Origin of the sequence: Streptomyces sp. CB01635 (assembly GCF_002803065.1) — a bacterium.
Classification (GTDB): domain Bacteria; phylum Actinomycetota; class Actinomycetes; order Streptomycetales; family Streptomycetaceae; genus Streptomyces.
This window is the reverse complement of record NZ_NNBL01000031.1, coordinates 1-86,054: the sequence shown is the minus strand read 5'-3', so window position 1 is coordinate 86,054 and position 86,054 is coordinate 1. Positions and strand designations below refer to the sequence as shown.

At 70.9% G+C, this 86,054-nt stretch carries 75 protein-coding genes and 2 pseudogenes; 38 read left to right on the top strand and 39 right to left on the bottom strand.

Annotated features, from left to right (window positions below):
• On the bottom strand, positions 1 to 1,174 hold a 1,174-nt coding region (locus CG723_RS39955), incomplete at its 3' end, for an SNF2 helicase-associated domain-containing protein (protein WP_234374769.1).
• A 355-nt stretch (positions 1,175 to 1,529) separates the two neighbouring features.
• On the opposite strand from CG723_RS39955, the gene CG723_RS39950 reads away from it, so the two are divergent.
• Together CG723_RS39950 and CG723_RS39945 are read left to right on the top strand one after the other, a co-directional pair.
• A complete protein-coding gene (locus CG723_RS39950) occupies positions 1,530 to 2,585 on the top strand; it encodes a fatty acid desaturase family protein (RefSeq protein WP_100598452.1) in 1,056 nt (351 codons plus the stop codon).
• A 238-nt stretch (positions 2,586 to 2,823) separates the two neighbouring features.
• A complete protein-coding gene (locus tag CG723_RS39945) occupies positions 2,824 to 3,006 on the top strand; it encodes a hypothetical protein (protein ID WP_100598451.1) in 183 nt (60 codons plus the stop codon).
• Positions 3,007 to 3,015: 9 nt separating this feature from the next.
• Here the strand turns inward: CG723_RS39945 and CG723_RS39940 are convergent, their stop codons facing one another.
• The 4 genes from CG723_RS39940 to CG723_RS39925 all read right to left on the bottom strand — a co-directional run bounded on the left by CG723_RS39940 (position 3,016) and on the right by CG723_RS39925 (position 6,664).
• Complete coding sequence (locus CG723_RS39940) at positions 3,016 to 4,413, bottom strand: tannase/feruloyl esterase family alpha/beta hydrolase (RefSeq protein ID WP_100598450.1); 1,398 nt, start codon at positions 4,411 to 4,413, stop codon at positions 3,016 to 3,018.
• 172 nt (positions 4,414 to 4,585) lie between these two features.
• The gene (locus tag CG723_RS39935; RefSeq protein ID WP_100598449.1) at positions 4,586 to 5,563 is read right to left on the bottom strand and encodes a hypothetical protein; all 978 of its coding nucleotides are present in this window, start codon (positions 5,561 to 5,563) and stop codon (positions 4,586 to 4,588) included.
• A 179-nt stretch (positions 5,564 to 5,742) separates the two neighbouring features.
• Complete coding sequence (locus CG723_RS39930) at positions 5,743 to 6,039, bottom strand: hypothetical protein (RefSeq protein ID WP_100598448.1); 297 nt, start codon at positions 6,037 to 6,039, stop codon at positions 5,743 to 5,745.
• A gap of 97 nt (positions 6,040 to 6,136) precedes the next feature.
• Positions 6,137 to 6,664 (bottom strand): PadR family transcriptional regulator, encoded by a 528-nt coding sequence (locus CG723_RS39925; RefSeq protein ID WP_100598447.1) that lies wholly within the window; start codon positions 6,662 to 6,664, stop codon positions 6,137 to 6,139.
• Positions 6,665 to 6,800: 136 nt separating this feature from the next.
• Between CG723_RS39925 and CG723_RS39920 the strand changes: the two genes are divergently transcribed.
• Entirely contained in the window at positions 6,801 to 7,568 is a 768-nt protein-coding gene (locus CG723_RS39920; protein WP_100598460.1) for an alpha/beta fold hydrolase, read from the top strand.
• 36 nt (positions 7,569 to 7,604) lie between these two features.
• Here CG723_RS39920 and CG723_RS39915 read toward each other — a convergent pair whose 3' ends face one another.
• The gene (locus CG723_RS39915) at positions 7,605 to 8,204 is read right to left on the bottom strand and encodes a class I SAM-dependent methyltransferase (protein ID WP_100598446.1); all 600 of its coding nucleotides are present in this window, start codon (positions 8,202 to 8,204) and stop codon (positions 7,605 to 7,607) included.
• Positions 8,205 to 8,431: 227 nt separating this feature from the next.
• Here CG723_RS39915 and CG723_RS39910 point away from each other — a divergent pair, with 227 nt between their 5' ends.
• The 5 genes from CG723_RS39910 to CG723_RS39890 are packed head-to-tail and all read left to right on the top strand — an operon-like array spanning position 8,432 to position 13,279.
• The gene (locus CG723_RS39910) at positions 8,432 to 9,205 is read left to right on the top strand and encodes an MHYT domain-containing protein (RefSeq protein WP_100598445.1); all 774 of its coding nucleotides are present in this window, start codon (positions 8,432 to 8,434) and stop codon (positions 9,203 to 9,205) included.
• Positions 9,206 to 9,261: 56 nt separating this feature from the next.
• A complete protein-coding gene (locus CG723_RS39905) occupies positions 9,262 to 11,802 on the top strand; it encodes a sensor histidine kinase (RefSeq protein WP_100598444.1) in 2,541 nt (846 codons plus the stop codon).
• On the top strand, positions 11,799 to 12,236 hold the full coding sequence (locus CG723_RS39900) for a roadblock/LC7 domain-containing protein (protein ID WP_100598443.1): 438 nt from the start codon (positions 11,799 to 11,801) through the stop codon (positions 12,234 to 12,236). The genes CG723_RS39905 and CG723_RS39900 overlap by 4 nt, the downstream gene beginning before the upstream one ends.
• A gap of 16 nt (positions 12,237 to 12,252) precedes the next feature.
• On the top strand, positions 12,253 to 12,684 hold the full coding sequence (locus tag CG723_RS39895; RefSeq protein ID WP_100598442.1) for a DUF742 domain-containing protein: 432 nt from the start codon (positions 12,253 to 12,255) through the stop codon (positions 12,682 to 12,684).
• Positions 12,665 to 13,279, top strand: coding sequence for a GTP-binding protein (locus CG723_RS39890; protein WP_100598441.1), 615 nt, complete (start codon positions 12,665 to 12,667; stop codon positions 13,277 to 13,279). The genes CG723_RS39895 and CG723_RS39890 overlap by 20 nt, the downstream gene beginning before the upstream one ends.
• A 12-nt stretch (positions 13,280 to 13,291) precedes the next feature.
• On the opposite strand, the gene CG723_RS39885 is transcribed toward CG723_RS39890, so the two are convergent.
• Positions 13,292 to 13,720: a PPOX class F420-dependent oxidoreductase gene (locus CG723_RS39885; RefSeq protein ID WP_100598440.1), complete on the bottom strand. Its 429-nt coding sequence runs from the start codon at positions 13,718 to 13,720 to the stop codon at positions 13,292 to 13,294.
• Between the two features lie 96 nt (positions 13,721 to 13,816).
• Between CG723_RS39885 and CG723_RS39880 the strand changes: the two genes are divergently transcribed.
• Positions 13,817 to 14,215: a roadblock/LC7 domain-containing protein gene (locus tag CG723_RS39880; RefSeq protein WP_100598439.1), complete on the top strand. Its 399-nt coding sequence runs from the start codon at positions 13,817 to 13,819 to the stop codon at positions 14,213 to 14,215.
• A 110-nt stretch (positions 14,216 to 14,325) separates the two neighbouring features.
• Positions 14,326 to 15,267, top strand: a complete 942-nt coding sequence (locus CG723_RS39875; protein ID WP_100598438.1) for a DUF6397 family protein — start codon at positions 14,326 to 14,328, stop codon at positions 15,265 to 15,267.
• Between the two features lie 37 nt (positions 15,268 to 15,304).
• On the opposite strand, the gene CG723_RS39870 is transcribed toward CG723_RS39875, so the two are convergent.
• From CG723_RS39870 to CG723_RS39860, 3 genes are all read right to left on the bottom strand, one after another.
• Positions 15,305 to 15,808 carry a tetratricopeptide repeat protein gene (locus CG723_RS39870; protein WP_100598437.1) on the bottom strand — a complete coding sequence of 168 codons (504 nt, stop codon included), beginning with the start codon at positions 15,806 to 15,808 and terminating at the stop codon, positions 15,305 to 15,307.
• A complete protein-coding gene (locus CG723_RS39865; protein WP_100598436.1) occupies positions 15,805 to 16,677 on the bottom strand; it encodes an acyl-CoA thioesterase in 873 nt (290 codons plus the stop codon). Before CG723_RS39865 ends, CG723_RS39870 begins: the two co-directional genes overlap by 4 nt.
• A 67-nt stretch (positions 16,678 to 16,744) precedes the next feature.
• Positions 16,745 to 19,258 carry a DEAD/DEAH box helicase gene (locus CG723_RS39860; RefSeq protein ID WP_199842080.1) on the bottom strand — a complete coding sequence of 838 codons (2,514 nt, stop codon included), beginning with the start codon at positions 19,256 to 19,258 and terminating at the stop codon, positions 16,745 to 16,747.
• Positions 19,259 to 19,415: 157 nt separating this feature from the next.
• On the opposite strand from CG723_RS39860, the gene CG723_RS39855 reads away from it, so the two are divergent.
• Positions 19,416 to 20,210, top strand: a complete 795-nt coding sequence (locus CG723_RS39855; protein WP_100598435.1) for a metal-dependent hydrolase — start codon at positions 19,416 to 19,418, stop codon at positions 20,208 to 20,210.
• Between the two features lie 88 nt (positions 20,211 to 20,298).
• On the opposite strand, the gene CG723_RS39850 is transcribed toward CG723_RS39855, so the two are convergent.
• Both CG723_RS39850 and CG723_RS39845 read right to left on the bottom strand, forming a co-directional pair.
• Positions 20,299 to 22,089 carry an ABC transporter ATP-binding protein gene (locus CG723_RS39850; protein ID WP_100598434.1) on the bottom strand — a complete coding sequence of 597 codons (1,791 nt, stop codon included), beginning with the start codon at positions 22,087 to 22,089 and terminating at the stop codon, positions 20,299 to 20,301.
• A complete protein-coding gene (locus CG723_RS39845) occupies positions 22,086 to 23,966 on the bottom strand; it encodes an ABC transporter transmembrane domain-containing protein (protein WP_100598433.1) in 1,881 nt (626 codons plus the stop codon). Before CG723_RS39845 ends, CG723_RS39850 begins: the two co-directional genes overlap by 4 nt.
• A gap of 187 nt (positions 23,967 to 24,153) precedes the next feature.
• Between CG723_RS39845 and CG723_RS39840 the strand changes: the two genes are divergently transcribed.
• The 3 genes from CG723_RS39840 (at position 24,154) to CG723_RS39830 (ending at position 28,217) form a co-directional block, all read left to right on the top strand.
• Positions 24,154 to 24,900 carry a L,D-transpeptidase family protein gene (locus tag CG723_RS39840; RefSeq protein ID WP_100598432.1) on the top strand — a complete coding sequence of 249 codons (747 nt, stop codon included), beginning with the start codon at positions 24,154 to 24,156 and terminating at the stop codon, positions 24,898 to 24,900.
• Between the two features lie 87 nt (positions 24,901 to 24,987).
• Entirely contained in the window at positions 24,988 to 26,643 is a 1,656-nt protein-coding gene (locus CG723_RS39835) for a peptide-N4-asparagine amidase (RefSeq protein ID WP_234374768.1), read from the top strand.
• 188 nt (positions 26,644 to 26,831) lie between these two features.
• The gene (locus tag CG723_RS39830; protein ID WP_100598430.1) at positions 26,832 to 28,217 is read left to right on the top strand and encodes a cation:dicarboxylate symporter family transporter; all 1,386 of its coding nucleotides are present in this window, start codon (positions 26,832 to 26,834) and stop codon (positions 28,215 to 28,217) included.
• A 51-nt stretch (positions 28,218 to 28,268) separates the two neighbouring features.
• On the opposite strand, the gene CG723_RS39825 is transcribed toward CG723_RS39830, so the two are convergent.
• The gene (locus tag CG723_RS39825) at positions 28,269 to 29,759 is read right to left on the bottom strand and encodes a Gfo/Idh/MocA family protein (RefSeq protein WP_100598429.1); all 1,491 of its coding nucleotides are present in this window, start codon (positions 29,757 to 29,759) and stop codon (positions 28,269 to 28,271) included.
• A 185-nt stretch (positions 29,760 to 29,944) separates the two neighbouring features.
• Here CG723_RS39825 and CG723_RS39820 point away from each other — a divergent pair, with 185 nt between their 5' ends.
• Positions 29,945 to 31,957, top strand: a complete 2,013-nt coding sequence (locus CG723_RS39820; RefSeq protein WP_100598428.1) for an NPCBM/NEW2 domain-containing protein — start codon at positions 29,945 to 29,947, stop codon at positions 31,955 to 31,957.
• On the opposite strand, the gene CG723_RS39815 is transcribed toward CG723_RS39820, so the two are convergent.
• Together CG723_RS39815 and CG723_RS39810 are read right to left on the bottom strand one after the other, a co-directional pair.
• Entirely contained in the window at positions 31,944 to 34,880 is a 2,937-nt protein-coding gene (locus CG723_RS39815) for an FAD-binding and (Fe-S)-binding domain-containing protein (RefSeq protein ID WP_100598427.1), read from the bottom strand. The genes CG723_RS39820 and CG723_RS39815 overlap by 14 nt on opposite strands.
• 38 nt (positions 34,881 to 34,918) lie before the next feature.
• A complete protein-coding gene (locus tag CG723_RS39810; RefSeq protein WP_100598426.1) occupies positions 34,919 to 35,362 on the bottom strand; it encodes a MarR family winged helix-turn-helix transcriptional regulator in 444 nt (147 codons plus the stop codon).
• A gap of 93 nt (positions 35,363 to 35,455) precedes the next feature.
• Here CG723_RS39810 and CG723_RS39805 point away from each other — a divergent pair, with 93 nt between their 5' ends.
• Entirely contained in the window at positions 35,456 to 37,276 is a 1,821-nt protein-coding gene (locus tag CG723_RS39805) for an ABC transporter ATP-binding protein (protein ID WP_100598425.1), read from the top strand.
• Between the two features lie 111 nt (positions 37,277 to 37,387).
• Positions 37,388 to 38,236: an endolytic transglycosylase MltG gene (gene mltG, locus CG723_RS39800; RefSeq protein ID WP_100598424.1), complete on the top strand. Its 849-nt coding sequence runs from the start codon at positions 37,388 to 37,390 to the stop codon at positions 38,234 to 38,236.
• Between the two features lie 78 nt (positions 38,237 to 38,314).
• Here the strand turns inward: mltG and CG723_RS39795 are convergent, their stop codons facing one another.
• The 6 genes from CG723_RS39795 to CG723_RS49410 form a co-directional block, all read right to left on the bottom strand.
• Positions 38,315 to 39,439 (bottom strand): NAD(P)-binding domain-containing protein, encoded by a 1,125-nt coding sequence (locus CG723_RS39795; RefSeq protein ID WP_100598423.1) that lies wholly within the window; start codon positions 39,437 to 39,439, stop codon positions 38,315 to 38,317.
• A gap of 70 nt (positions 39,440 to 39,509) precedes the next feature.
• Positions 39,510 to 40,691, bottom strand: coding sequence for an LLM class flavin-dependent oxidoreductase (locus CG723_RS39790; protein WP_100598422.1), 1,182 nt, complete (start codon positions 40,689 to 40,691; stop codon positions 39,510 to 39,512).
• Positions 40,692 to 40,693: 2 nt separating this feature from the next.
• Positions 40,694 to 41,737, bottom strand: coding sequence for an ABC transporter substrate-binding protein (locus tag CG723_RS39785; RefSeq protein ID WP_100598458.1), 1,044 nt, complete (start codon positions 41,735 to 41,737; stop codon positions 40,694 to 40,696).
• 164 nt (positions 41,738 to 41,901) lie between these two features.
• The gene (locus CG723_RS39780; RefSeq protein ID WP_100598421.1) at positions 41,902 to 42,690 is read right to left on the bottom strand and encodes an ABC transporter ATP-binding protein; all 789 of its coding nucleotides are present in this window, start codon (positions 42,688 to 42,690) and stop codon (positions 41,902 to 41,904) included.
• Positions 42,663 to 43,589: an ABC transporter permease gene (locus CG723_RS39775; protein ID WP_100598420.1), complete on the bottom strand. Its 927-nt coding sequence runs from the start codon at positions 43,587 to 43,589 to the stop codon at positions 42,663 to 42,665. Before CG723_RS39775 ends, CG723_RS39780 begins: the two co-directional genes overlap by 28 nt.
• Positions 43,590 to 43,736: 147 nt before the next feature.
• Positions 43,737 to 43,820 carry a putative leader peptide gene (locus CG723_RS49410; RefSeq protein ID WP_350495123.1) on the bottom strand — a complete coding sequence of 28 codons (84 nt, stop codon included), beginning with the start codon at positions 43,818 to 43,820 and terminating at the stop codon, positions 43,737 to 43,739.
• A gap of 121 nt (positions 43,821 to 43,941) precedes the next feature.
• Between CG723_RS49410 and CG723_RS39770 the strand changes: the two genes are divergently transcribed.
• Positions 43,942 to 44,364, top strand: coding sequence for a YjbQ family protein (locus CG723_RS39770; protein WP_100598419.1), 423 nt, complete (start codon positions 43,942 to 43,944; stop codon positions 44,362 to 44,364).
• A 105-nt stretch (positions 44,365 to 44,469) separates the two neighbouring features.
• A pseudogene (locus CG723_RS39765) lies at positions 44,470 to 44,832 on the top strand (hypothetical protein); the annotation flags it as partial.
• Between the two features lie 43 nt (positions 44,833 to 44,875).
• On the opposite strand, the pseudogene CG723_RS39760 reads toward CG723_RS39765, so the two are convergent.
• The 4 genes and pseudogenes from CG723_RS39760 to CG723_RS39745 form a co-directional block, all read right to left on the bottom strand.
• Positions 44,876 to 45,013: pseudogene (locus CG723_RS39760) on the bottom strand (IS5/IS1182 family transposase); the annotation flags it as partial.
• Positions 45,014 to 45,122: 109 nt separating this feature from the next.
• Positions 45,123 to 45,632 (bottom strand): hypothetical protein, encoded by a 510-nt coding sequence (locus tag CG723_RS39755; RefSeq protein WP_234374767.1) that lies wholly within the window; start codon positions 45,630 to 45,632, stop codon positions 45,123 to 45,125.
• Positions 45,629 to 47,053, bottom strand: coding sequence for a hypothetical protein (locus CG723_RS39750; protein ID WP_234374766.1), 1,425 nt, complete (start codon positions 47,051 to 47,053; stop codon positions 45,629 to 45,631). Before CG723_RS39750 ends, CG723_RS39755 begins: the two co-directional genes overlap by 4 nt.
• 86 nt (positions 47,054 to 47,139) lie before the next feature.
• Complete coding sequence (locus CG723_RS39745) at positions 47,140 to 47,556, bottom strand: hypothetical protein (RefSeq protein WP_234374765.1); 417 nt, start codon at positions 47,554 to 47,556, stop codon at positions 47,140 to 47,142.
• Positions 47,557 to 48,358: 802 nt separating this feature from the next.
• Here CG723_RS39745 and CG723_RS39740 point away from each other — a divergent pair.
• Positions 48,359 to 50,404, top strand: a complete 2,046-nt coding sequence (locus CG723_RS39740; RefSeq protein WP_100598417.1) for a galactose-binding domain-containing protein — start codon at positions 48,359 to 48,361, stop codon at positions 50,402 to 50,404.
• A gap of 1 nt (position 50,405) precedes the next feature.
• Here the strand turns inward: CG723_RS39740 and CG723_RS39735 are convergent, their stop codons facing one another.
• Positions 50,406 to 50,999 carry a TetR/AcrR family transcriptional regulator gene (locus CG723_RS39735; protein ID WP_100598416.1) on the bottom strand — a complete coding sequence of 198 codons (594 nt, stop codon included), beginning with the start codon at positions 50,997 to 50,999 and terminating at the stop codon, positions 50,406 to 50,408.
• Positions 51,000 to 51,170: 171 nt separating this feature from the next.
• Between CG723_RS39735 and CG723_RS39730 the strand changes: the two genes are divergently transcribed.
• Positions 51,171 to 51,371: a hypothetical protein gene (locus tag CG723_RS39730; protein ID WP_100598415.1), complete on the top strand. Its 201-nt coding sequence runs from the start codon at positions 51,171 to 51,173 to the stop codon at positions 51,369 to 51,371.
• Positions 51,372 to 51,472: 101 nt separating this feature from the next.
• Here the strand turns inward: CG723_RS39730 and manD are convergent, their stop codons facing one another.
• The 4 genes from manD to CG723_RS39710 all read right to left on the bottom strand — a co-directional run bounded on the left by manD (position 51,473) and on the right by CG723_RS39710 (position 56,828).
• Entirely contained in the window at positions 51,473 to 52,687 is a 1,215-nt protein-coding gene (gene manD / locus CG723_RS39725) for a D-mannonate dehydratase ManD (RefSeq protein ID WP_100598414.1), read from the bottom strand.
• Between the two features lie 84 nt (positions 52,688 to 52,771).
• Positions 52,772 to 54,271, bottom strand: coding sequence for a mannitol dehydrogenase family protein (locus tag CG723_RS39720; RefSeq protein WP_100598413.1), 1,500 nt, complete (start codon positions 54,269 to 54,271; stop codon positions 52,772 to 52,774).
• A gap of 2 nt (positions 54,272 to 54,273) precedes the next feature.
• A complete protein-coding gene (locus CG723_RS39715; RefSeq protein WP_234374764.1) occupies positions 54,274 to 55,362 on the bottom strand; it encodes an alcohol dehydrogenase catalytic domain-containing protein in 1,089 nt (362 codons plus the stop codon).
• Positions 55,363 to 55,472: 110 nt separating this feature from the next.
• Positions 55,473 to 56,828, bottom strand: a complete 1,356-nt coding sequence (locus CG723_RS39710; RefSeq protein WP_100598412.1) for an MFS transporter — start codon at positions 56,826 to 56,828, stop codon at positions 55,473 to 55,475.
• A gap of 204 nt (positions 56,829 to 57,032) precedes the next feature.
• Here CG723_RS39710 and CG723_RS39705 point away from each other — a divergent pair, with 204 nt between their 5' ends.
• Positions 57,033 to 57,809, top strand: a complete 777-nt coding sequence (locus CG723_RS39705; RefSeq protein WP_100598411.1) for a GntR family transcriptional regulator — start codon at positions 57,033 to 57,035, stop codon at positions 57,807 to 57,809.
• 156 nt (positions 57,810 to 57,965) lie between these two features.
• Here CG723_RS39705 and CG723_RS39700 read toward each other — a convergent pair whose 3' ends face one another.
• Positions 57,966 to 58,265, bottom strand: coding sequence for a hypothetical protein (locus CG723_RS39700; protein WP_100598410.1), 300 nt, complete (start codon positions 58,263 to 58,265; stop codon positions 57,966 to 57,968).
• A 9-nt stretch (positions 58,266 to 58,274) separates the two neighbouring features.
• On the opposite strand from CG723_RS39700, the gene CG723_RS48270 reads away from it, so the two are divergent.
• Together CG723_RS48270 and CG723_RS48265 are read left to right on the top strand one after the other, a co-directional pair.
• Entirely contained in the window at positions 58,275 to 58,793 is a 519-nt protein-coding gene (locus CG723_RS48270) for a LacI family DNA-binding transcriptional regulator (RefSeq protein WP_234374763.1), read from the top strand.
• A 46-nt stretch (positions 58,794 to 58,839) separates the two neighbouring features.
• Positions 58,840 to 59,160, top strand: coding sequence for a substrate-binding domain-containing protein (locus tag CG723_RS48265; protein WP_234374762.1), 321 nt, complete (start codon positions 58,840 to 58,842; stop codon positions 59,158 to 59,160).
• Positions 59,161 to 59,313: 153 nt separating this feature from the next.
• On the opposite strand, the gene CG723_RS39690 is transcribed toward CG723_RS48265, so the two are convergent.
• The 5 genes from CG723_RS39690 to CG723_RS39670 form a co-directional block, all read right to left on the bottom strand.
• Entirely contained in the window at positions 59,314 to 60,444 is a 1,131-nt protein-coding gene (locus tag CG723_RS39690) for an NADH:flavin oxidoreductase (protein WP_100598409.1), read from the bottom strand.
• A 184-nt stretch (positions 60,445 to 60,628) separates the two neighbouring features.
• On the bottom strand, positions 60,629 to 61,042 hold the full coding sequence (locus tag CG723_RS39685; RefSeq protein ID WP_100598408.1) for a hypothetical protein: 414 nt from the start codon (positions 61,040 to 61,042) through the stop codon (positions 60,629 to 60,631).
• A gap of 7 nt (positions 61,043 to 61,049) precedes the next feature.
• Positions 61,050 to 65,828 carry a putative T7SS-secreted protein gene (locus CG723_RS39680; RefSeq protein WP_100598407.1) on the bottom strand — a complete coding sequence of 1,593 codons (4,779 nt, stop codon included), beginning with the start codon at positions 65,826 to 65,828 and terminating at the stop codon, positions 61,050 to 61,052.
• A complete protein-coding gene (locus CG723_RS39675) occupies positions 65,828 to 66,508 on the bottom strand; it encodes a hypothetical protein (protein WP_100598406.1) in 681 nt (226 codons plus the stop codon). The genes CG723_RS39680 and CG723_RS39675 overlap by 1 nt, the downstream gene beginning before the upstream one ends.
• On the bottom strand, positions 66,505 to 67,053 hold the full coding sequence (locus CG723_RS39670; RefSeq protein ID WP_100598454.1) for a hypothetical protein: 549 nt from the start codon (positions 67,051 to 67,053) through the stop codon (positions 66,505 to 66,507). The genes CG723_RS39675 and CG723_RS39670 overlap by 4 nt, the downstream gene beginning before the upstream one ends.
• 237 nt (positions 67,054 to 67,290) lie before the next feature.
• Between CG723_RS39670 and CG723_RS39665 the strand changes: the two genes are divergently transcribed.
• Together CG723_RS39665 and CG723_RS39660 are read left to right on the top strand one after the other, a co-directional pair.
• A complete protein-coding gene (locus tag CG723_RS39665; RefSeq protein ID WP_100598405.1) occupies positions 67,291 to 68,061 on the top strand; it encodes a hypothetical protein in 771 nt (256 codons plus the stop codon).
• A 229-nt stretch (positions 68,062 to 68,290) separates the two neighbouring features.
• Complete coding sequence (locus CG723_RS39660) at positions 68,291 to 68,506, top strand: hypothetical protein (RefSeq protein ID WP_442802631.1); 216 nt, start codon at positions 68,291 to 68,293, stop codon at positions 68,504 to 68,506.
• A 54-nt stretch (positions 68,507 to 68,560) separates the two neighbouring features.
• On the opposite strand, the gene CG723_RS39655 is transcribed toward CG723_RS39660, so the two are convergent.
• The gene (locus tag CG723_RS39655) at positions 68,561 to 69,214 is read right to left on the bottom strand and encodes a TetR/AcrR family transcriptional regulator (protein ID WP_100598403.1); all 654 of its coding nucleotides are present in this window, start codon (positions 69,212 to 69,214) and stop codon (positions 68,561 to 68,563) included.
• A gap of 125 nt (positions 69,215 to 69,339) precedes the next feature.
• Between CG723_RS39655 and CG723_RS39650 the strand changes: the two genes are divergently transcribed.
• The 4 genes from CG723_RS39650 to CG723_RS39635 all read left to right on the top strand — a co-directional run bounded on the left by CG723_RS39650 (position 69,340) and on the right by CG723_RS39635 (position 72,010).
• The gene (locus CG723_RS39650; protein ID WP_100598402.1) at positions 69,340 to 69,900 is read left to right on the top strand and encodes an NAD(P)H-dependent oxidoreductase; all 561 of its coding nucleotides are present in this window, start codon (positions 69,340 to 69,342) and stop codon (positions 69,898 to 69,900) included.
• A 188-nt stretch (positions 69,901 to 70,088) separates the two neighbouring features.
• Positions 70,089 to 70,544: a DUF6153 family protein gene (locus CG723_RS39645; RefSeq protein ID WP_234374761.1), complete on the top strand. Its 456-nt coding sequence runs from the start codon at positions 70,089 to 70,091 to the stop codon at positions 70,542 to 70,544.
• A gap of 85 nt (positions 70,545 to 70,629) precedes the next feature.
• Positions 70,630 to 71,280 carry a DUF305 domain-containing protein gene (locus tag CG723_RS39640; protein ID WP_100598400.1) on the top strand — a complete coding sequence of 217 codons (651 nt, stop codon included), beginning with the start codon at positions 70,630 to 70,632 and terminating at the stop codon, positions 71,278 to 71,280.
• A gap of 277 nt (positions 71,281 to 71,557) precedes the next feature.
• Positions 71,558 to 72,010 carry an STAS domain-containing protein gene (locus tag CG723_RS39635; protein WP_100598399.1) on the top strand — a complete coding sequence of 151 codons (453 nt, stop codon included), beginning with the start codon at positions 71,558 to 71,560 and terminating at the stop codon, positions 72,008 to 72,010.
• A 39-nt stretch (positions 72,011 to 72,049) separates the two neighbouring features.
• Here CG723_RS39635 and CG723_RS39630 read toward each other — a convergent pair whose 3' ends face one another.
• Positions 72,050 to 72,628 carry a TetR/AcrR family transcriptional regulator gene (locus CG723_RS39630; RefSeq protein ID WP_100598398.1) on the bottom strand — a complete coding sequence of 193 codons (579 nt, stop codon included), beginning with the start codon at positions 72,626 to 72,628 and terminating at the stop codon, positions 72,050 to 72,052.
• Positions 72,629 to 72,891: 263 nt separating this feature from the next.
• Between CG723_RS39630 and CG723_RS39625 the strand changes: the two genes are divergently transcribed.
• From CG723_RS39625 to CG723_RS39610, 4 genes are read left to right on the top strand one after another with little or no spacing between them, the layout of a single operon-like run.
• Positions 72,892 to 73,431: a (2Fe-2S)-binding protein gene (locus tag CG723_RS39625; RefSeq protein ID WP_100598397.1), complete on the top strand. Its 540-nt coding sequence runs from the start codon at positions 72,892 to 72,894 to the stop codon at positions 73,429 to 73,431.
• A complete protein-coding gene (locus tag CG723_RS39620; RefSeq protein ID WP_100598396.1) occupies positions 73,428 to 74,420 on the top strand; it encodes an FAD binding domain-containing protein in 993 nt (330 codons plus the stop codon). Before CG723_RS39625 ends, CG723_RS39620 begins: the two co-directional genes overlap by 4 nt.
• Positions 74,417 to 76,555 carry a xanthine dehydrogenase family protein molybdopterin-binding subunit gene (locus CG723_RS39615; protein ID WP_100598395.1) on the top strand — a complete coding sequence of 713 codons (2,139 nt, stop codon included), beginning with the start codon at positions 74,417 to 74,419 and terminating at the stop codon, positions 76,553 to 76,555. Before CG723_RS39620 ends, CG723_RS39615 begins: the two co-directional genes overlap by 4 nt.
• Positions 76,548 to 77,702 carry an XdhC family protein gene (locus CG723_RS39610; RefSeq protein ID WP_100598394.1) on the top strand — a complete coding sequence of 385 codons (1,155 nt, stop codon included), beginning with the start codon at positions 76,548 to 76,550 and terminating at the stop codon, positions 77,700 to 77,702. The genes CG723_RS39615 and CG723_RS39610 overlap by 8 nt, the downstream gene beginning before the upstream one ends.
• 138 nt (positions 77,703 to 77,840) lie before the next feature.
• On the opposite strand, the gene CG723_RS39605 is transcribed toward CG723_RS39610, so the two are convergent.
• Positions 77,841 to 81,062, bottom strand: a complete 3,222-nt coding sequence (locus tag CG723_RS39605; protein WP_199842078.1) for a BTAD domain-containing putative transcriptional regulator — start codon at positions 81,060 to 81,062, stop codon at positions 77,841 to 77,843.
• Between the two features lie 82 nt (positions 81,063 to 81,144).
• On the opposite strand from CG723_RS39605, the gene CG723_RS39600 reads away from it, so the two are divergent.
• The 4 genes from CG723_RS39600 to CG723_RS39585 all read left to right on the top strand — a co-directional run bounded on the left by CG723_RS39600 (position 81,145) and on the right by CG723_RS39585 (position 85,901).
• Complete coding sequence (locus CG723_RS39600; RefSeq protein WP_100598393.1) at positions 81,145 to 82,392, top strand: MFS transporter; 1,248 nt, start codon at positions 81,145 to 81,147, stop codon at positions 82,390 to 82,392.
• 53 nt (positions 82,393 to 82,445) lie between these two features.
• A complete protein-coding gene (locus tag CG723_RS39595; RefSeq protein WP_100598392.1) occupies positions 82,446 to 83,543 on the top strand; it encodes an alkene reductase in 1,098 nt (365 codons plus the stop codon).
• A 288-nt stretch (positions 83,544 to 83,831) separates the two neighbouring features.
• A complete protein-coding gene (locus tag CG723_RS39590; protein WP_100598391.1) occupies positions 83,832 to 84,035 on the top strand; it encodes a cold-shock protein in 204 nt (67 codons plus the stop codon).
• A 330-nt stretch (positions 84,036 to 84,365) separates the two neighbouring features.
• Positions 84,366 to 85,901 carry a DEAD/DEAH box helicase gene (locus CG723_RS39585; protein WP_100598390.1) on the top strand — a complete coding sequence of 512 codons (1,536 nt, stop codon included), beginning with the start codon at positions 84,366 to 84,368 and terminating at the stop codon, positions 85,899 to 85,901.
• The last annotated feature ends 153 nt before the right edge of the window (positions 85,902 to 86,054 follow it).

Below are 86,054 nucleotides of genomic sequence, written 5' to 3'. Positions count from 1 at the left end.
GGTCGCCCAGCGCGAAGCGCCAGTTGAAGGCGAGGAGGGCGTCCGCGGAGAGGAACGACGGGGTGGTCGTCCGGAATCGGTCAGGGCTCTCCCCTCCGGGGGACCCCTCGCCCGGAGGGCCGATGACCGCGCGTGCGCTCAGCCGGCGCGCCAGCTGCCGGGGCCAGTGCACGTCGACACCCGCCGCCGCGAGGTCCCGCGCGCCGGTGCCCAGGAGGTCGGTGATCTCCTCGTCCGCCAGGTCGAGGGCGTCCGGGACGGCCGCCGAGAGCAGCGGCGCGAGGGGCGTCCAGGCGCGGGCGGCACGCCGCAGCGCGAGCAGGGCGTCCATGCGGGCCCGCGGCCCGAAGGCCTTGGCCGAAGCGCGTGACGCCGCCCAGACCTCGGTGGCGTCGGCGACCAGTGCGGGGTCGCTGACGCTGTGCATCTGGAGCACGGCACGGAAGGCGACGCGCTCCTCGTCCTCGGCTCCCGGTACGGCCCGGTCGAGGCCCGGCACCTCGACGCGCAGCGAGATCCGCACGCCCGCGTCGTGTCCCGCGGCGACATCGGCGGCCCACGCGCGGTGTTCGGGCACCTGCTGTGGCTCGGTCGCGGCGAAGGCCGGCGCGCCCGCCGCGAGGCTCGCCGCGGGGGAGCGGGGCAGAGCGTCGGCGACGGCGTCGAGGAAGGCGCGCAGCAGCGCTTCGGGCGCGGGGAGGCGGAGGGGCTCCGGTCCGTCCAGGGGTGTCGCGTGGGCCTCGGGCGGCATCGCGGCGGCCAGTTCCCTGACCCGCTCCAGATCCTCGGCCCGCAACGGGCCGGCGCGCCAGGCGTCGTGGTCGGTCGCGGTGAGCCCGGGCAGCAGCAGGCCGCGTGCCGCGAACTGGAGGGCGAGCACGGAGGCGGCGCCCCAGAAGACGGCGGTCTGGTGCGCCTGCGCGGTGGCACGCGCGCGCGTGAGGACCGGCAGCGCGGCGCGTACGGGCAGCAGGACGGCGGGTACGGAGGCGTGCTCGGCACCGGCGTCTCCGGGCAGGGCGAGGCTCAGCTCCTCGGGATTGCCGGCCTCCGTGTGCGGGGGCCGACCGCCGTCTGGGCGCCAGAAGGCGACTCTTCCTTCGCGTGCCGGGTCGCCGGGCACGAAGACCGCGCAGCAGCGGACCAGTTCGGAGATCTCGGGGAGTGTTGCCACGGGATGCCTGTGGGCAGCGATGACGTATACCTCAAATTTGACTACTGGGCGGAATCGCCGAGGGTACCCCAAGACTCCGCCCGGCGAGCCGCGTCACAAGGTGACGCCGGTCACTCCTGCCCGAAAGGGGTGGAGCTAGCCCCCCTCCGGGGGCGGTGCTAACCCCGCGCACAGTCGGGTGGTGGCGTCATGGTGTCCAAGGCCGCTGATTTCTAGGTTTGTTGAGGTCAGGCCGTCTTGTGAGCAGGGCGTCCGGACAGTACGTCCACCCCCACACCTCTCACCACACCCCGACACGCCCATCGCCGTGCCCATCACAGGCCTATCGCCATGCCCAGAGACCGGAGACCTCGCCATGACCCTGGCCGTCGAACCCGTAGTGGACCATTCCTCAGGTACGAACGGGACGCAGCCGCAAGGAAGCGAGTTCACGCCGCTGCTGCGCACCGTCAAGAGCCAGGACCTCCTGGAGCGGCGCACCGGCTGGTACGTGCGCAACATCGCGCTGAACGCCCTGTCCCTCGCCGCGGTCGGCACGGGCATGGCTCTCATCGGCGGTTCCTGGTGGGTTCTCGCCCTCGCTCCCGTCCTCGCCGTGCTCTGCGCGCGCACCGCCTTCGTGGGGCACGACGCCGGCCACGCGCAGATCACCGGCAACCGCGCCGTGAGCCGGCTCATCGGGCTCGTCCACGGCAATCTCCTGCTCGGCATGAGCTACAGCTGGTGGAACGACAAGCACAACCGGCACCACGCCAACCCCAACCACATCGACAAGGACCCCGACGTGGCCGCCGACGTCCTCGTCTTCACGAGCAAGCAGGCCGCGACGCGCTCCGGCTTCCGTCGCTGGCTCACCCGCAACCAGGCCTGGCTGTTCTTCCCGCTGACCCTCCTGGAGGGCCTCGCCCTGAAGCTGTCCGGCTTCCAGGACCTGCGCCGCCAGTCCCCGCGCGAACGCGCCGTGGAAGGACTCCTCCTCGCCGCCCACGTCGTCGGCTACGTGGCCCTGCTCCTGACCACCATGCCGCTCGGCCACGCCCTCGCCTTCGCGGCGATCCACCAGGCACTCTTCGGCCTGCACCTCGGTATGGCCTTCGCGCCGAACCACAAGGGCATGGAGATGCCCGACCCGGACGGCGAGCGCTGGGGCCACCTGCGCCGGCAGGTGCTCACCTCCCGCAACATCAAGGGCGGCGCACTGACCGACTGGTTCCTCGGCGGCCTCAACTACCAGATCGAGCACCACCTCTTCCCGAGCATGCCCCGCCCCCACTTGCGCCTGGCCCAGCCCCTCGTCAAGGCTCACTGCCGCGACCTGGGCATCCCCTTCACGGAGACCGGTCTCGTCGACTCCTACCGGCAGGCCCTGCGCCACATGTACGAGGTCGGGGAGCCGCTGCGCATGGAGTGACCCACCTTCCCGGCGGGTCCTGTGCAGCCCTGAGCCCCGGGCTCCTTGCCCGGGTCACGGGGCGTGCGTGCTGCATGGGGCTGCACCGGGCTCAGGGGTGCGTCAGGGTGGAGGCTCAGGGGTGTCTCAGGGTCGTGAACAGGAACCGCCCGGGCCGCGAGTCCGTTTCAGAGAGTAGAGGCGGGGGCCCGCCTCTCATGGCGAGGGCGGTTTGCAGCCCCCGAAGGAGGCGACGGACATGTCGAGGAACGCGAAGATCGCCGCAGGAGGTGTGGCGGCCGGACTGATCCTGTTGATCTGGCTGCCCTGGTGGGCGTCACTCCTGATCGTGCTCGGGGTGCCCACGGCGGCCTATCTGGCGCTTGACCCCTCCCAGCGGCGCAGGCTCCGCCGCGCCTCACGCAGGGAGATCGGCCGCTGACAAGCGGTGCTACGGGCGGGTGGCCGCTGCCGGCGCCGAGCAGCTGTTGACGACGTCGCCGCTCGCCGGCCTGGCGATCGTGTGGTCGGCGGGCGGCCGTGCGCCGTCCTCCACCCACGCGGTGAGCAAGTCGAACGCGGACCGATAGCAGGGCAGTACGGGCCGCAGTCGGTCCGGATAGGTGTCGTAGAGACCATCGGTGTGCGTGCCGTCCTGCACGGTGTACGTGCGGTGCAGGCGGCCGCGCCCCCGGTCGTCGACCATCCGCCCGTACACATCGGCGTCGGCCGCGATCGGAAGCAGGGTGTCCAGGTCGCCCTGGAGCGTGATCAGCGGCTTGCCGATCCGCCCGCTCAGCGCGACCCGCGCGACGGCCCGGTGTACGGAGGCGGGGCGTGCCGCGTAGTCGTAGGAGACGTCGGACGCGCACGGCGCGAGCAGCTCGTCCGTCGTCGAACCCGCCGACGGGCCGGGGCACTTGGAGTCGTACGAGGGATCGAACTCGGCGCGGTAGATCTTCTGCGTGATCCCCCAGTAGGCCTTCTGGTGGTAGGCCCACAGGAATTCGGACCCGCGCGCGAAGCCCACGCGATACAGATCGTCGTCGTCGGCCTTCCCGAGCCCGTAGGCGACGGCGGTCGGCAGTGAGGTGAGCGGGTTCGGGCCGTCCGTGGTCCACAGGGTGCCCTCCCAGTCGACGCCTCCGTCGTACAGCTCGGGATGGTTCTCCAGCTGCCAGCGCGTCAGATAGCCGGCGTTGGAGATCCCGGTCATGTACGTCCGGTCCGGGGCCCGCCCGTAGCGCTGGGCCACGGCCTTCTTCGCCGCTCCGGTGAGTTGAGTGGTCCGGTTGTTCCACTCGACGATCGCGTCGCCGGGGCGCCTTCCGTCGCGGTAGAAGTCGGGCCCGGTGTTGCCCTTGTCGGTCGCCGCGTAGGCGTAACCCTGGGCCAGGACCCGGTCGGAGATCGCCGCGTCCGTCGAGTACTGCTTACGGTTTCCGGGTGAGCCGGTCACCACGAGGCCGCCGTTCCAGTGGTCGGGCAGCCTGATCACGAATTGGGCGTCGTGTTGCCACCCGTGCGTCGTATTGGTCTTGGAGCCGTCCGGGAAGTACCCGTCGATCTGCGAACCCGGTACGCCGGACGGGTTGCGGGTCCCCTTCGCGGTGAGGCCCGCCTGGTCGGCGGTGTCGGTGTACGGGGTTCCGGCCAGGCCCACTGTCGTCAAGTCGCCCAGGCAGGCGCTCTGTTGAAAGGCGGCACCCGGGACGTGCACCCGCTCCTGGTGTGCGCAGTGGGCCCCGCCCCCGCCGCTCTCCGTGGCGGCTCCCGCGGGCACCGGCCCCGAGGCGGCCAGCGCCAGCAGGGCGGTGGCGAAGAGGGGGACTGTTCCGGGCACGCGCATGGGGAGCCTCCGCGACGACGAGGGACCGGCAAGGGTGACGAGCGGGGCCATCGTGCGGGCGGGACGGGTCACCGGGCCATGGGCCGGCGCCACATGGGGGAGGGGAGCGGTATGTGGGGCTGGTGTTGGGGCGGCGTGCGCGCGGCGGGACGGCGGCCCGCCGCGGGAGGAGTCAGGAGGGGCGTACGGCCATCTTGTCGAGCGCTTCCAGGAGGCCGGGCAGCTCGGGGCCCCGCCCCACGGGCAGCACCTCACCGGGCTCGTCGTCCAGGAGCACGAACGCGATGTCGTCCGTCCGGGCCACCATCGACCAGCCGGGGCCGTCGGCCCGGAGCGTCCTGGCCTCCCCGGACGCGAACGCCGACCGGACACGGCCCAGGGGCGGAGGGCTGTCCACGTAGGCGCGCACCTCGGCGAGGACCCGCCGGATGCCGGCGTGCGGGGCACGGGTGCTCTGCGCCTCGGGGTCGCTTGCTGCGGGAGAGGCGGCGGTGGCGTCGCCGGAATCGGGGGTTGACGTGCTGCCGGCGTCCGGGCGGTCAGAGCCCGTGCCGCCTGCACCCTCCGGGGCCTCCGCGCCAGCCGCGCCCTCGGAGTCCTGCGTGCCACCCGTGACGTCCGCGCCGCCCGGGCCGTCCGCCAAGAACGCACTGTCGTCGATCTGGTCCCGCCAGGACGCCCACTGGAGGGCGATCTCGTCGGCGCCGAGGCGCCGTTGGGCGGGGCCCCACGTCTCCGTGTTCGGCGGCGTGAGGGGCGGACCGTCCATGATCTCGGGGTCGTGCTCAGGGTCGTGCGGCGCGGGGACACCCGGCGCGGACACGGACAGGGCGAGCGGCCACCCCGGCAGAGCCGAGACCACCGTGCGGTCGTCGGGCGACAACTCGTACTCCATGCCGCAGTCCCAGGATGCGATGGCGACGGCGACGAGGGACACGTCGTCGATGACGACGGTCCAGCGCGCCCCCGCCCCGTCCTGCCCGAGTACGAGCCCGTACCCGTCGGCGAGGGGCGCGAGCCCGAGTGCGGCGCATGCCTCCGGGTAGTCGTCCCCGAGCACGCTGGGGAACTTCGCAGGGGTCAACAACACCGCCGTCAGTACGTACAGCGCGTCGTCCCCGGCGGCGACCGCGTCGTCCGTCCCGGCCATGCCAGCCTCCCCTGAGCTTCGTCCGTCGGCGCACCCTAACCAGTCGCGGTGGAGATCGTCGAGGGCGTTGAGCTGGAAATTCTCCACGGGGACCCGGTGTGGCGACCCGTGGGCGGACCATGCCAAGATCCCGTGCGCACTTCGTGTGCCTTCCGTGGAGAGCCGACGGGCGTCGTGGGTCAGGTGTCGGCGGGCAGGCCGAGCAGCGTCCGTGCCACGACCTGGGGTGACTCGTCGCGTTCCCGCGCGAGCGCGATGACCGCGCGGCACGCGAGTTCGTTGATGCCGAATGTCAGGGCCTCCGGAGACACCCACGTCGCGGCCTCGGCGAGCCTGTCCTCGTCGTCCTCGACGGACGCCGAGACATAGGTGGCCGCCGCCTCGAAGAGGTTGTGCGGCCGCTTGCGCGGCGGTTCGGCGACGCTCGTGCCGGCCGGTGTCCGTGTGACCAAGGCCTTGCGGAGTCTGTCGAACATGTACGCCACCTTCCCCCTGCTGTCGTGTGCGACGGTGCGTCACATCACCAACGTAGAGCTGGAGTTCGAGCGCCAGAAGGGCTCAGAAGGGTTTCGTCTACGGTGCTCGCAAGTCCGCGAGGGTGGAGCGCAGCCAGGCGAGTTCTGCCCGGCTGGTCGCGCGGGCGATGGTGAGGATGCCGCGACGGAACGGGTCGTCCAACTCCTCGGCACGCAGCGGCCGTTCACCGTCGTAGAAGAAGCTGGCCGGTTCATCGAGGAACGCCAGCCTGCGCGCGAGCACCGTCGCCTGCGCCGACGGGTCGTCGAGGTGTCTCAGGAACGCGAGGACCGTGAACCAGCGGTTCTCGTCGGTGATGTCGGCCCGCCCGGGCTCCGCCAGCCTGCCGCGGAGTTCCTCCCGGCCCGCGGCGGTCAGGCTGAGGACGTGGCGCTGGGCCGCGACCGACCCCGGCTGCGTCTCGCGGGTGAGCAGGCCCGCCTTCTCCAGGCGCTTGATCGCCGGATAGAGCGTGCTCTCGGCGACGGGCCGCACGTGGCCGGTCAGTGCCGTGATCCGTTTGCGCAGCTCGTAACCGTGCAGAGGGGCGTCGTAGAGGAAGCCGAGGATGGCGAGTTCCAGCATGCCCTCATTGTGCCGCACTCCCTCCGGGTTCGGTGTACATCGGTCTGGCAATACATCGGTGTCGATGTATGCTCTACGGAGTGCCCCGTAAGGGCGGGGCTGTGCGGTTGCTGGGGAGAGGGAGTGGGGGCGCATGATGAAGCAGGCCCGGTTCGACTCGCAGGAGAGCCACATCCGCTGGGTCGAGGCCGATGGGTACGGGGCGTCGCGGGTGTACGTCCATGGGTTGGGGTCCGCCTCGACCGTCTATCACGCGCACATAGCCGGCAGGCCCGAACTCGCGGGCCGTCGTTCGCTGTTCGTCGACCTGCCGGGGCACGGCATCAGTGACCGGCCCGCCGACTTCGGGTACTCGCTGGACGACCACGCCGACGCCCTGGCGGCCGCTCTCGACGCATCCGGCGCGTCCGGGGCCGAGCTCGTCGCGCACAGCATGGGCGGCGCCGTGGCGATCGTCCTCGCCCACCGGCGCCCCGATCTCGTGTCGCGGCTCGTGCTCACCGAGGCCAACCTCGATCCGTACCCTCCCCGCGTGGAGGGCAGCAGCGGAATCGCCTCTTACGGGGAGGACGAGTACGTCACGGGCGGCGGCCACGCGCGCGTGCTCGCCAAGATAGGCCCCCTGTGGGCCGCCACCATGCGCCTCGCGGACCCCCTAGCCCTGCACCGCACCGCCGTCGGGCTCGCCCGCGGCACCCGCCCCATCATGCGGCGGATGCTCATGGACCTGGACATCGACCGCCTGTATCTGCAGGGCGCGCGCAGCGGTGAACTCGCGGACCGCGCGGGCCTCGAGGCCGCGGGCGTGCGCGTGCGCACCGTGCCCGACGCCGGGCACAACATCATGTTCGACAACGCGGAGGCCTTCGCGGCGGCGGTCGCGGGCGACCACGTCATCGCGTAGCCCGGCATGGGGGACGGGGGCAACGCCCCTACGGCGTCAGGCCCGGCGCTCCGCCAACGCGAGGAAACGGTCGTCCTCATCCACGTACGACGTCATCTGCCAGCCCGAACCGGCAAGCAGTGAGCGGAGGTTCGGCTCGGCGCGCAGGTCGCCCGGGGTGAGTTCGCGGCCCTGCCGGGCGGCCAGTGCCGCCCGCCCGATGGGGTGGAACAGTGCGAGGAGTCCGCCCGGGCGCACCACCCTCGCCAACTCGCGCAGATTTTCCTGGGGTTGGGGCAGGTGCGCGACCAGGCCGGAGCCGAAGACGGCGTCGAGCGACTCGGACCGTACCGGCAGGCGCGTCACGTCGGCGAGCATCAGCGAGCCGGCGCGATCTCGTCCCGCCCGCACGGCGGCCTCCAGCATCGCGGGCGTCAGGTCGACGCCGAGTACGGCTCCCGAAGGCCCCACGGCGCCCCTGAGCGCCGGCAGGGCGCGTCCTGTGCCGCATCCCGCGTCGAGCACCCGGTCGCCCGCGCGGAGCCCCAGTTCGGTGACGGCCGCCTCGAAGCGCGGACCGTCGTCGGGGAACCGTGTGTCCCAGTGGGCCGCGCGGGCCGAGAAGAACTCCTGTACGTGCGTGTGGTCGTCGCTCATGACTCCATGATCTCTCGCGTGGGGGCGGGGGCGCAGGCGCGTGTGGGTGATCGAAAACTCCGCATGCGACCGATGAGAACCGATGCGAACCGAAACCGCCGCATGCGCGGACGGTGCACATGTTCGAGCCTGACGCGATCGTTCAGGTGCGTCTCTCTGTCATATTCCAGCACCTTTCGAAATGCGCCCCTGTTGTGCGCCCCGGAGAGGTCTAGCGTCCCGGAGCCATGGGACACCTGGACCACGCCACCTTCGGCTGGCTTACCCCCGTGCTGTCATACGTGATGGCCTCCATCGGCGCCGCGCTCGGTCTGCGCTGCACCGTCCGCGCCCTTGGCGCCACCGGCCGTTCGCGGCGCAACTGGCTGATCACGGCGGCGTCCGCGATCGGCACCGGCATCTGGACGATGCACTTCGTGGCGATGCTCGGCTTCGGCGTCACCGGTACGGAGATCCGCTACAACGTGCCGCTCACTGTCCTCAGCCTGGCCGTCGCCGTGGCCGTCGTGGGCGTCGGCGTCTTCGCCGTCGGCTACGGCCGCGACCGCAACCGGGCCCTCGCCCTCGGCGGGCTCACCACGGGGCTCGGCGTCGCGAGCATGCACTACCTGGGCATGGCGGCGCTGCGCCTGCACGGCCAGGTGCGCTACGACCCGCTGCTCGTGGGGCTCTCCGTCGCCATTGCCGTCGTCGCCGCGACAGCCGCCCTCTGGGCGGGGCTCAACATCAAGTCGCCCGCCGCTGTCGCGGTCGCCTCCCTCGTCATGGGAGGCGCGGTGACCAGCATGCACTACACCGGAATGATGGCGGTGAGCGTGAAGGTCGCGTCCTCCGCAGCGGCCCTGCCCGGGGCCACGGCCATGCAGTTCATCTTCCCCCTCGCCGTCGGCCTCGGGTCCTACCTGTTCCTGACCTCCGCGTTCGTCGCGCTGTCCCCCACCACGGGGGAGCGCGAGGCCTCCGCGTCGGCCCAGCGGCCCGTCGAGAGCGTCGCCCGCTGACAGCGGACCGGCGCCGTCACCCTTCGCACCACGAGCGCACCACGAGCGAGGAGGCCATGCGTACACCCCGTAGGACCCCCATCAACGGCGCACCGCCCAAGCCCGCGCCCCCGGCGCGCGGACGGCGCGCGCACGCCGGACCGCCCGCGGAAGAACACCACACAGCGGACGGCCCGTCCGCTCCTGTCGTGCCTCCCACGCGCGCGGGAGGCCGAGGGCTGCGGCCCCGTACCGTCCGCGCCAAGATCGTGTGCCTTCTGATGGTGCCCGTCGTCTCCCTGCTGGCTCTGTGGGCGTACGCGACAGTCACCACCGCCCAGGACGTCGCCCGTATGCGGCAGTTGCAGCGAGTCGACTCCACGGTTCGCGGCCCGGTCGCCGACGCGGTCGCCGCGCTCCAGGCCGAACGCACCGCGGCCGTCGCGTACTCCGCCAAGCCCGCGGCCGACCGCGGTGACGCCCTCAGGACGCGCACCTCGGCGACCGACAAGGCCGTGGCGAAGCTCCGCCTCGGCGACGGCAACACCGTCGCGGACGGCGCCGATCTGCCCGCCCTGGTCGGTGAGCGCCTCTCGGTGTTCGTCTCCGGCGCCGAGAAGCTGCGCTCCGTGCGCAGCGCGGTGCTCAGTCGGCGGACCGGCTGGGAGGGGACGTACGAGCAGTACACGAAGACGATCGACTCGGCGTTCGCCGTCAACGGAGCGGTGACCGGGATCCAGGACGACCGACTCGGCTCCGACGCGCGCGTGCTGCTCGAGTTCTCTCGGTCCGGCGAGATGCTCGCCCGCGAGGACTCCCTGCTCACCGCCGCACGGCTCGCGGGCTCGCTGGACGGCGCACGGCTGCGGCTGTTCACGGGAGCGGTCGACACCCGGAGGACCCTCGCCGAAGCGGCCGTCGCCGATCTCCCGGCACCGCAACGGACCGCCTGGCGCAACCTCGTGGAGGGGAGGGCGTACGGCGACGTACGCGCCGTCGAGGACAAGACGATCGCCGCTCGCCCCGGTCGCGCGGCGCTCGACGCGGCGCCCGCACTCACCTGGGACAGTGCGCACACGACCGTGCAGAACCGGTTCCGCTCGATCGAGGCGGACGCGGCGCGCACGGCCGCGGTCCGAGCGGATCCGTTCACCCGCGGACTGCTCACGCCCGCGGGCGCCGCCGTCCTCTTCGGCCTGCTGGCCGTCGCCGCCTCGCTCGTGATCTCCGTACGCATCGGCCGAGGCCTGGTCATCGAACTGATCAGCCTGCGCAACACCGCGCTGGAGATCGCCCGGCGCAAACTCCCGCACGCCATGCGGAAACTGCGCGCCGGCGAGGAGATCGACGTCCGTGCGGAAGCGCCGGAAGGCCCTCCCGCCGAGGACGAGACCGGACAGGTCGCCGAGGCACTCGGCACCGTGCACAGGGCGGCCCTGCGCGCCGCCGCCGAACGCGCGGAACTCGCCAGCGGGATCTCCGGTGTCTTCGTCAACCTCGCCCGCCGCAGCCAGGTCCTCGTCCACCGCCAGCTCGGCCTCCTCGACACCATGGAGCGCAGGGCCGAGGACCCGAACGAACTCAGCGACCTCTTCCGCCTGGACCACCTCACGACCCGCATGCGGCGCCACGCGGAAAGCCTGATCATCCTCTCCGGAGCCGCCCCGGGCCGCGCCTGGCGCACCCCCGTCTCGCTGACCAATGTGGTCCGCGCGGCCGTCTCCGAAGTCGAGGACTACGCGCGCGTGGAGGTACGGCAACTGCCCGCCGCCTCCGTACAGGGCGCCGCGGTCGCCGACCTCACCCACCTCCTGGCCGAACTCGTCGAGAACGCCGCCCAGTTCTCCCCACCGCACACCAAGGTGCGGGTCAGCGGCGAACCCGTCGGAAACGGCTACGCCCTGGAGATCGAGGACCGCGGCCTAGGCATGGGCAAGGAGACCCTCGCAGAGGCCAACAACCGCATCGCCCACTCCGAAGCGCTCGACCTGTTCGACAGCGACCGGCTCGGGCTCTTCGTGGTCAGCCGGCTCGCCCACCGCCACGGCATCAAGGTGCACCTGCGCACCTCGCCCTATGGCGGCACCACCACCGTCGTCCTGCTGCCCACACCCCTGCTGCACGCCGGAACCCCGGAACGGGCGGACACCACCCAGGAACACGCGACGGAGCACCACTACGCGCGCGTGCCCGACCCGGAAGCACTTCACATGAACGGCAACTCCGTGCCCGCCCAGGGGCCACGCCCCGCCATCGCCGCCGCCGTACACGCTGTGCCGGACACCGACACGGCTCACGACACCCCAACGCCCCCGGGCGTCACCGCCCTGCGCCTGCACAGGCAGCCCGCGAACAACGCAGACAACACCGACGACGAATCGCCGGACGGACTGCCCAAGCGGGTGCGGCAGGCGAGCCTCGCGCCCCAGCTGCGCGAGCGGCCCGCGGAGCAGGACAGCGGCGCACGGCGCCAGGAATCCGACGCACGGACGCCCGAAGAGGCGCGGGAGCGCATGGCGGCGTTCCGTGACGGCTGGGTCCGGGGCGGCGGCCGCCCACCAGGAGCCGGCTCAGGACCCGTGCCCCGCAGCGACAGCACCGAAGGAGACCCCACATGATCCAGGACCCGACCATGGACGCCGCGCCCCGGTCCGGAGAACTCGACTGGCTCCTCGACGACCTGGTGCAGCGCGTGGCCGAGCTGAGGCACGCGGTCGTCCTGTCCAACGACGGACTCGCCGTCGGCGCGTCGAGCGCCCTCGGCCGCGAGGACGCCGAACACCTGGCCGCCGTCGCCTCCGGCTTCCACAGTCTCGCCAAGGGGGCGGGCCGGCACTTCGGAGCGGGCGGCGTCCGCCAGACCATGGTCGAGATGGACGACGGCTTTCTCTTCGTCGCGGCCGCGGGCGACGGTTCCTGCCTCGCCGTCCTCAGCACGGCCGACGCCGACATCGGCCTGGTCGCGTACGAGATGGCCCGCATGGTCAAGCGGGTCGGCGAACACCTCTACACCCCACCGCGGTTCGCCGCGCACCCGCCCGCCGCCGGATGACCGGACGGCCACGACGATGAACGATCACGGGCACAGGGACGACCAGGGACGGGGCAGCCCCGACCGGTCGGGAAGCCAGTGGTACGACAACGAGGCCGGGCCCCTGGTCCGCCCCTACGCGATGACCGGCGGGCGCACGTCACCCGGGCCCAGAGGGGTGCGCTTCGACCTGATCGCACTCGTCAAGCTCGACGACGCCGCGCCCGGCAAGGACGACGACACGGCGCTAGGCCCCGAGCACAGGGCGCTCATCGAGCTGTGCCGTACCGAGACGCAGTCGGTCGCCGAACTCGCCGCGGGCACCGACCTCCCCGTAGGGGTGGTCAGGGTGCTCCTGGGCGACCTGCTCGACATGGGCTGCGTCAAGGTCAGCCGGCCCGTGCCGCCCGCACAGCTACCCGACGAAAAGATCTTGAGGGAAGTCATCGATGGCCTCCGAGCACTCTGAAGAGACGAACGCCGACCACGCCGACAACTCCGCCCTGGCTCTGAAGATCCTGGTCGCGGGCGGATTCGGGGTGGGCAAGACCACCCTGGTCGGCGCCGTCAGCGAGATCCGGCCCCTGCGCACCGAGGAACTGCTCAGCGAACTCGGCCAGAACGTGGACGACACCGGAGCGGTGGAGCGCAAGACCACGACGACCGTCGCCATGGACTTCGGCCGCATCACCATCCGGTCCGGCCTCTCGCTCTACCTGTTCGGCACGCCCGGGCAGGACCGTTTCTGGTTCCTCTGGGACGAGCTGTCACAGGGCGCGCTGGGCGCCGTCGTCCTGGCGGACACCCGACGGCTCGAGGACAGCTTCCCCGCCGTGGACTACTTCGAGCACCGGCGCATCCCGTTCGTCGTGGCGGTCAACTGCTTCACGAACGCGCGTGCTTACGGTGCCCGCGAGGTGTCCCGCGCCCTCGATCTCGACCGCGGGACACCCGTCGTGCTGTGCGACGCCCGCGACCGCGACTCGGGAAAGGAGGTGCTGATCCGGCTCGTCGAGTACGCCGGGCGGATGCACACCGCCCGGCTTCTCGACTCCGTGAGCTGACGTGCGACGTCGTCAGTCGGTGAGCCCTGCCAGGGCCACGACCTTCTCGATCCGTACGCGCACCAGGAGCTCGCCGGGCACGCCGTTGCGCTCGCCGAACTCCTGGGCGCGGTCCTCGCCCATGTAACGCCCGCCGATCCGTGCGGCCGAGTCCCGCACCTGCCCCAGGTCCTCGACGAGTTCGGCGCGGCCCTCGATCACCGCGAAGGAGAACGGCGGCCGATCGTCGTCCACGCACAGGGCCACTCGGTTGTCCCGAGCGAGGTTGCGCCCCTTCACGGTGTCCTTGCCGGTGTTGAACAGGACGTTCTCGCCGTCGAGTACGAACCAGACGGGCGCGATGTGCGGGCTGCCGTCGGGCCGCACGGTGGACAGCTTGGCGGTACGGGTGCCCTCGGAGACGAACGCCCGCCATTCCTCATCGGTCATCTTGTGTGCCATGGGGTCATCCTGCTTGCCGAGACGCCGAGCGTGGGGAAGGCTGGCGAAACAGATCCTCCGGGTAGGGGAGCGATCGGGAATGGGGGAGACGGGATCATGGCGGACAACGAGGGGCTCGGCTGGCTGCTGGACGACCTGACGGAGCGTGTCGAACATGTGCGCCACGCTCTCGTTCTGTCCAACGACGGTCTGGTCACCGGGGCGAGCAGCGACCTCAGGCGGGAGGACGCCGAGCATCTGGCTGCCGTGTCGTCCGGTCTGCACAGCCTGGCCAAGGGATCTGGGCGGCACTTCGGTGCGGGCGGGGTCCGGCAGACGATGATCGAGTTCGACGACGCCGTGCTTTTCGTGACGGCGGCCGGCGACGGCAGCTGCCTGTGCGTCCTCAGCTCGGCCGAGGCCGACATCGGCCAGGTCGCGTACGAGATGACGCTGCTCGTCAATCGGGTCGGCGAGCACCTCGGCGTGGGAGCCCGTCGAGCAGAAGGCTCTTGACCTGCGCAAACGCCGAGCCCATCGGAGTTATCCACAGGCTCAGCGGCGCGGGCGGGTTTCGGGCTACGGTTTTTCCCGGGAGCGATCACGACTCACGGGGGAGATCACACATGGGTGGCAACACCATCACGACACCGGCCACGCGGGTACCCGCCGCCTCGCTCGCACAGAGCAGGGCGGCTCGCGAACTGGGGCTGAAACGGGGCGAGTTCGAGCTGGCGGTACGACTCGGACGCGTCCGCACCGTACCGGCCGACGCCGGCGGGCGCCGCCGCGTGGCCCGCGAGGAGATCGAGCGGGTGCGTGACACCGCGGGCTTCCCGGATTCGCTGCGGGAGCAGGTCCGGGCCGTGGGGACCACGGAAGGCGCGGGCCTCATGGACATCACCACGGCCAGGTTCACGCGACTCGCCCGCGCGGGGATACTGACGCCGGTTCGCTTCTACTTGAATCGCTACAGGGCCGTGGTCTGGCTCTATCTCGCCGAGGAGCTGAGGGAGTTCGCGGCGGCCGAGGTCAACGCACCGCTGATGACGGGACGCGCACCCGACCGTATCCGCGCCCGCCTCGACGCGGGGATCGACCTGCGGCCCCGCAACTGGCGGTCGCGGCACGCGGGCCACCTGCTCGGGCAGAGCGACGACGCATGGGAGCGCGCCTCAGCGGTCGCGTCCCTCCTCGACCCGGTGACGGTCCTCGAACTCGTCAAGTGCCCTTACGAGCGCGGATATCTGAGCAAACTGCGGCCCGAGTCGACGGGACATGGGGCGCCCGACTCGCCATCGGCACGCATCGCCGAGCGGATCATGACGGCGGACGACCCGCACGAGATCAGCTGGCTCAGGGCGAGCCTGCTCCTCAGCCTGGCGGAGGCGCGCGGCCTGCGACCTGCGCCGCGACCGAGGGCGGGCTTCCCCGCGGTGGCCCCTCCGGCGCCGGATGTGGTACTGGCGGAACCGTCAAGGGCTACGGGCGAGCAGAGTCCGCCCGACACCGAGCCACTCCACCCGTCGCGCGGATTGCTGGGCTGGCTCCGCCGCAGAGGAGCCTGAACCGGTCCCGTGGCGGCGGCAATTCGCAAGCGTGGGCCTATTCGACGGCGTCGAGATCCTTGGCGTAGTGCTCGATGGCCGGCCGGTACGCGATGAGGTCCGGGTCGCCGCTCGTCTCCGCGAGGACGGTCAGCAGCAGCCGCATCCCGTCGTGCGCGCGTCCCACGTTGTACAGGGCCATGGCCAGGAACGTCTTGAGGGCGTTGTCCTCGGGAAAATCGGTGGTGCCGCCGCTCAGCGTGGCGACCGCCTCCGGGTAGCGGCCAAGAGTGCGGTACGTGCTGCCCAGACCGAGCAGCGCGCCACGCCGGTCGTCCGCGCTCAGGCCCGAGCCGGCGAGTGCCCGCACGTAGTAGGGGACGGCGTCGGCCTCGAGTCCGAGCGTGTCGTGGACCCAGGCTGTCTGGTACGCGACCTCGGCGTCTTCGGGGAACCGGGTGGACAGCGCGACGAGCCGCTCGCGAGCCTCTTCGCGCAGGCCGTCCTCGCGCAGCCGCACGGCCCGCGCGAGCGACGCGTCCCGGTCGTCGGCTCCGGTCACTCCCCGAGCTTCCGGAAGAGGCCCTCTTGCACCACGGACACGAGGAGATGTCCGTCGGCGTCGTAGATCCGGCCGCGGGCCAGACCACGGCCGCCCGTCGCGATCGGGGACTCCTGGTCGTACAGGAACCACTCGTCGGCGCGGAAGGGACGGTGGAACCACATGGCGTGGTCGAGCGAAGCCATGTCGAAACCGCGCTGCCCCCACAGCGGTTCCACGGGGATGCGCACGGCATCGAGGAGGGTCATGTCGCTCGCGTACGTGAGCGCGCAGGTGTGCACGAGCGGGTCGTCGCCGAGGGGCCCGACCGCGCGCATCCACACCGCGCTGCGCGGCTCGGCGCTCTCGATGTCCTCCGGGGACCAGCGCAGCCGGTCCACATACCGGATGTCGAAGGGCTGGCGACGCGCCATGAGCTCCAACGCGTCGGGCAGCGTGCCCAGATGAGCACTCACCTCGTCGGCGATCGTCGGCAGGGACTCCGGATCGGGAACCTCGCGCGCCGGCGGCAGCTGGTGCTCGAAGCTCCCGTCCTCGGGCTTGTGGAAGGAGGCGGTCAGATTGAAGATCGTGCGGCCCTGCTGCACGGCGGTGACGCGGCGCGTCGTGAACGACCGGCCGTCGCGGACTCGTTCGACCTGGTACACGATGGGCACGCCGGGGCGGCCCGGACGCAGGAAGTACGCGTGCAGCGAGTGCACGGGCCGGTCGCCCTCAGTGGTGCGGCCCGCGGCGACGAGCGCCTGGCCGGCCACCTGGCCGCCGAAGACCCGCTGCAGGGACTCCTGCGGGCTGCGGCCCCGGAAGATGTTGACCTCGATCTGCTCCAGGTCGAGCAGGTCGACGAGCCGCTCAGCTGGGTTCGTCATGCGTTGTTCTCTCATCTCTGCACCGCGCTCCGGGCGCTGCGTCCGGGGTGGGCGACCGGGTCAGGACCTACAGCTGGCCGACGTCCGTGACGCGGACGACCGCACGGCCCTCCGCGTCGGACGCCTCGAGGTCGACCTCGGCGCTGATGCCCCAGTCGTGATCGCCATTCGGATCGGCGAACGTCTGGCGCACCCGCCACAGGCCGTGGGCGGCGTTCTCCTCGATCTGCAGCAGTTTCGGCCCGCGGGCGTCGGGACCGGTGCCGAGATCTTCGTACTCGTCCCAGTACTTGTCCATGGCCTCGCCCCAGGCGTCCGCGTCCCAGCCCGCGTCGGCGTCCAGCTCGCCCAGTTCGTCGACGTTGTCGAGGGCGGCCAGCTCGACCCGGCGGAACATGGCGTTGCGGACGAGCACACGGAACGCGCGCGCGTTCGCCGTGACCGGCTTGACCTGGTCGGCCTTCTCCTGAGCCTCCTCGGCCGTCATGACCTCGGGGTTGGCGAGCTGCTCCCACTCGTCGAGGAGGCTGGAGTCGACCTGGCGGACCATCTCGCCCAGCCAGGCGATCAGGTCTTCGAGGTCCTCGGACTTGAGGTCGTCGGGGACCGTGTGCTCAAGGGTCTTGTACGCGCCGGCGAGGTACCGCAGGACGATGCCCTCGGTGCGGGCGAGCTCGTAGAAGGACACGAACTCCGTGAAGGTCATGGCCCGTTCGTACATGTCGCGGATCACGGACTTCGGCGACAGCGGGTGGTCACCCACCCACGGGTGGCTCCTGCGGTACACGTCGTACGCGTGGAAGAGCAGCTCCTCCAGGGGCTTCGGGTACGTGATGTCCTGGAGCCGCTCCATGCGGTCCTCGTACTCGACGCCGTCGGACTTCATCGCCGCTACAGCCTCACCGCGCGCCTTGTTCTGCTGGGCGGCGAGGATCTGGCGTGGGTCGTCGAGCGTCGACTCCACGACGGACACCATGTCGAGCGCGTACGACGGCGAGTCGGGGTCGAGCAGGTCGAACGAGGCGAGGGCGAACGTCGACAGCGGCTGGTTGAGCGCGAAGTCCTGCTGGAGATCGACCGTCAGCCGGACGATCCGGCCCGTGGAGTCGGGCACGTCGAGCTTCTCGACAATGCCGCCGTCGAGGAGCGAGCGGTAGATGGCGATCGCGCGGCGGATGTGACGCAGCTGCTGCTTGCGTGGCTCGTGGTTGTCCTCGAGGAGGTGGCGCATGGCGGCGAAGGCGTTTCCGGGGCGGGCAATGACCGCGAGCAGCATCATGTGCGTCACCCGGAAGCGGGATGTCAGCGGCTCCGGAGCCGAGCCGATCAGCTTCTCGAAGGTGTTCTCAGTCCAGCCGACGAAGCCCTCGGGGGCCTTCTTGCGGACCACCTTGCGGCGCTTCTTCGGGTCGTCGCCCGCCTTCGTGAGCGCCTTTTCGTTCTCGATGACGTGCTCGGGCGCCTGCGCCACGACGAGGCCCGCCGTGTCGAAGCCGGCCCGGCCGGCCCGGCCCGCGATCTGGTGGAACTCCCGCGCGCGGAGCGTCCGCACCCGCGTCCCGTCGTACTTCGTCAGAGCGGTGAACAGGACGGTACGGATGGGCACGTTGACCCCGACGCCCAGCGTGTCCGTGCCGCAGATGACCTTCAAGAGGCCCGCCTGCGCGAGCTTCTCTACCAGGCGCCGGTACTTGGGCAGCATGCCCGCGTGGTGCACGCCGATCCCGTGCCGCACGTAGCGCGACAGATTGCGGCCGAACTTGGTGGTGAAGCGGAAGTTGCCGATCAGGTCGGCGATCTTCTCCTTCTCCTCGCGCGTGCACATGTTGATGCTCATGAGTGCCTGCGCCCGCTCGACGGCCTGCGCCTGTGTGAAGTGCACGATGTAGACCGGGGCCTGCCGGGTGTCGAGCAGCTCGGTCAGCGTCTCCGTGAGCGGCGTGAGCCGGTACTCGTAGGAAAGGGGAACCGGACGCGTCGCGGAGCTGACCACGGACGTGGGGCGGCCGGTCCGCCGCGTCAGGTCCTTCTCGAACATGGCGACGTCGCCGAGCGTCGCCGACATCAGGATGAACTGCGCCTGGGGGAGTTCGAGCAGGGGAATCTGCCAGGCCCAGCCGCGGTCGCCCTCCGCGTAGAAGTGGAACTCGTCCATCACGACCTGGCCGATGTCGGCCCGCGCCCCGTCGCGCAGCGCGATGGACGCGAGGATCTCGGCGGTGCAGCAGATCACGGGGGCGTCGGCGTTGACCGACGCATCACCCGTGAGCATGCCGACGTTCTCCGTGCCGAAGAGCTTGCACAGCTCGAAGAACTTCTCCGAGACCAGCGCCTTGATCGGTGCCGTGTAGAAGGTGACCTCGTCCCGTGCGAGCGCCGCGAAGTGCGCACCGGCGGCGATCATGCTCTTGCCGGATCCCGTGGGCGTCGAGACGATCACGTTCGCCCCGGACACCACCTCGATCAGCGCCTCCTCCTGGTGGGGATAGAGGGTGATCCCGCGCTCCACAGCCCACGACTCGAAAGCCTCGTAGAGGGCGTCGGGGTCGGCGGTCTGCGGCAGCTGATCGATAAGGGTCACGCCCCCATCTTGCCTGCCTTCCGACCCGATCCGGCAATCGGTTGCCTGCACGAAGATCACGAAAGGTACGCTGTGGCGCCGACGGAGCGTCAGGACGTGGTGGCCCGGGTGGGGACAACTGGGCACCGACACAAGTGGAATGGGGCGGAACACAGCCATGATGGGACCGGCACACTCGCTGTCAGGAGCAGCGGCCTGGCTGGGGGTGGGCGCGGCCGCGGCCGCCGCCGGACACCCCATGCCCTGGCCCGTCGTGCTCGTCGGGGCACTGATCTGCGCGGGCGCGGCCCTCGCCCCCGACCTGGACCACAAGGCGGCCACCATCTCGCGGGCCTTCGGCCCGGTGTCGCGCGGCCTGTGCGAGATCGTCGACAAGCTGTCGTACGCGGTCTACAAGGCGACCCGTATGAAGGGCGACCCGCGCCGTTCCGGCGGACACCGCACCCTCACGCACACTTGGCTGTGGGCGGTCCTCATCGGCGCCGGCGCCTCCGCCGCGGCGATATTCGGCGGGCGCTGGGCGGTCCTCGCCCTCCTCTTCGTCCACATGGTGCTGGCCATCGAGGGCCTGCTGTGGCGGGCGGCACGCGGCTCCAGCAGCGATGTCCTGGTGTGGCTGCTCGCCGGGACCAGCGCCTGGATCCTCGCCGGAGTCCTCGACAAGCCGGGCAACGGGTCGGACTGGCTGTTCACGCAGCCCGGCCAGGAGTACCTGTGGCTGGGCCTGCCCATCGTCCTGGGCGCCCTGGTGCACGACATCGGGGACGCGCTCACGGTCTCCGGCTGCCCGGTCCTGTGGCCCATCCCCATCGGCCGCAAGCGCTGGTACCCGATCGGCCCGCCCAAGATGATGCGCTTCCGAGCGGGCAGCTGGGTCGAGCTCAAGGTACTGATGCCTGTGTTCATGCTGCTCGGCGGAGTGGGGTGCGCGGCCGCGCTCAACGTCATCTGAGCCGTCGCACGCCCCTAGAGGGTGTCCGACGGGTCATGGCCGCAGTCGCGCCTGATCCGCCGGACACCCCCTTGCCCCGCCCGCGCGGTCACCCGTGCCAGGACCGCCACAGTGCCGCGTACGCGCCGTCGGCCGCGACCAGCTGGTCATGGCTGCCGAGCTCCCTGATCCGCCCCTCCTCGACCACGGCGATCACATCCGCGTCGTGCGCGGTGTGCAGCCGGTGGGCGATGGCGACGACCGTGCGGCCGTCCAGGACCCTGCCGAGCGAACGCTCCAGGTTCCTGGCCGCCCGGGGATCGAGCAGCGAGGTCGCCTCATCCAGGACCAGGGTGTGCGGATCGGCGAGGACCAGGCGGGCCAGGGCGATCTGCTGGGCCTGCGCCGGCGTCAGGGCCACCGCGCCCGAGCCGACCTCGGTGTCGAGGCCCCCGTCGAGCGCCCGCGCCCAGCCGTCCGCGTCGACCGCGCCGAGGGCCGCCCACAGCTCGGCGTCCTCGGCCCCGGTGCGGGCCAGCCGCAGATTGTCGCGCAGGGAGCCGACGAATACGTGGTGTTCCTGGTTGACCAGCGCCACGTGTGAGCGCACGCGCTCGGCGGGCATCCGGGAGAGCTCGGCGCCCCCCAACGTGACCTGGCCGGCCCGCGGCGCGTAGATCCCCGCGAGGAGCCGGCCGAGCGTGGACTTGCCCGCTCCGGACGGCCCGACCAGGGCGAGCCGCGTCCCCGGCCGCACGTCGAGCGACACCTCGCGCAGCACGTCGACGCCCGCCCGGTACCCGAAGTGAACGTCGTCGGCCTGCACGTGCCGTCCGTCCGGCGCCACCGAGGCGTCGCCCGCGTCCGGCTCGATGTCCCGGACCCCGACGAGCCGGGCCAGCGACACCTGGGCGACCTGGAGCTCGTCGTACCAGCGCAGGATCAGGCCCAGCGGGTCGACGAGCATCTGGGCGATCAGCGCGCCCGTGGTCAGCTGCCCGACGCCGATCCAGCCCTGAAGTACGAAGACTCCGCCGATCAGGAGCACCGCGCACAGGACCGTCACGTGCGTGGCGTTGATGACCGGGAAGAACACCGACCGCAGATAGAGCGTGTAGCGCTCCCACGCCGTCCACTCCTTGACCCGCTGGTCGGACATCCCCACGCGGCGGGCGCCGAGCCGGTGCGCCTCGATGGTGCGCCCGGCGTCGACGGTCTCCGCGAGGGCCGCGGCCACCGCGGCGTAGCCGGCGGCCTCCGAGCGGTATGCGGACGGGGCCCGCTTGAAGTACCAGCGGCAGCCGACGACGAGCAGCGGTACCGCGACGAGGACCGCCGGTGCCAGTGGCGGAGCGGTCACGGCGAGACCGCCGAGGAGCAGCCCCACCCACACGACGCCGATGGACAGCTGGGGAACGGCCTCGCGCATCGCGTTGGCCAACCGGTCGATGTCGGTGGTGATGCGCGACAGGAGGTCACCGGTACCGGCCCGTTCCAGCACGCCGGGCGGCAGGCCCACCGCGCGCACGAGGAAGTCCTCGCGCAGGTCCGCCAGCATCCGCTCGCCGAGCATCGCGCCCCGCAGCCGCACCTGCCGTACGAACACGGCCTGGACGACGAGCGCGACGACGAACACGGTGATGGTGCTGCCCAGATGCTCCACGCGCAGCCGGTCCGTGCCGTCCGAGACGTCCTGGACCAGGGCGCCGAGCAGATAGGGGCCGACCATCGACGCCACGACGGCGATCGTGTTCACGCCGATGAGCAGCAGAAACGCTCGCCGGTGCCGCTGGTACAGCTCGCGGACGTAGGACCGTACGGTCGCCGGGGCACCGACGGGCAGTGTGTTCGCCGTGGTCGGGGCCGCCGGGTCGTAGGCCGGTGGCGCCAGGCCGATCATGCCGTCTCCTCGATCTCGGTGAGTTCTTCGATGCCGGGGTCGCCGATGCCGGGGTCGCCGCGAAGAGGGGTGCCGCCGTTCTGGGAGAGGGCCGCCGACGCCGCTTCCTCGTCGGTCTCGCGGGTCACGACGGCCCGGTACCGGGGCTCGGTGAGCACCAGCTCGCGGTGCTCGCCGACCGCCGCGACCGTGCCCTCGTGGATCAGGACGACCCGATCGGCACGATCGAGCAGCAGCGGGGACGAGGTGAGCACCACGGTCGTACGCCCACTGCGCAGCGCCCGCAGGCCGTCGGCGATCCTGGCCTCGGTGTGGGAGTCGACGGCGGACGTCGGCTCGTCGAGGACCAGTGCCTCCGGGCCGGTGACCAGGGACCGCGCAAGGGCGAGCCGCTGCCGCTGGCCTCCGGAGAGGGAACGGCCGCGCTCGGTGATCCGCGCGTTCATCGGGTCGTCGTCCAGCGACGCCTGCGAGAGCGCGTCCAGTACGTCGGCGCACTGCGCCGCGGCCAGCGCCTCCTCGGGGCGTACGGATCCCGAGGAGGGGACATCGAGCAGTTCGGCGAGCGTGCCGGACAGCAGCACGGGGTCCTTGTCCTGGACGAGGACGGCGGTGCGGGCCGTGTCCAGGGGCAGCTCGTCGAGCGGCACCCCGCCGAGCAGCACGGAGGGCAGGGAGTCCCGATCCGAACTCGGATCCGAACCGGTCCCGCTGTCCGCGTCCGTGGGGTGTCCCCCAAGCCGGTCCGCGAGCCGGCCCGCGAGATCCGGGTCGCCGCACACCACTGCGGTGAACAGGCCCTCGGGGGCCAGCAGCCCCGTCACCGGGTCGTACAGGTCTCCGGCCGGTGCCTCGGCGGTGCGGAGTCCGTCCGGCTCCGTGACCCGTTCGATGGAGAGGACGCGTGCCGCGCGCTGGGCCGAGGGGCGCGAGAAGGAGTAGGCCATGGCGATCTCCTCGAAGTGCCGCAACGGGTAGTTGAGGATCATCACGGCGCTGTACACGGTGACGAGTTCACCGACGGTGATCCGGCCCTGGCGGGCCAGCTCGATGCCGTACCAGACGACCGCGATCAGCAGCAGGCCCGGCAGCAGTACCTGGACCGCGGAGATCAGGGACCACATGCGGGCGCTGCGGACGGCGGCCGTGCGGACCTCCTGCGAAGCGCGGCGGTAGCGGTCGAGGAACAGTTCCTCGCCGCCGATGCCGCGCAGGACCCGCAGCCCCGCGACGGTGTCCGACGCGAGTTCCGTGGCGCGGCCCGCCTTCTCGCGCTGCTGGTCGGCACGGCGGGTGGCGCGAGGGAGGAGCGGGAGGACGGCGAGCGCGAGGACCGGCATGCCGATGGCGACGACGATGCCGAGCGCCGGTTGGTAGAGGACGAGCCCGACGCAGACCACGACGACGGTGAGCGCGGCGGCGGCGAAGCGCGAGAGCGCCTCGACGAACCAGCCGATCTTCTCGACGTCGCCCGTGGACACGGCGACGACCTCACCGGCGGCGACCCGCCGGGTCAGCGCGGCGCCCAGGGCCGCGGTCCTGCGGGCGAGGAGCTGCTGCACCCGGGCCGCCGCGGTGATCCAGTTGGTGACCGCCGTCCGGTGCAGCATCGTGTCGCCGAGGGCGAGCGAGGCGCCGAGGAGCAGGATCAGCCCGCCCGCGAGAGCGAGCCGAGAGCCGGAGCCGTCGACCACGGCCTGCACGGCGAAGCCGACACCGTAGGGAAGGGAGGCGACGGACAGGAAGTGCAGGAGTCCCCAGGAGAGGGACTTGAGCTGGCCGCCGAGCTGGTTCCGGCCGAGCCAGAGCAGGAAACGGGGGCCGGAGCGGGCATCAGGCAGGCCCGGGTCGGGATACGGAAGATCGTGGATCTGCATGACGTCCCAGGGCTCGGAAGGGGAGAGCGAAGTTGGGGGTACGGACGGAACAAACCGTGCAAGGTTCGCGGGATTCAGGCACTGGAGGCAAACGGTTTTCCGCCGTGGGGCAAAGTTTCGGCCCGCGTTCGACGCCCGGGGCAGGGCCGGTCGGGGTCACCTGGTGCGTGGTGCGACCATGGACCGTATGCGTAACGCGGGTGCGGTTCGAACGGCGGTCGCTGCGGCGGCCTGCAGCGTCCTTCTCATGACCCTGTCCGCTTGCGGTGGTTCGAGCGGGGGCGACGGGACCGGGCGCAAGGCCGGGCCGGGCTCGGCCGGCACTCGGCAGGAGGACCGCCCAGCCGTCGACCTCAAACGCATTCCCGACGTCGGCGACCAGCTCCAGTCGAAGATCCCGCAGAATGCGGGACAGGTCATCGCGGTCTACGGCGACGGCAAGAACTCCGGTGACTCGACCGTCGTGCTCTACACGAAGTCCGGTTCCACCTGGGACAAGACGCACAGCTGGCCCGCGCACAACGGCAAGAAGGGCTGGACCGCCGACCACCGCGAGGGCGACAAGCGCAGCCCCATAGGGGTGTTCACCCTCACCGACGCGGGCGGGGTGCTCGCCGACCCGGGCGCGAAGCTGCCGTACACGCAGGCCACGTCGTTCCAGGCCCCGCACTACTGGGCCAAGTCGCACTGGCACGACTTCGACTACGTCATCGCCATCGACTACAACCGCGTGAAGGGCACCGCGCCGAACGACCCGACCCGGCCCGAGGGGCAGACCAAGGGCGGCAGCATCTGGCTCCACATGGACCACGGCAGCGGCACGTCGGCGTGCGTGAGCCTGTCGAAGTCCGGCATGGAGTACCTGTTGCGCACAATCGACCCGAAGCAGCACCCGGTCGTGGTGATGGGCGACAAGGCGTCACTGAAGAGCTGACGCGACACCAGGCACCGGCGCCGGCCTGACCTGGCATGGGGGAGGGGGCTGTTGCGGGCGTCGCGTCCGCCCCGTACAACACCCCTCATGAGAAGACGCGTCATGTCCATGCTGGCCGCGGTGACCCTCGCGGCCGCTGCCCTCGCCGGACAGGCCCCCGCGGCCTCCGCCGAAGCCCGTCCCGCCGAGGCCTCCGCCGACAGCCGTCCCACCGCACCCCAACCCGCCGACAGGCCAACGGAGTTCGGCACCGACTGGCACGACCCGATCACCGCCACACCGCCCGTGGCCAAGCCCGCCACCAAGTCCTGCCGCGTGGCTCTCGCGGAGACCGAGTTCCGTGACTTCACGCCCTACAAGGGCAGTTACACCCCGCCCAAGGGCTGCGGCGACCGGTGGAGCAAGGTCGTCCTGCGCCTCGAAGGCAAGGTCAAGGGGCGGCAGTTCGACCGTCTCGGCTATCTGCACATCGGTGGCGTGGAAGTCCTGCGCACCTCCACCCCCGAGCCCTCGCCCGACGGCATCGCCTGGAATGTGGAAAAGGACGTCACCCGCTACAGCGACACCCTGCGGTCCGACCAGCCGGTCGAGATGCTGATAGGCAACGTTGTCGACGACACGTACACCGGCGTCATCGAGGTCAGGGCCACCCTCACCTTCTACGCCGCCGAGCCGCATGTGAAGCGGCAGCCCGCCACAGACACCCCCGACCGCGTGCTCACGCTCGACCAGGGCAGACTCACCACCCCGCGCAACAGCGAGCGCATCGTCGCCGAGGTGTACGCCACCGGATCGGGCGGCGGCTGCGAGGAGTTCTGGTACCTGGCGGTGCCGAACGAGGTCCCGTACTCGTGCAAGGCGGACGGCGGCCCGTACCGCGAGGTGCAGATCTCCGTCGACGGCCAACTGGCGGGCATCGCCTCGCCGTTCCCGAACGTCTGGACGGGCGGCTGGTCCAACCCCTTCCTGTGGTACGTGATTCCGGCTCCCGGAGCCTTCGACGTCCGGCCCCTCCAGTACGACCTGACGCCGTTCGCCGGGCTCCTCGACGACGGCCGTCCGCACCAGGTCGACGTCTCCGTCGTGGGTGTCCCGAAGGGCCAGAGCGGCTGGAGCGTCCCGGTCAACGTGCTCGTCTGGCAGGACGGCGGGAGTGCGCGCGTCACCGGCGCGCTGACCGGCCACAAGGAGAGCGAGCCGGACAGCTCGACGACGTACACGCCCGGCACGGACGAGTACCGCCTCGACGCGAAGGGCGGGCACAGGCTGACGGTGTCCGGCTACGTGAACACCTCGCACGGCCGCGTCGCCACCACCGTCACCCGCGACCTCACCAGCACGTCCACGCACCGCTGGACCGAGGGTGAGAACAACGACGCGCTGAAGGGGACTTGGACCGATCGCCAGACCGTCGTCTCCGGGCACCACACCCTTCGCACGAACCGGGCCTACACGATGGACGGCGCCACCACGCTCGACGCGGACAACCGGCTGCGGACCGTGATCGACCTCGGTGACCGGGCCGCGACGGGACGGGCCACGGGCTCGGGCCGCACGGCGTGGACGGTCCTCGACGACACCTACGCGGGTGACGCCTCGTACACGGCGAACGTTCCGCGTGACCAACGGCACGCTGTGGGCGCCAGCCGTGAGCGATACCGTCTGACCAGCCCCGATGGCTGCTACGACCGCGAGCTGGCCACGGCGCAGGGTGCGCTGACGGTGGACCGCAGACGCTGCTGAGGGGCGCGGGCACAGGCACGCCCTCCGGCCTTGGAGCAATATCCAAGATTTACGCCGATGTGACATCGGGGTCTTCTACGGAAGCCGCTACTCCGACATAGTGACGCTTCGCGGAACAGGAATTGGAATCCAACTTCCGCATAGCAGAATCCGCACAAGTCACTGACGTTGCTCCGGAGGAATGCCCCGTGCCGCAGTCCGTACCGTCCCTGCCGCGACGCGCCGCACGCGTACTACGTACCTCGTTGTTCGCGCAGGTCGCCTGCGCACTCGTGATCGGAGTCGTCGTCGGACGGCTGTGGCCCCACGCGGGCACAGCCGTCCAACCGCTCGGCGACGGCTTCGTACGTCTCATCAAGGCGATGATCGCGCCCCTTGTCTTCTGCGTGGTCGTCGCCGGAATCACCAAGGCCGGAGACCTCAAGGCCTTCGGCCGCATCGGGCTCAAGGCCCTCCTCTGGTTCGAGGTGGCGACGACCGTCGCCCTCGTCGTCGGCCTGCTCGCCGGAAACCTGGCCGGCCCCGGCGTCGGCATGAACGTCGATCCGTCCAAGCTGGACGCGTCCGCCGTCGAGGACAAGACCGGCGGCGGCTCGCTCCCGTCGACCGGCGACTTCATCCTGCACTCGCTCCCCGACAGCGCGGTCGGCGCCTTCGCCGAGAACTCGCTGCTCCAGGTGCTCGTCCTCGCCTGCCTCGTGGGCGCCGCGCTGCTGCACCTCGGCAACACCAAGGTCCCCGCGATCCTGCCCGCCATCGAACAGGGTCAGGAAGTGGTCTTCGCCGTCGTCGGCTTCATCATGAAGCTGGCCCCGCTCGCCGTGTTCGGCGCGACGGCGCACCTCGTGGGCGAGTACGGCCTCGGCGCCCTGTCGACGTACGGCAAGCTCATCGGCGTCTGCTACGCCGTCGCCGTGATCTTCCTCGTGCTCCTCGGCCTGGCCATGAAGGCGGTCACCGGACTGAGCCTGTGGAAGTTCGTCCGTTACGCGCGCGAGGAACTGCTCCTCGCGCTCGGCACCGCCTCCAGCGAGACGGTCATGCCCCGCATGATGCAGAAGCTGCGCCACGCCGGCTGCCGCGACGACGCCGTTGGTCTGGTCCTGCCGACGGGGTACTCGTTCAACCTCGACGGAGCGTCGATCTACCTCTCCATCGGTACGTTGTTCATCGCGCAGGCCGTCGGCGTCGACCTCTCGCTCGGCCAGCAGATCACCGTCGTGATCGTCCTGATGCTCACCAGCAAGGGCATGGCGGGGGTGCCCGGTTCGGCCTTCCTCGCGCTGTCGGCCACCGCGTCCGCACTCGGGGTCATCCCGGCGGGCGCCGTCGCCCTGCTGCTCGGCGTCGACCGCATCATGGACGCCATGCGCGTCTCCACGAACCTGCTCGGCAACTGCGTGGCCGTCTTCGTGGTCTCCCGCTGGGAGGGCGCGCTCGACACGGCCAGGGCCAAGAAGGTACTGGGCGGCGAGATCGCGTTCGTACCGGAGGAGGACCGGGCCGAGCAGGTCCAGTCGCCGGTGCTCGCGAAGTCCCAGGACCCCAAGTCCGCTGCGGAGACCGTGAGTTGAGCCCGAGCGGGGGCCCGGCGGCAAGCACGACGCCGCCGGGCCCCCGCGCTGTCAGGCTTCCTCGGGCTTCTCGGAATCCACCCCCGGCCGCGCCTTCTTCCACATCCCGCGCGTGAAGTCGGGGATCGCCTGAGGCGCCCCCTTCGCCTTGATGGACAAGTGGCTCAGCGGCACCGGCGACGTCCACGTCGCCGCGTCGTACACATCGAAGTCCGGTACCAGGCCGACCCGCAGACACTGCATCAGACGGAACACCATGATGTAGTCCATGCCGCCGTGGCCGCCCGGCGGGTTGGCGTGCTCCTTCCACAGCCAGTGGTCGAAGTCGGTGTACTTGGAGAAGTCACCCCAGGAGTCGTTCGTGTGGTCCGGCTCTATATAGATCCGCTCCGGGTAGTCCTCGAACACACCCTTCGTGCCGCCGAGGCTGTTGATCCGCGAGTACGGGTGCGGCGTGGACACATCGTGTTCGAGCCGGATGACGCGCCCCTTCGCCGTCTGGACCAGACTGATGGTGCGGTCCGACTCGATGTACGTCTCCTTCCAGCTCGGGTCGCCCTTCGGCATATGGGCCTCGCGGTACTGGGCGAGGCCGAGCGAGGGCGTGCCGAAGCTGGAGATGTGCGTGACGCGGTCACCGCGGTTGATGTCCATGTAGTTGGCGACCGGGCCGAAGCCGTGGTTGGGGTACAGATCGCCGCGCAGCCGCGTGTGCCACAGCCGCCGCCACGGGCCCTCGTAGTAGTCGGGGTCGAACATCAGGCCGCGCAGGTCGTGGTTGTAGGCACCCGCTCCGTGCAGCAGGTCGCCGAACTTGCCGGCGTGCGCCATCCGCAGGACCCGCATCTCGTTCCTGCCGTAGCAGCAGTTCTCCAGCTGCATGCAGTGCCTGCGGGTGCGCTCGGAGAGATCGACCAACTCCCAGAGCTGGTCGAGCTGGAGGGCGATCGGACACTCCACACCGACGTGCTTGCCGTTCAGCATCGCCGTCTTGGCCATCTCGAAGTGCCAGTCCCAGGGTGTCGCCGCGTACACGAAGTCGATGTCGCCCCGCTTGCACAGGTTCTCGAAGTCGTGATCGCCCTTGGTGTACGTCGCCGGGGCCGGCTGGCCCGCGGCCGTCACCTTGGCCGCCGCTCTCGCGGTCTTGTCCTTCACCGGGTCGCAGAGCGCGACCACTTGGACCCCAGGGATCGCCAGGAAGAGGTCGATCATGCTGCCGCCGCGGTTGCCGAGCCCGATGATGCCGACCCGCACGGTGGAACGCCCCTCGAAGGGCACGCCGACCATCGTCTCGCCCTTCCGGGCCGGAGCCCCGGCGGCCGTCGCCCCGGCCTGCCCGGCACCGCTGCGCCCGGCCTCGGCGCGTTCACCGGCGGCCTGCGCCGTGCCACCGGTGAACGCGCCGAGCCCGAGCCCCGCCCCGGCGATGCCGGCCGTCCGCAGGACGGACCTGCGGGACTGCCCGGCGGCGTCGTGTTCGGGATGCTCGGGCAGCTCGTGGCTCGCGTCGGGTGCCGGTGTCGCGTTGTCGTCGTGCATCGGACCTCCATCGATGGGTGGGTGCGCTGCAAGCGCTTGCCACCTTGGAGGGGGACCACACCGGGGCGCAAGGGACAGAAGTGGTCAGGGAGTTGGACTTTCTTTACGGACTCTTTGGACTCGCATGGACCGGGGCGGCACCCGCTCTGGCGCCGCGCGCACGGCACACGCTTCACTGCCGCCTCATGAAACGGATCCTGACCGCCGTCTTCGCCGCCGCGCTCCTCGCCCCGTGGCTCATCGCGGCCCCCGCCGGGGCGCAGAACGCGGCCGAGCCGGCGGCCGTACCCCTGGCGCAGACCCCGCCCATGGGCTGGAACAGCTGGAACGCCGTCGGCTGCGGTGTGAACGAGAAGCTGATCACGGACACCGCCGACCGGTTCGACGCCCTGGGCCTCAAGGACCTCGGCTATGAGTATGTGAACATCGACGACTGCTGGGACCTGAAGCAGCGGGACGCCGACGGCCGCCTCGTCGCGGACCCGGCCAAGTTCCCCAGGGGCCTGAAGTGGCTCTCGGACTACGTCCACGAGCGTGGCCTGAAACTCGGCATCTACGGCGATGCCGGCACCGCCACCTGCGCCGGTTACCCCGGCGGACTCGGCCACGAGAAGAACGACGCCCAGCAGTACGCGGACTGGGGCATCGACTACATCAAGTACGACAACTGCAACAACCAGGGTCTGCCCGCCCAGGACCGCTACCGGGCGATGGGCGACGCCATCGCCGCCACCGGCCGGAACATGCTGTTCAACCTGTGCGAGTGGGGCGCCAACAAGCCCTGGGAATGGGCCACCTCGGTCGGCGGCCACTCCTGGCGCACCACCGGCGACATCACCGACGACTGGGACAGCGTCAAAAGCATCGTCCGCGCCAACCTCGCCCTCGCCGACTACGCCGGACCCGGCCATTGGAACGACCCCGACATGCTCCAGGTCGGCAACGGCGGCATGAGCGACTTCGAGTACCGCACCCACTTCGGCATGTGGGCCATGATGGCCTCGCCGCTGCTGCTCGGCACGGACCTGTCGACGGCGTCCGACGCCACACTGAACCTGATCCGCAACCGCGAACTCACCGCCATCGACCAGGACCCCCTCGGCCGGCAGGCCAGGGTCGTCACGGAGACCGGCGGGCGCTACGTCCTGGCGAAACCCCTCGCCGACGGCAGCGTCGCGGTCGGCCTCTACAACGAGAACGACTACACGGCGACGATCACCACGACGGCCGCGGCGACCGGCGTGCGCACAGCAGGCTCGTACGCGCTGCGCGACGTCTTCACCGCAGACGCCCTGCGCAGCCGGGGCCCGATCGAGGCGTCCGTCCCCGCGCGCGGACTCGTCATCTACAAGGTGCGTCCCGCGCGCGCAGGTGATACCTCGACGCCCGCACGCACCTTCGGAGTTGACGCGCCCCTTCTGTATGACGGTGCGCCCGCCTCACTCGTCACGCCCGGCGAGAGCGCCGCCGTGCGCACGCGACTCGCCGACCAGGGCAGCAGGCCGCTGCGCGAGGCGAGCGTGAGGCTCGACGCGCCCGAGGGCTGGCGCGTCGAGCCGGCGGGCCGGACCTCCGCCGCCCGCGTCACCGGCTCCCGGCCCCTCGCCACCGACTGGCGCCTCACGCCCCCGAAGGACCTGAAGCCCGGAACGTACGAGCTCGACGCCACCACCCGGTACCGGCTCGACGGACGCACCGTCAGCGACACGTCCACCACACACGTGACCGTTGCCGACGTCGTACCCGCCGGGGACTCCTATTTGAGCGACACGACCTGGGTGAAGTCCACCAACGGCTGGGGCCCGATGGAACGCGACATGACCAACGGCGACCAGGCCCAGGGCGACGGGACCCCCCTCACCATCGGCGGCACCGTCTACCCCAAGGGCCTCGGCACGCATGCGTGGAGCGAAGCCGTCTACTACACGGCCGGGCACTGCTCGACCCTGAAGGCCGAGGTCGGCGTCGACGACTCGCAGGACAACGTGGGTGCCCAGCGGGGCACCGTGACCTTCGAGGTCTGGAAGGACCGCACGAAGGCTGTCGACACCGGCAAGCTCAGCTGGCAGGGCAAGGCCGTGCCGCTGGACGTCGACGTCTCGGGCAGCCAGTTCGTCCGCCTGGTCGCCACCACCGCCGACGACGGGAACGGCAACGACCACGCGGACTGGGGCGGCCTGAAGGTCACCTGTCCCTAGTGGCTCCGGGACGGGTCGCGCGCTCCAGCTCCACGATCACGGAGTAGTAGCTGCGGCCCGTCGCGTGATCCATGCCGACCTCGCACATCCGGTTCGCCGACAGATGCGCGTCGAAGCCACGGGCGGTCACCTCGGCGGCCTCCTTGCGGGTGGCCGACTCGGTGAGCTCCTTGTGGAGCATGCCTCGGTCGCCCGCGAACGCGCAGCACCCGGCGTCGTCCGGGACGACGACCTCGTCGGCGCAGGCCTCGGCGACGGCCCGCAACTGCGCCACATCGCCCAGGTGTTCCATGGAACACGTCGGATGAAGGACCGCCGAACCGACCGTCCGGTGCACCGTCAGGTGTGGCAGCAGCTCGTCCGCCGCCCACACGATCGAGTCGACGATCTTGAGTTCCTTGTGCAACTCCCTGTTGTCGTCCGTCAGATAGGGGACGACCTCATGGGCGATGCCGAGCGTGCACGACGAGGCGTCGACGACGAGCGGCAGTCTGCCGCCGGCGGTCCAGCCCCACGCCGCCTCGACGATCCGGTTCGCCATGACGGTGTTGCCCTCGTCGTACCCCTTCGAGTGCCAGATCGTGGCGCAGCACGTACCCGCGACATCGTCCGGAATCCAGACCGGCCGTCCCGCGCGCGCGGACACGGCGACCATGGCCTGCGCGAGGGACACCTCTCCGGGGCTGCCGAAGATGCGGTTCACACAGGCCGGGTAGTAGACCGCGGCAGCCCCCACGCGCGCGGTGCGGGGCAGCTTCCGGGCAGCGGCGGCGGGGATCTCCGGCAGCCACTCCGGTACGAGGTCGGGGCGGACGGCCTTGCGGGCGGCCTGGGTCACGGAGGCCAGGAGCCGGTCGCCGATCTTGCCGGCGGCCGCCACGGCGAGCCGCGCCGACGCCTCGACGGCCTTGAAGTGCTTCGCCGTGAACGCGGCCACCTTCTCCTCGCGCGGGGTGTGCCGCGCGTGCCGGAACTCCTTCATGAAGGCGCCCGTGTCGATGCCGACCGGACACGCCAGCTTGCACGTCGAGTCGCCCGCGCAGGTGTCCACAGCGTCGTACCCGTAAGCCTCGACAAGCCCGTCCTCGACCGGCGAGCCGGACGGCTGGCGCATCATCTCGCGGCGCAGGACGATCCGTTGGCGTGGCGTGGTCGTCAGGTCCTCACTGGGACACGTCGGCTCGCAGAAGCCGCACTCGATGCACGGGTCGGCGATCAGCTCCACCTTGGGGATCGTCTTGAGGCCGCGCAGATGGGCCTTGGGGTCGCGGTCGAGGACGATACGCGGCGCGAGGACGCCGTCCGGGTCGATGACCTGCTTGGTGCGCCACATCAACTCCGTGGCCTTCGCGCCCCATTCGAGCTCCAGGAACGGCGCGATGTTGCGCCCCGTGGCGTGCTCGGCCTTGAGCGAACCGTCGAAGCGCTCGACGGTGAGGCGGCAGAACTCGTCCATGAACGCCGCGTACCGCTCGACGTCCTCGGGCCTGCCCGCGTCGAAGGCGAGCAGGAAGTGCAGATTGCCGTGCGCCGCATGACCGGCGACGGCGGCGTCGAAGCCGTGCCGCGTCTGGAGTTCGAGGAGCGCCTCGCACGCCTCGGCCAGGCGCGACGGCGGCACCGCGAAGTCCTCGGTGATCAGCGTCGTCCCGGAGGGGCGCGATCCGCCGACCGCTGTCACGAACGCCTTGCGGGCCTTCCAGTAGCCACCGATCGTCTTCGCGTCCCGCGTGAACGCGTTGGTCACCGAGGCCACGGGCGCCACCAGTTCGAGCCCCTCGAGCACCTCGGCGGCCGCCGCCTCGTAACGCTCCTGGGTGGCCTCGTCCGGCGCGCGGAACTCCACCAGGAGCGCCGTCGTCGACTTGGGCAGGCTCGCCCAGTCGGCGGGCACCCCCTCCACACGCACCGAGGCCCGCAGCGTATTGCCGTCCATCACCTCGACGGCGATCGCGCCCGCCGCGTTGAACAGCGGGACCGCCGCTGCCGCCGCGGGCAGCGAGGGGAAGAACAGCAGCGCCGTGGAGACCTTCCGGTCGAGGGGCAGCGTGTCGAATACGACCTCGGAGATGAAGCCGAACGTCCCCTCGGACCCCACCATGAGGCCGCGCAGGATCTCCACGGGTGTCGCGCCGTCCAGGAAGGCATCCAGGCGGTAGCCGTTGGTGTTCTTGATCTCGTACTTGGCGCGGATACGGGCGACCAGCTCCGCGTCGGCCTCGATCTCGCCCTTGATCTCCAACAGGCCCACGCAGAGAGCCGGTTCGGCGTGCTCGAGGAACGCTTCGGCATCGGGGTCCGCCGTGTCCACCACCGTGCCCGAGGGCAGCACGAAGGTGAGCGAGGCGACCGTCCGGTACGAGTTCCTTGTGGTGCCCGCCGTCATGCCCGAGGCGTTGTTCGCGACGACCCCGCCGATGGTGCAGGCAATGGCGCTTGCCGGGTCGGGACCGAGCACTCGCCCGTGCCGCGCGAGCGTGATGTTGGCGCGCACGACTGTCGTACCGGGGCCGATCCTGGCCCGCTCGCCGTCGCCGATGACCTCGATGCCCGCCCAGTGCTTGCGGACGTCCACGAGGATGTCCTCGCCCTGCGCCTGCCCGTTGAGCGACGTGCCCGCCGCGCGGAAGACCACCTCGCGGCCCCTGCCGTGCGCGTACGACAGGACGGCCGACACGTCGTCGATGTCCTCGGCGACCACCACGACCTGCGGCACGAAACGGTAGGGACTCGCGTCCGACGCGTACCGCACGAGGTCCGAGATGTGCGTGAGGACCTTGTCCGCCCCCAGGAGCCCGGACAGCTCGGAGCGGAGCGGCTCCGGGGTCCCGCCGGCCCGCGCGTCCGGTACCCGGTCGGGCGCCGGGTCTCCCGCGTGCGGTCCCGGGCGCAGGGCTTCCGGCTTCGGCTCCAGCAGGGGCATGCCTCTCCAACCTCTCTTCGGCCGCTGTCGGCCCGGGGCTAACAGCGGTGGTCGTACGGCGTCTCGAACAGCGCGTTCATCAGGACGCCCAGCTGGGCGCGCTGGTCGGGGCTCAATGGAGCCAGGATGTCCTCTGCGGCGGTCCTGCGCGCGCTGCGCAGCTCACGCAGCGCCTTGCGGCCCTGTTCGGTGAGCTCGATGCGGATCACCCTGCGGTTCGTGGGATCGGGCACCCGGCGCACCAGCTCGGCCGTCTCCAGACCGTCGACCAGGGTCGTCACGGCGCGGGGCACGACTTCGAGGCGCTCGGCCAGGTCGGCCATGCGCGGCGGGGTGTCGTAGTGCACGAGGGTGCGCAGAAGCCGGGACTGGGCGGGCGTGATCCCGACCGGCTCCAGATAGCGCTTCTGGATCCGCTGCAGCCGCCGGGTCAGCCGGAGCAGCTGCTCCGCGAGAAGGCCGTCGGCGTCCGGGGTACTCATGTGCGGAACAATATCAGGACCTTGTTCATTGTGAGTATAGGTAACAATGAGCTATGCTCCCTGAGACCTTGAATCACGACTCGTAGGAGGCTCATGCGTCACGACGAACCCGGCTGGACGCCGTCGCCCTCCGACGCCACGTCGCCGGAGCCGCGGCAGATGCGCCGCATCCTGGCCCTCTTCCGTCCCTATCGTGCCCGCCTCGCGCTGGTCGGCCTGCTCGTCGGTGCCGCCTCGCTCGTCTCGGTCGCCACGCCCTTCCTGCTCAAGGAGATCCTCGACACCGCGATCCCGCAGGGCCGCACCGGGCTGCTGAGCCTGCTCGCCCTGGGCATGATCCTCAGCGCCGTCGTGACCAGCGTCTTCGGCGTCCTGCAGACCCTGATCTCCACGACCGTCGGCCAGCGCGTCATGCACGACCTGCGCACCGCCGTGTACGGCCGGCTCCAGCGCATGTCGCTCGCCTTCTTCACCAGGACCCGCACGGGCGAGGTCCAGTCCCGCATCGCCAACGACATCGGCGGCATGCAGGCGACGGTCACCTCCACCGCCACGTCCCTGGTCTCCAACCTCACCAGTGTGGTCGCCACCATCGTGGCGATGGTCGCGCTCGACTGGCGGCTCACGGCCGTCTCGCTGGTCCTGCTGCCCCTCTTCGTGTGGATCAGCCGCCGCGTCGGCCGCGAGCGCAAGAAGATCGCCACGGAGCGCCAGAAGCAGATGGCCGCGATGGCCGCCACGGTCACCGAGTCCCTCTCCGTGAGCGGCATCCTCCTCGGCCGCACGATGGGCCGCGCAGACTCGCTCACCCGCTCGTTCGCCGACGAGTCCGACCAACTCGTCGGGCTCGAGGTCCGGTCGAACATGGCGGGGCGCTGGCGCATGGCCGTCATCACGGTCGTCATGGCCGCCATGCCCGCCGTCATCTACTGGGTCGCGGGCGTCGCGCTCCAGCTCGGCGGCCCCTCCGTCTCGATCGGCACCCTGGTCGCCTTCGTCTCGCTCCAGCAGGGCCTGTTCCGGCCGACCGTGAGCCTGCTCGCCACCGGCGTCCAGATTCAGACCTCGCTGGCGCTCTTCCAGCGCATTTTCGAGTACCTCGACCTGCCGATCGACATCACCGAGCCCGAGCAGCCCGTCCGCCTCGACACGATCAAGGGTGAAGTCCGCTTCGAGGACGTCGAGTTCCGTTACGACGCCGCCGACGGCAAGAGCGCGGCCATACTCGACGGGATCGACGTCACCGTCCCCGCGGGCGGCAGCCTGGCCGTCGTCGGCCCCACCGGCTCCGGCAAGTCCACGCTCAGCTACCTGGTGCCGCGTCTGTACGACGTCACGGGCGGGCGCGTCACCCTCGACGGGGTGGATGTGCGCGACCTGGACTTCGACACCCTCGCCCGTGCCGTCGGCGTCGTCTCCCAGGAGACGTACCTCTTCCACGCCTCGGTCGCGGAGAACCTCCGGTTCGCCAAGCCCGACGCCACCGAGGAGGAGCTGCACGCTGCGGCCAGGGCGGCCCAGATCCACGAGCACATCGCGTCCCTGCCCGACGGGTACGACACCGTCGTCGGCGAGCGTGGCCACCGGTTCTCCGGCGGCGAGAAGCAGCGTCTCGCCATCGCCCGCACGATCCTGCGCGACCCGCCGATCCTCATCCTCGACGAGGCGACGAGCGCCCTGGACACCCGCACCGAGTTCGCCGTGCAGGAAGCCATCGACGCCCTGTCGGCCAACCGTACGACCGTGACCATCGCCCACCGGCTGTCCACGATCCGGGGCGCCGACCAGATCGTCGTCCTCGACGGCGGGCAGGTGGCCGAGCGCGGCACCCACGAGGAGCTTCTGGAACGGGACGGCCGCTATGCCGCCCTGGTCCGCAGAGACTCCCAACTGGAGCCCGCGAGCCCAGCCTGATCCGAACGAAAGACCCTGGGCCGTGACCGGGCGTGCGGGTGACGCCCAAGTGGAGCCACCGACGTTACGATATGCCCCGGTTTGCCATCCTCTGCGGGTTAGCGTTCGGCCATGCTGAACGAGACTCCGCAAAGGAGCACGATGCGACTGACGCGCCGGGGCCGCGCCTCCCTGATCGCTGGTGGGGCCCTCGTGGCGGCGGCCGCCGCGGTGGTGGTGCCGCTCCTGCTCCCGCACCACGGGGGCGGTGACAAGCGGCCGCAGGCGCTGACCGTCCCCGAAGGCTGGCGTGCGCGCCAGGTCTACGAGGCCCTGGACAAGGCCCTCGGTGTCCCGGCAGGCACGAGCAAAAGGGCCGTCCCCAAGGCCGGCCTCAAGCTTCCGGGGGACGCGGGGGGCAACCCGGAGGGCTACCTCTTCCCGGCGACGTATCCACTCAACGACAAGTCGACTCCGGCGGGCCTGCTGTCCTACATGGTCAACACCGCCAACAGGAAGTTGAACGGCAGCCAGGTGACGGCGGGAGCCGACCGGGACGCGGTGAACCCCTATCAGACCCTCACCATCGCGAGCATCGTCGAGGCCGAGGCGGCCACCAAGGAAGACATGGGGAAGGTGGCCCGCGTCATCTACAACCGGCTCGACCGCGGTATGCCGCTCCAGATGGACTCGACCATCAACTACGGGCTGAACCGCTCCACGCTCGACACCACCACCAAGGACACCCGGGCCGAGAACCCGTACAACACCTATGTCCGGATGGGGCTGCCGCCCACCCCCATCGCCAACCCCGGGGCCGAGGCCATGAAGGCCGCGATCAGCCCGCCGCAGGGGGACTGGGTGTACTTCGTGACGGTCAAGCCCGGTGACACCCGCTTCACCGCGGACTTCAACGAACAGCAGAAGAACGTCGCGGAGTTCAACAAGCTGCGCACGAGCGGCAAGCCGTCGTCCGCCTGAGCGGGTCGCGACGGACTGGGCCGCGCCTGATCGCACGCCGCCTGATCGGGCCGCGCCGGAGCGTCGCGCTCGGGAGCGTCAGGCGGCGACCGGCGCCCCGGCCAGCAGGCGCTTGATGTCCCGTACAGCCGCGCGCCCCGCCCGGTTGGCGCCGATCGTGCTGGCCGAAGGCCCGTAGCCCACCAGATGGATCCGTGGATCGGCGACCACCCGGGTGTCCTCGGCCTGGATGCCGCCGCCGGGCCCGCGCAGCCTCAGCGGTGCCAGATGCTCGATCGCGGGCCGGAAGCCCGTGGCCCACAGGATGACGTCCGCGTCGACCCGCCGGCCGTCGTCCCACTCGACGCCGGACGGCGTGATCCGGTCGAACATCGGAAGCCGGTCGAGCACACCGTCGGCGCGGGCCTGCCGGATCGCGTCGTTCAGCGGCAGACCCGTCACCGACACCACGCTCTGCGGGGGCAGCCCCGCCCGGACCCGCTCGTCGACCAGGGCGACCGCCGCGCGGCCGAAGTTCTCGTCGAAGGGGCCCTCGTTGAAGACGGGCGGCCGGCGCGTCACCCAGGTCGTCGCGGCCGCGTGGGGCGCGATCTCCATCAGATGCTGCGTCCCGGAGGCCCCGCCGCCCACCACGATCACCCGCTGTCCGCGAAACGCCTCCGGACCCGGGTAGATCGCGGTGTGGAGCTGACGTCCGCGGAACGTCTCCTGCCCCGGGTAGCGCGGCCAGAACGGCCGGTCCCAGGTGCCCGTCGCATTGATCAGCGCACGCGTCGACCACGTCCCGGCGGACGTCTCGACGAGCAGCCTCCCTCCCCCAAGGACTCCGACAGGCTCCGTCCAGGGGGGACCCCCGCCGCCTTCACGCACGGCGCGCACGTCGACGGGACGCCGCACCCGCAGGTCGAACGTCTCCTCGTACGAGGCGAAGTACGCCGCGATCACCTCCGACGACGGCCGGGCCGGGTCCGCGCCGGTCAGTTCCAAGCCCGGCAGCGAGTGCATGCCGTGCACCTTGCCGTACGTCAGCGAAGGCCAGCGGAACTGCCAGGCGCCGCCGGGGCGTGGGGAGTGGTCGAGCACGACGAAGTCCCGCTCCGGCTCGAAGCCGGCCCGGCGCAGGTGATAGGCGCTGGACAGTCCTGCCTGTCCAGCGCCTACGACGACCACGTCGACCTCGTGTACGTCCGCTGTGTCCCGCACCCCGATATCGTTCACGCTTCTACTAACTGAACCGGGGTCCTGGATCTTCCCGCAGTGAGCGCGCGACGGTTCAGCGGCCCCCGGCGACCAGAAGCGGCGCGCCACCGACGGCCGGCCTGGTGAGCGGCGACGCCGGTGTCCGCGGCAGCAGACCGCGCGCCGCCAGGTCCGGGATCACACCCTCCCCGAACCAGTACGCCTCCTCCAGATGGGGATAGCCCGACAGGACGAAGTGCTCGACGCCCAGCGCGTGGTATTCCTCGATCCGGTCCGCGACGTCGGAGTGGCTGCCGACGAGCGCCGTGCCGGCGCCGCCCCGCACGAGACCCACGCCCGCCCACAGATTGGGCGAGATCTCCAGGTCGTCGCGCGAGCCCCCGTGGAGCGCGAGCATCCGCTGCTGCCCGACCGACTCGCTGCGGCCGAGCGCCTCCTGGGCGGCCGCCACGGTCTCCGGCGACAGGTCGTCGAGCAGCCGGTTCGCCGTTGCCCACGCCTCCGCCGACGAGTCGCGCGAAATCGTGTGCAGCCGGATGCCGAACCGGACGGTGCGCCCCTCCTTCTCGGCGAGCCCTCGGATCCAGTCGATCTTCTGCTTCACCTGCTCGGGCGGCTCGCCCCAGGTCAGATAGACATCGGTGTGCCGCGCGGCGACCGGACCCGCCGCGGCCGACGAACCGCCGAAGAAGATCTCCGGCAGCGGGTCCGGCGGCAGCGCGGTGAGACCGCCCTCCACCTGGTAGTGCTCACCGTCGAAGTCGAACGGCTGCCCGCTCCACACACCCCGCACGACCGACAGGAACTCGTCGGTCCGCGCGTAGCGCCGGTCGTGGTCCAGGTGGTCGCCGAAGCGCCGCTGCTCGGTCGAGTCACCACCCGTCACCACGTTCAGGAGCAGCCGCCCGCGCGTGATCCGCTGGTACGTCGCCGCCATCTGGGCGGCGAGCACCGGCGAGATCACCCCGGGCCGGAACGCCACGAGGAACTTGAGCCGCTTCGTGTGCTGGGCGAGGGCCACCGTCGTCAGCCAGGCGTCCTCGCACCACGTGCCCGTCGGCGTCAGGACCGCCTCGAACCCCAACTGCTCGGCGGCCTTGGCTATTTGGGTCAGGTAGTCGATGTCGGGCGCGCGCACGCCGCTGACCGGAGCGATCCGCGAGCGCTTCACGCCCCCGTCGGTGTAGGCGTGTCGGTCCACGAGCGTGCGGCCGTCGCCGCCGGTCGGCAGAAACCAGTGAAGGTGGACGCTCATCGTCAGGACTCCTTGCCGAAGGTGCGGGGCGCGGTCGTCGACGCCGGCAGACCACCGTTGAAGCGGGTGTCCACGAACGACGCGAAGTCGACCTTCCGGGGGATCAGCTTCAGCGTCGCGAAGGTGTCGGCGATCTGCTGCTCCGAGGCGATGGCGGGCTTGTCCACGGCGACGGTGACCCGGGTGCCGTTGGTGCGCTTCACCGCGTCCAGAGCGACGTCGTAGGGCAGCCCGGTGTCCTTCGCCCAGACCTTCGCCCACGCCTCGGGATGCTTGAAGACCCAGTCCTGGGCACGCTTGAGCCGCTTGAGGTAGTCACCGATCGCAGCGGCCTTCTTGCTGTCCTTGAGCGAGGACGGCGCCGCGACCTGGAACGCGAGCCCATTGGTGAGCCCGTCCCCATCGGTGAGCACACGCCCCTGCTTCCCCCGCAGAACCTGGGAGGTGTACGGGTCCCAGACGGCCCAGGCGTCCACCTTGCCCCCGGTGAACGCGGCCAGCGCGTCGGCCGGCTGGAGGTACTTGACCTGCACGTCCTTCAGGGAAAGACCGGCCTTCTTCAGGGAAGCGACCAACTGGTAGTGCGCGGACGAGCCCTGCGCCACGGCGATGGACCTGCCCTTGAGATCCTCGGGCTTCTTCAGCTTCGAGTCGGTCGGGACGAGGATGGTGTCGCCCTTCGCGGTCCCGTGGCTGGCCGCCACGATGGTGATCTTCGAGTTGGCGCCGGCCGCGAAGACGGGCGGGGTGTTGCCGACCCCTCCGATATCGACCGCCTTGGCGTTGACGGCCTCAAGGAGCGGTGGCCCGGACGTGAAGGTCGACCAGCGGATCTTGTAGTCGAGGTCGTCGAGCTCTCCGGCGGCCCGGAGTACGGCTTCCGAACCGCCCTTCTGGTCACCGACGTTGAGCGTGAGGCTCCCCTTGCCGTCGGTGCCGCCGCCGCCCGAGCCGCCGGTGGACGTATCGGCGGCGGAGGTACCGGAGCAGGCGGCGAGCAGCAGGGCCAGGGGGAGCAGCAGAGCGGGGGCGAGGCGTCGTCGCATGGGGAGTCCGTTCGGTGGGTTCATGGCAGGTCGTCCTGGCGGGTTGGTCATGGCTGGTCGGTCTCGGCGGGTGGGCTTCGGCCCGCCGGCGCAGGCCGGCATGGCCGTAGGGCGGTGTGCCGGTACGGGTGGTGTGTGTAGGGGCGGGAGGGCCTGACGAAACGTCAGGCGGCGGCAGTGGTAGCGGCAGGGGAGGAAGTCTCCGGCGCGTCGACCCCCAGTCGGTGGAGCAGCTCGGTGCGCAGTTCGCCGAAGCGCGGGTCGGATATCCCGCGCGGACGCTCCAGATCGATCTCGGTCTCGTACGCGATGACGCCTTCGTCCATCACGAGCACACGGTCGGCGAGCAGGACGGCCTCCTCGACGTCGTGCGTGACCAGGAGGACGGCGCAGCCGCGTCGCTGCCACAGCTCGTCGACGAGGCGCTGCGCCTTGATGCGGGTGAGCGCGTCGAGTGCGCCGAACGGCTCGTCGAGCAGCAGCAGATCGGGCTCGCGCACCAGAGCGCGGGCCAGCGACGCACGCTGGGCCTCGCCGCCGGACAGGGTTTTGGGCCACGCGTTCGTGCGATGGTCGAGTCCGACTTCTTCCAATGCCCGCTCGGCGAGGGCCCGTTCGGGCTTGCCCGGCAGCCCGAGCAGTACGTTGCGCCACACCCGCTTCCACGGCATGAGACGCGGCGCCTGGAACGCGACGGCCTTGCGGCGCGGCACGAGCACGGTGCCCTCGATGTCGCGGTCGAGCCCGGCGAGGATGCGCAGCAGGGTCGACTTGCCGCAGCCGCTGCGGCCGAGGAGCGCCACGAACTCGCCCGGCTTCACGTCGAGATCGAGGCGGTCGATGACGGCACGCCCGTCGAAGGAGCGGGTGAGCCCCTCCACGCGCACGGCCGAACGGGTCTCTGTGGACGGGGACTTGGTGGTGGTCACCGGCCGGTGAACGTCGGTCGCCATTGCAGCAGCAGCCTTTCGAGGGTACGGACGACGAAGTCGGCGAGCAGGCCGAGGAACGCGTAGACGATCAGGCAGACGACGATGACGTCGGTCCGCAGGAAGTCGCGGGCCTGCACCATCAGGAAGCCGATGCCGGCGTCCGCGTTGATCTGCTCGGCGAAGACGAGGGCCAGCCAGGAGATGCCGAGCGAGTACCGCAGCCCGGTCATGGCGCCGGGCAGCGCGCCCGGCAGGACCACATGGCGTACGAGACCCCAGCGGGAGAGTCCGAGCGACTCCCCGGCCTCGATCAACTGCGCGTCCACGCCGCGGATTCCGGCGTACACGTTCAGATACAACGGGAACGAGACGCCCAGCGTGATGATGGCGATCTTCGGCGCCTCGCCGATCCCGAACCAGATGATGAACAGCGGGATCAGCCCTACGAACGGCACGGTCCGCAGCATCTGCACGCTTGCGTCGACGAGGTCCTCGCCGACCCGGAACAGGCCTGAGACAAGGGCGAGTCCGGTACCGACGACGACGCCGAACAGCAGGCCGATCGCGACGCGCTGGAGCGAGACCCCCATGGCGTTGGGCAGCGACCCGTCGGAGACGAGATCACCGGCGACCCTGGCGATGGTGCCGGGCGAGGCGAGGACATCGGCGGTCAACACACCTGTACTGCTGAGGAGTTGCCACAGGATGAGCAGCAGGACGGGTCCGGAGGTGCGACGCAGCCAGCGCGGGACCCGAGTGCGCCGGGTGGAGGAGGGGACGAGACGGACGAGCTCGGGACTGCCGACGGAATCGACATGGGATGGGGCATCGGATGGGGCATCGGAATCGGCGGGGACGGCATCCGGGGCAGCCGACTTGGCGACGACGTCCGGATCCGGCGGGGCATGGCTGATGCTCATGGGTGCTCCACGCAGAAGGCAGGGGAGGGCAGCGGTGAAGGTGAAAGGGGTACGCGTGTGCGTCAGCGCCCCCGCGTGAGTTCACGCGGGGTCGAGGCAGGGGCGTACGGGGCTACGCGACGTAGCCGGAGATGCGGGGAAAGGGCGTCAGCAGCCGCGGCGACACGCGGCGGAGGCCACCCGCAGCAGGTCGATGTGACCGCGCGTGGTGAGCAGAACTGAACGCAACATGCCGCAGAAAGTAGCCACCTTGTCGACGCAAGGTCAATGGCGTCTCGATGGATGGACACGCTGTATCAGGTGGTGGGCCCGGATCGGGCGCGGACGGCGCCCGATGAGTGAGGATGGACGCATGTCCGACGCCTTCACCACGCGCATCCTGAACGTATCCACCGGCTCCGCGGAGCGGGTCGTCGACCTGACCCACGACTGCGAGACCTTCCTGAGCGAGGTCGCCGCGGGCCGCGACGGCCTGCTCAACATCTTCGTGCCCCACGCGACGGCCGGCGTGGCCGTCATCGAGACGGGCGCGGGCAGCGACGACGACCTCCTCGCCACCCTCCACTCCCTGCTCCCCGAGGACGACCGCTGGCAACACCGCCACGGCTCCCCGGGCCACGGCCGCGACCACGTCCTCCCGGCCCTGGTCCCACCCCACGCCACCCTCCCGGTGATCGCCGGCACCCTGGAAATGGGCACGTGGCAGTCGGTGTGCCTGGTGGATACGAACAAGGACAATCCGCGTCGGCAGGTGCGGTTGTCGTTTCTTGGGTGACGAGGGTGCCGACTGCAGGTCTGAAGTCCGGCCGCGCCGACCTCATGCTCGCGATGGCGGTTAACCGGAGCAAGCGGGTGGGAAGGCAGGCGGTGGGCGGCGGACTTGGACGGTCTTGACGGCGGGCATCGCCAGGACCGGCTCGGCACAGGTTCCATCAGCCCATTCCCGCTCCCTGGTCGCCCTGCTTGGCGGCGATCGAAGCCGCGCGGACTCAGCTTGACGCTGCGCCAACTCGCCCCGTTGTTCGGCATCTCGAAGCCTGCCGCGGACCGCGTCATCGCCCGGCTCGGTCCCCTGCTTGCACTCCAGTCGCGCCAGCGGTTCCAAAGGGAATCCGTGCTCATCGTGGACGGAACCCTGGTACCCACCCGCGACCACGCGGTCGCCGAACAGTCCAAGAACTATCGGTACTCCACCAACCATCAAGTCGTCATTGACGCCGACACCCGCCTCGGCGTTGTGGTTCAGGCAGGTGAGGGACCGCGTCGAGCATGTCTTCTTCGCTCGTATGAAGTGCTGGAAGTCCGGTGCCCGGATAGCCGCCGTCCGCGATCGTCGTGGTGGCGCCGATCGCGTCCTTGGCGCCGGATTCCGCCCACGCCTTGCAGTCGTTGCCGCTTCCGGGCAGGGGCCGGCCGACGGCCACCGCACTCCCTGACCACACCGGAGATCATTTACGGGACAACTCCTAGGGTGTGGGCCGAGCTCCACCGGCCGGTCCTCGACGAACTCGGCGCGCGCGGCGAGCTGGACTCTCAGAACGCCTGTAGGTAGACCCTCGCCTGCTCGGCGTTCAGCGTTTGGACATAGAGGTCGATCCACTGCACCTTCTTACGCCGGTCGTCCTTCACGCACGGAGGGCACACCCCCGTCCATCGCGCCCCCTTGAGCGTCTGCGGCTCGGTCAGACCTAGGTGCCCGAAGCGCTCTCCCTCCGGAGCGAAGTCCTTTGTCTTGTCCTTCAAGGGCTCTTCGGAGTGCAGGTCTTCTGCGATGCTCTCGGCGTTCTTCTCGCTGGTAACGAAGGAGAGGAGGTAGATGTCCTCTTGTGGATTGATCCGGACAGCGCCCTTGGACTGAGTGGCGCCTTTGGGTACCGCCACGTTCATGAACGCGGATGCCTCGGCAGCGCCCGCCTCCTTGTCCCAGTGCCAGTCACGTCCCTCGGTCACGCGGCGATCGTCCGCGTCCGAGCCGGAGCACGAGGCAAGGACAAGGACGGTCGCCAGCGCCGTGAAGAGGTGGGCGCAACGTCGGATCTTCAACGGTTCTCCTCGTCGCCGCGGGAAACGTCCCCGCGGGTACCTTCGCGACCTTGGTCCGGCGGGTTCACGGTTGGGTTCGTGTCACTGTTCAGGTCGTACGTGTAGGTCGAGCTGCTGCCCCGCATGTCGAATTCCTGGGCCAGGCCCGTCTTGTGCAGACGGCCCATCTCGGAGTCCGGGATCTCGCCGATGGCGGGGAAGGTGGTCGACTTGCCGGCGTCCCAGTTGTACCGGTCCCAGACATTGGCCTGGTAGTCGAGCGAGACTTTCGGCTTGCCGTCCTCACCGGCGCTGACGGTGACCATCCCCGACACGTTCTGCTGATGGGAGCCGACCGCGTGGAACCACTCGTCACTGCCGAAAGTCCGGCCAACCGCCTTACTCTCCACCGGCACGACGACTGTCTTGTCGCCGCCGGCCTTCTCGAAGGCGTCGAGCCCCTGCTTGCGCCAGTCGTCCTGGTTCTGGGCGATGTGGACCGAGACGTCGTCGCGAAAGCCGGAGTCGTCTTGCAGGATGCGGTCGATGTCCAGATCCAGCGGCTCACCGGTCTTGCCGAGGTAGTGCTCCATGTTGCGTGACGCCGCGTTCTCCCCGGTGAAGTCGCCTCCGGCCGCGATGCCCTGGGCCCGGGCCAAATACCACAGGTCCTTGGCCGTGGGGTCTTCGGTGTTGAAGGCTCCTGAGCCTTCGTCCGGGCTGTGCCACTCGTACAGCGGGCTCATGATGCCGGCTTTTCGCAGCTCGTCGCCCTTCTCCTGGAGGAGGATGCCGCGGGTGACCGGATCGAGATCGTGCCACCACTCGGCGACCGCCTTCTTGCCCTTGGGGATGTGTTCCGCCTTGGCCGTCTCTTCAAGTGATGGGTATGGGTTGGACGTCGCTTCTCGGTTGAAGCCGCCGATGGTGCCGTCCACGAGGTTCTTGTCCTGCATCAAGGCGGAGAGGGCGAGCTTGAACCCTTCGTCGGCGTCGTTCACTGCCTTTACGGCGGCGTCGATCTGTTCGCCCCAACTGCTGGCAGCCGTGCGGGCGCTCTCCTGGTAATCGGGATCGTGGGCGTAGGCGATGTACTCGGAGTGGTCGAGCTTCGACGTATCGAAGGCGACGATGCCTTGCTCCGACACTTTCATGCCGGCCTTCACGGCGTCCTCCCGGACGTGCTCGATCTGCTTCCGAAGACGGTTGAACTCGGCGTGTGCGTCCCGGAACAGTTCTGCGGCGGCCTTCGCCTCTCTCTGCGCCCCTTGGTACTCCTTCAGCGTCACGTCGAAGCGCGCGGAGCCGGCGTTCGCGCTGATGCCCACCCACGTGTCGCCGAGGGAGATGCCATGCACTTCCCTCCTGTACGTCCCCACCAGTGTGCCGAAGTCCTCAGCCATGGCGGCCCAGTCATCGGCGGCCGTCGTGAGCTTCGACAAGTCGGTGGCCGTGATCTCGTAGTACGTTGCCACTGATGAACTCCTGGCGCAGGGCTCGTAGTTCGGATGAGGAAGAGCCGGTTCGATCAGAACGCGTCGAGCGCTGAGGACTTCCGGATACCCAGTTCCACGCCCGTGTCGGTGTTCTGGAAGATCGTGTTCGTGGCGCGCAGTGCGGCCTTCTCCGAGCCGAGACGGTTCATCAGTGTCGTGAGCTGCTCGTTCCACGTCTTGCGCGCAGTCTTCAAAGCGGGCCCGGTGAGCCAGCCCTCAAACTCCCTGGCGGCTGCGACCGTGCTCTCGCGTGCCTGGGCGCCGTCCCTGCGGGTGTCGGGCTCCAAGTGCTTCTCGATCGCCTCGGCCGCCTTCTTCTTCTGTGCGGGGCTCGACGCGAGGTCCTTGTTGGTGGAAGGCGAGCTTCCGCCACCGTCGAGCGGGGCCAGATGGTTCATGCGCATCTGCGTCGACGCCACGGCGCTCGCCGACTCGTTGCTTTGGGTCACGATCCCTCCCCCGAGTGTGATCATTGCTCATCACTCTACGAGAGGAGTGGCTGGGGCGGCAAAAGGGAACTGCGAAGGGACGGGTGACGGAGCGAGCGCCAACTCACCTACTGCGCCTAGGGCTTGGACTGAATCAGACGCTCCGTGTCCGGACATGCCCGCCGCGGTGCAGGAGCCCTTGGGGAGTCGGGGGCGGTGTCGGCTACGGTGCGGGTCGTCTTGACGGAGTTTCGCGGATGCGAACAGGGATAATCCCCAGTGGGGAGCCAGATTCACCCTTCTCGCAGATTCCTGATGAAGCACTGCGGGGAGGTTCGTGACGGCGCAGTGCTCCGCGCAGGTGGTGGCTCATAGGCTCGTGTGGATGATGTGCGAGCCGGGCCCTGGCCTGGTCCGCTACCCGGCTCCAGCTGCTCGGCCGGTTCGCGGTCCAGCTCCCTCGGTACGTCCCGGTCCCGTCCGTAGCCTGTGCGGCCTGGGCGACGAAGATGCCCAGGTCGCAGGGCGACGCCGACCATCGACGTTCAGGGCGTCGAGGCGAAGTAACGCGATACGGCAGGACGTGAAGTCCGACGCCATCGCGGCGGACCGAACTCCGGTTCGTGGCGCATCCAGGGGCGGCGCCGCGGCCCCGGCGGCAGGCCGTCCGAGAGGGCCTTTTTCGGCCACCGGAGCTGACGATGCATCAAATAGGTCATCTGTCCCGGTCTCTTGACTCGTTGTCAGGGCCGCGCCATTCTCGACGGGACCTACGCGCGAGTAAGTTAGCGCGTGCCCATCCCGGACAGCGAAGGTAGCCCGGATGACCCTCCTCCGCAGACGCGGCCTGTTTGCCGTTGTCGTCACCCTCCTGCTGGCTCTCGGCGTGGGCTCTCCTCCGGCCGTCGGCGCTGACACTCCCTGGTGGGAGCCCACGGCGCGGCCCGCCGCCGATTCGCAGATCAACGTCACCGGCGAACCCTTCCACGGCACGGACAGCCAGGGGAGGGTCCGCGGCTTCATCGACGCGCACAATCACCTGATGTCCAACGAGGGCTTCGGCGGTCGCATCATCTGCGGCAAGCCGTTCTCCGAAGAGGGCATCGCCGACGCCCTCAAGGATTGCCCCGAGCACTATCCCGACGGCTCGCTCGCCCTCTTCGAGAACGTCACCGGCGGTGCGGACGGCCACCACGACCCGGTGGGCTGGCCGACGTTCAAGGACTGGCCGGCCCACAACTCCCTGAGCCACCAGCAGAATTACTACGCGTGGCTGGAGCGTGCCTGGCGCGGCGGCCAGCGGGTACTGGTCAACGACCTGGTCACCAACGGCCTGTTGTGCTCGATCTACGTCAGGGACCGCGGCTGCAACGAGATGGACGCCATCCGCCTCGAGGCCCGCAAGTCCTACGAGATGCAGGACTACGTCGACAAGATCTACGGCGGAAAGGGCAAGGGCTTCTTCCGTATCGTCACCGACTCCGCCCAGGCCCGCCAGGTCGTCGCGGAGGGCAAGCTCGCCGTGGTGCTCGGCGTCGAGACCTCGGAGCCCTTCGGCTGCAAGCAGATCCTCGACGTCCCGCAGTGCAGCCAGGCCGACATCGACAGCGGTCTGGACGAGCTGTACAAGCTGGGTGTGCGCAGCATGTTCCTGTGCCACAAGTTCGACAACGCCCTGTGCGGGGTGCGGATGGACTCGGGCACCATCGGAACAGCCGTGGACATCGGCCAGTTCCTCTCCACCGGCACCTTCTGGAATACCGAGAAGTGCAGCGGTCCGCAGCACGACAACCCCGCCGGCAATGCGGCCGCCCCGGCCGAGGTGACCAAGCTGCTCCCCGCAGGCACCAAGGTGCCCACGTACGACAGCGACGCCCAGTGCAACAGCCGCGGTCTGACCCGCCTCGGTGAGTACGCGGTCAAGGGGTTGATGAAGCGGAACATGATGGTCGAGGTCGACCACATGAGCGTCAAGGCGGCCGGCCGCACCCTGGACCTGCTGGAGTCGGCGGACTACCCCGGCGTGCTCTCCAGCCACAGCTGGATGGACGACGGCTGGCTGGAGCGCGTCTACCGTCTCGGCGGCTTCAAGGCCTCGTACATGTCCAGCGCCGACAGCTTCGCCAAGGAGTCCGCCGGGACCAGGGCGCTGCGCCAGAAGTACGGTGTCGGACTCGGCTACGGCACCGACATGAACGGCGTCGGCGGCTGGCCGGGACCGGTCGGACCCGACGCCCCCAACGCGGTCAAGTATCCCTTCCGCAGCGCCGACGGCGGTTCCGTCGTCGACCGGCAGCAAACCGGCGAACGCACCTGGGACTTCAACACCGACGGTGCGGCCCATGTCGGCATGGTGCCTGACTGGATCGAGCAGATGCGGCTCAGTGGCGGCAAGGACACGGTGCAGGATCTGCTCGGCGGTGCGGAGTCCTACCTGCGTACCTGGAAGGCGACCGAGCTCCACAAGCCCGCGCCCGACCTCGCCGCCGGCGCTCCGGCGAGCGCCAGCGACACGGAGTGGAACCCGTTCACCAGCTACGCCGCCGGGAAGGCCGTCGACGGCGACACCGGCACGAGGTGGGCGAGCGGCTGGTCGGACGACCAGTGGCTGCGGCTCGATCTGGGCAGCTCCCGTACGGTCGGCAAGGTCTCCCTCGACTGGGAACGGGCCTCTGCGCGGGCCTACCGGGTCGAGGTCTCGGACGACGGGACCACGTGGCGGACCGTGTGGTCCACGGACAGCGGGGACGGGGGCCTCGACAACGCGGTGTTCAGCCCGGTGCAGGCGCGGTACGTCCGTATTCACGGCGTGACACGCGCCACCAAGTACGGCTACTCGATCAACGAGGCGGCGGTGTACAGCCGCTGAGCTACTCCCGCACCAACGTCAGGATCTGGTCCGCGACGACGTCCAGCACGTCGCCCGCCTTCTCCTCGTCGCCCAGCACGAGGAAGTTGAGGGTGAGCCCGTCGGTCAGCGCGGCCAGATACCTGGCGGCCGCGGGCTCGGGCACGGACAGCTCCACGCCCAGGACCGAGGGGAGTTGACGGATCACCTTGGTGTGGGCCGCGAGATAGCGCTCGTACTGTCGCCGGGCGAGATGCTCATAGCCGGGCTCCCGCAGGGCGTACTGGGTGAGTTCGTACGTCAGCATGTGCTCGCCGGGGTTGGCCAGGACGTGGTCCCAGTACGCCTGGAGCCCGGCGCGGATCGTCTCGCGCAGGCTGGGCCTTCGGGTGAGCGTGGTGAGGACGTCCGACTCGGAGTGCTCGGAGATGGTGTCCATCACCGCTTCGAGCAACTCCTGCTTGGAGTCGAAGCAGTAGTGGAAAACACTCAGTGAGACGCCCGCCTCCGCTACCACGGACCGCGTGGTGGTCTTCGCGACGCCGTCGCGGGCCATGACCCGGATAGCAGCCTCGACCAGTTGCCTGCGCCGCTGCGCCGACGGCATCCGCCCCATGGCGCCTCCTCCCCTGACCTGCGCAAGCATACGCCGCGGGGGGTGCGGCGCAGCGGGCCGCTGTGACGGCCCGCGTTCTCCTCGCCCCACTGATGGTGATGGCCCGTCAGGGCGTCCTCCTGCCGGGACCGGGTACAGGACCCGTACGGAGCGGCCTACCACTTCTGGCAGGTGGGGGCGAAGAGTTGGGAGATCATGCCGCGCATGCGCCGCCCGCTCCACGACGCCAACCTGTACGTCTGCGGAGATGCCTATTCGACCGGGCAGCGATGGGTCTACGGCGCGCTCACCCAGGCCGAGCTGATGCTCGAGGAGCACTTCGGCCTGCCCCGTCCGACGTGGCTCCCGCCAAGCGTCTATCTCGGCGCGTAGACCGCCAGGGCGGCGCGCCGGCCGGAAAGAACATGGCCGGCCGCCCCGCACTCCTGGTGGTTGGACCGGAGCCACGGCGGGCAGCCGCCGTGGCAGTCACCTCACCAGTCGTGCACGGACCCGTCCCGCAGTCGGTTGACCGGCAGGTACTTGCGCTCGTACGGGAACTTCGCGGCCGCCTGTTCGTCGAACTCGACGCCGATGCCGGGGCGGTCGCCGGGGTGCATCAGGCCGTCCTCGAACGTCCAGGACGTCTGGAACACCGCCTCGTAGCCCGGGAGATGGGCCATGTACTCCTGCATGCCGAAGTTCGGGATCGACAGGTCGACGTGGAGCGCGGCCGCGAGCGACGCCGGGGAGAGGTCGCCCGCGCCGTGCGAGCCGGAGCGGACCCCGTACAGCTCGGCGAGCGAGAAGATCTTGCGCAGGTGCGTGATGCCACCGGCGTGCGAGACAGAGGTGCGGATGTAGTCGATGAGGCGGTTGGTGATCAGGTGCTGGCAGTCCCAGATCGAGTTGAAGATCTCGCCGACCGCGAGCGGTGTCGTGGTGTGCTGCCGGATGAGGCGGAAGGCCTCCTGGTCCTCGGCCGGGGTGGGGTCCTCGATCCAGAACAGGCGGTAGGGCTCGAGGGACTTGCCCAGGCGGCCCGCCTCGATCGGGCTGAGCCGGTGGTGCACGTCGTGCAGCAGGTGGAAGTCGTAGCCGAACCGCTCGCGGACGGCGGACATGTAGGTCGGCACGAAGTCCAGGTAGGCGCCGGTGTCCCAGACTTCCTCGGTGGGCAGCGCCCCGTCGGCCGGCTCGTAGGTGTCGCCGTCGCCCTTGCGCATGCCGTACACCCGCTCCAGACCGGGCACCGCCGCCTGCGCGCGCACCGCGCGGAAGCCCTTGGCGAGGAACCGCTGTACGTCGTCGAGGAGTTCGGGGACCGTGTTGCCGCTGGCGTGGCCGTAGACGGTGACGCCGTCGCGGGCCGCGCCGCCGAGCAGCTGGTACACGGGCAGGCCCGCGACCTTGCCCTTGATGTCCCACAGCGCGACGTCGACGGCGGCGATGGCCGTCATGGTGACCGGGCCGCGCCGCCAGTAGGCGCCCTTGTACAGGTACTGCCACACCTGCTCGATGCGGGCCGGGTCCTTGCCGATCAGGGTGGGGCAGACGTGGTCGCGCAGGTAGGAGGCGACGGACAGCTCGCGGCCGTTGAGGGTGGCGTCGCCGATGCCGGTGACACCGTCCGAGGTGGTGATCTTCAGGGTGACGTAGTTGCGGCCGGGGCAGGTGACGAAGACCTCGGCCGAGGTGATGGTGGCCATAGGGTGCCGTTCTTCTCGATGGGGGAGCGCGGGGCAGGGGGGAGGTGCCGGCCGGCGCACGGGGTCCGGTGGCCGGCACCTGGATCAGGTGCGCGCGGAACGCAGCGCGGCCTCGATGCCGTGCACGGCAAGCGTGTGCGCGAACTCGCCGACCGCATCGCCGAGTTCGGGGTGCTGGGCGACCTCCGGCGGCAGCAGGTCGCCTTCGCGGAGCAGCAGGCGGGCCGCGTCGGCCGGGCCGCTCGCACGGGCCGCGAGCTCGGCCAGGCGAGACCGGGCGCCGTCGTGGACCGTGCCGAGCGCACGCTCGTCGTATGCGTCGTCGGCCGTAATGACGCGCACGTACGCGGCGAGGCCGAGAGCGAGGACACGGGGGACCCGCCCCGCCGCCAGCGACTCGGCGAGCACCCCCGCCCAGCGGACCGGGATCTTCAGGGAACCGTCGGAGCCGACCTGCGCGGTGCGGTGGCCGAGCGCCGGATTGGCGAACCGGTCGAGGAGTTCGGTGACGTAGGCCTTGCCCGGCATTCCCTCGGGCTCCGGGACCGTCGGCAGGATCTCCTCGCGCATCGCGAACTCCACGGCACCGCCCAGGAGTTCGTCCGTCACCGCCTGGTCGATGCAGCGGTGTCCGCGCAGCAGGCCGAGGTAGGCGAGGAGCGAGTGGGCGCCGTTGAGGAGCCGCAGTTTCATCAGTTCGTACGGGGCGACATCGTCCGTGAACAGCGCGCCCGCGTGCTCCCACGCAGGGCGTCCGGCACGGAAGTCGTCCTCCATGACCCACAGCCGGTACGGCTCGGCGGGCACCGGCACCGAGTCGCGGACGCCGAAGGCGCGGGCGACCAGGTCACGGTGCTCGTCGGTGGTGGCGGGCGCGATCCGGTCGACCATGGTGTTCGGCGTGGTCAGCGAGCTCGCGACGTAGGTCTGCAGCTCGGGGCGTTCCGCGGCGGGCAGCGCGGCGACGAACTCGTCGATGAGGGCGCGCAGTCGGTGCCCGTTGTCCATGAGGTTGTCGCAGCTGAGCACGGTGACCGGCGCCCCGTCGGAGCGGGCCCGGTGCTGGAGCCCGCGCACGATCAGGCCGAGCGTGGTGCGGGGCGTGCCGCCCGCGAGGTCGGCGCGGACCAGCGGGTCGTCGAGGTCGAGGCGGCCGTCGGCGCCGAAGGTGTACCCCTTCTCGGTCACCGTGAGGGAGACGATGCGGGTGGTGGGGCTGCCGATCGCGGCGACGACCTCCGCGCCTTGTCCGTCGGCGACGAGGCCCGGATGGTGCACCCCGGGCACGGTCGCGGCGACGCCCGCGTCGCGGCGCAGGGTGAGGACGGTATAGAGCTGGCCCTGCTCCGCCATCCCGGTCAGCACCGGGCGCGGACCTCGCCCCGCGCTTGTCGAGACACCCGTGATGCCCCAGGGGCCGGGGCTGTGGCGCAGGGCGTCGGCCGTGTAGACGGCCTGGTGCGCGCGGTGGAAGTTGCCCAGGCCCAGATGCACGATGCCGGGTTCGGAGAGGGGCGGGGGCAGCTTCAGGCCGGCCACGGGGAGCGCGGTACGGGACAGGCGGGGCCGGGTGCGCAAGGTCACCGTCAGACCTCCCGCGCCGGCTCGACCAGGACCTTCATCTGCGACGGGTCGGTCAGGGCGACCTCGAGCGCCTCGGCCGCCCGCTCCAACGGGAAGGCGGAGGTGACGAGTTCAGCCAGACGGACACGCCCCGCGAGCGCGACGGCCGCCGCGAAGTCCCCTGCCCCGTACCGGAACGACGTCACAAGGGACAGTTCCTGACGCTGCATCCACGCGAGCGGCAACTCGGTCAGCGGCCTGCTCGGATTGCCGACGACCACAGCGGTGCCGCCGGGGCGCAGCGCGCGGATCCCCGACACCAGGGCGGGCCCCACACCGGAGCAGTCGAACACGGCGTCGTAGCCGTACGGCGAGGCGAGCGCGTGGGACCGCTCAGGATCGGGCGCGAGGCCGGCGGCGTCCACCGTGTGCAGGCCTAGCCGCGCCGCGAACTCCCGCCGCTCGGCTGCCACATCGGACACCGTCACGGACCCGGCGCCGACGGCCGCCGCGACCTGCGCGACCAGCACACCGATCGGCCCCGCCCCCGTGACCAGCACACGGTGACCGGGGGCCAGCGCGGCGCGGCGCACCGCGTGCACGGCGACGGCGAGCGGCTCTATCAGCGCGCCGATCCGGACGTCCGTCGACGCGGGCAGCGGATGCACGAAGTCCCGCGGCACGCACACGTACTCGGCGAGCGCGCCGTCGGTCGGCGGCGAACCGAAACAGGTGCCCTCCGGGCAGAGGTTGTAGCGCCCGGCCCGGCACAGCGCGCAGCTGCCGCACGGGTGCGCCGGCTCGATCGCCACGGCCGTGCCGTGGGGCAGGTCGTCGGCGCCGGTGCCGTGGCCGACGACCGCGCCGGCCGGCTCGTGGCCGAGGACGGTCGGCTGCCGCAGGACGTTCGGGCCGTTCTCGCCGTGGGCGTAGTAGTGCAGGTCGGACCCGCACAGTCCGACGGCACGGACGGCGACCAGGACCTGGCCGGGACCGGGCTCGGGCACCGGGCGGTCCTCGACGCGCACGTCCTTGGGGCCGTGCAGCACGGCGGCGCGATGCATGGACTCGACGGGCTCGACCGACTGGGCCGACTCGACCGACTTGGCCACGGGGCGTCCCTTCTTTCGTACGGGGATGGAGCGGACCGGGGGGCGGGCCAGGGTCTTTCGTTTGGATCAGGCCGCACCCCGCGAGTCCGGCGTGATCCAGACGAGAGGCCCTAGCGCACCGGCAGCGGTTCGACGCGCTTGATGACGAACGCGTAGGTGAGGGCGCCGACGACGGACAGGGCGCCGGACACCAGGAGCGGCACCAGGTACGAGCCCCCGGAGGACGCCAGCAGGAATCCGGTGACGATCGGGCCGAGGATCCCCGCCACGTTCGAGGCGAAGTTCTGGATGCCGGCGAGCGAGGCGACATGCCCGGCGGTCGGCGCCACGTCGGCGGGCAGCGACGCGACGGACGCGGTGGAGAAGGTCAGCGAGGCGTAGCTGAGGGAGAGCAGCGCGAGGGCGCCGGACGCGGTCGGCACGACGACGGTGAGCGCGATCACGGACGAGCACAGCGTGCCGGAGACCAGGCAGGTCTTGCGGACCCTGGTGGTGGACCAGCCCTTGCGGAGCAGCCGGTCGGCGGTGAAGCCGCCGAGCAGCGATCCGAAGATGGCGACCAGACCCGGGACCGTGCCGAAGAAGCCGAGCTTGAGGAGGTCGAAGCCGCGCTCGTCGACGAGGTAGCTGGGGAACCACGTGATGAAGAAGTAGATGACGTAGTTGAGGCAGAAGAAGCCGAGCATCATCCCCCAGACCGTCCGGTAGCGGAACAGGTCCCGCCAGCGCACCTTGGGAGCGTCCGCCTCGTGCGCGGGCGTCTCGTCGGTGTGAGCGCCGCCCGCCTCGATGTAGGCCCGCTCCTCGGCGGTCAGCTTCGGGTGGTCGGCGGGCTCGTGGTAGAGCCGCCACCAGCCGATGATCCACAGGAAGCCGAGCAGGCCGCAGGCGATGAACGCGACCCGCCAGTGGAACACGGAGACCAGCATCGTCACCAGTGGCAGGGCGATGGCGGTGCCGACGCGCGCGCCGTTGTCCCAGACGCTGTTGGCGAGCGTTCGTTCGTGACGGGGGAACCAACGGGAGACGGCCTTCGCGGGTGCGGGATATCCGGCGGCCTCACCGGCGCCGAGCAGCATCCGGGCGCCGACGAGCGAGCCGACGCCGCGGACCAGGCCCATCCCGACGGTGGCCACCGACCACCAGATGGCGCCGATCGCGAAGACCCGCTTCACGCCGTACTTGTCCAGGAGCGCCCCGGCGGGCAGTTGGCACAGCGCGTACGTGACGAAGAAGGCACTGAGGATGAAGCCCTGCGTCTCGGGACCGATGTGCAGGTCGTCCGACATGGACGGCAGCGCGACGCTGAGTGTGGAGCGGTCCAGGTAGTTGACCGCGAGGCCGCCGAAGCACAGGACGGCTATGCCCCAGCGGACGTTGTTCCCCCGGCCGCGCGGGCGGGCGGGGAGTGAGGTGCCGGGCGGGGCAGCCGGCGCCTCACTCTCGGTGACGGAGCGGGTGGTCATCGTTGACCTCCGGTCGAGGGGGACGTGCGGATGTGACGGTAGGCGGTTCACGAGACCGGGCACAGAAGTGTCCACAGCGGGGACGGGGACACGGGTGCGGCCAGGGGGTCCGTTGACCTCCGCGTCATTTTCTACCCTCGCCGGCGCTTACATACAAGCCTTGTATGTAAGTATCCTCGCAGCTGAGGTGAGAAAGTGAGCGTCATGGCAGCTCAGCGGCGGGAAACGAGACAGACACGACGGACCGAGGCGGAGGCACCGCGTCCGCGCGAGTCGGTCCGGGCCCGGGTACACGCCCTGCTGCGGGCGCGGATCACGTCCCTCGCGCTCCTGCCGGGCGCGCCCCTGTCGGAGAACGAGCTGGCCGGGGAGCTGGACGTCAGCCGCACCCCGGTACGCGAGGCGCTGATCCTGCTGGGCGAGGAGTCGCTGGTCGACGTCTTCCCCAAGCTCGGTACGTTCGTCTCGCGGATCAGCGTCGACGCCGTCCTGGAAGCCCAGTTCATGCGGGAGGCGCTCGAACTGGCGGCGCTGCGCGAGGCGGTGAAGAAGTCCGGCGCGCAGGACATCACGGCACTGCGCGCCATCCTCGACGCACAGCGGGCCGCGCTGAAGGCGGACGACGCGGACGCGTTCTTCGAGCAGGACGAGGCCTTCCACCGCCGCCTGATGGAGGCGAGCGGCCACCGCACGCTGTGGCGCACGGTGGCGACCGCCAAGGCGCACCTCGACCGGGCCCGCCGGCTGAGTCTGCCGCTGCCGCACCGGATCGAGACGCTGGTCGACGAGCACACCACGGTGGTCGACGCGCTGGAACGGCGGGACGGGGCGCGCGCCGAGGACGCGCTGCGCGGACACCTTCAGGGCGTCTTCGACGACATCGGAACGATCCGGGCGAGCCATCCGGAGCTGTTCGCGGATCCGCATGAGCAGCCGGGCGCCCCGCCCCGCCCGCGAGTCCACCCCGGGCTGCGCCCCTGACGTCTACCCAGGGGCGGACTTGGCCGGGATGCCGCATGAAGTGTTCGAGGAGCGCGTACTGCGTCGGGCTGAGCTCCACCGGCACACCGGCTCGCGTCACACGCCTTCGGGCCGGCGTTCCTCGGATGCCGCCGCCGTGGGCGTCTCGGGGTAGTCCTAGGCGATCGTGCGGTCGAGTTGCTGGGTGCGGCAGCCGCTGTGGAGGGCCCAGGTGTAGCAGGCCAGGGAAAGTGCGACCAGGGTGAGCAGGTCGTACGGGCCCGGCAGCGGCGGGTGGTCGAGCGGGCCGAACTCGCCGTAGTACGACAGGACGAGAACGGCGAGCGGGGTGGCGACCAGTCGGATGCCGCCGTCGAGCCGGCGGCGGCCCTCCGGGGTGGCGGCCAGGCGCAGCCCCCCAGGACGTAGAGCGCGATTGCGGCGATCATGACACCGGCGTGGACCGGGAAACTCCAACTGCCCTGTGTGGCCGTGCCGCTGACGTTCAGGAGCCATCCGCCGTACACCGAGATCCACAGCCAGGCCGCGAGGAAGGCCGCGGACAGGGGCCAGCCGGTGCGGCGGGTGATCCAGCCGGCCGTCGGAGCGGTGCAGGCGCCGTGGACCGCGAGGCCTGCGAAGGTGATGGCCAGGAGTTGGACGAGGGCGGCGAACCCGGCGCGAGGCCCGTCCGCCGGGCGGAAGGGCGCCCGTCTGCGGCGCGTGACGATCACGGACGTCGGCACGGCGGCCGGAGTGTCCACGTCCACCGTCTCCCGGGTGCTCAACGGCACGGCCCGCGTCGACCCCGAACTCGTCCGCCGGGTCCACGACGCGGTGGCCGAACTCGGCTACCGGCCCAATGCCGCGGCGCAGGGTCTGGCCTGCGGCGAGGCCGGTGCCATCGGCGTTCTCGTCCCGGACCTGGCCAACCCGTACTTCCCCGACGTCCTCAAGTCCGTTTCCGCGGTGCCCGTTCGCACGCACGGCACGGTGATCCCATGATCCCCTGCGGCCACACGGCCGGCACGGGTACGACGCGGCGGGCGCCGTGCGCGCCCTGGATGTCACCGCGGTCGTCGCGTACAACGACCTCGTGGCCCGGGGCGCGGCGAGCGCACTGGAGGAGTCCGGCCTGCGCATTCCCGACGACATGGCGGTCATCGGCTGCGACGACATCTCCCCCCTCGACGACCTGCCCGGTTCACGCCGGCTCACCACCGTCTCAATGGCCCGCGACGGCCTGGGCCGCCAGGCCGCCGAAACCCTGGAAGCGCTGATGACAGCCTCCGGCGACACGGAACCCCGACTGATTCCGATGGAACTACGGGTACGCGAGACGAGCGCGGCCCCGTCGACGCGGTCCCGCTGAGCCGAGCAGCGGAACACCACCGACTCCCGTTGACGGTCGCGATGGGCAAGGCCGATCGCGTGGCCGATCGGGGCACCACATAAAACCGCCGGGTCCGCCCTTGGGGCGGACCCGGCGGATCTGACGACAGGCGTCAGCTCAACGTCCCAGGCCTTAGCTCAGTGTCTTGAGCGCCGCCTCCGCGTCGTACGGCGTCAGTTCGTCGAAACGGCCCGCCAGGACCTTCGCCGCCCACTCCGGGTCCTGGAGCAGGGCGCGGCCGATGGCGACCATGTCGAACTCGTCGCGCTCCAGGCGGTCGAGGAGGTCGTCGATGCCCTTGACCGCGGAGCCCTCGCCCATGAAGGCGCGGATGAAGTCGCCGTCGAGGCCGACGGAGCCGACCGTGATGGTGGGCTTGCCGGTGACCTTCTTGGTCCAGCCCGCCAGGTTCAGGTCCGAGCCGTCGAACTCCGGGTTCCAGTAGCGGCGGGTGGAGGCGTGGAAGGCGTCGACGCCGGCCGCGGTGAGCGGGTTGAGGATTGCCTCGAGCTCCTCAGGGGTCTCGGCGAGCCGCGCCTCGTAGGCCTCCTGCTTCCACTGCGAGTAGCGGAAGATCACCGGGAATCCGGGGGAGACGTTCTCGCGGATCGCGGCGACGATCTCGGCGGCGAACTTCGTGCGGGCCACGGCGTCGCCACCGTAGCCGTCGGTACGGCGGTTGGTCCCGGCCCAGAGGAACTGGTCGAGCAGGTAGCCGTGGGCGCCGTGCACCTCCACGCCGTCGAAGCCGATGCGCTCGGCGTCCTTGGCGGCCTGCGCGAACGCGCCGATGACGTCGTCCAGGTCGCCCTGGGTCATCGCCTTGCCCGTGCCTTCGGTGCCGTCGATGCGAAGGCCCGAGGGGCCGACGGCCGGGGCCTCGGCGAAGGGCGGCTTGCCCTGCTGGCGCACCATGCCGATGTGCCACAGCTGCGGCACGATCGTGCCGCCCGCCGCGTGCACGTCCTCGGCGACCTTCGCCCACCCGGCCAGCTGCTCCTCGCCGTGGAAGCGCGGCACCCGGTCGCTCTCGCCGGCCGAGTCGTGGCCGACGTAGGTCCCCTCGGTGACGATCAGGCCCACGCCTGCGGCGGCGCGGCGGGAGTAGTAGGACCGAACGTCCTCACCCGGGATGCCGTTCGGCGAGAACATACGCGTCATGGGCGCCATCGCGATGCGGTTCGGGACTTTCAGGCCGTTCAGTGCGATCGGGCGGGAAAGGATCTCGGCAGCGCGGGAATCGGGTGACGCGGCGTCAGTCACAGAGTGCTCCTCTTGGGTACCAGTCGGTATGTGCACAAGCATGGAATCTGCGTGTGCCAACCGTTCCGGCCTCCATGACATTCCGCAGGTCAGCCTCGTCCTCGTGTGATCCGGGCCACGGACCCAGGACCTAGGGCCTTTCGTTTGGGATCAGGCTGAGCTCGCCCGATCCGAACGAAAGGCCCTAAGGCCGGTCGACGACGGCGCTGAGAGGTGTCGAGGCGAGGCGCTCCTCGTGGTCCAGGACGACGAGTTTCCGGCCCTCGCCGGTGGTTCCGACGAGGACCAGGTCGTCCATGGCCGGGTACCAGAGGTCGTCGAAGCGCTCCAGGAGCCGCTCGGGCGCGAGCCGTACCGCCACTCCGTCCCCGGGCCACGCGGCCAGGACCTGGCCCTCGACGTCGCCGAGCTCGGCCCGCAGCAGCGCGCACGTCTCCGGCAGCGTCATCTCCGAGACGTCGACGACACCGGACGTCTGCCGCAGCACACCTGCCAGCGGCGCGAGTGTCCCTCCCAGGAGAGCCAGCAGCTCTTCGTAGGCGCCGAGGTCGGGCGCGGCCCCGATGGATTCCAGCGTGGCAGTGAGACGGGGTGGCATGTCTTACTCAGTTACCTTCCAGAAAGTTCCCGGCATTGTCCTGCCAGGGTGCCCAGCCGATGTAGCGGGATCCGGGAGTGGTCGGGTCGTCCGGATACCAGTCGTGTCCGTACAGGCCGCCGGCTCCCTTCTTCCCTCCCGACCAGTCCCAGTAGTTGACGTGGCCGTCCGGCCCGTCGATCCGCCAGCCACGCATCTTGTCCGGAGTCTGCTCGCCGATCAAGGTGCCCGTGCCCTCGTGCGTGTTCGGGTTGCGGTCGTACATTTTGATGGAGTCGGCGCCGAGATCGCCGCCCGCGTGCTCCCTGGCGGCGCTGACGGCCCGGTCGTAGTTCGACCAGGAATAGTCGTAGCGGCCGATGGAGGGCTTGGAGTAGCCCCGCGGATCGTCGGGATGGTCGCCGCCCTGCGGCTCCTTCTTCGGCCCGTCACCGTCGTACTCGGGCGCGAGGCCGAGCGGGTCGCTCCAGGTGTGCGGGTTGTCGACGTACGCGGCCGGGTTCGGCGCCGGTGTCAGGCCGAGCGGGTCCGGGGTGAGATAGCGGCCGGTCTGCGGGTCGTAGTGGCGGAAGTAGTTGTAGTGAAGCCCCGTCTCCGGGTCGAAGTACTGGCCGGGGAAGCGCAGGGGCGTGTACGTCGCGCTGTTCGCCGTCCAGGTCGTGGTGCCCCAGAGGGTGCTGCGCGCGTGCCAGGCGACCCGGCCCTGCTCGTCGACGAGTTCGCTCGGGGTGCCGACGAGGTCGGTGACGATGGCGAAGAAGCGGGAGTCGATCTCCGTCTGCGGTGCGTCGGCCGCGTGGATGCGCTCGGTCTGGGCGAGCGGGCGCCGGCCCATGTGGTCCCAGGTCAGGGTGACCGGGTGCGGGAACTGGGGTGCGCTGGTGGTCTGTTCGCAGAGTGTGCTGCCGTCCCACGTGAAGACGGTGCGCTCGACGACGGTCGCGCCGTCCGCGCCGATGCGCAGCTTGGCCGTGCGCCGGCCGAGCGGGTCGTACGTGTAGCGCCACCTGGTGCCGTCCGGTGTGACGACCGAGACGAGACGGTCCTCGGCGTCCCACTCGTAGCGCCACGTGTCGGGTTTGCGGGAGAGACGGGTCTTCTGCCGCAGCGTGATGCGGCCCAGCGCGTCGTGCTCGTAGCGGACGCTCCCGGCGCGGGTGATACGGGTGCCCTGGTAGGTGCGGGGGCCGGTCGCCTCCTGGCCCGGATGTTCGGCGGGCCAGGAGGCCGAGGTCTGGTTGCCCGCGGTGTCGTACGCGTACGTCTCGGTCCAGCCGGCCGCGTGCACCGCGGTGACCCGGCCCACCGCGTCCAGGTCGAAGCGGCGGGCGCCGCCGAGCCGGTCGTCGACGGCGGTGAGGTGGCCGTCGGCGCGGTAGCTGTAGGCGCGGTGCTGGACGGTGTGGCCGTCCGCGTCCGTCACCGACTGGGCGGACAGCCGCCCCAGCGGGTCGAAGGCCTGCTCCAGGGTGATCGTCGCGCCGATGTGCCGGGCCGTCTCGCGGCCCGCCGCGTCGTAGCGCAGGTCGACGGCGCGACCGGACACGACCAGGTCGGTGCGGCGGCCCACGGCGTCGAAGGACCAGGTCGTGGCACCGCCGGTGGGAGTGGTGCGACCGGTGCGGCGTCCCAGCTCGTCGTACACGTAGGTGAGTTCGCGGCCGTCGACGGTCTCGGAGCGGACGCGGCCGTGACGGTCGCGCAGGATGCTCACACGGCAGCCGTCGGGGCCCGTTGCCTGGGCCGGCTCGTCGGTCACGTCGTAACTGAAGGTCGTGACATGGCCGTCGGCGTCCTTGCGGATGATCTGGCCGAGCGCGTCGCGCTCCAGGGAAGTCGTCTGCCCGAGCGCGTTCGTGCGGGCGACGAGCCGGCTCGCGGCGTCATGGGCGTAGCTGAGTGTGCGGCCGTCGAAGTCGGTCTCCGATGTCAGGCGCCCGGCCGGGTCGTAGACGTAACTCCAGGTCAGGCCCTGCGGGTTGGTGACCTTGGTGAGCCGTAGTTCGTCGTCGTGCTCGAACTCGTGACGGACGCCGTCCGGAGAGGTGCGGGCGGTCAGCAGGTCGAAGTGGGTGTACTCGTGGCGCGTGACGCCGCCGAGCGGGTCGGTGTGGGTGACGCAGTTGCCCTCGCCGTCGTACGTCCATGACTCGGCGGTGCCGTCCGGCCGGACGCGGCGGGTGAGCCGTCCCTCGACGCTCCATTCCAGACGGGTCGTCGCGCCGGTCGGATCGGTGAGGGCGGTGGGCCGGCCGAAGGCGTCGCGTCCGTAGCGGGTCACGCCGCCGAGCGCGTCGGTGATCTCGACGGCGAGCCCGGCGCGGTCGCAGCGCACCCGGGTGACGTGCCCGAGCGGGTCCGTGACCGCGGTGAGGTGACCCGCCTCGTCGTACGCGTAGTGCGTGGTCCGCCCCGAAGGGCCCGTGGCCGAGATCCGGTTGCCGCGCTCGTCGTAGGCGTAGCGGTGCGTGGCGCCGTCGGGACCCTTGAGCCGGGTCAGGCGCCCGGACGCGTCGTACTCGGCGTGCGTCTCGCGTCCGTCGGGGCGCCGGACGAGGACCGGATTGCCGTCGTCGTCGTAGCGGCGGTCGACCGTGTGGCCGAGCGGGTCGACGGCGGTGAGCAGCCGGTTGCGGTGGTCACGGGTGAAGCGGGTGGTGTGGCCGAGCGGATCGGTCTCGGCGACGATCTGGCTGGCGCTGTTGACGAGGAAGCGGCGCGTATGGCCCTCGCCCGTCGTGGTCGTGGTGACCCGGTGACCCGTCGCGGGGTCCGCCTCGCCGTAGGACAGGCGCAGGTTCATGTGCCCCTCCGACCCGCGTTCGGAGACACACCGGTCCTGCTCGTCGTACGCGTACGTGTAGGAGCGGTCGTTGCTGTCCGTCCACGACGTGACGCGGCCGCGCTCGTCGTAGGTGAACCGCAGTGCGGATCCTGAGGAGTTGAGGACCTCGCCGAGATGGCCCGCCGCGTCGTATCCGTAAGCCTTGACGGCATGTGCGGCGCCGGACGGTCCGGCGAGACGCAGGGCGGTGACACGGCCGTCGGCGGTGGTGAGTTCCAGGTGGTAGCCACCGGAGGCGACGATGCCGAGCGGTGTGCCTTGCGCGTCGTACTCGAAGGTGAGCCAGTTGCCGTTGCGGTCGTCGATCTGTTCCAGCACCGCCAGGCCCTCGGCCCGGTCCGCGAAGTGGCGGACGCGGCCGGTGCGCCGGTCGGTGACCGTGTAGCCGCCGTCGACACGGTCCAAGGGCCAGGCGGGGCCGTGCGTCGGCAGGACCGGGACGCCGGGGGCGGGGTGCGGATAGCTGAGCAGCAGGCCGTCCTCGGTCACGAAGACGACGCCCTCGCCGTCGATCTCCAGGCGCTGGTCGACGGTGGACGACCACGACGGGCCGAACCACTTGCCCAGCCGGTAGCCCGACTCGACGCGCCGCGTGAAGACCAGCGGCAGGGTTCCGGGCAGCACGACATCGGTCTGCGGCAGATACATCCGGCCCGTGGCCATGTCGATGGGGTCGGAACCCTTGTTCTCCACCGAATTCTCGGTACGGCCGTGCTGGTTGGGGCCGTCCGCGTGACCCGCAGCGCGCTCACTGTCCCGCACCGTCCTGCGCGCCGCGTTCTCGGCGACGTCCTTCGCCCCCGTCCTGAGCCCGAGCCGCAGCCCGCTGCGCGCGAGGCCCGCGCCTTTGGTGCCGATGAGCTCGGGGATGAGGCGCCCGACGAACTCGGAGGGGTCCTTCTTGAAGCCGTCGACGGCGGCGGTGACGATGCGTTCGGGGTGCGCGGCGGTGGAGACGAGGCCGGAGAGCGTCATGGAGACGTTCTGCATGTACGCGGCCGGGTGCGTGAGGTTGTAGGGGTCGGTGGGGTTGAGGCCGCGGGCGAAGTTGAGCAGTCCGGCGGTGCCTTTGAGGGCGCCGCCGACCACGTGGGTCAGTTCGGTGTTGTAGGCCTTGTAGCCGTCGACGACGGTGTTGCCGAGCCGGTCGAGCGGCGGGGGTTCGGCGGGAGCGTGCGCGAGGGCCGCCTTCACCTTGCCCTGGGCGTCGGAGGCGGCGGTGTTGCGCTGCTTGCGCGCCTCGGTGAGCGTCTCGTGGGCCTTCTTGATGTCGGCCTTGCCGGGGTCCTGGAACGGCTCGGGCTTGGCGCCGGGGTCCTCGTTCGCCTTGATCTTGGCGTTGTAGGCGTCGACCTTCTTGTTGTACGCGTCGACCGCGTCCTTCGACGCCTGCTGCCCCTTCTTGTACAGCTCTACGGCGTCCTTGGCCTTGCCCTGCGCCCACTTGACCGTATCGGCGTACGCGTCCAGCGCACCCGCCGCCTTGTCGCAGGCGTCGGACGCCTGAGCCCACTTCGTGGGGTGCACGCCGAACTTCTTGCGGAAGGCGTCGCCGCCCTCGCCCGCCCAGCCGGACGAGTCGACCTTCTTCATCCCCTGCGAGACGTGGTCGAACGCGGTGTGGAAGTCCTTGAGATGCTTCGCGGCCTCACGGATCTTGTCCGGGTTGCCGTGGACGAGTTCGTTGGCTTCCTCTGTCTGGCCGAGCTGCTGCTCGCCGGGCGTGGCACCGAGATCCGAGGCGACATCGTCACCCCAGTCCTCCACGGCGTCGGCCGCCCCGTGCAGGCCCACGTGGTCGAGGCCGTCGCCGACCTTGTTCGTCGCGTAGTCGACGCCCTCGCCGACCTTCTTCTTGCCCTCGTCGATGAGGTCCTCACCGACCGAAAGACCTTTGTTGATACCGCCCTTGACGCCGTCGACGATGTCGCCGAGCCCCATCAGCCCTCACCCCCGCCCTGCTGCTGTCCTGCGGCCTTGGCCCGTTCCTCGGGGGAGGGGCCGAAGGTGTCGTCGAGCATCTGGTCGTACTCGTCGTCCGAAACGCCGAGGGCGTTGTGCAGGTTCTCGGGGTTGAGGCCCGCGGGGCCCAGCGTGTGCGACGTCATGACGTCGCGGCCCGCGTCCTTCCAGCCCTGGCCGCTGTTGGCCATGGCCTGGTCGAAGGATTCCTTGCTGTAGTCCACGCCGCCGTACGCGCCCGACGTGGCGATGTCGCCCCAGCCCTTCTGGGTGACCTCTTCCTCGGAGGCGTACGGGTTCCCGATCGCGGCGTTCGTGACGACCTTGAACGATCCCTCGACGTACTGCTCGGTCTCGTAGTACGTACCGGCGGACAGGCCGGTCTTCACGGCGAACCCGTTGCCCTCGTTCACCAGCGAGCGCACGCCCCACTCCCAGCGCTCGCAGAACGACTTGAACTCCCCGGTCAGCCCTTCGTGCCCCAGGTCCAGGCCGGACAGGGCGATGTCCCCGAAGCCGCGCCCGGCCCCGGCCTCACCGACCATGCCGAGCTCCTTCAGCTCGGCCAGGGCCTCGGTCAGACCCTTGGCGATCAGAGCCAGGCCGCCGGTCTTCAGGTCCTTGCCGCCGCCCCCGCCGCCGCCTCCGTCGCCGGTCATGCGCTGCCCCTCTCGCCCTCGTCACGGTCGACCGCCGCCTCGTCCGGCACGATGCCCCGCACCGGCGGAAACACCATGCCGTCCGGCCCGTCCGCGCAGTCGAGCGCCACCCCGCACGGCACTCCCGCCGCCGGCACCGCCACGTCGAGCAACCTGGCTCCGAGGATCGTCCGGTAGGTCCACTCCCGGCTGAACTCGCCGCGTGCCTGGGCGTAACGGGCCAGTGCCTGCTCGTCGGAGAACGCGAGGATGAAACGGATGCCGTTGAAATCCGCGGTCAGCAGGCCGCGTTGGTCCTCGGACCCGGGGAAGTCGCCCAGCGGAACCAGTACCGCCGTACGCCGGAACTCGCCGAGCAGCCGGAGGAACTCGCGCCGCCGCGCGGTGACTTCAGGATCCTCGGGTACGGGTTCCTGAGCGACGGGCCGAGTCTTCTGCGCATCCGACTCGGGGTCGGGACCGGGCTCTTGAGCGGCCGGAACCGGCTCTGCGACCGTCTCCGAAGCCGGCGGTCCCTGCGCAGGTGTCGCCGGTGCCTCTGTCATATCCACGTAGTCAGCGAGGCGTGACCTCGGAATCGAGTTCCCGGGCCGCTCGTCCGACTCGCCCCCGTACTCAGACATAAGCCCCATCATCACGAGTGCATGTCGGCGACCGCAACGGTGCTGCTGTCACACCCCTGTCACAGTGCGGGGCGCGGGGCCGGCCGGAGGGGGCTGGCCCCGCGGATGGTGCGCGCGCTACCTTCGATGGCTCGGTCAACGGGCGAACGGGGGTCGGTTGTGCTGGCGAACGTGGTCATGCTGTGGGTCGTCGGCCTTGTCTGTCTGGTAGCCGCCGCGATCGGTGAGACCGTGAAACTGGGCGGCTGGGAGCTGCCCGCGCTGACGTCGCGCAAGACGCGAATTCCCGTCGCGCTCATCGGAGTTGTCGCTCTCGTGCTGGGCCTCGTCGCGTTCGTGCACAGTTCGTCGGGCTCGACGCCGGGCGGTGCGGCGGCCGGGCCCGGGGTCTCGTCACCGCCGCAGCAGGATGATCCTCCGCCGGCCGACCCGACCACGAGCCAACCCGCCTCGCCATCGCCGTCCCGGTCTCCTTCCCCCGCCCCGTCGCGGTCCCGTGCACCGGAGTCGACCCCGCCGCCCGCGCCCCCTGCCGACTCCACGCCCCTGCCCCCGCCGGTGATCGGCGTGCACTGGCGCGGCTCGGTGCAGCTGAACGGCGAGACGCGGGGCGACGGCACGGACATGACCACGGGGTGGTTCCTCGACTCCGTCCCACCGTCGCGCGCGCCCCTTGGCGACCTGGGCCTGGCTGGGTCGAACGCGGTCGCGGGCAACGCGCTGGCGCGCTGGTCCGGCAAGGGCGCGCCGAGCGCCCGCCAGTGCGGTGACCTCCTCAACACCCAGGTGGGGCAACGCCAGTTGGACGTACAGGAGGGTGCCACGGGCTGTCTCAGGACGGAGGGCGGGCGCGTCGCCTCCTTCACGGTGACCGCCGCGCCGGGGGCGCTGCAGATGACGCTCGCGGTCGTCGTCTGGCAACGCGCGTAGGCGGTCGGCCGCTCGCGCATGCCCGAGGGCCCCGGTCATCGAGACGCTGGGACATGCAGCCGTCCGCCTTCGCCAAGGCGTTCAAGCGGGAGTGCGGGCTCGCCCCGGGCGGCTACCGGAGGCAGGCGAGGGTGGCGTAGGCGGGGCCTGGTTTTCGGATATCAGTTCGGTTGGGGGTGCGTTTTCGGGTTGGCGGGACCATTCTGGAGGTATGTCCGAAGGTGCGCCCGTGACCGTGCACCCGCCCCTGCCTGACGGCGGCCGGCGGGTGACGATTCGCGGCAAGGACGTGGGGACCGCCTACAACCTGCTCGACGTCCTGGAATTCCTGCGCGCCGCGGGCCTTCCCGAGGCGGACACGACCGTCGACGACCCGGAACTGATCGACTGGCACGGTGCGGGGCCCGAAAACTGGGGCCCGGACGGGCCGGAGCAGGCTTCGTGACTGCTCACCCGTCCGGCGTTTGAGCGCCGGTCAGGGTGTTCACGTAAGCGCCGGTCAGGATTTTTGCGCGAGCCGGTCGAGCAGGTCGTGCCATCCCGCCTCCACGCGGTCGAGCGGGATGCCCCGCTCGACGGTCAGATGGTGGACGAGCGCGGTGTCCGCGGCGGCCAGCAGCGTGTGCGCGAGGAGATCGGTGTCGCCCTCCACGCCCGCCTGGCGCAGCAGCAGCATGACGTGCGTGTGGCGCAGCCGGTTCGCCGGGACCGCGTAGTTGCGCAGGGGGTCGGTGCGCGCGGCGAGGATCAGCTCGTGGTGGTCCCGCTCGTGGCGGACGAGGGCGGGGCCGAAGGCGTGCAGGCGCTCCAGGGCGGGCGCGTCCGGGCCCAGGGGCGGCGGGCCCGACAGGAACGCGGCCTGAAGCTGCTGCTCCCGGTGGTCCAGGAGGGCGATGAGCAGCCCGGTGCGGTCGCCGAAGCGCCGGAAGACCGTCCCCTTGCCTACCCCGGCCGCCGTCGCCACCGCCTCCATGGTCAGGTTCGCCGCCCCGCACCCGGACAGCAGGCGCGACGCGGCCTCCAGCAGGCGTGTGCGGTTGCGCGCCGCGTCCGCGCGCAGCGCAGGCTGCTCGCCCGCCGGTGTCAGGGCGAGGTCGGTCGGGCCGCCCTGGGCGCCGGGCGTCGTGACGAGAGGGGGGATGGGGCCGGTCATGGCTTCAGAGTAGCGCCGGGAACGGACAAGTGGACCGCGGTCCGGATAGGTGGTACAACTTTAAACGGACTTCGGTCCGGTTGGACCGTGCATGAGATCCGTACGCCCTTATCTGGAGTTATGCCATGTCTGTTCGCATCCTCGCCCTCGTCGGCAGCCTCCGCGCCGGTTCGCACAACCGTCAGCTCGCCGAGGCCGCCGCCAAGCACGCGCCCGCCGGCGTCGACATCCAGCTCTTCGACGGCCTCGCCGACGTGCCCTTCTACAACGAGGACATCGACGTCGAGGGAAGCGTCCCCGCCGGTGCCGCGCGCCTGCGCGAGGCGGCCGGTCAGACCGACGCCTTCCTCCTCTTCTCGCCCGAGTACAACGGCACCATGCCGGCCGTCCTGAAGAACGCCATCGACTGGCTGTCCCGCCCGTACGGCGCCGGCGCGATCTCCGGCAAGCCCGTCGCCGTCGTCGGCACCGCGTTCGGCCAGTACGGCGGCGTGTGGGCGCAGGACGACGTGCGCAAGGCCGCGGGCATCGCCGGTGCCGCGGTCCTGGAGGACGTGAAGCTGTCCATCCCCGGCTCCGTCACGCGCTTCGCCGAGACCCACCCCGCCGACGACTCCGAGGTCGCGACCGCGCTGACCGAGGTCGTCGGCCGCCTGAGCGAGCAGGCCACCCCCGCCGCGGCCTGAGGCTCCCGGCGCAAGTGCGGCCGGAGGCCGGGGACGAAGCTGTCCCCGGCCTCCGGCCGCACCCATTTACGGGGAGGGCCTACGGGGAACCCGTCGGCGGTTCCGCGCGAACCGGGGCGGGCCACGAACGGCTGATCCGTGGCGGCCCCGGAGCGCGTCCGCCAATCCCTTCTGCCTACGATGCAGCGGTGACCACCCGCCCAGGACGGCCCATGCGGCCGCAGTTGACGCTGCGGCTCCTCGGGCTGCTCGTCGGCGCCGTGCTCCTTGGTCTGCTCGGCATGCACGGCCTGGGACCCGTACCGGCAGGCGCGCACGGCGAGATGCACCCGGCGGCCGCGCCCGCGACGGGTGGCGCCGCTGACGCGGTTGACCATGCCGGGCCCGAGCGGCAAGGCGTCAAGGCTTCTGCTCCCGACATGTGCGACCACGGAGAGGGTGGCTGCGAAGGGCACATGGCGCACGCCGACTCGGTCTGCGCCTCCGCCTCCGTCGCCGGCCCCCCGGCAGTCGCCCCCGCGCTGCTCCCCGACGTGATCGCCTGCCCCGCCCGCCCCGAGGCCCGTACTTCCTCGGCCGGCAGCGGCCCCGACGGCGGCCGTGCCCCACCGTCACTCTCCGAACTCCAACTCCTGCGGATCTAGAACGGCCCGCGCGGTACCGCATGCCCCAAGGGGTGGCGCCGCGCTCACGCGAGCCCTTCACCGAGATCAGCATCAGGAGTTCCGCATGACCGCACACCGCACGTTCGTCCGCCGCGCCCTTGTCGCCGGCACCGCAGGGGCGGCCGCCCTGGTCCTCGCCGCATGCGGCAGCGACAAGCCGGCCGGGGGTCACGACATGGGCGCGAAGGAGTCCGCTTCCCGTCCGGCCGCGTCGACCCAGGCCGACGGCCAAAGCAATGCAGGCAGCCGCAACAGCTCCGACGTCTCCTTCGCCAAGGAGATGATCCAGCACCACCGGCAGGCCGTGGAGATGGCCGGACTGGCCGAGGGCCGCGCCGCGTCGAAGGACGTGAAGAGCCTCGCCGCCAAGATCAAGGGGGCCCAGGCCCCCGAGATCGAGGAGATGTCCGGCTGGCTCACCGCATGGGGTGAGGAAGTCCCCGCCGACATGTCGGGCATGGGCCACGACATGTCCTCGTCCATGCCCGGCATGATGAGCGCCGGTGACATGGACGAGCTCAAGAAAGCGTCCGGCGACGACTTCGACAAGAAGTTCCTCGCGATGATGGTCAAGCACCACGAGGGCGCCGTCGCGATGGGCAGGACCGAGAAGTCCGACGGCAAGTACGGCCCCGCGACGCGCCTCGCCGCAGACGTGGTGACCGCGCAGACCGCCGAGATCGAGCAGATGAACAAGATGCTCGGCAAGAGCTGAGGAATCCTGCGCGGGTGCGCCGTACACCCCGTCGGCCACACGCCGGCGGGGTTGCGCGCCCACGCTGCTCCCCGCCGGACCGGTGACGTCACGCGCGATCGGGGGCATGGTGGGAGACCCTCACCGCGACGGTCGCCCGGCACCCGCCGGCCGTGCACCGGGGCCCGGCACGGCCTGATCGTGCCGCCCCGGAGCACTTGTCCGGTTCGGGAACGGGCGCCGGTGTGTGCGAGGCTCGACGCCAAGGGTCTTCGTACGTCGGCCGGATGGAGGTGTGATGTCCACGCAGAGCCATCGTTTGATGATCACCGAGCTGGCGAGCTGCGACGGCTGCGCGGTGCTGCGGGTCAGCGGCGAACTCGACCAGAGCGCTGAGGGACTCTTCCTGGGCACGCTCGGCGCCTGCGTCGACGCGGGTCACCCGTACCTCGTCCTCGACGTCACCGCGCTCTCCTTCTGTGACTCACGCGGTCTCTACTGCCTGCTGGCCATGCGGTGGCTCCTGGACCGCCGCGGCGGCAAGCTCCTTCTCGCGGGGGCGGGGCGCCGGCTGACCGAACTGCTCACCCAGACAGGCAGTGTCGATCTCCTCCCCGCCCAACGGTCCGTCGGCCAGGCCCTGTCGTCGCTGCCTCCCACGCACCGGCCGGTCTGGCCACCCGTACCGAGCCCCGACGCGCTGGACGACGGGTCGCCCAGCCCCCCGCGGCCCCGGCCGCCCACACCCTGACCGGGCCGTCGACCCGAGGTCGCGCGCGACTCGCCCGCCTCAGGAGGCTCCCGGCGCACCGGCGCGCAGCCCGTCCATGACGAGGTCGAGCAGCCGCCCGGCGCGCGACTGCCAGTCGCCGTGCGGGTCGATCTGCCAGAGCCCGGCGATGGCGAGCGCGAAGTCCTCCGGTGTCACCCCGGGGCGGATCGTGCCCGCCTCCTCGTTCGCCGTGAGCAGGAGCGACATGGCCGCCGTCACCGGGCCGTGCCCGAGGGCGGCGAGGCTGCCGCGCGTGGTGGCCTCGCGCAGCGCGTCCGCCAGACCGGCCTTCGCCATGGCGTACTGGGCGAGGCGGTCCATCCACGCGCGCAGGGCCTCGTCGGGCGCGCGGGTGGCGAGCAGGTGGGACGCGGTGTCGGCGACCTGCTGCATCTCGTAGCGGTAGACCTCGAGCACGAGGGACTCGCGGTTGGGGAAGTTGCGGTAGAACGTGCCCTGGCCGACGCATGCCTTCTTCGCGATCGCGCTCAGCGGGGCGTCCGCCGACTGTGTCAGCTCGGTCAGCGCCACTTCCAGGATGCGGTCGCGATTGCGTTGCGCGTCCGAGCGGAGCGGCGCTTCCTTCTTCGGCTGCACCCGTCCCCCTTCCGGGAATCGCGAATCCGACGACAGTGCCAAGAATTCGGTATGCCCTTGCTAAGCGGACAGCTGTCCGTTAGCGTACGGCGTAGTGGACAGTTGTCCGCTTGGCTCCACCATAGCGGCAGACCCGGCTCGAGTGGAGAGCCGGTGACCACCGCAAGCGACTTTTCGGCCGCCGAGCGCGCGACAGGCGCGGAACCCCGAAGTTCTCCCTCTACGTACAGCCCTCGCACCCCATGAGCGAAAGAAGGCTGATCATGGCCCCATCGACGTCCAGCGTCATCACGCTGAACATCAACGGCGAGAAGTACACGCTGCCCGTCGACCACCGCACCACCCTGCTCGACGCACTGCGCGAGCGCCTCGATCTGCCGGGCACGAAGAAGGGCTGCGACCAGGGCCAGTGCGGCGCCTGCACCGTCCTCCTCGACGGCCGTCGCGCCGTCTCCTGCCTGCAGCTCGCGGTGGCGGCCGAGGGGCGTGAGATCACCACCATCGAGGGCGTGGCCGACGCCGACGGACTGCATCCGGTGCAGCAGGCCTTCCTCGATCTCGACGGGTACCAGTGCGGTTACTGCACTCCTGGCCAGATCTGTTCGGCCCTCGCGGTCATCGAGGAGCACGCGGCGGGCTGGCCGAGCGCCGTGACCGCCGACGTACGGCCGGAGGCGGGCGTTCCGGCGCTGACCGCCGACGAGATCCGGGAGCGGATGAGCGGTAACCTGTGCCGCTGCGGCGCCTACGTGTCGATCGTCAACGCCGTCGCCCGCGCCGCAGGAACGGAGGCTGTCGCATGAAGGAGTTCGGATACGAGCGCGTCTTCGACGTGCCCGCCGCGGTCGCCCTGCTCGACGCCGACCCCGACGCGCGCTGTCTGGGCGGCGGCACCAACCTCGTCGACCTGATGAAGACCGGCGTCGAGAGGCCCGCCCGGCTCGTCGACGTACGCGAACTGCCCCTCGGAGAGATCGAGTTGACGCCGGAAGGCGGCCTGCGCATCGGTGCGACGGTCACCAACAGCGACCTCGCCGCCCATCCCGAAGTGCGGCGCCGCTACCCGATGCTGGCGCAGGCCGTCCTCGCCGGCGCCTCGGGTCAGCTGCGCAACATGGCCACCGTCGGCGGCAATCTGCTCCAGCGCACGCGCTGCGGCTACTTCACCGACCTGGCCAAACCCTGCAACAAGCGGACGCCCGGCAGCGGTTGCCCCGCGATCGAGGGCGAGCACCACAACGCCGCGATCCTCGGCGCCTCCGCGCACTGCGTGGCCGTCCACCCCTCGGACATGGGAGTGGTGCTCGCCGCGCTCGACGCAGTCGTCTCGTACGAAACGGTCGACGGCCCGGGCGAGTTGGCGCTGGCGGAGTTCTATTCGCCCGTGGGGGAGACCCCGCACGTGGAGACCGCTCTGCCGCCCGGCGCGCTGATCACCGCCGTCATCCTGCCCCCGGCGCCCGTCGCCGCCCTGTCCCGCTACCGCAAGGTCCGCGAGCGCGCCTCCTACGCGTTCGCGATCGGCTCCGTCGCCGCGGCGCTCGACGTCCGGGACGGAACGGTCCACGAAGTGCGCCTCGCCTTCGGGGCGGTCGCGTCCCGGCCCTGGCGCGCTCACGAGGCCGAACGCGCCCTGACCGGCGGCCCCGCGACCGCCGAGGCCTTCGCCGCCGCCGCGGACGCCGAACTCGCGGCCGCCGAGACGCTGCCCCACAATGGATACAAGGTGACGCTGATGCGCAATCTCGTCGTGGCCGTCCTGACCGAGCTCGCCGAGGAGGCCGTCCGATGACCACGACGACCACGGCAACCCCGGTGACGGGCACCGCCGGCGCCTCGTACACCCGGGTGGAGGGGCTGGAGAAGGTCACCGGGGCAGCCCGGTACGCGGGGGATGTCCCCGCCGCCGAACTCGCCCACGGCTGGCTGGTGTTGTCCACCGTCGCCCGCGGCCGCATCCGCTCCATCGAGTCGGACCCCGTCCGCGGGATGCCCGGGGTGCTGGCCGTGCTGCACCACGGCAACGCGCCGCGCGTCGACGGGAACTACGTCGGCATGCTGGGGCGGCCCGACCCGATCGTCGAGGTCTTCCAGCACGACCGGGTGCCGTTCGTGGGCTGGCCGGTGGCGCTGGTCGTCGCTGAGACCACGGAGCAGGCCAGGGAGGCCGCCGAGGCGCTGGTGGTGCGGTACGACGAGGAGCCGCACGACGTCGCGTTCTCCGCCGGACACGCCGGCATCTACACACCGGACGGCGACGGCATGCTGGCGGAGAAGGGCGACCTCGCGGCCGAACTCGCCGCGTCCGTCCATGTCGTGGACGCGGAGTACACCACCCCGGAAGAGCACCACAGCTCGATGGAACCGCACGCGGCGATGGCGCGCTGGGACGGCGGACGCCTCGAGATCGTCGACTCCAACCAGGGCAGCATGTGGGTCGCGCAGGAGCTGGCGAAACTGTTCTCGCTCGACCCGGCCTCGGTGCGGGTGCGGTCCGAGCACATCGGCGGTGCCTTCGGGTCCAAGGGTGTGCGCGTGCACCAGATCCTCGCCGTGATGGCGGCGACCGTACTCGACCGCCCGGTCAGGGTCGTCATGACCCGACGTCAGATGTTCTCGCTCGTCGGCTACCGCAGCCCCACGGCCCAGCGCGTCAGGCTCGGTGCCGACGCCGACGGGCGGTTGCGTGCTCTCGACCATCAGGCGCACAGCCTCACGTCGACGGTCCACGAATTCGTCGAGGCCAGCGCCGGGTTCGGGCGTCCGATGTACGCCGCCGACGCTCACCGCAGCGTCAACCGGGTGGTGCGGCTGGACGTGCCGACGCCGACCTTCATGCGCGCGCCCGGTGAGGCTCCGGGCTCGTTCGCCCTGGAGTCCGCGCTCGACGAACTCGCCGAACAGTGCGGCATGGACCCGATCGCACTGCGTGCCCGCAACGAGCCGGACGTGGGCCCGGTCTCCGGCCTGCCGTTCGGCTCCCGCAACCTGCTGGCCTGCTTCGACGAGGGGGCCCGCAGGTTCGGCTGGGCGGACCGGGACCCACGTCCCGGCGTGCGGCGCGAAGGGCGCTGGCTGCTCGGCACCGGCACGGCGGCGGCCACCTTCCCGGTGATCGTGGCACCGTCCACGGCGGCCGTGACCGCTGAGGCCGACGGCACCTTCACGGTGCGGATCGGCGCGTCGGACGTCGGCACGGGGGCGCGGACCGCGCTGACCCTGCTCGCCGCGGAGGCCCTCGGCGTGGCCGGGGAGCGCGTCCATGTGCGCATCGGAGACAGCGACTTCGGCCCGGCGGCGATCTCGGGCGGCTCGATGGGCACCCGCTCCTGGGGCTGGGCCGTCACGGCCGCCGGGCGAGACCTGCGGGAGCAATTGGCCCTGGGCGGCGACATTCCGCCGCAGGGCATCACCGTGCGATCCGACACCAGCGCCGCGGTCGGCTCCCTCACCCAGAAGGAACGGCACTCCTTCGGCGCCCAGTTCGCCGAGGTCGCCGTCGACGTCACCACCGGCGAGGTACGCGTACGGCGGATGCTCGGCGTTTTCGCGGCCGGCAGGATCGTCAACCCGCTGACCGCGCGCAGCCAGTTCATCGGCGGGATGATCTGGGGACTGTCCATGGCACTGCACGAAGAGGCGATCAGGGACCAGGCCACGGGCGGTCACGTCGGCGCCGACCTCGCGGGCTACCACTTCGCCGCCAACGCCGACGTACCCCTGATCGAGGCGGACTGGGTCGACGATCCGGACGCGGACGACCCCGTCGGGATCAAGGGCATCGGCGAGATCGGCATCGTGGGCGCGGCGGCCGCCGTCGCCAACGCGGTCTGGCACGCGACCGGCGTCCGGCACCGGCACCTGCCGATCCGGCCCGACCGCGTACTGTCGGCCGGGGCCCCTGCCGCAGGTGACGGCGATGCTTGACATCGCCGACGAGCTGAACCGGTGGGCCGGGCAGGGCCGGGACTTCGCCGTCGCCACCGTCGTCTCGGTGGGCGGCAGCGCACCCCGCCAGCCCGGCGCCGCCCTCGCCGTCGACAGCGAGGGCACCGTCATCGGCTCGGTCTCCGGCGGCTGCGTCGAAGCGGCGGTCTACGAACTGTGCGTGCAGGTGCTCCAGGACGGCGGGTCCGTCCTGGAGCGGTTCGGCTACAGCGACGAGGACGCCTTCGCCGTGGGGCTCACCTGCGGCGGGGTCATCGACATCCTCGTCACGCCGGTGCGCGCCGACGCGCCGGACAGGCCCGTGTTCGCGGCGGCGCTCGCGGCCGCCGCCCGGGGTGGGACGGCCGCGCTCGCCCGGGTGGCCCGCGGACCGGACGAACTGCGGGGCGGAGCGCTGCTCGTGAGGGCGGACGGCTCGTACGAGGGAGGGCTCGACGGAGGATCCGGCCTTGAGCGGACCGTGGCGGCCGAGGCGTGGGCCCTGCTCGCGGCGGGCCGCACCGGTACGTTCGACCTCTCGGCCGACGGCTCCCACTGCGACGCCGACCTGACGCTGTTCGTCGAGTCGAGCGTGCCGCCGCCCCGGATGATCGTGTTCGGCGCCGTCGACTTCGCGGCGGCGCTGGTCCGTGCGGGCAAGTTCCTCGGCTATCACGTGACGTTGTGCGACGCCCGCCCCGTCTTCGCCACGCGGGCCCGCTTCCCCGAGGCGGACGACATCGTGGTCGACTGGCCGGACCGCTACCTGCGGCGCGCCACGACCGACGAACGCACGGTCCTGTGCGTGCTCACCCACGACGCGAAGTTCGACATCCCGCTCCTGGAGATCGCGCTACGGCTGCCCGTCGCGTTCGTCGGAGCGATGGGCTCACGCCGCACCCATGAGGACCGTGATCGCCGCCTGCGCGAAGTCGGCCTGAGCGACGAGGAGTTGTCGCGCCTGCACTCGCCGATCGGTCTGGACCTCGGTGCCCGCACACCCGAGGAGACGGCCCTGTCCATCGCCGCGGAAATCATCGCGTCGAGGCAGGGCGGCACGGGCGCACCCCTGACCACCTCGCGCACACCGATCCATCATGACGGCGAGGCGGGGGAGCGGCGCCTGTTGGCGACGGGGGAGAGGTGACCCTCGGCGGCCGGAAGACCTCGGCCCGGCCTCGTCGCCGAATGGCAGGACTGCGTACTCGGTAGGCGCGGGCGCCCCGCGAGCGCGTCGCGCATCCCGCGCCCGGAACGCGGCCGTGGACCTCGTCCCCGGCGCTCCCTAGTCCCCAGGAGCCCGGTCTGACGCGGCAGCGTGAAAGTGGAGCCGCGCGGTGTCCGCCGCCTTCTCCGGGGACAGATTCGCGCCCTCCCGGTACGCCTGCGCGAAGGCCGTCTCACCCAGCGCCGCCGTCGCCCTCGCCGTGACGCGGTCCACGTCGCCGCGTTCCGCGGGTGGGAGCGGGGCGCCCGCGCTACGGCGGGCCGCGTCTGCGGCCCCGAGGAGCTCGGCCGCCCGACCTGCTGCATCGGTGAGTGCTGCCGCGCCCGCCAGGCCCTCCAGGGAGAGGGCCACGGCGCGCGGCTCGCCGATGGCGCAGGCGACGTCCAGGCCGAGGAGATGACGGGCTGCCGCCCCGCCCGCGTCCCCGCGCAGTTCGGCGACGAAGCCCCATTCCGCCTGGAGCAGATGATCGCCCGCCTCCGACGACACGTCACGGAACTCGTCGCGGATGCGCAACAGATGCGCCTCCGCCGCGTCGAGGTCGCCGGAGCGGCGTGCGCCGAGGGCCAGGCCCATCTCGGCGTGGAGTTCCCCGTACTTGTAGCCCTGTTCGGACGCTGATCGCCGCGCTTGCTCGTGCAGGTCGGCGGCCCGGTCCCAGCCGCGCTCGAGCAGCGCGAGCCGGCCCAGGCCCGAGAGCCGTGCGGAGACCTCCGCGTCCAGGCCGAGTTCCCGCGCCATACGCAGGCCCTCCTCGTGACGCAGGGCGGACTCCGCGTACTCACCCTTGATCTCGGCGAGCGCCGCCAGTGGCTCCACCGTCTGCAACTCGCCCCACCGGTCCCCGAGTTCACGGAAGAGGGCCGCGCTGCGCAGCCCGTCGCGCCCGAGCGCGTCCAGGTCCCCGCGGATGAGCGCATGCATCGCCCGCAGCCCGAGGCCCGCGGCCGTACCCCACCGGTCGCCCTCGGCGGCGAAGAGGGCGAGTGCCTGCGAGACGGCCTCCTCGCTGGCGGTGAGGTCACCCGACCTGAACAGGCCGTACGCGGAGAACCACACGGCGCGCCCCCGCCGCACAGGATCGGCGACGGCGGCGTGCGGGCACGGTGTCGCCGGGGGCCGCTCTCCCGTCATCAGCCCGAACGCATCGCTCAGTACCCGGAGTTCGCCCGCGGACGGCGCCACGGCGAGCACGGCAGACAGGGCGCGACGGGCCTCGCTCGGTCGGCCCCGCAGCAGCCACCACCAGGACAGGGCGGTCGCCAGGCGCACGGCGTCCTCGGCCGCACCACCCGTCGACGCGCGCCGCGTGGCTTCGTCGAGCGCCGCCCGCAGATTGGCGGTCTCGGCGTCGAGCCGGCCGAGCCACTCGCGCTGCCCGCGCCCACGGAGCCGGGGCTCGGCACGCTCGGCGAGTTCCGTGTAGTGGCGCAGATGCCGGTCGCGTACTCCGTCGAGTTCGTCGGTCTCGTGCAGGCGCTCCGTCGCGTACGCGGCGACGGACTCGAGGAGCCGGTAGCGGGGGCCCGTACCTCCGGGGCCGGTCACCACGACGACCAGCGACCGGTCGACCAGCCGCGTCACGAGGTCGAGAACCTCGTCGCGGCGCACCCCGCCGCCCGCGCACACCTCCTCCGCCGCCTCCAGAGTGCAGCCGTCGCGGTGCACGGCCAGGCGGCGCAGCACGGTCCGCTCGGGAGCGCCGAGCAGCTCCCAGCTCCAGTCGATGACCGCCCGAAGGGTCTGCTGACGCGGCGGGGCACCCCGTCGCCCCGACGTGAGTACCCGGAAGCGGTCCTCGAGCCGGGCCGCCAACTCCCCGACACCCAAGGCTCGTACGCGCGTCGCCGCCAGTTCGAGGGCGAGCGGGATGCCGTCGAGGCGCCGGCAGATCTCCAGTACCGCCGCACGGGTCTCAGGAGAGGCTCCGTCGAGCGAGAAACCGGGGGAAGCCGCCGCGGCGCGCGCCGTGAGCAGGCGTACCGCGTCCTCGGGTTGCAGTGGTTCGACCGCATGCACCGTCTCCCCGGCGACGCACAGCGGCTCCTGGGTGGTGGCCAGGAGCCGCAGGTGCGGCGCCCGGCTCAGCAGCGTTTCGGCGAGCTGCGCCACCGACTCGACGACCTGCTCGCAGTTGTCCAGGACGAGCAGCGACCTGCGGTCCCGCAGAGCTGTGGCGAGCCGTTGCTCGGGCGCGGCCGGCGCGCCTTGCCCGGGCGGCCCCGAAAGCGCGTCGTCCCGCAGGCCGAGCGCCGCCGAGACGACCTGCGCCAGATCGGCCACACTCCCGCGCTCACCGGCGAGTTCGACCAGCCACACCCCGTCGGGTGCGTCCGGGGTCCGCCGCGCCGCCTCGACCGCGAGCCGCGTCTTGCCGACCCCGCCCGGGCCGGTGAGCGTGACCAGCCGTTCCGTGGAGAGCAGCTGAGCGATCTCGGACAGCGAACGGTCACGGCCCACGAGCGCCGTGAGCGGGGCGGGAAGGTTCGACCGGGGAGGTGCGGACTGAGGAACGGCGCCCGCAGGAGAGACCGGGCGAGGGGCGAGCGACGGGTCCTGGCGCAGGATCGCCGCGTGGAGCGCGGCGAGTTCGGGGCTCGGGTCGAGCCCGAGCTCGTCCGCGAGCCGGCCCCGAAGCTCCGCGTACGAGGCCAGCGCCTCACTCTGTCGACCCGTCAGATACAGCGCCCGCAGCTGGACGGCGCGCAGCCGTTCCCGTAGCGGATGGCGCGCGACGAGGTCCGCCAGCTCCCCGGTCAGGAGCGTGAGGTCGCCCGACTCGAGGAGCGCCTCGGCCCGTTCCTCGAGGACGGCCAGCCGCTGCTCCGTCAGGCGCTGCGCAGCAGCACGTACGAACTCCTCGTCCGCGAAATCCGCGTACGCCGGACCACGCCACAACTCCAGTGCCTCGGTGAGGAGTTCGGCCCGTTCGCGCGGGCCCACCGCGGATCCCGCCCGGTCCACCAGGTTCAGGAAGCGGCGCGCGTCCACCTCGTCACCGGCCTCGTCGAGGCGGAGCCGGTAACCGGGCGCCTGGCGCACCACACGGTCCCGGCCGAGTGCCCTGCGCAGTTGGGAGACCTTCGCCTGGAGGGCGTTGGCGGGGTTTCCAGGAAGGTCGTCGCCCCACAGCCCGTCGATGAGGCGGTCGGCGGAGACGGGCCGCCCCTCGTGGACCAGCAGTGCGGCGAGCAGGGCCCGGACCTTCACCTCGGGAACCGCGACCGGCTCCCCGTCGCCGTCCCGCACCGTCAGTGGACCAAGCACCCCGAACCGCATGGGAGCACCGTACACACGCCGCAGCCGCCGACCGTCAGCGGACCATCAGCCTTCCCGAAGCCCCGACCTGCACTGTCGTCGCATGAACGGAACAGACGTCACCAGGACGGAGCCGACCGACAGGTCGCCCGCCACCCCCGCCGTCATCGGCCCGGCCCACAAGCACAAACTGCCCCTCCCTGCCCTGCTCGCGCTCGCCACCGCCGTCTTCGTCACGAGCCTGACGGAGACACTGCCCGCTGGTCTGCTTCCCGCGATGAGCCGGGACCTGGGAGTCGGCGAATCGGCCACCGGGCAGACTGTGACGGTCTACGCGATCGGCACCGCCCTCACGGCGATCCCCCTCACCGCGGCCACCGCCGGATGGCGCCGCAAGCGGCTCCTGATGACGGCGATGGCGGGGTTCGGCGTCGCCAACACGGTCACCGCCGTCTCGACGAACTTCCCCCTCACGATGGCCGCCCGGTTCGGGGCGGGCGTCGCCGCCGGTCTGGCCTGGGCGCTCCTCGCCGGTTACGCCCGGCGCCTCGCGCCGGCCCACCTCCAGGGCAGGGCCATCGCGATCGCCATGGCGGGCATCCCGGTCGCACTCTCCCTGGGGGTGCCCGCGGGCACGTTCCTCGGCAAGGCCGTGAACTGGCAGAGCGCGTTCCTGAGCATGACCGTCCTCACTGTCGCCCTGCTCGGATGGATCGCCGCGGCCGTCCCCGACCGGCCAGGACTGCGGCAGGAGGCCCGGCCGCCGATCCTGCGGGCACTCCGTGTGCCCGGCGTGCCCCCGGTCCTCTTCGTCACCCTCGTCTTCGTCCTGGCCCACACCGTCCTCTATACGTTCGTCGCGACGTTCCTCGACGGCGTGGGCATGGGGAACTCCACCGACCTCGTACTGCTCGCCTTCGGAGCCGCGTCCCTGGCGAGCATCTGGATCGTGGGCGTCCTGATCAACCGGCACCTGCGCGCCCTGACCGTCACAGCCGCGCTGCTGGTCGCCGTGGCGGCGGCCGTACTCGCCCTGCTGTCCGACAGCCCCGCCCTGGTCTACGCGGCCGTGACGCTGTGGGGTCTCGGCTGGGGCGGCGCCCCCACGCTCCTGCAGACCGCCGCAGGCGACGCCGGAGGCGAGTCGGCGGACGCGGCGCAGGCCATGCTCGTCACCCTCTGGAACGTGGCCATGGCCGGCGGCGGAATGGCCGGCGGGATCCTCCTCGACCTGGCCGGATCCCGCTCCTTCCCCTGGACGGTCCTCCTGCTCCTGATTCCCGTACTCGCCGTGGTCGTCGCCGCCCGCCGCCACGGATTCCCCGTCCGCCGCACGGCGAGGACGTCATGAACGGCCACACCGCACACCGTCACACCACTCACCCTGATTCAAGGAGCACCGCCATGACGACGTCCCGCCTCTTCGAAACCGCTCGCCTCGGCACGCTGACCCTGCCCAACCGCCTCGTGATGGCGCCCATGACCCGCAACCGCGCCACTGCGGACGGCGTCCCGCAGCCCGTGATGGCCACCTACTACGCGCAGCGCGCCACCGCGGGCCTGATCATCGCCGAGGCGTCCACGCCCAACGCCGTCGGACAGACCTACGCCAACATCACGGCCATCCACAACGAGGCCCACGTCGAGGGCTGGCGGCACGTGACCGACGAGGTCCGCGCCGCCGGCGGCCGGATGTTCCTCCAGCTCCAGCACGGCGGCCGGATCGGGCACCCCGACAACAGCGGCGGCCTGACCCCGGTCGCCCCCTCACCCGTCCCGCTCCCCGACACCATCCACACCCCGACCGGCCACCAGCCCGCCGTTGTACCGAAGGAGATGACGCCCGACGACATCCGCTCCACCGTCGCCGACTTCGCCGAGGCTGCCCGCAAGGCCGTGGCGGCGGGCTTCGAAGGAGTGGAGGTGCACGGCGCCAACGGCTACCTCCTCCACCAGTTCCTCGGCCAGGGCACCAACCACCGCACCGACGCCTACGGAGGAACCGTCGAGGGCCGCATCCGGTTCGTGGTCGAGGCGGTCCGCGCCGTGGCCGACGCGATCGGCCCCGAGCGGGTGGGCCTGCGGATCTCCCCGGGACTCACCGTCAACGGCATGGACGAAGGAGACACCGACGACATCTACCCGGCACTCGTCGACGCCCTCTCGGACCTGGACCTCGCCTATCTGCACATCGTCTTCGCCGACCCGGACAACCCGCTCTTCCAGGACCTCCGCAAGCGCTGGACCGGCACGCTGATCGCCAACCCCGTGCTGCCGCGGGAGCGGCTTCCCGCCGACGGCGGCAGGCACGAGAGCGAGCGCCTCCTGGCCGCCGGCGCCGACCTGGTGGCACTCGGCCGCCCGTTCCTGGCCAACCCGGACCTCGTCGAGCGGCTGCGCGTGGGCGCACCCCTCAACCAGGTCCGCGACAGGTACCTGATGTACGTAGGAGGGGCGACGGGCTACACGGACTATCCGTTCCTGTCCGACAGCCGCCGGTGAAGTGAATATTCGGGGCCGGGGGCGCCGGGATTTGCTCAACCTGGGGTGAAGGTTCGCGGCGACGCGCGAAATATCCTGGCTCACCGTGCCCCGAAGCTCGTTTCGTGCTAGTGTTGATCTCAGTTGCAGTTGTGGTTCCCATAGATACTTCAAGTGCCTTAGGTGACTTCACGTTGCCGGGCGCTTTTCTATTTCCGGATGCATTTTTCCGGGCGGGGCAATCATTGCGGCGACGCCGAGGTTCGCACAGTGCGGATCACGGGCACTGCCCCGAAGGAGAATTTGCATATGGCTACTGGCACCGTGAAGTGGTTCAACTCGGAAAAGGGCTTCGGCTTCATCGAGCAGGAGGGTGGCGGCCCCGACGTCTTCGCCCACTACTCGAACATCGCCACCCAGGGCTTCCGTGAGCTTCAGGAAGGCCAGAAGGTGAACTTCGATGTCACGCAGGGCCAGAAGGGCCCGCAGGCGGAGAACATCGTTCCCGCCTGACGCTGAAGCGTTGAGCGCAGCTGGTGCCCGTACCCCAGTGGTACGGGCACCAGCTCGTTGCTGTTTGCGGGGCATCCCGCCCGGGTAGGCACGACCACCGGGTGGCACACCACCCCGGCGGGGCGCCCAGACCCCCGCACCCCATTGATCCGGCCCGCCCGAGAGCCGCCTGCCGCAGCGGAATCCCAGTATTCCTACGTCAGGCGTCGCCATTCTCCGTACCGGCGCGCCGGCTGATTTTCAGTCTGCTATTCGGCTCGTTCTTGCAATTCGTCCGGCACTCATACGCCGGGAATTCCTCGATACGTGCCATATCGAGGAAGGTTCTCCATGAACCGTTCAGCTCGCACGAACGACCGTTACTCCAACCCTCGCCGGGGCTCCGCCGGCGGTGACCGGGGCGCCCGTTTTCGACCCCAGGGCCAGGGCCAGGGACGCACCGGAGGCAAGAGCTCCGGTGGCTACGGGCGCAGGTCCGCCGCGCCGCAGGGTGAGTTCGCCCTGCCCGTCACCGTCACGCCCGCCCTGCCCGCCGTGGAGGCCTTCGGAGAGCTCGACCTGCCGGCCGAGATCCTCAAGACACTCACCGGCCTCGGCGTGACCGTGCCGTTCCCGATCCAGGCGGCCACGCTGCCGAACTCGCTCGCGGGCCGGGACGTCCTGGGCCGCGGCCGCACCGGCTCCGGCAAGACCCTCGCCTTCGGGCTCGCGCTCCTCGCGCGCCTCGCGGGTCAGCGCGCCGAGGCCAAGCAGCCCTTCGGCCTCATCCTCGTCCCCACGCGGGAGCTCGCCCAGCAGGTCACCGAGGCGCTCACCCCGTACGCCCGGTCGCTGAAGCTTCGGATGGCCACCGTCGTCGGCGGCATGTCCATCGGCCGTCAGGCCAGTGCGCTGCGCGGTGGCGCCGAGGTCGTCGTCGCGACGCCCGGACGCCTCAAGGACCTCATCGAGCGCAAGGACTGCCGCCTGGACCGGGTGAAGATCACCGTCCTGGACGAGGCCGACCAGATGGCCGACATGGGCTTCATGCCGCAGGTCACCGAGCTGCTCGACCTGGTGCACCCCGAGGGCCAGCGGATGCTGTTCTCGGCCACCCTCGACCGCAACGTCGACCTGCTGGTGCGCCGCTACCTGCACGACCCGGTCGTCCACTCCGTCGACCCGTCGGCGGGCGCCGTCACCACGATGGAACATCACGAACTGCATGTGCACGGCGCCGACAAGTTCGCAGCCGCCACCGAGATCGCGGCCCGCGACGGGCGGGTCATCATGTTCCTCGACACCAAGCACGCCGTCGACCAGTTCACCAAGCACCTGCTCGGCAGCGGCGTGCGGGCCGCCGCCCTGCACGGCGGGAAGTCCCAGCCGCAGCGCACCCGCACCCTGGCCCAGTTCAAGGCCGGTACGGTCACGGCGCTCGTCGCCACGAACGTCGCGGCGCGCGGCATCCACGTCGACAACCTCGACCTCGTGGTCAACGTCGACCCGCCGAGCGACCACAAGGACTACCTGCACCGCGGCGGCCGTACGGCCCGTGCCGGTGAGTCCGGCAGCGTCGTCACCCTCGTCCTGCCCAACCAGCGCCGCGACATGAGCCGGCTGATGCGCGACGCCGGGATCCGGCCGCAGATCACCCAAGTCCGGTCCGGCGAGGCCGAGTTGAGCCGTATCACCGGTGCTCAGGCGCCCTCCGGCGTCCCGATCGCCGGCCCCGCGCCGGCCACGGAGCGGCCCAAGCGCGGCGGTGCCCCGTTCCGCGGCATGGGCTCGCGCCCGGGCCGCGCCGGTGGTGACTCGCGCCGCACCTCCGAGGCCCGCCAGCTCGCGGACGCCCGCAAGGCCGCGCGGGTCCGCCGCGCCGGCTGAGGCATACGCACGAAGGCCGGAGGCCCGGGACCGATATCGGTCCCGGGCCTCCGGCCTTCGTGCTGCTGTCAGCCCTTGCGGGTGGTGACGTTCTCGGTGAGCTGGGGGACGACGTCGAAGAGGTCGCCGACGACGCCGTAGTCGACGAGGTCG

Excerpts from the sequence above, each read along its gene's own strand:
- CG723_RS39915 (WP_100598446.1), bottom strand. The coding sequence starts at position 8,204 with ATGAGCGACGACCACACGCACGTACAGGAGTTCTTCTCGGCCCGCGCG.
- CG723_RS49410 (WP_350495123.1), bottom strand. The coding sequence starts at position 43,820 with ATGTTGCGTTCAGTTCTGCTCACCACGCGCGGTCACATCGACCTGCTG.
- CG723_RS39600 (WP_100598393.1), top strand. The coding sequence starts at position 81,145 with ATGAACGGAACAGACGTCACCAGGACGGAGCCGACCGACAGGTCGCCC.
- CG723_RS39610 (WP_100598394.1), top strand. The coding sequence starts at position 76,548 with ATGCTTGACATCGCCGACGAGCTGAACCGGTGGGCCGGGCAGGGCCGG.
- CG723_RS39635 (WP_100598399.1), top strand. The coding sequence starts at position 71,558 with ATGTCCACGCAGAGCCATCGTTTGATGATCACCGAGCTGGCGAGCTGC.
- CG723_RS39850 (WP_100598434.1), bottom strand. The coding sequence starts at position 22,089 with ATGATCGGCCTGGCGCCACCGGCCTACGACCCGGCGGCCCCGACCACG.
- CG723_RS39885 (WP_100598440.1), bottom strand. The coding sequence starts at position 13,720 with ATGGCACACAAGATGACCGATGAGGAATGGCGGGCGTTCGTCTCCGAG.
- CG723_RS39620 (WP_100598396.1), top strand. The coding sequence starts at position 73,428 with ATGAAGGAGTTCGGATACGAGCGCGTCTTCGACGTGCCCGCCGCGGTC.
- CG723_RS39945 (WP_100598451.1), top strand. The coding sequence starts at position 2,824 with ATGTCGAGGAACGCGAAGATCGCCGCAGGAGGTGTGGCGGCCGGACTG.
- CG723_RS39865 (WP_100598436.1), bottom strand. The coding sequence starts at position 16,677 with ATGACGAACCCAGCTGAGCGGCTCGTCGACCTGCTCGACCTGGAGCAG.
- CG723_RS39950 (WP_100598452.1), top strand. The coding sequence starts at position 1,530 with ATGACCCTGGCCGTCGAACCCGTAGTGGACCATTCCTCAGGTACGAAC.
- CG723_RS39880 (WP_100598439.1), top strand. The coding sequence starts at position 13,817 with ATGGCGGACAACGAGGGGCTCGGCTGGCTGCTGGACGACCTGACGGAG.
- CG723_RS39855 (WP_100598435.1), top strand. The coding sequence starts at position 19,416 with ATGATGGGACCGGCACACTCGCTGTCAGGAGCAGCGGCCTGGCTGGGG.
- CG723_RS39590 (WP_100598391.1), top strand. The coding sequence starts at position 83,832 with ATGGCTACTGGCACCGTGAAGTGGTTCAACTCGGAAAAGGGCTTCGGC.
- CG723_RS39670 (WP_100598454.1), bottom strand. The coding sequence starts at position 67,053 with ATGACAGAGGCACCGGCGACACCTGCGCAGGGACCGCCGGCTTCGGAG.
- CG723_RS39820 (WP_100598428.1), top strand. The coding sequence starts at position 29,945 with ATGAAACGGATCCTGACCGCCGTCTTCGCCGCCGCGCTCCTCGCCCCG.
- CG723_RS39875 (WP_100598438.1), top strand. The coding sequence starts at position 14,326 with ATGGGTGGCAACACCATCACGACACCGGCCACGCGGGTACCCGCCGCC.
- CG723_RS39790 (WP_100598422.1), bottom strand. The coding sequence starts at position 40,691 with ATGAGCGTCCACCTTCACTGGTTTCTGCCGACCGGCGGCGACGGCCGC.
- CG723_RS39930 (WP_100598448.1), bottom strand. The coding sequence starts at position 6,039 with ATGTTCGACAGACTCCGCAAGGCCTTGGTCACACGGACACCGGCCGGC.
- CG723_RS39710 (WP_100598412.1), bottom strand. The coding sequence starts at position 56,828 with ATGACCACCCGCTCCGTCACCGAGAGTGAGGCGCCGGCTGCCCCGCCC.
- CG723_RS39925 (WP_100598447.1), bottom strand. The coding sequence starts at position 6,664 with ATGCTGGAACTCGCCATCCTCGGCTTCCTCTACGACGCCCCTCTGCAC.
- CG723_RS39735 (WP_100598416.1), bottom strand. The coding sequence starts at position 50,999 with ATGGGGCGGATGCCGTCGGCGCAGCGGCGCAGGCAACTGGTCGAGGCT.
- CG723_RS39920 (WP_100598460.1), top strand. The coding sequence starts at position 6,801 with ATGAAGCAGGCCCGGTTCGACTCGCAGGAGAGCCACATCCGCTGGGTC.
- CG723_RS39680 (WP_100598407.1), bottom strand. The coding sequence starts at position 65,828 with ATGGGGCTCGGCGACATCGTCGACGGCGTCAAGGGCGGTATCAACAAA.
- CG723_RS39655 (WP_100598403.1), bottom strand. The coding sequence starts at position 69,214 with ATGACCGGCCCCATCCCCCCTCTCGTCACGACGCCCGGCGCCCAGGGC.
- CG723_RS39705 (WP_100598411.1), top strand. The coding sequence starts at position 57,033 with ATGGCAGCTCAGCGGCGGGAAACGAGACAGACACGACGGACCGAGGCG.
- CG723_RS39835 (WP_234374768.1), top strand. The coding sequence starts at position 24,988 with ATGAGAAGACGCGTCATGTCCATGCTGGCCGCGGTGACCCTCGCGGCC.
- CG723_RS39770 (WP_100598419.1), top strand. The coding sequence starts at position 43,942 with ATGTCCGACGCCTTCACCACGCGCATCCTGAACGTATCCACCGGCTCC.
- CG723_RS39840 (WP_100598432.1), top strand. The coding sequence starts at position 24,154 with ATGCGTAACGCGGGTGCGGTTCGAACGGCGGTCGCTGCGGCGGCCTGC.
- CG723_RS39905 (WP_100598444.1), top strand. The coding sequence starts at position 9,262 with ATGCGTACACCCCGTAGGACCCCCATCAACGGCGCACCGCCCAAGCCC.
- CG723_RS39940 (WP_100598450.1), bottom strand. The coding sequence starts at position 4,413 with ATGCGCGTGCCCGGAACAGTCCCCCTCTTCGCCACCGCCCTGCTGGCG.
- CG723_RS39740 (WP_100598417.1), top strand. The coding sequence starts at position 48,359 with ATGACCCTCCTCCGCAGACGCGGCCTGTTTGCCGTTGTCGTCACCCTC.
- CG723_RS39780 (WP_100598421.1), bottom strand. The coding sequence starts at position 42,690 with ATGGCGACCGACGTTCACCGGCCGGTGACCACCACCAAGTCCCCGTCC.
- CG723_RS39935 (WP_100598449.1), bottom strand. The coding sequence starts at position 5,563 with ATGGCCGGGACGGACGACGCGGTCGCCGCCGGGGACGACGCGCTGTAC.
- CG723_RS39685 (WP_100598408.1), bottom strand. The coding sequence starts at position 61,042 with ATGCCACCCCGTCTCACTGCCACGCTGGAATCCATCGGGGCCGCGCCC.
- CG723_RS39585 (WP_100598390.1), top strand. The coding sequence starts at position 84,366 with ATGAACCGTTCAGCTCGCACGAACGACCGTTACTCCAACCCTCGCCGG.
- CG723_RS39775 (WP_100598420.1), bottom strand. The coding sequence starts at position 43,589 with ATGAGCATCAGCCATGCCCCGCCGGATCCGGACGTCGTCGCCAAGTCG.
- CG723_RS39615 (WP_100598395.1), top strand. The coding sequence starts at position 74,417 with ATGACCACGACGACCACGGCAACCCCGGTGACGGGCACCGCCGGCGCC.
- CG723_RS39785 (WP_100598458.1), bottom strand. The coding sequence starts at position 41,737 with ATGCGACGACGCCTCGCCCCCGCTCTGCTGCTCCCCCTGGCCCTGCTG.
- CG723_RS39825 (WP_100598429.1), bottom strand. The coding sequence starts at position 29,759 with ATGCACGACGACAACGCGACACCGGCACCCGACGCGAGCCACGAGCTG.
- CG723_RS39910 (WP_100598445.1), top strand. The coding sequence starts at position 8,432 with ATGGGACACCTGGACCACGCCACCTTCGGCTGGCTTACCCCCGTGCTG.
- CG723_RS39895 (WP_100598442.1), top strand. The coding sequence starts at position 12,253 with ATGAACGATCACGGGCACAGGGACGACCAGGGACGGGGCAGCCCCGAC.
- CG723_RS39675 (WP_100598406.1), bottom strand. The coding sequence starts at position 66,508 with ATGACCGGCGACGGAGGCGGCGGCGGGGGCGGCGGCAAGGACCTGAAG.
- CG723_RS39605 (WP_199842078.1), bottom strand. The coding sequence starts at position 81,062 with ATGCGGTTCGGGGTGCTTGGTCCACTGACGGTGCGGGACGGCGACGGG.
- CG723_RS39595 (WP_100598392.1), top strand. The coding sequence starts at position 82,446 with ATGACGACGTCCCGCCTCTTCGAAACCGCTCGCCTCGGCACGCTGACC.
- mltG (WP_100598424.1), top strand. The coding sequence starts at position 37,388 with ATGCTGAACGAGACTCCGCAAAGGAGCACGATGCGACTGACGCGCCGG.
- manD (WP_100598414.1), bottom strand. The coding sequence starts at position 52,687 with ATGGCCACCATCACCTCGGCCGAGGTCTTCGTCACCTGCCCCGGCCGC.
- CG723_RS39625 (WP_100598397.1), top strand. The coding sequence starts at position 72,892 with ATGGCCCCATCGACGTCCAGCGTCATCACGCTGAACATCAACGGCGAG.
- CG723_RS39890 (WP_100598441.1), top strand. The coding sequence starts at position 12,665 with ATGGCCTCCGAGCACTCTGAAGAGACGAACGCCGACCACGCCGACAAC.
- CG723_RS39900 (WP_100598443.1), top strand. The coding sequence starts at position 11,799 with ATGATCCAGGACCCGACCATGGACGCCGCGCCCCGGTCCGGAGAACTC.
- CG723_RS39640 (WP_100598400.1), top strand. The coding sequence starts at position 70,630 with ATGACCGCACACCGCACGTTCGTCCGCCGCGCCCTTGTCGCCGGCACC.
- CG723_RS39810 (WP_100598426.1), bottom strand. The coding sequence starts at position 35,362 with ATGAGTACCCCGGACGCCGACGGCCTTCTCGCGGAGCAGCTGCTCCGG.
- CG723_RS39815 (WP_100598427.1), bottom strand. The coding sequence starts at position 34,880 with ATGCCCCTGCTGGAGCCGAAGCCGGAAGCCCTGCGCCCGGGACCGCAC.
- CG723_RS39845 (WP_100598433.1), bottom strand. The coding sequence starts at position 23,966 with ATGCAGATCCACGATCTTCCGTATCCCGACCCGGGCCTGCCTGATGCC.
- CG723_RS39650 (WP_100598402.1), top strand. The coding sequence starts at position 69,340 with ATGTCTGTTCGCATCCTCGCCCTCGTCGGCAGCCTCCGCGCCGGTTCG.
- CG723_RS39805 (WP_100598425.1), top strand. The coding sequence starts at position 35,456 with ATGCGTCACGACGAACCCGGCTGGACGCCGTCGCCCTCCGACGCCACG.